90 protein-coding genes, 2 tRNA genes and 1 pseudogene are annotated in these 108,267 nt (G+C 71.3%); 27 read left to right on the top strand and 66 right to left on the bottom strand.

Translation table 11 applies throughout. The annotated features are described in order from the left end of the window. Both HGBR_RS20220 and HGBR_RS21075 read right to left on the bottom strand, forming a co-directional pair. Positions 1-737 (bottom strand): hypothetical protein (locus HGBR_RS20220; protein WP_040364942.1); only part of this gene is annotated, 737 nt, incomplete at its 3' end. Then, complete coding sequence (locus HGBR_RS21075) at positions 734-979, bottom strand: WhiB family transcriptional regulator (protein ID WP_040364965.1); 246 nt, start codon at positions 977-979, stop codon at positions 734-736. The genes HGBR_RS20220 and HGBR_RS21075, both read right to left, overlap by 4 nt. A gap of 570 nt (positions 980-1,549) precedes the next feature. On the opposite strand from HGBR_RS21075, the gene HGBR_RS09825 reads away from it, so the two are divergent. From HGBR_RS09825 to HGBR_RS09810, 4 genes are all read left to right on the top strand, one after another. Then, positions 1,550-2,731 carry a coenzyme F420-0:L-glutamate ligase gene (locus HGBR_RS09825; protein WP_161601862.1) on the top strand — a complete coding sequence of 394 codons (1,182 nt, stop codon included), beginning with the start codon at positions 1,550-1,552 and terminating at the stop codon, positions 2,729-2,731. Between the two features lie 4 nt (positions 2,732-2,735). Beyond that, a complete protein-coding gene (locus HGBR_RS18900) occupies positions 2,736-3,419 on the top strand; it encodes a hypothetical protein (protein WP_019159172.1) in 684 nt (227 codons plus the stop codon). 112 nt (positions 3,420-3,531) lie between these two features. Beyond that, on the top strand, positions 3,532-4,302 hold the full coding sequence (locus tag HGBR_RS09815; RefSeq protein WP_026077490.1) for a CoA transferase subunit A: 771 nt from the start codon (positions 3,532-3,534) through the stop codon (positions 4,300-4,302). Between the two features lie 2 nt (positions 4,303-4,304). Then, the gene (locus HGBR_RS09810) at positions 4,305-4,967 is read left to right on the top strand and encodes a CoA transferase subunit B (protein WP_019159170.1); all 663 of its coding nucleotides are present in this window, start codon (positions 4,305-4,307) and stop codon (positions 4,965-4,967) included. 69 nt (positions 4,968-5,036) lie between these two features. On the opposite strand, the gene manA is transcribed toward HGBR_RS09810, so the two are convergent. The 4 genes from manA to HGBR_RS09790 all read right to left on the bottom strand — a co-directional run bounded on the left by manA (position 5,037) and on the right by HGBR_RS09790 (position 12,350). Further along, complete coding sequence (manA, locus tag HGBR_RS09805) at positions 5,037-6,269, bottom strand: mannose-6-phosphate isomerase, class I (protein ID WP_026077489.1); 1,233 nt, start codon at positions 6,267-6,269, stop codon at positions 5,037-5,039. A gap of 138 nt (positions 6,270-6,407) precedes the next feature. Continuing rightward, positions 6,408-9,284 carry an NlpC/P60 family protein gene (locus HGBR_RS09800; RefSeq protein WP_245533321.1) on the bottom strand — a complete coding sequence of 959 codons (2,877 nt, stop codon included), beginning with the start codon at positions 9,282-9,284 and terminating at the stop codon, positions 6,408-6,410. 221 nt (positions 9,285-9,505) lie between these two features. Next, positions 9,506-11,029, bottom strand: coding sequence for an LCP family protein (locus HGBR_RS09795; RefSeq protein WP_019159167.1), 1,524 nt, complete (start codon positions 11,027-11,029; stop codon positions 9,506-9,508). A gap of 121 nt (positions 11,030-11,150) precedes the next feature. Then, positions 11,151-12,350, bottom strand: a complete 1,200-nt coding sequence (locus tag HGBR_RS09790; RefSeq protein ID WP_019159166.1) for a pyridoxal phosphate-dependent aminotransferase — start codon at positions 12,348-12,350, stop codon at positions 11,151-11,153. 86 nt (positions 12,351-12,436) lie between these two features. Between HGBR_RS09790 and HGBR_RS09785 the strand changes: the two genes are divergently transcribed. Further along, the gene (locus tag HGBR_RS09785) at positions 12,437-13,426 is read left to right on the top strand and encodes a patatin-like phospholipase family protein (RefSeq protein WP_019159165.1); all 990 of its coding nucleotides are present in this window, start codon (positions 12,437-12,439) and stop codon (positions 13,424-13,426) included. A 59-nt stretch (positions 13,427-13,485) separates the two neighbouring features. On the opposite strand, the gene HGBR_RS09780 is transcribed toward HGBR_RS09785, so the two are convergent. Then, the gene (locus tag HGBR_RS09780) at positions 13,486-14,634 is read right to left on the bottom strand and encodes an acyl-CoA dehydrogenase family protein (RefSeq protein ID WP_019159164.1); all 1,149 of its coding nucleotides are present in this window, start codon (positions 14,632-14,634) and stop codon (positions 13,486-13,488) included. A 95-nt stretch (positions 14,635-14,729) separates the two neighbouring features. Beyond that, entirely contained in the window at positions 14,730-16,430 is a 1,701-nt protein-coding gene (locus tag HGBR_RS20810; RefSeq protein WP_019159163.1) for a 5-(carboxyamino)imidazole ribonucleotide synthase, read from the bottom strand. A 58-nt stretch (positions 16,431-16,488) separates the two neighbouring features. On the opposite strand from HGBR_RS20810, the gene HGBR_RS09770 reads away from it, so the two are divergent. Continuing rightward, positions 16,489-16,962, top strand: a complete 474-nt coding sequence (locus HGBR_RS09770; protein WP_019159162.1) for a GtrA family protein — start codon at positions 16,489-16,491, stop codon at positions 16,960-16,962. Between the two features lie 3 nt (positions 16,963-16,965). Here the strand turns inward: HGBR_RS09770 and HGBR_RS09765 are convergent, their stop codons facing one another. Beyond that, positions 16,966-18,129, bottom strand: coding sequence for an alkaline phosphatase family protein (locus HGBR_RS09765; RefSeq protein ID WP_019159161.1), 1,164 nt, complete (start codon positions 18,127-18,129; stop codon positions 16,966-16,968). 4 nt (positions 18,130-18,133) lie between these two features. Further along, the gene (locus tag HGBR_RS09760) at positions 18,134-18,721 is read right to left on the bottom strand and encodes a DUF5998 family protein (RefSeq protein ID WP_019159160.1); all 588 of its coding nucleotides are present in this window, start codon (positions 18,719-18,721) and stop codon (positions 18,134-18,136) included. Positions 18,722-18,764: 43 nt separating this feature from the next. Between HGBR_RS09760 and HGBR_RS09755 the strand changes: the two genes are divergently transcribed. From HGBR_RS09755 to HGBR_RS09740, 4 genes are all read left to right on the top strand, one after another. Further along, positions 18,765-21,491, top strand: coding sequence for a bifunctional acetate--CoA ligase family protein/GNAT family N-acetyltransferase (locus HGBR_RS09755; RefSeq protein ID WP_026077487.1), 2,727 nt, complete (start codon positions 18,765-18,767; stop codon positions 21,489-21,491). A 176-nt stretch (positions 21,492-21,667) separates the two neighbouring features. Then, the gene (locus tag HGBR_RS17395; protein ID WP_019159158.1) at positions 21,668-22,600 is read left to right on the top strand and encodes a siderophore-interacting protein; all 933 of its coding nucleotides are present in this window, start codon (positions 21,668-21,670) and stop codon (positions 22,598-22,600) included. A gap of 80 nt (positions 22,601-22,680) precedes the next feature. After that, a complete protein-coding gene (locus HGBR_RS18895; protein ID WP_019159157.1) occupies positions 22,681-23,628 on the top strand; it encodes a DMT family transporter in 948 nt (315 codons plus the stop codon). Continuing rightward, positions 23,625-26,279 carry a DNA gyrase/topoisomerase IV subunit A gene (locus HGBR_RS09740; protein ID WP_019159156.1) on the top strand — a complete coding sequence of 885 codons (2,655 nt, stop codon included), beginning with the start codon at positions 23,625-23,627 and terminating at the stop codon, positions 26,277-26,279. Before HGBR_RS18895 ends, HGBR_RS09740 begins: the two co-directional genes overlap by 4 nt. Positions 26,280-26,292: 13 nt before the next feature. On the opposite strand, the gene HGBR_RS17385 is transcribed toward HGBR_RS09740, so the two are convergent. Together HGBR_RS17385 and HGBR_RS17380 are read right to left on the bottom strand one after the other, a co-directional pair. Beyond that, the gene (locus HGBR_RS17385; protein ID WP_019159155.1) at positions 26,293-27,870 is read right to left on the bottom strand and encodes an adenylate/guanylate cyclase domain-containing protein; all 1,578 of its coding nucleotides are present in this window, start codon (positions 27,868-27,870) and stop codon (positions 26,293-26,295) included. Further along, the gene (locus HGBR_RS17380; protein WP_161601861.1) at positions 27,867-28,751 is read right to left on the bottom strand and encodes a biotin--[acetyl-CoA-carboxylase] ligase; all 885 of its coding nucleotides are present in this window, start codon (positions 28,749-28,751) and stop codon (positions 27,867-27,869) included. Before HGBR_RS17380 ends, HGBR_RS17385 begins: the two co-directional genes overlap by 4 nt. A gap of 97 nt (positions 28,752-28,848) precedes the next feature. On the opposite strand from HGBR_RS17380, the gene HGBR_RS09725 reads away from it, so the two are divergent. Further along, the gene (locus tag HGBR_RS09725) at positions 28,849-30,459 is read left to right on the top strand and encodes an acyl-CoA carboxylase subunit beta (protein WP_019159153.1); all 1,611 of its coding nucleotides are present in this window, start codon (positions 28,849-28,851) and stop codon (positions 30,457-30,459) included. Then, positions 30,456-30,728, top strand: coding sequence for a hypothetical protein (locus HGBR_RS09720; protein WP_019159152.1), 273 nt, complete (start codon positions 30,456-30,458; stop codon positions 30,726-30,728). The genes HGBR_RS09725 and HGBR_RS09720 overlap by 4 nt, the downstream gene beginning before the upstream one ends. A gap of 80 nt (positions 30,729-30,808) precedes the next feature. On the opposite strand, the gene HGBR_RS09715 is transcribed toward HGBR_RS09720, so the two are convergent. Together HGBR_RS09715 and HGBR_RS09710 are read right to left on the bottom strand one after the other, a co-directional pair. After that, a complete protein-coding gene (locus tag HGBR_RS09715; protein ID WP_019159151.1) occupies positions 30,809-31,990 on the bottom strand; it encodes an MFS transporter in 1,182 nt (393 codons plus the stop codon). 57 nt (positions 31,991-32,047) lie between these two features. Continuing rightward, positions 32,048-33,253, bottom strand: a complete 1,206-nt coding sequence (locus tag HGBR_RS09710; protein ID WP_019159150.1) for an MFS transporter — start codon at positions 33,251-33,253, stop codon at positions 32,048-32,050. A 182-nt stretch (positions 33,254-33,435) separates the two neighbouring features. Between HGBR_RS09710 and HGBR_RS09705 the strand changes: the two genes are divergently transcribed. Together HGBR_RS09705 and HGBR_RS09700 are read left to right on the top strand one after the other, a co-directional pair. Continuing rightward, positions 33,436-35,151, top strand: a complete 1,716-nt coding sequence (locus HGBR_RS09705) for a DUF885 domain-containing protein (protein ID WP_019159149.1) — start codon at positions 33,436-33,438, stop codon at positions 35,149-35,151. Between the two features lie 136 nt (positions 35,152-35,287). Then, positions 35,288-37,258, top strand: a complete 1,971-nt coding sequence (locus HGBR_RS09700) for an aconitate hydratase (protein WP_019159148.1) — start codon at positions 35,288-35,290, stop codon at positions 37,256-37,258. Positions 37,259-37,261: 3 nt separating this feature from the next. On the opposite strand, the gene HGBR_RS09695 is transcribed toward HGBR_RS09700, so the two are convergent. The 3 genes from HGBR_RS09695 to HGBR_RS17375 all read right to left on the bottom strand — a co-directional run bounded on the left by HGBR_RS09695 (position 37,262) and on the right by HGBR_RS17375 (position 42,322). Next, positions 37,262-39,244 (bottom strand): vWA domain-containing protein, encoded by a 1,983-nt coding sequence (locus tag HGBR_RS09695; protein ID WP_019159147.1) that lies wholly within the window; start codon positions 39,242-39,244, stop codon positions 37,262-37,264. Next, entirely contained in the window at positions 39,237-40,685 is a 1,449-nt protein-coding gene (locus HGBR_RS09690; RefSeq protein ID WP_019159146.1) for a sigma 54-interacting transcriptional regulator, read from the bottom strand. The genes HGBR_RS09695 and HGBR_RS09690 overlap by 8 nt, the downstream gene beginning before the upstream one ends. 122 nt (positions 40,686-40,807) lie before the next feature. Continuing rightward, positions 40,808-42,322 (bottom strand): AMP-binding protein, encoded by a 1,515-nt coding sequence (locus HGBR_RS17375; RefSeq protein WP_161601860.1) that lies wholly within the window; start codon positions 42,320-42,322, stop codon positions 40,808-40,810. Positions 42,323-42,515: 193 nt separating this feature from the next. Here HGBR_RS17375 and HGBR_RS09680 point away from each other — a divergent pair, with 193 nt between their 5' ends. Beyond that, positions 42,516-43,793, top strand: coding sequence for a type 2 periplasmic-binding domain-containing protein (locus tag HGBR_RS09680; RefSeq protein ID WP_019159144.1), 1,278 nt, complete (start codon positions 42,516-42,518; stop codon positions 43,791-43,793). Between the two features lie 61 nt (positions 43,794-43,854). Here HGBR_RS09680 and HGBR_RS09675 read toward each other — a convergent pair whose 3' ends face one another. From HGBR_RS09675 to HGBR_RS09640, 8 genes and pseudogenes are all read right to left on the bottom strand, one after another. Then, complete coding sequence (locus tag HGBR_RS09675; protein ID WP_019159143.1) at positions 43,855-44,439, bottom strand: dihydrofolate reductase family protein; 585 nt, start codon at positions 44,437-44,439, stop codon at positions 43,855-43,857. A gap of 29 nt (positions 44,440-44,468) precedes the next feature. Beyond that, positions 44,469-44,720 (bottom strand): annotated as a pseudogene (locus HGBR_RS17370) (VOC family protein); the annotation flags it as partial. A 10-nt stretch (positions 44,721-44,730) separates the two neighbouring features. After that, complete coding sequence (locus HGBR_RS09665; protein WP_019159141.1) at positions 44,731-45,216, bottom strand: acyl-CoA thioesterase; 486 nt, start codon at positions 45,214-45,216, stop codon at positions 44,731-44,733. Positions 45,217-45,262: 46 nt separating this feature from the next. Further along, positions 45,263-45,562 carry a hypothetical protein gene (locus HGBR_RS09660; RefSeq protein WP_019159140.1) on the bottom strand — a complete coding sequence of 100 codons (300 nt, stop codon included), beginning with the start codon at positions 45,560-45,562 and terminating at the stop codon, positions 45,263-45,265. Positions 45,563-45,582: 20 nt separating this feature from the next. Continuing rightward, positions 45,583-46,389 carry a Bax inhibitor-1/YccA family protein gene (locus HGBR_RS09655; protein WP_019159139.1) on the bottom strand — a complete coding sequence of 269 codons (807 nt, stop codon included), beginning with the start codon at positions 46,387-46,389 and terminating at the stop codon, positions 45,583-45,585. Between the two features lie 133 nt (positions 46,390-46,522). Further along, entirely contained in the window at positions 46,523-48,109 is a 1,587-nt protein-coding gene (locus tag HGBR_RS09650; RefSeq protein ID WP_019159138.1) for an AbgT family transporter, read from the bottom strand. A gap of 164 nt (positions 48,110-48,273) precedes the next feature. Continuing rightward, positions 48,274-49,359, bottom strand: a complete 1,086-nt coding sequence (locus HGBR_RS09645; RefSeq protein ID WP_019159137.1) for an inositol-3-phosphate synthase — start codon at positions 49,357-49,359, stop codon at positions 48,274-48,276. 182 nt (positions 49,360-49,541) lie between these two features. Further along, positions 49,542-51,146 carry a peptide chain release factor 3 gene (locus tag HGBR_RS09640; protein WP_019159136.1) on the bottom strand — a complete coding sequence of 535 codons (1,605 nt, stop codon included), beginning with the start codon at positions 51,144-51,146 and terminating at the stop codon, positions 49,542-49,544. A gap of 50 nt (positions 51,147-51,196) precedes the next feature. Here HGBR_RS09640 and HGBR_RS09635 point away from each other — a divergent pair, with 50 nt between their 5' ends. Then, a complete protein-coding gene (locus HGBR_RS09635) occupies positions 51,197-51,601 on the top strand; it encodes a hypothetical protein (RefSeq protein ID WP_019159135.1) in 405 nt (134 codons plus the stop codon). Positions 51,602-51,607: 6 nt separating this feature from the next. Here the strand turns inward: HGBR_RS09635 and HGBR_RS09630 are convergent, their stop codons facing one another. Beyond that, on the bottom strand, positions 51,608-52,435 hold the full coding sequence (locus HGBR_RS09630) for a DUF3418 domain-containing protein (RefSeq protein WP_019159134.1): 828 nt from the start codon (positions 52,433-52,435) through the stop codon (positions 51,608-51,610). After that, entirely contained in the window at positions 52,387-56,073 is a 3,687-nt protein-coding gene (locus tag HGBR_RS09625) for a DUF3418 domain-containing protein (protein ID WP_083882850.1), read from the bottom strand. The genes HGBR_RS09630 and HGBR_RS09625 overlap by 49 nt, the downstream gene beginning before the upstream one ends. Before the next feature lie 61 nt (positions 56,074-56,134). On the opposite strand from HGBR_RS09625, the gene HGBR_RS09620 reads away from it, so the two are divergent. Continuing rightward, a complete protein-coding gene (locus HGBR_RS09620) occupies positions 56,135-57,058 on the top strand; it encodes an AEC family transporter (RefSeq protein WP_019159132.1) in 924 nt (307 codons plus the stop codon). Positions 57,059-57,222: 164 nt separating this feature from the next. Next, on the top strand, positions 57,223-58,608 hold the full coding sequence (locus tag HGBR_RS18890; protein WP_019159131.1) for a TIGR01906 family membrane protein: 1,386 nt from the start codon (positions 57,223-57,225) through the stop codon (positions 58,606-58,608). Between the two features lie 360 nt (positions 58,609-58,968). Here HGBR_RS18890 and HGBR_RS18885 read toward each other — a convergent pair whose 3' ends face one another. The 5 genes from HGBR_RS18885 to HGBR_RS21025 form a co-directional block, all read right to left on the bottom strand. Continuing rightward, the gene (locus tag HGBR_RS18885) at positions 58,969-59,922 is read right to left on the bottom strand and encodes a hypothetical protein (RefSeq protein ID WP_019159130.1); all 954 of its coding nucleotides are present in this window, start codon (positions 59,920-59,922) and stop codon (positions 58,969-58,971) included. Between the two features lie 363 nt (positions 59,923-60,285). Further along, on the bottom strand, positions 60,286-61,215 hold the full coding sequence (gene ppk2, locus HGBR_RS09605) for a polyphosphate kinase 2 (protein WP_173390440.1): 930 nt from the start codon (positions 61,213-61,215) through the stop codon (positions 60,286-60,288). 61 nt (positions 61,216-61,276) lie between these two features. After that, positions 61,277-62,596 carry an MFS transporter gene (locus HGBR_RS09600; RefSeq protein ID WP_019159128.1) on the bottom strand — a complete coding sequence of 440 codons (1,320 nt, stop codon included), beginning with the start codon at positions 62,594-62,596 and terminating at the stop codon, positions 61,277-61,279. After that, positions 62,593-63,813, bottom strand: coding sequence for an FAD-dependent oxidoreductase (locus HGBR_RS17355; RefSeq protein ID WP_019159127.1), 1,221 nt, complete (start codon positions 63,811-63,813; stop codon positions 62,593-62,595). The genes HGBR_RS09600 and HGBR_RS17355 overlap by 4 nt, the downstream gene beginning before the upstream one ends. A 167-nt stretch (positions 63,814-63,980) precedes the next feature. Further along, a complete protein-coding gene (locus HGBR_RS21025; protein WP_261795169.1) occupies positions 63,981-64,115 on the bottom strand; it encodes a hypothetical protein in 135 nt (44 codons plus the stop codon). 133 nt (positions 64,116-64,248) lie between these two features. On the opposite strand from HGBR_RS21025, the gene HGBR_RS09585 reads away from it, so the two are divergent. Beyond that, positions 64,249-64,479, top strand: a complete 231-nt coding sequence (locus tag HGBR_RS09585) for an NINE protein (protein ID WP_019159125.1) — start codon at positions 64,249-64,251, stop codon at positions 64,477-64,479. Between the two features lie 169 nt (positions 64,480-64,648). Here the strand turns inward: HGBR_RS09585 and HGBR_RS09580 are convergent. The 11 genes from HGBR_RS09580 to mfd form a co-directional block, all read right to left on the bottom strand. Next, positions 64,649-64,722: transfer RNA gene (locus tag HGBR_RS09580), tRNA-Leu, on the bottom strand. Between the two features lie 8 nt (positions 64,723-64,730). Continuing rightward, on the bottom strand, positions 64,731-65,246 hold the full coding sequence (locus HGBR_RS09575) for a VTT domain-containing protein (protein ID WP_019159124.1): 516 nt from the start codon (positions 65,244-65,246) through the stop codon (positions 64,731-64,733). Between the two features lie 190 nt (positions 65,247-65,436). Further along, positions 65,437-66,810, bottom strand: coding sequence for an NAD(P)/FAD-dependent oxidoreductase (locus tag HGBR_RS09570; RefSeq protein ID WP_019159123.1), 1,374 nt, complete (start codon positions 66,808-66,810; stop codon positions 65,437-65,439). A 74-nt stretch (positions 66,811-66,884) separates the two neighbouring features. After that, positions 66,885-68,255, bottom strand: a complete 1,371-nt coding sequence (locus HGBR_RS09565; protein ID WP_245533320.1) for a S8 family peptidase — start codon at positions 68,253-68,255, stop codon at positions 66,885-66,887. Positions 68,256-68,257: 2 nt separating this feature from the next. Next, positions 68,258-69,202 carry a Ppx/GppA phosphatase family protein gene (locus tag HGBR_RS09560; RefSeq protein WP_019159121.1) on the bottom strand — a complete coding sequence of 315 codons (945 nt, stop codon included), beginning with the start codon at positions 69,200-69,202 and terminating at the stop codon, positions 68,258-68,260. Continuing rightward, the gene (locus HGBR_RS09555) at positions 69,199-69,708 is read right to left on the bottom strand and encodes a DUF501 domain-containing protein (RefSeq protein WP_019159120.1); all 510 of its coding nucleotides are present in this window, start codon (positions 69,706-69,708) and stop codon (positions 69,199-69,201) included. The genes HGBR_RS09560 and HGBR_RS09555 overlap by 4 nt, the downstream gene beginning before the upstream one ends. Further along, positions 69,705-70,238 (bottom strand): FtsB family cell division protein, encoded by a 534-nt coding sequence (locus HGBR_RS18880; protein WP_019159119.1) that lies wholly within the window; start codon positions 70,236-70,238, stop codon positions 69,705-69,707. Before HGBR_RS18880 ends, HGBR_RS09555 begins: the two co-directional genes overlap by 4 nt. Before the next feature lie 101 nt (positions 70,239-70,339). Continuing rightward, entirely contained in the window at positions 70,340-71,620 is a 1,281-nt protein-coding gene (gene eno, locus HGBR_RS09545; protein ID WP_019159118.1) for a phosphopyruvate hydratase, read from the bottom strand. A gap of 53 nt (positions 71,621-71,673) precedes the next feature. Further along, positions 71,674-72,468, bottom strand: a complete 795-nt coding sequence (locus HGBR_RS09540) for a tyrosine-protein phosphatase (RefSeq protein ID WP_019159117.1) — start codon at positions 72,466-72,468, stop codon at positions 71,674-71,676. Between the two features lie 67 nt (positions 72,469-72,535). Next, positions 72,536-73,180, bottom strand: coding sequence for a MazG nucleotide pyrophosphohydrolase domain-containing protein (locus HGBR_RS18875; RefSeq protein ID WP_019159116.1), 645 nt, complete (start codon positions 73,178-73,180; stop codon positions 72,536-72,538). Next, positions 73,177-76,752 (bottom strand): transcription-repair coupling factor, encoded by a 3,576-nt coding sequence (mfd, locus tag HGBR_RS09530; RefSeq protein ID WP_051013393.1) that lies wholly within the window; start codon positions 76,750-76,752, stop codon positions 73,177-73,179. The genes HGBR_RS18875 and mfd overlap by 4 nt, the downstream gene beginning before the upstream one ends. 100 nt (positions 76,753-76,852) lie before the next feature. On the opposite strand from mfd, the gene HGBR_RS09525 reads away from it, so the two are divergent. Further along, the gene (locus HGBR_RS09525; RefSeq protein ID WP_019159114.1) at positions 76,853-77,401 is read left to right on the top strand and encodes a hypothetical protein; all 549 of its coding nucleotides are present in this window, start codon (positions 76,853-76,855) and stop codon (positions 77,399-77,401) included. Between the two features lie 14 nt (positions 77,402-77,415). Then, complete coding sequence (locus HGBR_RS09520; RefSeq protein WP_019159113.1) at positions 77,416-78,057, top strand: rhomboid family intramembrane serine protease; 642 nt, start codon at positions 77,416-77,418, stop codon at positions 78,055-78,057. Here HGBR_RS09520 and pth read toward each other — a convergent pair. The 5 genes from pth to HGBR_RS09490 form a co-directional block, all read right to left on the bottom strand. Beyond that, complete coding sequence (gene pth / locus HGBR_RS09515) at positions 78,005-78,601, bottom strand: aminoacyl-tRNA hydrolase (protein WP_019159112.1); 597 nt, start codon at positions 78,599-78,601, stop codon at positions 78,005-78,007. The genes HGBR_RS09520 and pth overlap by 53 nt on opposite strands. 276 nt (positions 78,602-78,877) lie before the next feature. Continuing rightward, positions 78,878-79,546, bottom strand: a complete 669-nt coding sequence (locus HGBR_RS09510; protein WP_019159111.1) for a 50S ribosomal protein L25/general stress protein Ctc — start codon at positions 79,544-79,546, stop codon at positions 78,878-78,880. Between the two features lie 310 nt (positions 79,547-79,856). Further along, positions 79,857-80,837, bottom strand: coding sequence for a ribose-phosphate diphosphokinase (locus HGBR_RS09500; RefSeq protein ID WP_040364941.1), 981 nt, complete (start codon positions 80,835-80,837; stop codon positions 79,857-79,859). Between the two features lie 2 nt (positions 80,838-80,839). Continuing rightward, a complete protein-coding gene (glmU, locus tag HGBR_RS09495) occupies positions 80,840-82,369 on the bottom strand; it encodes a bifunctional UDP-N-acetylglucosamine diphosphorylase/glucosamine-1-phosphate N-acetyltransferase GlmU (protein ID WP_019159108.1) in 1,530 nt (509 codons plus the stop codon). Positions 82,370-82,406: 37 nt separating this feature from the next. Beyond that, positions 82,407-82,478: transfer RNA gene (locus HGBR_RS09490), tRNA-Gln, on the bottom strand. Between the two features lie 56 nt (positions 82,479-82,534). Between HGBR_RS09490 and HGBR_RS09485 the strand changes: the two genes are divergently transcribed. Both HGBR_RS09485 and pcrA read left to right on the top strand, forming a co-directional pair. Further along, positions 82,535-82,915, top strand: a complete 381-nt coding sequence (locus HGBR_RS09485) for a hypothetical protein (protein ID WP_019159107.1) — start codon at positions 82,535-82,537, stop codon at positions 82,913-82,915. A gap of 100 nt (positions 82,916-83,015) precedes the next feature. Continuing rightward, positions 83,016-85,529, top strand: a complete 2,514-nt coding sequence (pcrA, locus tag HGBR_RS09480; protein WP_019159106.1) for a DNA helicase PcrA — start codon at positions 83,016-83,018, stop codon at positions 85,527-85,529. A gap of 112 nt (positions 85,530-85,641) precedes the next feature. Here pcrA and HGBR_RS09475 read toward each other — a convergent pair whose 3' ends face one another. The 4 genes from HGBR_RS09475 to purN all read right to left on the bottom strand — a co-directional run bounded on the left by HGBR_RS09475 (position 85,642) and on the right by purN (position 88,641). Beyond that, positions 85,642-85,863 (bottom strand): Rv0909 family putative TA system antitoxin, encoded by a 222-nt coding sequence (locus HGBR_RS09475; protein WP_019159105.1) that lies wholly within the window; start codon positions 85,861-85,863, stop codon positions 85,642-85,644. Between the two features lie 191 nt (positions 85,864-86,054). Next, entirely contained in the window at positions 86,055-86,282 is a 228-nt protein-coding gene (locus HGBR_RS18870; protein WP_019159104.1) for a DUF3017 domain-containing protein, read from the bottom strand. Between the two features lie 124 nt (positions 86,283-86,406). Further along, positions 86,407-87,960 (bottom strand): bifunctional phosphoribosylaminoimidazolecarboxamide formyltransferase/IMP cyclohydrolase, encoded by a 1,554-nt coding sequence (purH, locus tag HGBR_RS09465; protein ID WP_019159103.1) that lies wholly within the window; start codon positions 87,958-87,960, stop codon positions 86,407-86,409. 18 nt (positions 87,961-87,978) lie between these two features. Next, positions 87,979-88,641 carry a phosphoribosylglycinamide formyltransferase gene (gene purN / locus HGBR_RS17335; protein ID WP_019159102.1) on the bottom strand — a complete coding sequence of 221 codons (663 nt, stop codon included), beginning with the start codon at positions 88,639-88,641 and terminating at the stop codon, positions 87,979-87,981. A gap of 77 nt (positions 88,642-88,718) precedes the next feature. Between purN and HGBR_RS09455 the strand changes: the two genes are divergently transcribed. Continuing rightward, positions 88,719-89,300 (top strand): hypothetical protein, encoded by a 582-nt coding sequence (locus tag HGBR_RS09455; RefSeq protein ID WP_019159101.1) that lies wholly within the window; start codon positions 88,719-88,721, stop codon positions 89,298-89,300. On the opposite strand, the gene HGBR_RS09450 is transcribed toward HGBR_RS09455, so the two are convergent. Next, a complete protein-coding gene (locus HGBR_RS09450) occupies positions 89,263-90,480 on the bottom strand; it encodes a cell division protein PerM (protein ID WP_019159100.1) in 1,218 nt (405 codons plus the stop codon). The two genes, HGBR_RS09455 and HGBR_RS09450, sit on opposite strands and share 38 nt — an antisense overlap. A 144-nt stretch (positions 90,481-90,624) precedes the next feature. Between HGBR_RS09450 and HGBR_RS09445 the strand changes: the two genes are divergently transcribed. Beyond that, positions 90,625-92,274, top strand: coding sequence for a hypothetical protein (locus tag HGBR_RS09445; protein WP_026077481.1), 1,650 nt, complete (start codon positions 90,625-90,627; stop codon positions 92,272-92,274). 108 nt (positions 92,275-92,382) lie between these two features. Here the strand turns inward: HGBR_RS09445 and HGBR_RS09440 are convergent, their stop codons facing one another. The 10 genes from HGBR_RS09440 to clpS form a co-directional block, all read right to left on the bottom strand. Further along, positions 92,383-93,858, bottom strand: coding sequence for an amidase (locus tag HGBR_RS09440; protein WP_019159099.1), 1,476 nt, complete (start codon positions 93,856-93,858; stop codon positions 92,383-92,385). Between the two features lie 31 nt (positions 93,859-93,889). After that, positions 93,890-95,737: a dipeptide ABC transporter ATP-binding protein gene (locus HGBR_RS09435; protein WP_019159098.1), complete on the bottom strand. Its 1,848-nt coding sequence runs from the start codon at positions 95,735-95,737 to the stop codon at positions 93,890-93,892. Further along, a complete protein-coding gene (locus tag HGBR_RS09430; protein WP_019159097.1) occupies positions 95,737-96,594 on the bottom strand; it encodes an ABC transporter permease in 858 nt (285 codons plus the stop codon). Before HGBR_RS09430 ends, HGBR_RS09435 begins: the two co-directional genes overlap by 1 nt. Further along, positions 96,591-97,535: an ABC transporter permease gene (locus tag HGBR_RS09425; RefSeq protein ID WP_019159096.1), complete on the bottom strand. Its 945-nt coding sequence runs from the start codon at positions 97,533-97,535 to the stop codon at positions 96,591-96,593. The genes HGBR_RS09430 and HGBR_RS09425 overlap by 4 nt, the downstream gene beginning before the upstream one ends. Before the next feature lie 90 nt (positions 97,536-97,625). Further along, complete coding sequence (locus tag HGBR_RS09420) at positions 97,626-99,140, bottom strand: ABC transporter substrate-binding protein (RefSeq protein WP_019159095.1); 1,515 nt, start codon at positions 99,138-99,140, stop codon at positions 97,626-97,628. A gap of 318 nt (positions 99,141-99,458) precedes the next feature. Beyond that, positions 99,459-100,067, bottom strand: coding sequence for an RdgB/HAM1 family non-canonical purine NTP pyrophosphatase (rdgB, locus tag HGBR_RS09415; protein WP_019159094.1), 609 nt, complete (start codon positions 100,065-100,067; stop codon positions 99,459-99,461). Positions 100,068-100,083: 16 nt separating this feature from the next. Further along, on the bottom strand, positions 100,084-100,836 hold the full coding sequence (rph, locus tag HGBR_RS09410; protein ID WP_019159093.1) for a ribonuclease PH: 753 nt from the start codon (positions 100,834-100,836) through the stop codon (positions 100,084-100,086). Then, complete coding sequence (locus HGBR_RS09405; RefSeq protein ID WP_019159092.1) at positions 100,833-101,738, bottom strand: MBL fold metallo-hydrolase; 906 nt, start codon at positions 101,736-101,738, stop codon at positions 100,833-100,835. The genes rph and HGBR_RS09405 overlap by 4 nt, the downstream gene beginning before the upstream one ends. Beyond that, the gene (locus HGBR_RS17330) at positions 101,735-102,448 is read right to left on the bottom strand and encodes a DUF2017 domain-containing protein (protein WP_019159091.1); all 714 of its coding nucleotides are present in this window, start codon (positions 102,446-102,448) and stop codon (positions 101,735-101,737) included. Before HGBR_RS17330 ends, HGBR_RS09405 begins: the two co-directional genes overlap by 4 nt. Further along, entirely contained in the window at positions 102,445-102,762 is a 318-nt protein-coding gene (gene clpS, locus HGBR_RS09395; protein ID WP_019159090.1) for an ATP-dependent Clp protease adapter ClpS, read from the bottom strand. Before clpS ends, HGBR_RS17330 begins: the two co-directional genes overlap by 4 nt. Positions 102,763-102,855: 93 nt before the next feature. On the opposite strand from clpS, the gene HGBR_RS09390 reads away from it, so the two are divergent. Next, positions 102,856-104,187, top strand: coding sequence for a nicotinate phosphoribosyltransferase (locus HGBR_RS09390; protein WP_019159089.1), 1,332 nt, complete (start codon positions 102,856-102,858; stop codon positions 104,185-104,187). A gap of 82 nt (positions 104,188-104,269) precedes the next feature. On the opposite strand, the gene HGBR_RS09385 is transcribed toward HGBR_RS09390, so the two are convergent. Together HGBR_RS09385 and HGBR_RS09380 are read right to left on the bottom strand one after the other, a co-directional pair. Further along, positions 104,270-106,051, bottom strand: coding sequence for a DEAD/DEAH box helicase (locus tag HGBR_RS09385; RefSeq protein WP_019159088.1), 1,782 nt, complete (start codon positions 106,049-106,051; stop codon positions 104,270-104,272). Continuing rightward, positions 106,052-106,312, bottom strand: a complete 261-nt coding sequence (locus tag HGBR_RS09380; RefSeq protein ID WP_026077479.1) for a DUF3039 domain-containing protein — start codon at positions 106,310-106,312, stop codon at positions 106,052-106,054. It abuts the gene before it with no gap. Here HGBR_RS09380 and HGBR_RS17325 point away from each other — a divergent pair. Further along, positions 106,311-106,835 (top strand): flavin reductase family protein, encoded by a 525-nt coding sequence (locus HGBR_RS17325; RefSeq protein ID WP_147522418.1) that lies wholly within the window; start codon positions 106,311-106,313, stop codon positions 106,833-106,835. The two genes, HGBR_RS09380 and HGBR_RS17325, sit on opposite strands and share 2 nt — an antisense overlap. Positions 106,836-106,842: 7 nt before the next feature. Here the strand turns inward: HGBR_RS17325 and gdhA are convergent, their stop codons facing one another. Then, positions 106,843-108,186, bottom strand: a complete 1,344-nt coding sequence (gene gdhA, locus HGBR_RS09370; RefSeq protein WP_026077478.1) for an NADP-specific glutamate dehydrogenase — start codon at positions 108,184-108,186, stop codon at positions 106,843-106,845. Positions 108,187-108,267: the final 81 nt, after the last annotated feature.

Here is a 108,267-nt window from a genome sequence, read left to right as displayed (position 1 = left end):
ACGTCGTTGGCCAGGAGGCGGCCCAGTGCGGATCCCACCGCCGCGCACCAGAGGAGGAGCGCGGTGCGCCACGCACGGGCGGGACGGATGACCGCGAGGCGGTAGCGGTGCTCGGCGCGCACGTCCGCGGCGGCCCGCGGCGGCCGGGGCGAGGTCAGCAGCGCTCGCGCGGTCGCGGCGGGGACCACGACCTCGGCGCGGGGTGCCAGGACCACGCGGAAACCGGCGGCGCGCACGCGGCGGGAGTACTCGATCCCCCGGTAGGAGGTGGGCAGGGAGGCGGCGGGCGCGCCCACGGCCCGGACCACGTCCGCGGCGACGAGGGCGCCGGGCAGGTCGACGGCGTAGACGTCCTCGGTGCGGCCGAACTGGCCCTGGTCGACCTCGCCCGGGGACACCGGGTTGACGCGCTGGCCCTGGGCCGTCGTCGTCACCCCGGCGGACACGAGGCGGTCGGAGTCGGTGACCTGCAGGCGCGGGCCCACGAGGCCCACCGCGTCGCCGGAGCCCGCGATGTCGAGGAGACGGGCGAGCGCGTCCAGTTCCGGCTGGTCGCGCGGTCCCAGCAGCCAGATCCACTGCGCGCCGGCGGCCAGCGCCTCCTCGACGACGGCGGCGACACCGGCGGGATCCGCCCGCAGGACCGACGAGACCCCCGGTACGCCCACCGCACGGTGGGCATCCCGGAGGTCCGCACCGTCGTCACTGGTGACGACGGCTATGACGCGTTCGCTCACACGGCCTGCTTCTTGATGCGTCGCCTTTCACGCTCCGAGAGACCGCCCCAGATGCCGAAGCGCTCGTCGTTGGCGAGCGCGTACTCGAGGCACTCCGCCTTCACGTCGCAGGAGGCGCAGACCTTCTTCGCCTCGCGGGTCGAGCCGCCCTTCTCCGGGAAGAACGCCTCCGGGTCCGTCTGCGCGCACAGCGCGTCGTCCTGCCACGCCAGGTCTCCGTCGCCGGATCCGCCCAGCAGCAGTGAGAGGGGCGAGACCGCTTCCCCGCGGTCCCCCTCCGCCGTGTCCTGCGTCAGATCGTTGGGCGTGAGCGTGACCGGGTCGATGTCGAGGGGATCCGCCAGCGGCGATCCCCCGGTCCCCGGTTCCACGAACCAATCGACGGCGGTCCTCTCAGAGACCCGCCTGCGCAGCGGTGCGACCGGCGCCTCCGTCTGCGGTGCCGCACTCGCCGTGTTCCACTTGTGTGCTGGTGTCACGTGCCTTCCCCCTATCGTCGTCGGCGTCGGGTGCACCCCCGGAGCCTCGGACTCATACTGGAATTACACGCGTGTCATTCCCTCCCGTCAAGCGGCGGCGGGGTATCCTGAGCCACCATTCGAACAGCAGTTCGACACTCTCACACACATCCGCCCGCCTGGATCACTACATGTGGTGCCCGCCGTGCACGCGCACCACTAATTGTGGCGGAACCGGCCCGCACAGGGAATTCTCGGGACTTCCGGCACTCCGGGCACCGAACTCCACGCGTGCCGCGAACGGTTCGCAGGCACTCCTCCGGGGACCCGGGCCGCGGTGCGAGAATGGGCGCCATGCGCCCCGCTCCGTCTTCCTCCCGCTCCGCCGCAGAGCCCAGCCGCCTCCTCACCGCGTACGCCGTCCCCGGGATCGGCCGCGTGCGGCCCGGCACGGACCTGGGCCGCGAGCTGGTGGGCGCGATCCGCGCCAGCGGCCTCGACCTCAAGGACGGGGACGTCGTGGTCGTGGCCTCGAAGATCGTCGCGAAGGCGGAGGGCGCGCTGGCGAGCGCGGGCAGCCGGGCGGAGCTCGAGGCGCTCGTCGCCGCCCGCACCCGTCACACGGTCGCCCGCCGCCGCTTCGGCGCCGGCGCGACGGTGAGCGTGGTCCGGACCCCGGCGGGCACCGTGCAGGCGGCCGCGGGCCTGGACCGGTCGAACACGGAGGCCGACGGCGACGTCGTCCTCCAACCGCAGGATCCGGACGCCTCCGCCGCCGCGCTGCTGGCCGTGCTCACGGAGCGGTTCGGCGCGCGCGTGGCGGTCCTCGTCTCCGACACGACCTCGCGGCCCTGGCGCACCGGCGTGGGCGACATCGCGCTGGGCTGCGCGGGGCTGGAGCCGCTCGACTCGCAGCAGGGGCTGCCGGACGACACCGGCCGCGCCCAGGAGGTGACCGTCCGGGCCGTCGCGGATGCGATCGCCGCGGCGGCGGACCTCGTCAAGGGGGCCGCCCGCGGTCGCCCCGTCGCGATCGTGCGCGGGGTGGGCGACCACGTGACTGGCCGACCCGGACCGGGTGCGGCCGGTCTCAACCGCGCCCTCGAGGACGACTGGTTCCGCACCGGCCACATCGAGTCCGCGTGGGCGGCCCTGGGTGTCGACCCGGCCGATCCGACCGTCATCCCGCCGTCCGGCGACGGCTCCGACGACATCCTCACCCGCACCACCCGGGCGCTCGCGGTCACCCGCGCCGGCGTCCCGCGCACCCCGGGCCAGGGCGCCTGGCGGCTGACCGTCATGGGCTCCGGCGCGCTCATCCGCATCCGCCCGCGCCCCGGGGCCGCGGCCTCGCAGGCGGACGGACACCCGCTCGTCGAGGCGGCGGTGGGCCTGGGCGCGCTCCTCGAGCGCATCGCGACGAGCCTCGCCGCCGAGGACCTCCGCTGCGAGACCGCCTGGCTGTGGGAGGATTCCGGCGCACCCGGCGGCGCGAACGTCCGCATCGCCCTCGACCCCGCCTCGCTGAGGAGCTGATCCCGTGCGCACCGTCCTCGCCGCACTCGCCGCCCGCCGCCACCCCGTCCTCCGCTGGGAGGACGGGGACGGGGCCGCCCTCGAGCTCACCGGCCCGGTCCTCGCCAACTGGGTCCACAAGGCCCACGGTCTCCTGGCGGACCTCGACGTGGGACCCCACCGCGGCCTCGGGCTGGTCGTGGGAGCGGACGAGCCCCTGCACTGGCGGGCCCTGGCCGGGGCGCTGGCCGCGTGGGGCCTGGGTTCGCCCGTCCTCCTCGTGACGGACGAGCCGCCGGCGGACGAGTGGATCGCCCTCGTCCCCGAGGCCCTGGCCCAGGATCCCGTCACGGACTCCGCGGACGAGGTCCTCGTCTTCCCCGTCGCCCCGCTGGCCCTGGCGGCGGACGCCCCGCCGGAGACCATCGACTTCGCGACCGCGCTGCGCGCCTTCCCGGACGAGTCCGCGATCGCCGCGAGCCCCCGCGTGACCCTGGGCGAGGCCGCCGCACCGCAGACGGTGCAGCTGGCCGAGCTCACCGCCGGCGGGCCGTCCGGAGACCCCACCGGTCGGTCGTCGGACACCACCGCCGAGGCCGCCGTCAGCACCGAGGTCGCCCTCACCTCCGCGCCCCGCACCGCCGGGGACTGGACGCGCGTGCTGGACGGCCTGCTGCAGGGCCTGCTGGTCCTGCGCCCCGCCGACTGACGGGTCCGCGGCGCCGTCCGTCGACGCGAGCCGCGTCCCGCGTGCTGAGACCCCCGGTCCGGGTGGGTCCCGGCACCCTGCGGCGGATGTGGCGCATGCAATAATCCGGACCATGGACAAAGTGATGTCATCAGCAGACGAAGCGGTGAAGGACATCCCGGACGGCGCGCGGATCGCCGTGGGCGGATTCGGGGTCGTGGGAGTCCCCGAGGTCCTCATCGACGCACTCCACGACCAGGGGGCGAAGGACCTCGAGGTCATCTCGAACAACGCGGGCGTCGACGGCCGCGGCCTGGGCAAGCTCCTCGAGACCCGCCAGATCAGCCGGATCATCGCCTCGTACGTGGGCGAGAACAAGGAGTTCGCCCGACAGTACCTGTCCGGCGAACTCGAGGTCGAGCTGACCCCGCAGGGCACGATGGCAGAGAAGCTGCGCGCCGCGGGCGCGGGCATCCCGGCGTTCTACACGATCACGGGGTCCGGCACGCAGGTGGCCGACGGCGGCATCCCCTGGCGCTACGACAGCGAGGGCCAGGTCGTGAAGTCCTCCCCCAAGAAGGAGACGAAGACACTCTCCACCTTCGGCGAGGAGCACGACTACGTCCTCGAGGAGTCGCTGCCCAGCGACTACGCACTGGTGCGCGCCGCGAAGGGCGACCGCGCCGGCAACCTGGTCTTCCACTCGTCCGCCCGCAACTTCAACCCGCCCGCGGCGATGTCCGCGCGCACGACGATCGCGGAGGTCGAGAAGCTCGTCGAGGTCGGTCAGATCGACCCGGACGACGTGCACCTGCCGGGCATCTACGTCGCGCGCGTCGTCGAGCTGACCCCGGAGCAGGTGGCGGACAAGCCCATCGAGAAGATGACCGTGAGGGAGGACTGACCATGGGTCTGACACGTGAGCAGATGGCCGCCCGCGCGGCCCAGGAGCTCCCGGACGGGAGCTACGTGAACCTGGGGATCGGCATGCCCACCCTGGTGCCCAACTACATCCCGGAGGGGGTCAACGTCGTCCTCCAGTCGGAGAACGGCCTGCTGGGCGTGGGCCCCTACCCGCGGAAGGACGAGGTCGACCCGGACCTCATCAACGCGGGCAAGGAGATCGTCACCATGAACCCGGGGGCTGCGTACTTCGACTCCGCGACCAGCTTCGGGATGATCCGCGGAGGCCGGATCGACGCAGCGATCCTGGGCGCGATGCAGGTCGCCGGCAACGGCGACATCGCGAACTGGATGATCCCCGGCAAAATGGTCAAGGGCATGGGCGGCGCGATGGACCTGGTCCACGGCGCGAAGAAGGTCATCGTCATCATGGACCACACCGCGAAGGACGGATCGCTCAAGCTGCTCGAGTCGTGCGACCTGCCGCTCACGGGTGAGCGCGTCGTCTCCCGCATCATCACGGATCTGGCGGTCCTGGAGGTGACCGGCACCGGGTTCCGCCTCCTCGAGCGCGCCCCCGGGGTGAGCGTCGAGGAGATCCAGGAGAAGACCCAGGGACTCGAGCCCGTTGAGGGCGAGATCCCGGAGACCGTGCCCGCGGCCTGACCCGCACCGCACCGCGCATGGCGGCGGACTCCCCACCGGGGGTCCGCTGCCGTCGTCATTCAGGCGGCATCAGGCCGTGAGAGCGGTGCTCGCGACGAAGAGCGCGCCCTCTCCCGTGACGGCAGGACGCGCCTCGTCCGCGCCCACGAACACGGCCTCGCCCCGGCGCAGCGTCAGGGTCTGCGCCCCGGTGTCCAGCGTGAAGGACCCGGACGTGCAGAGGGCCGTGAGCGGGCCGGGCCGCGTGAGTCGCCGGTCCCGGACCCGCGACAGGACGGTCAGGACGAAGTCGTCGGTCGTGCCGCGCAGCTCCGCGGAGTCGTCGACGGTGAGCACCTGCGGGGCCCGGGTGTCGAAGCGGACCGTCCGGACCAGCTCCGGGACGTCCGTGTGCTTGTGGGTGAGTCCGCCGCGCAGCACGTTGTCGCTCGAGGACATGATCTCGACGCCCACCCCGCGCAGGTACGCGTGCAGGATCCCGGACTCGAGTGCCAGCGATTCCCCCTCCTGCAGCAGGTAGCGGCGCAGCAGGACCGCGACGAGCGCGCCGGCGTCGCCGGGGAAGTCCGCGTGCGTCTCCAGCAGAGTGAGCACGGGATCGACGCTGCTGCCCTCGTGCGACGGGTGGTCGGAGTCCACGCGTCCCGAAGCAGGATCCGCGAGCACGCCCGCCAGTGTGTCCGCCAGCGACCCGAACCGGCCCGGGTCGCTCAGCACCAGGACGACCGCGTCGCGCAGGGCGAGCGCCTCGTCCGGTTGCGCGAGCGCGGCCTGCCACGCGGCGAGAGACTGCCGCTGCGCGGACGGCGCGCCGGTGTCCGCCAGTGCGGTCTCGAACCTCTGGAGCGTGGCCCGGACGGCCGGCAGCGGGCGGAGGCCGCAGAGCGCGTGGAACTCGCCCAGCGCGTGGAGGAGCTCCGGCTTGTGCCACTCGTCGCGGTACGAGCGGTGCGGGGCGTCCCGCGGGATGCCGGCGGCCTCCTCCGCCGCGAAGCCCCGGGCCGCCTGCTCGAGTGAGGGGTGGCTCTGGATCGACAGGGCCGTGCCCGCGGAGAGCACTTTGAGGAGGAACGGCAGGCGCGCCCCGAAGCGCGCGATGGACGTCTCGCCCAGGTGCCGCACGGGGTCCTGGGCGATCAGGTCGTCCAGCCCCGTCCCGTCGACACGGGACGGCGCGCCGGGGTGCGCGCCCACCCACAGCTCCGCCGCCGGGGTCCCGTCCGGTTCCCGCCCCAGGATCTCCGGAATCCCCGAGGCCGCACCCCAGGCGTACTGCTTCACCGTGTTCGTCAAACGCTGCACTTCACGTCCCGCGGCTCGTCCGATGGTCCGCGTGCAGTCTATGCGGGAGCCGGTGGGACGCCGAACGGCCCCGCACCTCGTGAGAGGTGCGGGGCCGTTCCGAGCGCGGACCGCGCTGCGGCCGCTGCCGGGTCCGGATCAGACCACGCGGATGAACACGGCGCCGCGCTTGACCATCCAGTCGTAGCTGCGCTTCGAGGTGTTCGTCCGGGACGAACCGGCGTCGTACATCATGCCCTTCGTCTCGGAGACGATGCCGATGTGGCCGGGCACCCAGACGAGGTCACCGGGCTTCGCGTTCTTCGCGGAGACGACCTTCCCGGCATTGCGCTGCGCGCTGGTGTTCCGGGGCAGATCGATGCCGTTCTTGCTGTAGACGTACTGGGTGTAGCCGGAGCAGTCCCAGCCGGTCTTGGGCGACGTGCCGCCCCAGCGGTACTTCACACCCAGGTGCTTCTTGGCCTCCTTGATGATCGCGTCCCGCTTCTCCTTCTCCTTCTGCTCCGGAGTCTTCTCCGGCTTCTTGGAAGGCGTGGGAGAGGGCGAGGGCTTCTTCGACGGAGTGGGCGACGCGGACGGCGTCTGCGACGGGGTCGCGGACGGCGAGGGGCGGGGCGACTCCGAGGGCTTCTCCGACGGCGTCGGGGACGCGGACGGGGTCTGCGAAGGAGTGGGCTCGGCGGACGGAGTCGCGGACGGCGACGGCTCGGTCGTGGGCGCCGGTGACGGGTCTTCCCCGGACTCGCCGTCGTCGCCTCCGTCCGTGCCGTTCAGGTCCTCGACGCCGCCCCGGAGGTCACCGGTGGCAGAGAACTCGGTCGTGCCGTAGCCCTCGGCCCACACGAGGCGCGCGCCCTGGAACGTCTGCTCCGCGCGGCCGTCCTTCACCGTGAGTGCACTGGTCGGGTACCCCAGGTGTCCGCGCTCATAGCCCTTGTCCTTCCAGTACTTCTGGAGGATGCCGGTCGTCGCGTGCGCGCCGGTCGCCTTCGTCCAGTGGACCGCACCCTTCGCGAACGTCTGGTAGACGCCGCCGTTCTTCAGGCCGTCCTTCGGATCCGCCTTGGGGAAGCCGATCTGCTGGAGCAGGTCCTTGTCGACCAGCTTGTCGATCGCACCGGTCACGACATGCGCGCCGGTCGCCTTCGTCCAGTAGATGTGGCCCTTCTCGTACTTCTGGCCACGACCGCCCGCGATGTCGAACTCCTTGCCGGACGGCTTGCCCAGCTGCTCGACGTGGCCGGCGTACTTCTCCTCGATCGGAGTCTTGGACTTCTCCTGCTCCTTCTTCTTGTCGTCGTCCTTCTTGCCGTCGTCCTTCTTCTTGTCGTCCTTCTTCTCATCCTTGCTCTTGTCGTCCTTCTTGCCGTCGTCCTTCTTCTTCTCGTCCTTCTTCTCCTTGTCCTCGGGGGTGTCGCCGCCCTTCTGCATCTTCACGATGGCGCTGCGCATTCCCCCCATCTTGGAGTAGAAGGCGTCACCCGGGCAGGCCGTCTGGCCCACATCGCGGTGACCGGAGACGGTGCGGATCGAGCGTCCGCCCACCGACGTGCGCGCATCGGCGGACACGCCTGCGGCGGAGAGCTTCCAGGCGATCGCGTGGTTGACCGCGTCGATCGTCTTCTTGGGCGGAGCGGACTTGTCGTACGTGCCCATCACGGAGATGCCGAACGTGCCGGTGTTGTAGCCCACGGCGTGGGCGCCGATGACGTTCTTGCTGAGACCGCCGGCGCGGCCCTCCCACAGACGGCCGTACTTGTCGGCCAGCACGTTGTAACCCACGTCGGACCAGCCGCGGCCCTGCGTATGGAAGCTGTAGATGCCGCGCAGGATCGAGGGGACGTCCTGGGCCGAGTAGCTGTTGGAGCCGGCGGTGTGGTGCACGATCGCGGCCTTGAGCGAGCCCGCGTAGTCCGGCGATCCCTTGCGCAGGCGCTCGTTCGCGCCCCACGACTTGCGGGAGCCGATCGAGGGCTTCTTGACCTTCTTGACCGCGGTGTTCTGCACCGCGGAGCTGCCGGGCGTGTACGACGCGTTCCGGACGGTCGCCTCGGTGGCGGCCTGTGCGTTCGCGGCACCGGTCTCGTCGGACTCGACCGCGGGAGCGTCCGCAGCCGGCGCGTCCTCGGCCGGCGCCTCCTCGGCGGGCGCTTCGGCGTCGCCGTCGGCCGCACCGGCGTCGTCCTGCGGGGGCAGGACGGGCTGGTTGGCCTCGACGGCCTCGGCGTCAGCGGCCGAGGACTTGGGGTCCACCAGGACCAGCTCGGCGTTCGCGGGGGCCTCGTCCCCGCCCAGGACGCGCAGCTGGACGCTGTCGGAGCCCGAGACGACGAACGGCTCCGTGCCGTTGCCGCCCTCGTCGATGTTCTCGACCTCGAGGTCGGTCCAGGCGCCCCATTCGTCGCCGGACTTCGTGCGCACCTCGAACGTCACGGAGGTGTCGCCCTCGTAGGTGACGCCCACGACGCTGGGGTTCCCGGCGGGGACGTCGACGGACTTGGAGATCGCAGCGATCGCGACGCCGTCCTCGGTCTCCTCCGTGACGGAGCCCACGACCGGGGCGTCGGACTCCTCCGGCGCCGGGGACTCGGTGGACTCCTCCGGCGTCGACCCATCGGTCGACGCGTCGCCGGAGTCGCCCAGGCCGGGGGCGCCCTCGTCCTGGGACGGTGCGGATTCAGAGGAATCCGTCAGCGAGGTGGTGGCCGCGTTGAACGCTCCGCTGCCCACGGCGTACGGGGTGGCGGACACGTTCGTCGCCGTCGTCGCGTCCTGGGGTGCGCGCAGCAGCCCGGGAACGTTGACGAGCGAGCGGTTCGATGCGGAAGCCGTCGACTCCGAGGACGCGCGGGCGCCGGCCTCATCGAGGCCGTCCGTGTCGATGTCCGTGATCGGAGTCGAGCTGAGATCGGGATTGACGGGAACGGCGATCGCCGCGGTCGAGCTGGACAGCCCGATGGTCGTCACCATGACCGCCGCCGCGCATGCGGCTGCAGAAGGGATCAGAATTCTCATCGTTTCAGCCTTTGTGAGGAAGACAGGGAAGGAGGCTTCTACGAAGTGGGGGCGTCGCTGGATGCGACGAACCACCTCAACATCTCAAGATTGTTACACAAATCCGGCGTGTCTGAGTTGAAATCTCGACCGATGAGAGAATGACACGGTTGTGGTTCCGCGAGATGACGCGCGAGAGTGCGTCTCAGAAATTTTTCAGCCGATCGCGATGATATCCGCGATCACGGGACGTTGCAGATCGCGGAGGCGTCCCCGTCCTCCGCGCCGCCCGCGTCCGCCTCGTCGGTCGCACCGGCCGCGGACACGTCCGCGGGCCCGGCGCCCGGCTGCGGTGCTGCCCACACGGAGACCTCGCCCGAGGCCCCGGTGCCGGGGACTGCGGACGTCGAGGCGGCCTCGGCGGACTCCTCCGACTCCGCGATCGAGGAGGCGACCAGCTCGTGCACCTGGGCGAAGTCCGGGTGCGTGGGGTTGACCTCGGGCGGGGTCAGGTTGAGGGAGGAGGTGCCGGCGGAGCGCGTCTTGAGGGCGAGGTCGACGAAGCGGTCGACCTGGATCTGGGGGATGTCCGTCGTGACGACCTCGGGGGCGGCCTGCGCGATGTCCTGGAAGCGCAGCAGCAGTGTGGACGGGTCCAGCTGGCGGACCATCGCGTCCTGGACGCAGCGCTGGCGGACCATCCGCTCGTAGTCGGAGGAGAACTCGCGGGAGCGGGCGAACCAGAGCGCGTGGTAGCCGTCCAGGTGCTGCTCGCCCTCCTCGATCCAACCCTTGACGGGTCCGTGCTGGCCCGTGTTCGGGTCGACGCCGGAGGAGATCGGCACGCGCTTGCCGGCGACCACGGTGATGCCGCCCATCGCGTCGATGAGGTCCTCGAAGCCCTTGAGGTCGATCATCGCGTGGTACTGGACCTCGAGGCCCGTCACGCCGCCCACGGCCTCCTTCATGGCCTCGACGCCGGGGGTCACGTCGTCCGGGTAGGCGTCCGCGTGCTCCTCCCCCTGCTGGTAGACCGCGTTGAGCAGGCACTCGTCGCCGCAGGTGAAGCCGTCGGGGTAGACCTCGCGCAGCGGGCTGTCCTCGTCGAAGGGGACGTTCTGCATGTTGCGCGGCAGGCCGATCATGACCGCCCCGCCGGTCTTCGCGTCGACGCTCACCAGGGTGATGCTGTCCGGCCGGATGCCCTGGCGGCCCTTGCCGGCGTCGGATCCCAGCAGCAGGATGTTGTAGCGACCGTCGACCGGCCGCTCCCCCAGCCCGCCGGCGAACAGGTTCGTCATGAGCTCGCGCTGGCTGTTGATCATCACCGTGCCGTAGGCGGTGCCGCCCGTGACGACGAGCATCGTGACGAGGGCGGCCGCCAGGAAGCGAGTGCGCGCCCGCGGGCTGAGCGTGTGGAGGCGGACGCGGCGCACCGTGTCGAGGAGGCACAGGATCCAGCTGACGCCCGCGACGACGACCACCAGCAGGACGCCCGTGAGGATGAACGGGTTCGTCGCGAGCGTGAAGGCGATCTGCCGGCGGATGAGCACCGCCGCGAGAGCCACCACGATCAGCAGCCACGTGACGAGGGTGATGACGAGCGGGATCCGCGACCGGCGGGCGCGGAAGAGCGTCTGCACGCTGCCGGGCATGAGGACCGTCGCGACCAGCAGCACCCATCCGCGCACATCGCGGTGCCGGGCATCGAGATGTCCGGGTTCGCGAAGGGGATCGACGTGCTGGAGTGTGCGTTGCTGCGTCACGGCGCCTCGGGGTCAGGTCGGGTGGACAGCACCACAATGCACGATCCGAGGTCCGTTCGCACGGAGGCGGCACCGGCAGGTCGGTGGGAGATGGCTGGACGGTGGGTCTGAAGCGGTGCCGTCAGCCGGCGCTCGACACCCAGTCGCGCAGACGGCCCAGGCCCTCCTCGACGCGGGGCAGGGCGATCCCGGAGTAGGCCAGGCGGATGTAGTCGCGGTCCTCCCCCGGCTGGCGCGAGCCGAAGTGCTCGCGCGTGCAGAAGGACACACCCGTGGCGTGCAGCGCCTGCTGTGCGAAGTCCCCCACGTCCGCCGCACCCACCCGGCGGACCGCCTCCGTCACGTCCGGGAAGACGTAGAAGGTGGACTCCGGGACCGCGACGCTCATGCCCGGCGTGTCATTCACCAGCGCGCACACCGCGTCGCGGCGCTGTCGGAAGTCCTCCAGCATGGCCCGCACGGGCTCCTGCGTGCCCGTGAGCGCTGCGATGCCTGCCCACTGGACGAAGTGGGTCGTGCACGATTCGTCGTTCGTGTTGAGCGTCGCGATGATCTGCGCGACCTGCGGGGGTGCAACCGCACAGCCCAGCCGGGAGCCCGTCATCGCGTACTTCTTGCTGAACGTATAGAGGATGACCGTGCGCTCGCGCATGCCGGGCAGCGCCGCGATCGAGTGCGAGCTGCCGGAGTAGCGCATGTCGAAGTACGCCTCGTCGGAGAGCACCCACAGGTCGTGCTCCTGCGCGATCTGCGCGATCGCCTCGCGCTCCGCCTGCGTCGACTCCGCGGAGATCGGGTTCTGCAGGTCGTTGTAGATGAGCGCCGTCGTCTGCGGGGTGATGAGGGACCGCAGGTGGTCCAGGTCGATCGCGAAGCCCTGCGGGGTCGGCACGTACCGGTACGGCAGCGGCGTGCCGCCCAGGTACTCGATCTGCGATTCGTAGATGGGGAAGCCCGGGTTGGGGTAGAGCACGCCCTCCCCCGGGTTCATGACCGTCTGGAGGAACTTCGTGATGACCGGCTTGCCGCCCGTCGTCACGACGATCTCGTCCGCGCTGAGCGACATCCCGCGCTGCCCGCCGATCTCCGCGGCCAGCGCTTCCCGCAGCTGCGGGATCCCCGGGCCCGGGCAGTAGCCGGTCTTCCCGTCCGCGATCGCCGCGTTCATCGCCTCGATGATGTGGGGCGCGGTGGGGAGGTCGATGTCGCCCAGATGGAATGGGTAGACCTCGTGGCCCCGTGCGGACCAGTCCGCTGCGGCCTGCGCGACGGCGAAGGCCGTCTCCGTGCCCAGATCCTCGATCCGGTCAGCAATCCTCATGGCGGTCTCCTCGCGTTCGCAATCGGTCGTCGGACACCAGTCTGCACCCTCGTGCACCGCGCGTCAGCACCGCCTACGCTCGACGCATGACGACCACCGGACTGCGGGCCGATCTCGTGATGGAGGGCGGCGGTGTGAAGGGCATCGCCTTCATCGGGGCGCTGGGAGTGCTGAGCGATGCCGGCTCCACGTTCCCCCGCATCGCAGGCACCTCCGCGGGCGCGATCACGGGGTCCCTCGTCGCAGCCCTCCAGCACGCGGGCGAACCGGCCGACCGGCTGCCGGAGCTGGCCGCGTCACTGGACTACGCGCGGGTGCCCGACTCCAGCCGGTTCGGCCGGGCGCTGGGACCCGCGCGCGGCCTCGCGAACCTCGTGTCCCTGGCAGTCCACGGCGGACTCCACGAGGGCCGGTATCTGCGGGAATGGCTCATGGGGGTCCTCGCGGACCTGGGTGTGCGCACGTTCGGCGATCTGCGCCGAACGGATGCAGGCTCCGCACTGCCTCCGGAACGCGAGTACGCGCTGGTCGTCGTCGCCAGCGACCTGACGAACCACCGGATGGCGCTCCTGCCCTGGGATTTCGAGCGCTACGGTCTGGATCCCGACGAGCAGTCCGTCGCGGACGCCGTGTGCGCCTCCGCCGCCGTCCCCTTCGTGTTCCGGCCTATGCGGCTGGCGATGCCGCCGCGGGGTGCGGTGAGCCTCGTCGACGGCGGACTCCTGTCGAACTACCCGATCGGGGTGTTCGACCACGCGGACCGGAGCGCAGCGCGCTGGCCCACCGTCGGCATGCGCCTGTCGGCGCGCGAGGACGAGCCGTCCGTCACCCGGCCCGTGAACGGCCTGTTCGGTGTCACCCGCGCCCTGGTCACGACCGCGCTGCACGGGATCGACCGCCGGCACATCGACGAGCCGGACACGATCGCCCGCACTCTCTTCATCGACACCGCCGGCACGTCCGCCCTCGACTTCGACATCGCACCGGCGCAGACGGAGGCCCTCATCGACTCCGGGCGCGAGGCCGCCCGCCGGTTCCTCGAGACGAAGGCGCCCTCCCTCTGGCCGGGTCTGTGACGACAGCGCCCCACCCTCACGCGGAGGGTGGGGCGCTGCGGCCGACGTGCGTGCGCACCTCAGGCCAGGAGCTTGCGTCCCATGACGAGGCGCTGCACCTGGTTGGTGCCCTCGTAGATCTGCGTGATCTTCGCGTCGCGCATCATGCGCTCGACCGGGTGGTCGACGACGTAGCCGGCCCCGCCCAGCAGCTGGACCGCGTCCGTCGTGATCTCCATCGCGACATCGGAGGCGTACGCCTTCGCGGCCGCGCCGAAGTAGCCCAGGTCCTTGTCCTCGCGCTCGCTCTTCGCGGCGGCGACGTACGTGAGCTGGCGCGCGGCCTCGAGCTTCATGCCCATGTCCGCGACCATGAACTGGATGGCCTGGAAGTCCGCGATGGCCTTGCCGAACTGCTTGCGCTCCTTGATGTACCCGATCGCGTAGTCCAGCGCGCCCTGGGCGATGCCCACGGCCTGCGCGGCGATCGTCACCCGCGTGTGGTCGAGCGTGCGGAGGGCGATCTTGAGGCCCTCGCCCTCCGCGCCCACGATGCGGTCGGCCGGCAGGTACACGTTCTCGAAGAACAGCTCGCGGGTGGGGCTGCCTTTGATGCCCAGCTTCCGCTCCTTCTCGCCGAAGGTGAAGCCCTCATCGCCCTTCTCCACGACGAACGCCGTGATGTTGCGCCCGCGCGGGCCCTCCGGATCCGTCACGGCCATGACCGTGTAGAACTCCGACTCGCCCGCGTTCGTGATCCACGTCTTCACGCCGTTGAGGCGCCAGCCGTCGCCGTCGCGCACCGCCTTCGTCTTCATCGCGGCGGTGTCGGAGCCCGCTTCGCGCTCGGACAGGCCGTACGAGAAGCCCTTGCCCTCCGCCAGCTGCGGGAGGTACTTCTGCTTGACCTCCTCACCGCCGCCCAGGATGACCGGCATCGAGCCCAGCTTGTTGACCGCGGGGATGAGCGAGGACGATGCGCAGCCGCGCGCCACCTCCTCGATGACGATCGCGGTCGCCAGCGCGTCCGCGCCCACACCGCCATACTCCTCCGCCACGTGCGGCGCGTGGAAGTCGGTCGCCAGGAGCGCGTCGTGCGCCTCCTGCGGGAACCGCGACTGCTCGTCGACCTCCGCCGCGAACGGGGTGATCTTTCCTTCGACGACCTCGCGCACCGCCGCGCGCAGCTCGTCGTGCTCTTCCGTGGGCGTGAACAGATCGAATGTCATCCTCAGCTCCTTCCGGCCGGCCGTGGGGGCCCGACTCTGTGGTCTTTCCTGGAGGTGACGGCTCCCCGTGCGGGAGGCCGTCGTGGGGTTTGGTCTCAGTGGCGCGGGCCGTCTCCGGTCGCGACGCGCTGGGCGAGCGCGCGGCCCTTCGCCTGCGCGGTCCGGCGCAGTCCCGCGCGGTGCTCGTCGAGTGCGGCGCGCAACTCCTGCCGGTCTCCGGCGGCCGCCAGGATCCGCACGGCCAGGAGGCCCGCGTTGTGGGCGCCGCCCACGGACACGGTCGCGACCGGCACGCCGGAGGGCATCTGGACGATCGAGAGCAGCGAGTCCATCCCGTCCAGGTGCTTGAGCGGCACCGGCACGCCGATGACCGGGAGCGGCGTGAGGGAGGCGAGCATGCCCGGCAGGTGCGCCGCGCCGCCGGCGCCGGCGATGATGACGTCCAGCCCGCGGTCCGCAGCCGTCCGCCCCCACTCGACCATGTCCTCGGGCATCCGGTGCGCGGACACGACCTCCGCCGTGTACGGGACACCGAACTCATCGAGCGCGGCCGCTGCCGCCTCCATCGTGGGCCAGTCCGAATCGGACCCCATGACGATCCCCACCCGGGCACCCGCCGCCGAGGCCGTGGTCGCCTTCGTGCTCAGATCCGGGTGCGGGTCCGTGTCCACGCCGGCGATGAAGTCCGCCGCGTGGCGGGCGCGGGCCAGCAGGGCGTCCGCGTCACCGGAGCCGGTGAGGTTCACGTGTCCCAGCTTGCGTCCGGGCCGGACCTCCTTGCCATAGAGGTGGACCTTGACGGCCGGATCGTGCGCCAGCACGTGGAGGTAGGCGCGGTAGAGGTCCGTGTGGTCCGCGCCCAGCACGTTCACCATGGCGGTGAGCGGGGCCAGGGGTGCGGGGTCGCCCAGCGGCAGGTCGAGGACCGCGCGCAGGTGCTGCTCGAACTGGCTCGTGACGGATCCGTCCTGCGTCCAGTGGCCCGTGTTGTGCGGGCGCATCGCCAGTTCGTTGACGAGGTAGCCGCCCGGCACCTCGAACATCTCCATCGCCATGACGCCCGTGACGTCCAACCGGGTGGCGAGCGCGATGACATCGTTCTGGATGCGCTGGGACATCTCCGGCGCCAGTCCGGGCGCCGGGGCGATCGCCTCCTTGCACACCCCGTCCTGCTGGTGCGTCGCGACGACGGGCCAGACCGCGGTCTGGCCGGACGGCGACCGGCCGACCATGACCGACAGTTCGCGCTGGAAGTCGACCTTCTCCTCCGCCAGCAGCGGACCGGGGGCCTCCGTGAACCAGTCCGCGGCCTCGGCGGGGTCGTGGATGACGCGGACGCCGTGTCCGTCGTAGCCGCCCCGCGGGGTCTTGAGGATGAGGGGCAGACCCAGGTCGCCGGCCGCGGCCGCGAGCGACTCGACCGAGTCGACCTCCGCCCACCGGGGGTTGGGCAGGCCCAGCTCGTCGATCCGCCGGCGCATGACGAGCTTGTCCTGCGCGTGGATGAGCGCGTCCGGTCCCGGATGCACGGGGTGGCCGGCCGCCTCGAGCGCCCGCAGGTGCTCCGGCGGCACGTGCTCGTGGTCGAACGTGAGGACGTCGACCGTCTGCGCGAAGGCCAGCAGCGTGTCCCAGTCGCGGTAGTCGCCCACCGTCACGTGGGCGGACACCTGCGCGGCGGAGGAGCCCTCCGCTTCGCTGAGGACATGGAAGGAGACGCCCAGCGCCTCGGCTGCGGGCGCCATCATCCGGGCGAGCTGTCCGCCGCCCACGACGCCGATCTTGGGGAAAGTCACGGGATCAGTGTATGCGCGCTGAGCACGGAGGACTCCGGGGGCCACTATCCTGGCGATCATGGGAGTGGCGAAGGAACTGCGACGCGTGGGCAAGTTCTCCGCCGTCGGCACCGTCGCCTTCCTCGTCGACATCGGCCTCTTCAACCTGTTGCGACTGGATCCCGTGGGGATGGGTCCGCTGTGGGCGAAGGCCCTCTCCGTCACCGCCGCCACGACCGTCTCGTGGGTGGGATCGCGCTACTGGACGTTCCGCGACGGTCGCACGAACACCCCCGTGAAGGAGGCGATCGGGTTCTTCGCGGTCAACGCCGCGGGCCTCCTCATCGCCCTCCTGTGCCTCTGGTTCTCGCACCACGTGCTGGGCCTCACCTCCGCGTTCGCGGACAACGTCTCCGGCAACGTCGTGGGCGTCCTGCTGGGCAACGTCTTCCGCTACCTCATGTACCGGCACGTGCTCTACCGGCCGGCCCGCGGCACGCCGCCTACGCCGCGCCGGGCGATCGTGAACCTGGACGATCCCGCCGGCGCCTGAGGCTCAGCCGCCCAGCGTCAGCAGCGGGATCTCCAACTCGTCCGGGGTCACTCCCCCGTGGTGCCCCAGCAGCGACAGCGCCGCGGGCGAGTCCCGCTCCGAATCGACGATCCCGAACCCGGGCTCGCCGATGACGACGAGGTCGCCGATCCGCGGCAGGTTGCGGTCGCGGACGGGTCCGAAGAGCCCCGCGGCCACCGCCCGGTCCCGGGTCAGCACGGTCCCGCGGTCGCCCACGAGCGCGCGGAAGGCGGCGAGCGCATCCGCCTCCGCCCCGGCCCTCGCGTAGAGGTGGGTCGCGCGCGGCTCGCCGCCCACCGCCCGCAGCAGCGCCCGCTCGTCCGGGTGCAGCGCCAGGTCCAGCCGGGTCTCGTGCGGCACGTCGATCATGCCGTGGTCGGCGGTGATCGAGAGGACCGCGTCCGCCGGCAGGGAGTCCGCCAGCCGGCGCATGCTCCCGTCGACCTGCTCCAGCTCCTCGAGCCACTCCCACGAGTCGACGCCGTGGACGTGCCCGTTCTTGTCGAGCGCGCCCCAGTACAGGTAGACGACGCGTCGTCCGGGGGCGCGCAGCTCCTCAAGCGCGTGGTCGACCCGCTCGTCGAGCGTGCGCGAGCCGCGGAAGCGCGCCCCGCGCATCGACCCCCGGTTGAGACCCCGCCCGTCGAACTTGGGCTCGCCCAGATTCACGGCGTCGATCCCGCCCGCGATGAGGCGGTCGAAGAGGGTCGCGTCCGGCACCCAGACGCGCCCGTCCACGTGGTCGGACCCCGTGAGCTGGTTGAACACCTCATCGCTGTCCGGATCCAGCAGCGTGTAGCCCATGACCCCGTGCGCACCCGGCAGCAGGCCGGTCGCCAGGGAGGACAGGGAGTTCGCCGTCGTCGACGGGAAGCCCGCACTCAGCAGCGTCTCGTCCGGCAGCAGCGAGCGCAGGAACGGGGCGTGCGCGGCACGCCTGCGCAGCAGCCGGGAGCCCAGCCCGTCGATGAGCACGACGACGGCGGTCCGGGCGGACGCGTCCGGTGCGATGCGCTGGGCGCGGTCCGCGGCCTCGGGCGTGAGGATGTCCGCCCCGCCCACCGCCAGAGCGGCGGCCGGGATGACGTCGGACAGCAGCGGTCCCGCGTAGTCCGGCGTGGGCACGCGCAGCTCCGGAGCACCCATGCGCTCAGCTCCCCCCGTGGGAGGCCCGGAAGGCGGACCGGCGCAGCTCCAGCGCGAAGCTCTGCGCCCGCGCGACCGCCTCCGGCCCCTCCGCCTGGGCGGACACGCGCAGGGTGAGGTCCTCGGACAGGAGGCTGCCGCCGTAGCCGTGGTCCGCGTCGCACTGCGGGTCCGCGCAGGTCTCCGGGAACGTGTCGATGCGGGTCGTCGACCCCCAGCCCAGCGTCAACGACACCTCGACCGGCTCCTGGCCCGGCTGGAACTCCGCCGGCTTCTCGAACGTGCGGCCGATGAGCACGGTGCTGATGTCCTTCAGCTCGATCGCCTCCGAGGACGTCATGGCCCGCGGCGGCTGCCCCAGCGGCCGGGGCGCGGGGTCGTCGTCGACGTGCGCGATGAGCAGTCGGGTGGGGGTGATCGCGAACGCGGTCACGTGGCGGTGGATCGAGTCGAGGTCCACGTGCGTGTCGATGTGGACGAAGTGCGACGTGATCTCCTCGTCGAAGAGGCTCTCGACGATCATGGTCCCGGCGAGCTGCGGGTAGTACCCCGCCGCCTGGAGCTCGGAGACGAGTTCATGGGGAATTGCCATGCGCACAGCATATGCGTCACCCGTCGAGCCTATGCTCGTGTGCATGACGAACTATCCCGCTCACTGGGAGGCCGACGTCGTCCTGCGCGATGGCGGCACCGCCCACCTGCGCCCCATCGTCCCGTCCGACGCCGACGCACTGCAGGCCATGCACCGGGCGCAGTCGCCCGAGTCGATCTACCTGCGGTTCTTCGCCCCCATGCCGCAGATCCCCGCGAAGGACCTCGACCGCTTCGTCAGCGTCGACTACCGCGATCGCGTCGCCTTCGTCATGCTCGTGGGCGAGGAGATCATCGGCGTGGGCCGCTACGACCGGATCGATGCGGAGTCCGCGGAGGTCGCCTTCAACATCGCGGACTCGCACCAGGGTCGCGGGATCGGCTCGATCCTCCTCGAGCACCTGGCCGTCGCGGCCCGCGAGGTGGGCATCACCGTCTTCACCGCCGAGGTCCTCCCCCAGAACCGCTCGATGCTGCAGGTCTTCGCGGCCGCCGGCTACGAGGTCTCCCGGGAGTTCGAGGACGGGGTCGTCGCCGTCCGCTTCGAGATCGACCCGACGGACCGGGCGATGCAGGTCATCGCGTCCCGCGAGCACCGCGCCGAGGCTCTGAGCGTCCGGTCGGTCCTCCACCCGTCCTCCGTCGTCGTCATCGGCGCCTCCCGCAAGCGGCACTCGACCGGAAACCTCCTCGTCCGCAACCTCGCGGCCGCCGGGTTCCAGGGCACGCTCACCGTCGTCCACCCGGAGGCGGAGTCGATCGCCGGCGTGCCGACGGTCCGCAGCCTCGACGAGCTCGCGGAGCCGGCGGACCTCGCGGTCATCGCCGTCCCCGCGGCGGCTGTCTCGGGGGTCGTCCGCGACTGCGCGGCGCACGGCGTCAAGGCCGTCGTCGTCATCTCCTCCGGCTTCGCGGAGGCCGGTGAGGAGGGCATGGCCCTGCAGCGCGAGGTCGTCGCGACCGCCCGCTCGCACGGCATGCGCGTCGTTGGCCCCAACAGCTTCGGCATCGCGAACACCGCCGAGGACGTGTCGCTCAACTCGTCGCTCTCCCCCTTCATGCCAGAGCGGGGCAGCCTGGGCCTCTTCAGCCAGTCCGGCGCCCTGGGCACCGCACTGCTGGCCCGCGCGACCCGCCTGGGCCTGGGCATCTCCACGTTCGTGTCCGCGGGCAACCGCGCGGACCTCTCCGGCAACGACGTCCTCCAGTACTGGGAGGAGGATCCGGCGACGACGGCCGTGGGCCTCTACCTCGAGTCGATCGGCAACCCGCGGAAGTTCTCGCGGATCGCCCGCCGCGTGAGCCGCGTCAAGCCCGTCGTCGTCGTGAAGTCGGACCTCACGGGCCAAGAGCTGCCGCCCGGCCACCAGGTGCGCCTCTCGAGCCTCGCGGAGCGCGCCGGCGGTGCGCTCGACGAGATCCTCGCGCAGGCCGGCGTCATCCGCGCGGACTCGATCCGCCAGCTCTTCGACATCTCCCAGGTGCTCACCTCCCAGCCGCTGCCCGCCGGACGCCGCGTGGGCGTCGTCGGCAACTCCGCCGCGATGGGCACGCTGCTCGTCCAGGCCGCCCGCGCCGAGGGACTCGAGGTCACCCGCGACCCCGTCTCCCTTCACCCGGAGGTGCAGGCCGACGAGTTCGGCGAGGCACTCGCGGAGATGTTCGCCCACGACGACGTCGACTCCGTCATGGTGAGCTTCACCCCGTCCGCCGGCGCCTCCGAGCGGGAGATCGCGGAGGTGCTCTCCGAGCAGGCCGCCCACGCCCGGCAGACGACGATCGCCTGCTTCTCCGGCGTCCAGGGCGTCCGCGACGAGCTCACCGCCTTCGTCCCCGGCGACGAGGGGACCCCCGTCGCGCGCACCGTGCCCAGCTACTTCGGCCCGGAGGACGCGGTCACCGCGCTCGCACGCACGACGGACTACGCGATGTGGCGCAGCGAGGACCACGGCACATACCCGGAGCTCGACGGCATCGACCGCCGTGCAGCGCGCACCGTCATCGACTCCGCCCTCGACGAACTCGAGGAGTCGAGCGGTGCCGAGGCCGACGACGGCGGTCTCGACGGAGTGGGTCCCGGTGCACTCGTGCTCGATCCCACCCGCACCCGGGCACTCGCGGAGGCCTACGGCATCCCCGTGCTGCCGCACATCACGACGTCGACGGTCGAGGAGGCGCTCGCCGCGGCCCAGGAGCTGCACTACCCGGTCGCTCTCAAGGCGGTGCACACGCGCCTGCGCCACCGGATGGAGCTGGGCGGCGTCCGTCTCAACATCGAATCGCCGGAGGAGCTGCGCGACGACTGGCTGCAGATCCGCAAGGTGATCGGCGCCTTCACCGCGACGGGTCCCTACGACATCGACGTGCAGGCCATGGCTCCCCCGGGCACGGCGTGCGTGGTCCGCGGCGGCGAGGACCCGCTGCTGGGGCCCATCGTGTCGTTCTCGCTGTCCGGGGACACGACGGAGCTCGTGGGCGACATCGCCCACCGCGTCGCCCCGCTCACGGACGTGGACGCCGCGACGATGATCCGGTCGGTCAAGGCCGCGCCGCGGCTCTTCGGCTACAAGGGCCTGCCCGTCATGAATGTCGCACCCATCGAGGAGCTGCTCCTGCGCGTGTCCGAGCTCGTCGACGACTTCCCGCAGGTCGCGGACATCGCGATCCACCCGGTCGTCGCGACGACGACGGATGCGCACGTGCTGAGCATCCGGGTCACCCTGCGCAGCACCGTCGACCGGATGGATTCCGCCCGGCGCCGCCTCGCGTGACCCGCGCCGCACCGGGCGACAGTCGGACGACGGCGGCGCCGCTTCGGAGTCGCCACCAGTGAGGTTTGCCTCAGCACACTCCTTTCGGTTACATTCGAATGACCGAATACGCGGGTGATGGCCCCCGTCGGCGCACGCGGCCGATGCACACCCGCGCAGTTCGCGCAGGAGGAACGATGAGCACGCTCGCGATGGACCCCGTCACCGGGATCGACGACCGGACCCTGGCGCCCACGGCGCCCCGTCCCGCACCCCGCAGCGCCCACGTCCCCCAGCGGGACGGCCTCCGCAGCGCCACGTTCCACTTCTCCACGCGCCCCCGCATCCTCAGGGTCGTCTCGACCCAGCGCCTGTCCGCGGATCTCATGCGCGTCCGCTTCCGTGCGGACGACGACTTCGCGGACCTGCCCAGCATCAGCCCGGACGAGCACCTCAAGCTGTTCTTCGACACGGATGCGGACGGCCGCCCCGTCCTGCCCACGGTCGTCGACGGTCGGTACTCGCTGCGCGGACTCACGCACCGCGACTTCACGATCCGCTGGTTCGATGCGCGCACCCGCCTGCTGGACGTCGACTTCGTCCTGCACACCCACGGCGTCGCAGGCCACTGGGCGCTGAGCGCCGCACCCGGCGACCGCCTGGGGTCGATGGGGCCCCGCACCACCTACCTCGTGAAGGACACCTTCGACTGGTACGTCCTGGCGGCGGACGAGACGGCACTGCCGGCCCTGGCCCGCTGGGCGGAGACCCTGCCGGAGGGGACGCGCGCGACCGCCTACATCGAGGTCTCCTCCGTCGACTCGGAGATCGCCCTGCCCACCCGCGCGGACCTGACGGTGAACTGGCTGCACCGCGGCGACACGCAGCCGGGCACCACGACGCTGCTGGCGGACGCGGTCATGGAGCACGACTTCTCCGACCCCAACGGCTACGTGTGGGCCGCCGGTGAGGCGATGTCCATCAAGTCGCTGCGCTGCTTCCTCACCTTCCGCACGCGGCTGGGCCGCGACAACTGGACGGTCGACGGGTACTGGCGCCAGGGCGAGGCCAACTTCGACCGCACGATGCGCGGTCGGCACTGCCTGCAGTGCACGCCCCCCGCCCCCTGATCCGGTTCCGGCGGGTTCCACCGCCCCGACCGGCGGTTTTCCCCACTGCCCGTCCCCCGCGCCCTTCCTAGGCTCGGGGCATGCCCCTCCTCTCCGGCCTGCTGAGCACGGGCCTCCCGCTCGCCGTCCTCCTCGCCGTCACCGGCACGATCCTCCTGGCGGTGGGCACGCACGTGCAGCAGCGGGAGGTCGTCCGGCTGGCGACCCGCGGCGGCACCCCCGGCCCGCGGGTCCTCCTCACCGCTCCCCTCTGGCTGCTGGGCGGGACGCTCATCGGGCTCGAGACCGTCGCGAACGTCGCCGCACTGGGCCTGGCACCCGTCGCGATCATCCAGCCCGTGGGCACCCTGTCCCTCGTCGTCGCCGTCCTGCTCACCGCGACGACGACCCGCACTCCACCGTCCGGCGCCGTGCTGGGCGCCGTCCTCCCGGTCGTCTCCTCCGTCACCGTCTTCGTGGCCGTCGCGACCCGGTACATGGACCCGGTGCCCGCCCCCGGCCCGGGCGTCGTGCTCCTGGCACTCGGACTGCCCGCCCTGGCCGGGGTCGGCATGGTCCTCGCGCGCAGTGACACGGGGCACACGGCGCGGGTCGTCGCCGCCGGAGTCCTCTTCGGCTGCGTCGCCTCCGGCGCCCACGTCGTCGCCTCCCGCCTGCTGGCCGGGGACGGACTGGACCCCGCGGCCTGGACGGTCCTCGCGGGACTGGCCCCGGCCTCGGCGGCAGGCATCTGGCTGGTCCAGACCGCGTACGCCAGCGGATCCGCGGCCTCCGTCCTGGCGGGCCTCACGGTCATCGACCCGCTCACCGCCATCGCAGTGGGCGGGCTGGTCCTGGGTGAGGCCCGCCCCGTGCCCGTCGCCTCCGCACTCCTCCTGCTGGTGAGTGCGGTCGCCGCGCTGCGGGGCGTGCACGTCCTGGTCCACCGCGGGACCGGCACGCGCGCACCCGCCTCCTCCCCCGTCCCGCGGGCCGCAGACAGTACGATGGAGGGCGCTCGCGGAGAAGGGGTTCCAGCACCGTCATGACAACGGACACGGCAGGTCACATCGCAGACATCGACGTCTCCCAGGAGATGGAGTCTTCGTTCCTGGAGTACGCGTACTCCGTCATCTACGCGCGCGCCCTGCCGGATGCCCGCGACGGCCTCAAGCCGGTGCAGCGCCGCATCATCTACCAGATGGGCGAGATGGGGCTGCGCCCCGACCGCGGCCACGTGAAGTCCTCCCGCATCGTGGGCGACGTCATGGGCAAGCTGCACCCGCACGGCGACTCCGCGATCTATGACGCGCTGGTGCGCCTGGCGCAGGGGTTCAACCTCCGCCTGCCCCTGGTCGACGGGCACGGCAACTTCGGCAGCCTGGACGACGGTCCCGCCGCCCCCCGGTACACGGAGGCGCGTCTGGCCCCGGCCGCGATGGGCATGATCGCGGGACTCGACGAGGACGTCGTCGATTTCGTCCCCAACTACGACAGCACCCTCACGCAGCCGTCCGTCCTGCCGGCCGCGTTCCCCAACCTGCTCATCAACGGAACCTCCGGCATCGCGGTGGGCATGGCGACGAACATGGCCCCGCACAACCCCGGCGAGGTCATCGCCGCCGCCCAGCACCTCATCCGCCACCCGGACGCCACCCTGGACGAGATCATGCGCTTCGTCCCGGGCCCGGACCTGCCCTCGGGCGGTCGGATCATCGGCCTGGACGGCGTGCGGGAGGCCTACGAGACCGGTCGCGGCACGTTCCGCACGCGTGCGACCGCCTCGTTCGAGAACATCACGGCCCGCCGTCGGGGCATCGTCGTGACGGAGCTGCCGTACCTGGTGGGGCCGGAGAAGATCATCGAGCGGGTCAAGGACCAGGTGCAGGCGAAGCGCCTGACCGGCATCACCTCGATCGACGACTTCTCCGACCGCAAGCACGGGATGCGCCTCGTCATCGGCGTCAAGACCGGCTTCGATCCGCAGGCGGTCCTCGAGGAGCTGTACCGGCTCACCCCCATGGAGGACAGCTTCGGCATCAACAACGTGTGCCTGGTCGACGGGCAGCCGCGCACGCTGGGTCTGCTGGACCTGCTGCGGGTCTACATCGACCACCGCATCGAGGTCGTGCGCCGCCGCACCCGCCACCGGCTGGGCCGGGCGAAGGACCGCCTCCACCTGGTCGAGGGCCTCCTCATCGCGATCCTCGACATCGATGAGGTCATCCAGCTCATCCGATCCTCCGACGACGCGGCGACCGCGCGCACGCGCCTCATGGACGTCTTCGATCTGTCGGAGATCCAGGCGACCTACATCCTGGACCTGCAGCTGCGCAGGCTCACCCGCTTCTCGCGCCTGGAGCTGGAGGCGGAGCGCGACGAGCTGCGCGCCCTCATCGAGCACCTCGAGTCGCTGCTGGCGGACGAGTCCGCGCTGCGCGAACTGGTCGCCACGGAGCTGGGCGAGGTCGCGGAGACGCTCGAGGACCCCCGCCGCACCGTGCTGGTCGAGGGATCCCTCAAGGAGCTGTCCGCGAAGGGGCGGAAGTCCCAGCAGTCGCTCACGGTCTCCGACGGTCCCTGCTGGGTCCTGCTCTCCAGCTCCGGTCGCGCCGCGCGGACGACGGACCTCTCGCCCCTGTCGCAGGAGGGCCGCCGCGCCAGCCACGACGCGCTCGTGTCCCAGGTGCCGTCGACGGTGCTGGGGCAGCTGGCGGTGCTGACGGACCGCGGCCGCATGCTGGCCCTCGACGTCGTCCACCTCCCCCACGTGCCCCCGCAGGCCACCCGGCCTGCGCTGGCCGCCGGCAGCCCGGTCAGGGACCTCGTCGACCTGGAGAAGGGCGAGTCAGTGCTGGCCCTCATCGACCCGACGCGCGACATCGTGCTGGGCACCCGCCACGGCATCGTCAAGCGGGTCTCCGGGCAGGGTGCGCCCAGCGGCCGCACGGAATGGGAGGCGCTGACCCTCAAGGGCGACGACTCCGTCATAGGTGCCGCGCAGGCGCCCGCGGGCACGGACGCGGACGCCCTGGACGCCGTCTTCGTCACGTCGAACGCGCAGCTGCTGCGGTTCTCCGTCTCCGCCCTGCGGGCGCAGGGCTGGGCCGCCGGCGGCGTCGCGGGCATCCGCGTCGCCGACGACGCCCGCGTCATCGCGTTCGCCCTGGTCGATCCGCAGGAGGAGTCCAACCGGGTCGTGACGATCGCCCGCGGAGAGAACTTCTACGGCGACCCGGTCTCCAGCATCAAGGTCTCGGACTTGGCGGACTTCCCCACGAAGGGCCGCGCGACCGGTGGAGTCCGCGCCCACCGCTTCCTGACCGGCGAGTCGGAACTGGCGCTGGGCTTCGTGGGCCCGCACCCGCAGGCGGCGTCCGCCGGCGGCGCCGCACGCTCGCTGCCGGAGTCGCTGGCCCGCCGCGATGCCTCCGGTGTCCCGCTGGAGCAGAAGATCGACGCGATCGGCACCGTGCCGTATGCCGGCGGTGCCGCTGCCGAGGCCGCAGCCGGCTCCGCTGCCGCCGCACCCGCCGCTGCGGAGAAGGATGCCGGTGCGGCTTCAGAATCTGATGCCGCAGAGGCTGCGCGCAAGGAGGCGCTCCGCGAGGAGATCGCGCGCACCCGCCCCGACGACGACGACGGTGACGCGGTCATCGTCTCGCACGACGACGAGGACGACGGCCCCGCACTCTTCTGAGCACGTCCGTCCGTCAGGCGATGTCCTCCGTGCTGATGCGCGGAGCGGAGTCGCGGTGCATCTCCACGACGCCGATCTCGCCCAGCCCCTGCAGGTTGAGGTCCTGACGGCCGGAGAACCGGAACGCGTCGTCGCGCTCGAGGATGCGCGCGGTGTCCGCATCCGTCACGACGGTGCTGGGCTCCGCGATCGCGGTGAGCCGCGCCGCCAGGTTCACGGTCGTGCCGAAGATGTCGCCCATCCGCGACAGCACCCGTCCCCACGCGTAGCCCACGCGGCACTTGGGGAGGGACTCGTCAGCGCGCACCTGCTCCAGCAGGGTCATCGCGATCTCCGCGCCGGCCAGCGGCGTCTCCGCGGCGAAGAACACCTCGTCGCCCACCGTCTTGATGACCTTCCCGCCGCCCGCGGCGACGATGTTGTAGGCCAGGAACTGGAAGTGCTTGACCAGCCGTCCCAGTTCCCGCGAGTCCAGCTGCTGCGACAGGCGCGTGTAGGACACGAGGTCGATGAAGCCGATCCCGCGGGCCAGCGGCATCGTGGGGTCCTGCCCGCGGGACGCGCCGCCGATCCCCAGCGTCTCCTCGACGTTGACGTTGAGACGACCCAGAGCGCCAGCCAGATTGCGGCGCCACGCGTAGACCATGACGTCCTGCAAGGGGTCGATGAGGTCCTCGAACACGTCCAGCGAGGCGCGCCGGGCCTCGCTGTCGCTCAGCCCCTTCTCCTCGATGAGGTACTCGACCATCGCCTCCATCTGCCAGACGACGAGTCGATCCGTCATCTGCCCGATCGCGCGCGCCATCTGCAGCGCCGTCTCTTCGTCGACGAGGCCGCTCGACACGAGGTCCGCGATCCGTCGCAGCGGGGCCGCGTCGCTGACGGTGAACGCTTCCTCGCCCTCCGGGATGCGCGGCTGGCCCAGGGCGCGCCACAGCTTGCGCGCGGACGCCGTCGACACCTCCGCCAGGTTCGCGACCTCCTTGCGGGTCAGCACCCGCTTGCCGCCGATCAGCACCTCCTCGAGGCGCTGCGCGGCGGTCCGCAGCTCGTAGATCGTCTGCTCAGTGGCGTCCGCCTCTTTCTGCGTGACGGCGGCCTGGATGTCGATGATCGGCATCGCGCCGGTGCGAGGATCGTCGGAGAGCCGGCGCGCGAAATCGCTGATCTCGACGAGGCTCTCTCGATCGACCGCATCGTCGTCTGCGGTGCCGCCACTCCCTGCAATGCCGCGACCCTCGTCCGCGCCGAAGGCGACTTCCGCTGAGAGGGCCTCTGCAGCACCGGGGACCTCACCTACGTCGGGGTCCTCCGCCGCGCCCGGGTCGTCCGCCGGCGGGTCCTCGTCGGAGAAGTCATCATCCGCCAGGCCCTGGTCGGAGCGCCCTGCGACGGGCACCTCCGCGCGGGGCTCCTCCACGGTGGGCCGCGGCGGTGTCTCCGTGCCGGTCATCCACGCTTCCGGGCTCGCGGCGTCGGCCCAGCGCACGGATCCCGCCCATGTCGTCCGTCGGCTGCTCGAGGTCTGTGCGGCACCCCGGTCCTCGGCGCTCCGCCCCACGGCGTCTGTCTGCGCGTCCTCGTCGCTCACGCGGGCCTCACGTGCACGACGTCCCCGGCGGACACGGCCACTTCGTCCCGGTCCCCCGCCGCGCCGTCCGGTCGGACCACCAGGTTCGCGCTCTCATCCAGGCGCACCGCGGTGCCCACCAGCTGCTCGCCCCCCGGGAGATGCACGCGGACGGCGGAGCCCAGCGTCACCATCGCGTCGCGGGCTTCGGCCGCCAGGACCCCCGCCGCGCCGGTGCGGAACAGCCGCTCCACGCGTTCGCGCACGTGGGCGACGAGGGCGGCCAGCAGGCGGTCGCGGTCCGTGTCGCCGGACTCCAGGAGGACCGAGGTCGCGGCGCCCTCCGGCACGCCACCGGCGGCGAAGTCCTCCGCCGTGAGCGTGAGATTGACACCGGTGCCGATGACGACCGTCATCCCACCGTCCACGGGGACGACCCGGGCGAGGATCCCGCAGATCTTCCGTCCCCCGACCAGGACGTCGTTGGGCCACTTGAGCTGGGCGGCGACCCCGGCCTCGGCGAGGGCGGCCCGCACGGCCAGTCCGGTGACGACGGGCAGCCAGCCCAGCGCGTCCGCGGGCGTCCCCGCGGGGACGCGGACGGGCACGGAGACGGTGAGCGCCTTGCCCGCGGGCACGCTCCACGTGCGGTCCAGGCGACCGCGGCCGGAGGTCTGGTGGTCGGTGCCCACGACGGCCCAGTCCGCGATCGCCTCGCCCGCCTCCAGCAGGTCGGTCAGGCGCTGGTTCGTCGACGAGGACGCGGCCGTCCACTCGCGGACCCACGGCGCGGGGTGGGACGGCGTGCCGGCCGGTTCCGGGTGTGACGGGGCACCACGGTCACTCGCCGAAGGCAGGGGGAAGTCCGTGGACGCAGCGTGATCGGGCCCGACTGTGTGCACCACATCACCCTAGGACGTTTGGCGGCTCCAGACAACGACCGGGGGCCCGCACTGCGGTCGCCGTCAGCGCGGCGACCCCCGTCGTAGAGTGGGGACCATGAGCCAGACCACGGAACCGCAGTCTCCGCAGCAGGACGTGCCCCGCACCACCGCCCAGCGCATCGCCGCGTTCGAGGACCGTCGCACCGCCGCCCACACGGGCAACGAGCGCAGCGTCGCCAACCAGCGGGCCAAGGGCAAGCAGACCGCCCGCGAGCGCATCGCGCAGCTGCTGGACGAGGGCTCGTTCCAGGAGATCGACGAGTTCGTCCGTCACCACAACACCCACTTCGGGATGATGAAGAACCGTCCCGACGGCGACGGCGTCGTCTGCGGCCTGGGCACGATCGAAGGACGCACCGTCGCGGTCTTCGCCCACGACTTCACGGTGCTGGGCGGGTCGCTGGCGGAGGCGAACGGCCGCAAGATCGTCAAGGTGCAGGAGCTGGCGCTCAAGCTGGGCTGTCCCATCATCGGCATCAACGACTCCGGCGGTGCACGCATCCAGGAGGGCGTGGGCTCGATCGCGCTGTTCGCGGAGATCTTCCGGCTCAACGTCGCCTCCTCCGGCGTCATCCCGCAGATCTCGCTCATCATGGGCCCGTCCGCCGGCGGCGCGGTGTACTCCCCCGCTCTCACGGACGTGACCGTCATGGTCGACGGGACCTCGCACATGTACATCACGGGTCCGGACGTCATCAAGACGGTGACCGGTGAGTCCGTAGGGCACGAGGAGCTGGGCGGCGGCCGCACGAACAACACCGTCACCGGCAACGCGCACTACCTGGCCGACGACGAGTCGGATGCGATCGACTACGTCCGCGACCTTCTGTCCTACCTGCCGCAGAACAGCATGGACCCGGTCCCCGCGTACGACGCGCCCGCGGACCTGGAGGAGGACGACGACGACCGCGCCCTGGACGCACTGGTCCCGGACTCGCCGTCGCAGCCGTACGACATCCTGTCCGTCGTGGAGACGGTGCTGGATGAGGACACGCTCCTGCAGGTGTCGGAACTCTTCGCGCCCAATGTCATCACGGCGTTCGGCCGGGTCGAGGGTCGCAGCGTGGGCATCATCGCGAACCAGCCCCTCCAGCTGGCCGGCACGCTCGACATCGACGCCTCGGAGAAGGCGGCCCGCTTCGTGCGCCTGTGCGACGCGTTCAACCTGCCCGTCCTCACGTTCGTCGACGTCCCCGGCTTCCTGCCCGGCACGGACCAGGAGTACGGCGGCATCATCCGCCGCGGCGCGAAGCTCATCTACGCGTACGGCGAGGCGACCGTCCCGCTCGTCACCCTCATCACCCGCAAGGCGTACGGCGGCGCGTACTGCGTCATGGGGTCGAAGCAGCTGGGCGCGGACATCAACCTGGCGTGGCCGTCCGCGCAGATCGCGGTCATGGGCGCGCAGGGGGCGGCGAACATCGTCTACCGCCGCGAACTCAAGTCCGTCGAGGAGTCGGGCGGCGACGTCGACGGCCGTCGCGCCGAGCTCATCCAGGAGTACGAGGACGCACTGCTCAACCCGTACCTGGCCGCGGAGGAGGGTTACATCGACGCCGTCATCCGCCCCTCGGAGACCCGCGCGCGCATCATCCGCTCGTTGCGCGCACTGGCGAACAAGCACGTCGACCAGCCCGCGCGCAAGCACGGGAACATCCCGCTGTGAGCCCGGAGCCGCGCAGGCGCAGCGCCGCAGCACTCACGGACGCGCAGGAGCGCGATCTGGCGCGGAAGGCCGCGGTCGCCGCACTCACCGCGGTGCGCGGGCTGGGGTCCACCCCCGCCGAGGCCGCAGCCGGCACCGCGCCCGGCGCACCCGACGCCGGTGCAGGGGATGCGTCGAGCGGTGGCCGGGTGGGCCGTGCTGTGCGCTTCGCGTCGCCGCAGCGCGCGGTGCGCAGGGCTGTCCGCGGCAGCTGGGCCGCGCGCGGCTGAGGCTCGCAGGCGCATCTGACGCGGCTGAGTCTGACGGTCACGTGCCGCGGGCGGTCTCCCGCGCGCGGTCGAGTCACCCGTCAGGCGCGGCGGCCGCCGGAGCGCAGACCGTGGACCAGGGCGTAGAGCGCACCGCCCACCACCACGAGGCCTGCGGAGGCCCCGTACATCGCCGGGAACCCGAAGTCCGCGGCGATGAGGCCCAGGAACACGGGTCCCACACCCGTGCCGATGTCCAGCAGCAGGAAGAACGTCGACGTCGCCACTCCCACACGGGCGGGCGACGTCTTGTTGATGAGGATCGCCTGCAGCGACGGCAGCAGGCAGCCGAACCCCAGACCCGTGAGCAGACCGGCGATCGCGAACCCGCCCATCGACTGCGTCAGCGCGACCAGAGCCAGTCCGGCGGTGTAGGCGACGAAGACGGGGACCACGACGACGTTGTCGCCGTACGCGTCCTGGATGCGACCCGCGAACAGGCGGGCGAACAGTGCCCCCAGGGCGTAGAGGAGGAAGAAGACGCTGGCGGCCTGCGGCATGTGCAGCGCGGACGCGTGGACCGCCAGGTACGACAGGACGGACGAGTACGCGAAACCGCCCACGCCCATGACCGCCGCGTACGGCAGCGCACCGCGGTCGATGAAGGTGCTGGGCCGGAACGAGCGCAGCTGCGCACGCTCCTCCGGCGCGAGGGTCCGCTCCGGAACCCGGTACGCCAGTCCCGCGAGCATCGCGACGAGGCCTCCGGCGGTCGCGGCCCAGAAGAGTGCGTCGAAGCCCAGGCTCTCCATGAGGAGCACGCCCAGGAACGGTCCGCCGGCGGTCGCGACCGTCGTCGCAGTGCCGAAGTAGCCGTTGCCCTCCGCTCGCCTGGCCGGCGGGATGATCGACTGGACCGACGCGATGAGCGCCGTGTTCCCCGCCCCGAACGCCACGCCGTGGACCAGCCGCACGACGATGAGCAGCGTGAGGTCGTCGACCGGGAGGTAGGACAGGCCCGCGAGGGTGAAGACGATCATGCTGAGGACGAGCATCCGACGACGGCCGACGACGTCGAGGAACTTGCCGGCGACCAGCCGGGCGAAGACCGCGCCGATGACGAACGCGGACGACGCGAGGCCCGCCTGCGAGTCCGACGCTGCGAACCGCTGCGCGGCGTAGACCGCCATCGTCGTCATGAGGAGGTAGAAGACGGAGGACATGAACAGATTCACGACGAGACCGATGAGGAAGGTACGGGTCCACAGTCGCTGATCGTTCACGCGCGTCAGTCTAGGACCGGCGGTGCTGCAGGCGGTTCGGCGGGGTCGGGTGCGGGCTCAGCGCCTGCCGGGCGCACCCGCACGCCCGGCGCGGGGGAAGCGCCCGTGGAACAGGAAGTACCAGAGCGCCGAGGCCGCGATGAGGACGGCGCACAGCACGTAGAGGACCGCATACCCCCAGACGCCTGCGGCCGCACCCAGGACGATCGCGCCCAGACCCAGGCCCACGTCCATGCACAGGAGGTAGGTCGAGGTCACGAGGCCCACGCGGGAGAGGCCGGCGGTGCGCACGGCGATCGCCATCGCGCACGTGATGAGCGATCCGTAGCCGAATCCGGCCAGCAGCCCGGCGATCACGAGGCCCCACATCGTGGGCCAGAACGCGATGATCAGGCACGAGGCCGCGAAAGTGAGGAAGAGCGGGTAGAGGACGATGTTGTCGCCCTCCTGGTCCTGCACCCGACCGATCGTGAGGCGGGCGGCCAGCGAGGCCACCGCGAAGCTCATGAAGAACAGGGGCGACGGCGAGGCCCCCGCCCCCGTCGCCTGGGCGGCGTGGGTGGCGAGGAACGCGAGCACGGCGGAGTAGGCGGCGCCGTTCAGCAGGATGACGACGCCCATGCGCAGGCCCTCGACGTCGATGAAGGTGCGCAGGTCCGGCGACAGCGCGGTCCGCAGCTGCTGAGCTGTGAGGCGGCGCTCCGGCAGGCGCAGGAACGGCAGGCCCAGCAGCGCGATGAGCGAGAACGCCAGCGAGATGCCGAACAGGGTCGTGTAGCCGAAGCGGTCGACGCTCGTGACGGCGATGAGCGGTCCCAGGGCGGACGCCAGGGTCATCGAGGCCGCGAAGTACCCGCTGCCCTCCGACCGGCGGGAGTGCGGGATGAGGTCCTGCGCCGCCGCGTTGAGCGCGGTGTGCCCCATACCGAACAGCATGCCGTGGACCAGACGGGACAGGATGAAGAGCCACAGGGTGTCGACGAAGAAGTAGGCGAGCGAGACGGTCGCGGCCAGCAGGAGGCTGAGCGTGAGCATCCGCCGCCGTCCCACGACGTCCAGCAGCTTCCCCGCCAGTGGGCGGGTGAGCACGGAGCCCAGCACGAACGCGGTCGAGGCGAGTCCGGCCTCCGCCTCCCCGGCCGCGAACCGCTGGACGGCGTAGCCCACCATCGCGGTGACCAGCAGGTAGAACACGAAGCCCAGGAACACGCTGATGCCCAGCGCGACGGTGAAGTCCTTGTTCCACAGCCGCCCCGGCGACATGCTCCTCCTCGATGGCCGCACGGGACCGCAGTGCTGCCCCTCAGCACTGAACAGTTGATAAGCGCGGATGGGCCGATCGTATCCCACCCCGGACCGCGCGCCGCGCGGGGTGGCCGGAGTCGAGCATCCGCGTCCCTGCGCACTCCGTGATCCGGCGCACAGCAGGACGTAGGGTGAGAGGCATGAGTGACACCGCGCAGACCGCCGCCCGCACGCCCACCCCCGTCGACCGGGTCGCCGAGGACCACTTCGACGGCATGCTCGCCCTCTCCCCGTCCTTCCGCATCGAGGTGGGCGCGGACGGACCCGCGGAGCTCGACGACTTCTCGCCGGGCGGTCTGGCCGCGTGGGAGCAGCTGCGGACGCGCACCCTGGCCGCTCTGCCCGAGGCCGAGGCCGCCTCCCGCGCCGCCGGCACCTTCGACACGACGGACGCGGTGACGGCGGACGCCCTGCGCGAGCGGCTGACCCTCGAGCAGGAGCTGCACGAGCGGGGAGCCGACCTGTCCGAGCTCAACGTCATCGCCTCCCCGCTCCAAGCGGTGCGGGAGTTCTTCGATCTGGTGCCCACGGCCTCGGCGGAGGACTGGGAGGCGAACGCCCAGCGGCTGCGCGCGGTGGGCCAGGCTCTGGCCGGTCATCGCGAGTCCCTGCTGGAGGCCCGCGCGAACGGTCGGGTCGCCGCGCGCACGCAGGTCGAGGCCGTCGCGGCCCAGGCCGCCGCCCTCGCCGAGGCCGGGGGCCACTTCGACTCCTTCGTCGCCACCGCGGGGCAGACGGTCTCCGACGGACTGCGGCGCGAGCTGGAGGACGCGGCCGGGCACGCGCGGACGGCGGCGGACCGGTTCGGGCAGTTCCTCACGGAGCAGCTGCTGTCCGACGCTCGCGAGGATGATGCGGTGGGACGCGAGGAGTATGCGCTGCACTCGCGGATGTTCCTGGGTGCGGAGGTCGACCTGGACGAGACGTACGAGTGGGGCCTCGAGCAGCTCGCGCTGATCGACGCGGAGCAGAGGGAGATCGCGGAATCCCTGTATCCCGGCGCGTCGGTGACAGAGACGATGCGGAAGCTCGATGAGGATCCGCAGCGGCAGCTGCACGGGCTCGACGCGCTGCGGACGTGGATGCAGACGACGGCGGACGAGGCGACTGAGAAGCTGGCGGGAACCCACTTCGACATCCCGGAGCAGATCCGGACGATCGAGTGCATGGTGCTGGAGGACGGCACCGGCGGCATCTACTACACGCCGCCCACCGCGGACTTCTCCCGGCCCGGCCGCATGTGGTGGTCGGTGCCCGCGGGGGTCGAGCAATTCTCCGCCTGGCAGGAGAAGACGACGGTCTACCACGAGGGCGTGCCCGGCCATCACCTGCAGCTGGGCGGTGCCGTCCTGCAGGATCAGACCCTCAACCGGTGGCGGAAGCAGGGCGTGTGGGTGTCCGGCCACGGCGAGGGCTGGGCGCTGTACGCGGAGCGGCTCATGGACGAGCTGGGCTTCCTGGCGGATCCCGGCGACCGGTTCGGGATGCTCGACTCGCAGCGGCTGCGGGCGGCGCGCGTCTGCGTCGACATCGGCGTGCACTGCCGCCTGCGGGCACCGGAATCGCTGGGCGGCGGCGTGTGGGACAAGGAGAAGGCGTGGCAGTTCCTCACGGCGAACGTCGCGATGGAGCGCAGCTTCCTCGACTTCGAGCTCAAGCGCTACCTGGGCTGGCCCGGCCAGGCGCCGTCCTACTCCGTGGGCCAGAGGATCTGGCAGGACCTGCGCCTCGCGGTGCGCGCGCAGGAGGAGGCCGCAGGCCGCGAGTTCTCGCTGCGTGACTTCCACTCGCAGGCGCTGGCCCTGGGCTCCGTGGGGCTGTCGACGCTGCAGAAGGCGCTGCTGGGCGGGTTCTGAGCAGGGGCGGCACGGGGAGGCGCCTCCCCGTGCCGCCCGCTCGACGGGGCCTGGCCACAGCGCCGGAACAGTCCTACCGTGGAGGTACCTCGTCCGAACCCGCAGCCGCGGATGACACGGCGAGGAGGAGGCGATCATGCCGCAGAACGTCGCTCAGAAACTCATCCGCTCGCATCTGGTGGAAGGGACGCCGGAGCCGGGCCACGAGATCGGTCTGGCCATCGATCAGACACTCACCCAGGACGCCACGGGCACGATGGTGATGCTCGAACTCGAAGCACTGGGATTGGACCGCGTGCGCACAGAGCTGTCCGTCCAGTACGTCGACCACAACCTCCTCCAGACGGATGAGAAGAACCCGGAGGACCACCTGTTCCTCCAATCGGCGGCCCAGCGCTACGGCCTGTGGTTCTCCAAGGCCGGCAACGGAGTCTCCCATCCCGTCCACCAGGCCCGCTTCGGCCGGCCCGGCACCACGATGATCGGTTCCGACTCCCACACGTGCGCCGCCGGCGCTCTGGGCATGCTGGCGATCGGCGTGGGCGGACTGGAGATCGCCATGGCGATGGCGGGCGACCCCCTCTACGTCGGAATGCCGGAGGTCTGGGGCGTCGAACTCACCGGGACGCTGCCCGACTGGGTGTCCGCGAAGGACGTCATCCTCGAGATGCTCCGCAGGCACGGCGTCAAGGGCGGCGTCGGCCGGATCATCGAGTACCACGGCGACGGACTCGCGCACCTCACCGCGATGGACCGCCACGTCATCGCGAACATGGGCGCGGAGCTGGGCGCGACGACGAGCGTCTTCCCCGCCGACGACGCGGTCCGCGACTACCTCCGCGCTGTGGGCCGGCCGGACGACTACACGGAGCTGCTGGCCGACGAGGGCGCGACTTACGACGTCGAGGAGCACATCGACCTCTCCACCCTCGAGCCGCTCATCGCGAAGCCCTCCTCCCCCGGCAACGTCGTCCCGGTCCGCGAGGCGGCCGGCGAGGACGTGTACCAGGTGGTCGTGGGGTCGTCCGCGAACCCCGGGCTGCGCGACTTCGCGGTCGTCGCGGAGATCCTCCGCGACAGGCAGACGAGCGACCGGGTGTCACTCGACATCAACCCCTCGTCGCGTGAGATCCTCGAGGACCTCACGAAGGGCGGATGGACGTTCGAGCTCATCCGGGCGGGCGGGCGGATCCACCAGTCCGGCTGCATGGGCTGTATCGGCATGGGACAGGCGCCGGCCGTGGGTCGCAACAGTCTGCGCACCATGCCGCGGAACTTCCCCGGCCGGTCCGGCACGGATGAGGACTCCGTCTGGTTGTGCTCCCCGGAGACCGCTGCCGCTGCCGCGCTCACCGGGACCATCACCGATCCCCGCGACCTCGACATGAGCTATCCGCCACCGGCGCTGCCGGAGTCGTACAGCGTCAACACACGCATGCTGCTGGCTCCGCTGAGCGAGGCCGAGGCGCAGCAGGTCGAACTGGTCAAGGGATCGAACATCGTGTCCCTCCCGGAGTTCGACCCGCTGCCGGACGACCTGGAGGTGCCGGTCCTGCTGACGGTGGGCGACAACGTGTCGACCGACGAAATCCTCCCCGCCGGATCACGGGTCCTGCCGTATCGGAGCAACATCCCCAAGATCGCGGAGTTCGTGTACACACAGGTCGACGACACCTACTCCTCACGTGCGGCGGAGACCACCGGCGGCCATGCGATCGTGTGCGGCGAGAACTACGGTCAGGGCTCGTCCCGCGAACACGCGGTCATCGCGCCCCGCTACCTGGGGCTGCGCGTCGTCGTCGCGAAGTCCTTCGCGCGCATCCACTGGCAGAACCTCGCGAACTTCGGCGTCCTCCCCCTCGAATTCGCGGACCCCGCGGACGCGGACCGGGTCTCCCGCGACGATGTCCTGGGCTTCACCGGGCTGCGCGGCACGCTGCAGGACTCCACCACGGTCCTCGCCCGAGTGGGCGAGAAGGAGATCGAGCTGCGCCACCGTCTGTCCGACCGTCAGGTCGAGATGGTGCTGGCAGGCGGCCGCATCCCCCACCGCGCCGCCGGACGGAACCGTCGGATCGACGCGAAGCCCGTCGCCCCGGAGGGGTGAGCCTCACCCCGCGCGCTGGTCGCCGCCGCGGCGGCGGGTCCGCATGAACTCGCCCACGACGGCGGCGCCCAGCTCGTCCTGACCGGGTGCGACGACCGTGCCGCGGACCCTGCGCGCCATCGCGTCGACGAAGCGCGCCAGACCGCGGTCCTCCCCCAGCCGGAAGATCGTCGTCTGCGCGCCCATCCGGCCCACTCGGTCAAGCTCCTCGACGGTCTTCCGGATCGTCACGGAGTCCGGCGGATAGGAGAACGCGCTCTCGCCGCGCGGCGTGAGGTACGCGGTGGGCTCACCGTCCGTCACGATGAGGAGGACGGGCTGCGCCGTGGGGTGCTTGCGGAAGAACTCGCCGGCCAGCAGGAGGCCGTGATGCAGGTTGGTGCCCGGCTCGTACTCCGCGCCCAGCCCCACGAGCCCCTCGAGGTCCGTCGTCCGTGCCATCCGGCCGAACGTGATGAGCGTGAGGTCGTCCCCGCGGAAGCGGGTGCGCACCAGGTGGTGGAGGGCGAGCGCGGTCCGCTTCATGGGCAGCCACCAGCCCTCCATCGCCATGGAGAACGACACGTCCACGAGGAGGGCGACCGCCGCACGGGTGCGTGCCTCGTTCTGCTGGACCTCGACGTCGTCGACCCGGATGCGCACTCCCCGGCGGGGATCGCCGCCGTCGGCGGCCGTGCGCATGATCGCGTTGCCCACGGTCCGGCCCACGTCCCACGGCTCCGTGTCCCCGAACTCCCAGGGCCGGGTCGCCCCGGTCTGCTCGCCGGCGATCCCGGCCATCCGTGCGTCCCGCTGACCGGCCCGCCCCGACAGGCGGGTGGCCGCATCGCGCAGGAGGGACTTCCCCAGGCGGCGCAGCGCCGCCGGCGACAGACGCAGGTCGCCGTCCGGGGAACGCCGCAGGTATCCGGAGTCGCGCATCCGCTCCTCGATCTCTCGGAGCATCCGCGCGTCCGCGACGGCGTCGCGTCCCAGGTGCTTCTCGAGGCCGGCCAGGTCCAGGTCGGACAGGGTGGCGCCCGGGTAGGACTGACCCAGCTGCTGGGCGAGGCGGTCGAGCTCTGCGATGTCCTCCATGACCCCGGCGCCCTCGCCCAGACCCAGCGGTTCGTCCCCGCCGAAGGTCTCCCCGCCGCTCCAGTCCAGCTCCGGCCGCAATCCCCGCAAGCCACGGTCCACCCGATCGAGCTGCTCCTGCAGCTGCGGCGAGCCGAACGCCTGCTGGGACAGCTGGGCGAGCTCCGCCCGCTGCTCGTCCGTCATCGAGGCGAGCATGCGTGAGGCCGCAGCGGACCGCCGCGCCAGTTCGTCTACGAGCTCATCGAGCGACTGGACGCCATCCGGCAGCAGATCGCCGTGCTTGTCCATGAGGCGGGCGAAGTCCTCGTCCGTGTCCTCACCGCGCTCCCGCTTCTCCAGCAGATCGCCCAGGTCGCTCAGCATCTCCTGGACGCGGGCGCGATCCTCGTCCGTCGCGTTCTCCAGCGCCTGCTTCATGCCCGCGAAGCGCGCGTCCAGCAGATCGCGACCCAGCAGGTCCCGGATCTGCTCGAACGACTCGCGCGCTTCCTGCGACGTCCAGTCGTAGTCGCGCAGCTCCGACACCGCTGCGGCCGGCGAGTCCGGGAGGTTCTCCATCTGCATCTCGCGCAGCGCCCGGTCCGTCTCGTCCATGGTGATGTCGCGCGCCAGCTGCCCCCGCTCCGCCAGGACCGCGTCGTCGAGGAGCCGCTGCACCTCCTCGAGCGTGCCGCCCATCCCGTGACGGTCCAGCAGGGAGCGGCGCCGGCGCTGGATGTCGCCGGCCAGATCGTCGAGGCCCCTCGTCCGCTCCCCGCCCCGACGCAGATACTCGCGCAGTGCCTGGTCGGGACCATAGCCGGCCATGACGTCATCCGCGACGGACGCGAGCGCGTCGGCCAGATCCACGGGCGGTTCCAGTGGATCCGGACCTCCGGCGAAGCGGCCGTAGCGGACGTCATCCATAGACGGCCTGTCCCTCCCCCGTCTCCTTCGACAGCTTCCGCGACAGGTAAAGACCCTCGAGCGCCAGCTCGATCGCCGCCGCCCGCTCCCCGTCGGACTGCGCGTCCAGCCGCTCTGCGATCGCGTCGTAGAGTCCCGCCTCGTCCAGGTCCGGCAGTCCGTCCAGCAGTGCGGTGGCGGAGACCGCGTCACCCGTCGTGACGGTGACCCCGTCCTCGAACGCCCGGACCAGCGGGCCCAGGTCCAGGCCGGCCAGTCGGTGGCGCGCCGTCTCCGCGGTCGCGACGCGCAGGCCGTACTCCAGCACCTCGCGCTCCGTGCCCTCCTCACCGGGCTCGAACTCGAGCTTGCCCCGCAGCACGTCGACCAGGGTGCCCAGGTCCACGGGACGGGCCACGGCCTCGGCGGCGGTGCCGTCCGGGACCGCGGTCTCCTCCCGGGATGCCTGCGCCAGCGCGGCCCGGCGACGCGCGGCGGCCGCGACCGTCTCCGCCGCCGCGATCGTGAAGCGGGCGGAGACACCGGAGGACTGGTCGATCGCCGGGGACTCGCGCAGGCCGCGCGTCAGGCGGGCCAGCACTTCGATGAGGTGGTCGGGCACGTCCGCGGCCAGGTGCGCCTCCTGCCGGACGACCGCGATCTCGTCGTCCAGCTCCGGAGGGTAGTGGGTGCGGATCTCCGCCCCGAAGCGGTCCTTGAGCGGGGTGATGATGCGCCCGCGGTTCGTGTAGTCCTCCGGGTTCGCGGAGGCGACGACCAGCACGTCCAGGGGCAGGCGCAGGACGTAGCCGCGGATCTGGACGTCGCGCTCCTCCATGACGGTCAGGAGCGCGACCTGGATGCGCTCGGCGAGGTCCGGCAGCTCGTTGATCGCGACGATCCCGCGATGCGCCCGGGGCACCAGGCCGAAGTGGATGGTCTCCGGGTCGCCCAGGCTGCGACCCTCCGCGACCTTGACGGGGTCGACGTCGCCGATCATGTCCGCGACGGAGGTGTCCGGGGTGGCGAGCTTCTCCACGAACCGCTCCGACCGGTGCCGCCAGACGATCGGCAGCTCGTCGCCCTGGGCGCGGGCACGGGCCTGCGCCGCGGCGGTGATCGGGTGGAAGGGGTCCTCCGACAGGTCCGTGCCGGCGATCGCGGGCGACCACTCGTCCAGCAGGGCGGTGAGCGCGCGCAGCAGCCGCGACTTGCCCTGTCCGCGCTCCCCCAGCAGCACGATGTCGTGGCCGGCGATGAGGGCGCGCTCGACCTGCGGCAGGACGGTGTCGCCCAGGCCGTGGAGACCCGGCCACGGATCCGCGCCGGTGGACAGCGCGGCCAGCAGGTTCCCCCGCAGCTCCTCCCGCAGCGAGCGGGTGGCGATCCCCGCCGCGCGGAGACCGCCCAGCGTCGTGATCGTGGGCTGCGGGGAGGCGGAGGCGGCGTCGAAGGTCGTCACACCTCCACGCTAGACCGGTTCCGCGCGGGGCGATAGGGGCCGGTCCGCGGAGCAGGACGGCTCGCTACCACTGGACGGGCGCGCCCGTGTCAGGCCGTGCAGCCGTCGTGGAGCGGCCGGGATCAGCCCACCAGGTGGGCCGCGCGGATCTCCCGCTTCCGGATCTTGCCCGCCGCATCCCGCAGACGATCCGTCGTCGCTACGGTGCGTCGGGGCTGCTTCACGCGCGCCAGGTGCGCCCGCAGGTGGTCGTCCAGGTCCGCGGGAACCTGCCCGGAGTGTGTCTCCACGACGAGTGCGGGGACCGATCCCAGTTCCTCGTCGTCGATGCCCACGCAGCACGACGCCAGGACCTCCGGATGCATGTCGCTGACGGCCTCGACCTCCGCCGGGTAGACGTTGACCCCGCCCACCAGCACCATGTCTGTCCGGCGGTCGGTGAGGTACAGGTACCCGTCCGCGTCGAGCCTGCCCACATCGCCCACCGTCTCCCAGTCGTCGGAGTCGACCTCCGCCTGTGAGCCCAGGTAGTGGTAGGAGGCGGGCTCTCCCGCCCCGCGCCGCGCCCACACCACACCGGTCTCGCCGATCGGCAGCACGTGCCCCGCGTCGTCGCGGATGCTCACCTCGCCCACGACGGGTGCCCCTACGGATCCGGGGTGCTCCAGCCACTGGGTCCCGGTGATCACGGTCGCGGCCTGGCCCTCCGTCGTGCCGTAGAGCTCGCGGATCGCCTCCGGTCCCAGCCAATCGATCCATGCGCGCTTGAGCCACGCGGGACAGGGCGCGGCGACGTGGAAGAGCGTCTGGACGGACGACAGGTCGTACGCGTCCTTCACCGTCTGCGGAAGCTTCCAGATCCGCTGCATCATCGTGGGCACCGCATAGACCCAGTGCGCACGATGGCGCTCGATCATCGCGAGCGTCTCCTCCGCGTCGAAGCGCTCCATGAGCACGGTGGTGCTGCCCATCGTGAGGGCGGCCAGCGCGTCGCTGAATGAGGCGTTGTGGTGCAGCGCCGCCGTGATGAGGCAGACGGAGTGCGGCGGCACGCCCATGAGCCGGCCCATGCCCGCAATCGCCTCCGGGACCGCGGTCGAGCCGGAGACGATGAGCTTGGGCATCCCCGTGCTGCCACCGGAGGTGGGCGACTTGAGGGACGGGGCGATGACCGGCGGCAGCGGGCCCGCTTCCTGCGTGCTGGCCTCAGCGAGGTCGATGATGCGGGGGACACCCAGCGCGCGATCCGTCGTGTCGATCGCGAGCGCCGGCCGCCCCAACTCGACGAGGGCATCGAGCTCGCGCTGGACCAGCCGATCGGAGACCGGCATGGGTACGGCCCCGACCTTCCACGCGGCGATGGCCCCCAGCAGCAGGTCGGACGGGGCCGGCGACGCGAGGAGGACGAAGTCGCCCTCCCCCACTCCTCGCTGACAGAACAGGCGGGCCAGCTGGTTCGTCCGGGCCTCCAGCTGCGCGAAGGTGAGCGTTCCCGTCGAGTCGATGATCGCGTCCGTCTCCCCGCGGTCGCGGGCGTGGAGAGCGAACTGCTGGGAGAACGTGGGCTCGACGTCGACATCGAGTCCCTCACCCACGGGTGCCACGGCGATGCTGAGCTGCGGGGATGTGTGTGTCACGGCGGTGCGGCCTTCCCGGTACACCGGATCCGCGGTCCCATCGACACGCACGGCACCCCGGCGTGCCTGTCACCAGCAGGCTAGGCAGGCGCACGCGCGAGCGTCAAGGATGAACGAACGATCAGTGAGATACGATCTGAGATGCGGGTCAATTCCTCGCACCGTTCCCTCCACCCGATTCAAAGGCGAACGCATGAGGGCCCACACATCACTGCACCCACGGCTGGGCGGCGCCGCGGCGCTGTCCGCACTGGCACTCGTCCTGACCGCATGCGCGGGCAGCGCGGGCGGCTCCACCTCCGGTGGCGAGGCCGGCGACGGCTTCGACTACGGCGCGTCCGATGAGGAGGTCGCCGCCGCGCTGGAGGACCTGGAGCCCGTGACGATTACGTACCAGGTCCCGGCCACCTCGCAGGACTCGCCGCAGGCGCCGCTGGGCACGGAATTCAAGGAGGCGGTCGAGGAGCGGTCCGGTGGGAAGATCACCGTCGACCTGGCCTGGAACCAGTCGATCGCGACCTACGACGAGATCCACGATGCGCTGGCCGACGGGCGCGTCGACATGGCCTTTACACTGCCGTCCTACGACCCGGCGCAGTTCCCGGCCTTCAACGCGCTCAACAACATGCTGGGCGGCGACCCGTCGTCCCCCATGGTCGGCGAGATCCTGGCGAACATCGTCGCGGCGGACGTCGCGTGGGGCACGCCCCAGATCCTCGAGGAATACGAGGCGATCGGCGTGACGCCGCTCGTCCCGGTCATGGCCTCGGGCAACTACTACTCGATCTGCACGGACCCTGTCCCGGACCTGGAGGACTGGCAGGGGCTCCAGGTGCGCGTCGGATCGCCGGCCGCGAATGACATGGTCGAGCACGTGGGCGGCACGCCCGTGTCCATCGCGGGCGACGAAGCGTACGAGGCCCTGCAGCGCGGCACGATCGACTGCACGCTTGCCGTTCTGTCCGATGTGGTCCAGGGCGGCTTCTTCGAGGTCGCGCCCCACCTGGGCTACCCCACGGAGACCAGCTTCCCGCGCGTGGCCGGCGCGATCCTCACCGGATCAACGGTCGACTCCCTGCCACTGGCGTACCAGCAGATCCTCTTCGACGGGTTCGACGCGTACTTCCACGGCGGCATGGTCTCGACCGTGGGCAGCAAGGTCGATGCGATCGAACTGGCGAACGAGGGCGACGGCAGCATCGACGAGGCCTCCACCGCGCTGCAGGATGAGATCCGGTCGTTCGCGGAGGAGACGCGCGGCGAGGTCGCGGAGTCCGGGATCATCGGCGAGGACATCCAGGAGCGCCTCGACGCCTCCCGCGAGACGTGGCAGGCGAAGATCGAGGAGCTGGGCTATGAGGAGACCGGCGAGTTCGCGGACTTCGACCAGTGGTACGACGAGAGCACCGACTACCGCCCGATCGCGCAGGCGCTGCTGGAGGAGACGATGCTGGAGCACCGTCCCGGCTGACGGCCGCCGACTCCCGTGGACGGGCGTCCCCTCCGCGAGCGCGGACGGGGCGCCCGTCGCGTCACGGGGTCACGCGGTAGACGAGCCGGGCGAACTGTCCTGCCTGTGTCGCGCTCACCAGAGTGAGCCGGTCCGCTTCGAGCCTGCGCGGGAAGAGCGGGGCGCCGGAACCCAGCATGACGGGCGCGACGGACAGGACGATCTCGTCGAGTGCGCCGGCCTCCAGGAACTGTGCGGCCAGATCGCCCCCGCCCACCACCCAGATGTCTCCGCCGGCCGCCGCGGTGCGCAGAGTCCCCAGGTGGTCCGCGACGTCGCCGGACAGGAACGTGATCTTTGTGCCTTCGGGGACAGGCAAGTCCCGGGTGGTGAAGACGAAGACGTCCGCCGGCGCGAACGCCTCCGACCACTTCCGCGGATCCTCGAGCGCCCCCATCTCCTCGAGCACCCACAGGTAGGTCGTCGATCCCATCACCTGGACGGGTGCAGCGGGCGGGGAGAGCGAGGCCTGGTCCTGCTCCTCCATCGGGACGGCGAAGAGCCACGACAGCGAGTTCTGCTGATCCGCGATCCACCCGTCGATGGAGGTCGCGGTCTCGTAGACGATGCGGCCGCCCGGTGCGCCGTTCTGCCGCGCCTCGCTCATGCGCCCTCCCCTGTCAGGTCCTCCGCTGCGTGCGGCTGGGTGGGCGCGGTCGGGATCGCCTCCGGGTGGTTGTACTCGAAGAGCTCGAGCCTGCCGTGGCCGTCCGGCGTCTGGAGGAGCGCGATGCGGGCGTGGTTGCCGTCGAGGCCCACTGCGGTGTCCGCCCAATCCCCCTGCACGGTGTCGCGTCCCAGAACCGTCAGTCCCAGGTCCGTGAAGAAGGCGATCGTCGCATCCAGGTCCTGCACGGCGATACCCACGTTCTCCAGCCGGATCGTCATGGAGAGCTCCTCAGGAGATCGAGCGCTTCCGGCGCCGGAGGTCCTCCGGGAAGCGATCGCGGGCGTACGTGATGGTGGAGTAGCCGTGCGGCAGGGGCGACCCGTCCTCGGCCAGTGCCACGAAGACGATCCTGTCGATCGAGAGGATCGTGTCCCCCGTGATGATGTTGCGCACCTCGCACCGCATCGTGAGCGAGGTGCGGCCGAAGTGGACGGCCTGCAGGCCGATCTCCAGGATGTCGCCCTGCGTCGCGGACGACACGAACTCGATCTCCGAGATGTACTTCGTGACGATCCGCTGGTTGCCCAGCTGGATCATCGCGTAGACGACCGCCTCATCGTCGATCCAGCGCAGCAGGCTGCCGCCGAAAAGCGTCCCGTTCGCGTTGAGGTCCTCCGGTCGCACCCACTTGCGGGTGTGGAAGTTCATCGCCTCGAAGCGGTCCTCGCCGTGCGGGCCCTGGATCGCCTCGTCGTGGCTGTGGGGGTAGGTCATGCGTCGTGCTCCTTCTTCTGTCCGCGCTCCTGGGAGAGCCGGAAACTCATGCGAGATCCTGTCGCAGGTCCTGCGCGATCCGCAGTGCGCGCACCGTCTGCTGATCGGTGGCCCCATACTCCGGCAGGCAGTCGGTCAGGAGGACGACCACCTGGTCCGCCAGCACCCGATCACCCAGGTCGGGAACCGGCCGACCGTGTGCGCCCACGTCCGAGAGCCGCCGCAGCGCCGTTCGGATATGGGTCCGCCGACCGTCGTCCAGCTGGGGTGTCGTCAGTGCCGTCACGCGACGACGAAGGCGGCGGACCTCCTCGTGGAGTTCCGCCGCCCGCGCCGTGGTGACCATGTCGTGTCCCGGTGATCCCGTCAGTTCTGTCGGAAGTAGGACAGCAGTCGCAGGATCTCGATGTAGAGCCAGATGAGCGTGACCATGAGCGAGAACGCGCAGACCCACGAGTACTTCTCCGGGATCTGGTGGCGCACGCCCTCCTCGATCATCTGGAAGTCCGCGACGAGGGTGAGAGCCGCGAGGATCACGGCGACACCGGAGATGAGGACGCCCAGCGGCATCGTGATGCCCAGCAGGGTGATCTCCATGTTCCGCGCATTCATCTCTCCGCCGGAGAACATCGCGAAGGCGAAGTTCACGAGCGAGAAGACCGCGTACCCGCCCACGGCGAGCATGAGGAACTTCATGAAGCCGGAGCTCATCCGGACGATCTTGAACTTGAAGAGCGCGAACATGACGAGGAAGACGCTGAGCGTGCCCAGCACCGCCTGCATGACGATGCCGTCGTAGGCCATCTCGAAGGTCCGGGAGATGCCGCCCAGGAACACGCCCTCGATCGCGGAGTACGTGAGGATGAGCCCCTTGCTGGGCTCCTTCTTGAACGCGATGACCAGTCCGATCACCAGCGCGACGATCGCCGCCGGCAGTGCGAGCATCGGCATGACCCAGCCGATGACGGCACCGGCCAGCAGGACGGCGAAGCAGATCGCCGTCTTCATGAGGACGTCGTCGTAGGTCATCGACCGATCTGCGACCGGCTGCTGGTACGACGGTGCGTCGTACATCTCCTGGAGCTGCGCATCGGACGGGGCGGGGATGCGGTTCTGCTGCTGACCGGCCTTGATGCCGTCATTGAGGCCGCGGCGCACCAGCGGGTTGCTCATGTGGTCCCTCCCAAGGGGCGTCGTGGTGTTCGTCGGATTCCATTCTATGGAGGAACGCTGAGACACTGCTCAGCATTCCCGACCTGCGCGGGGATCGTGACACCGCTGTGACCCCCGCGCTCGGCCCCGCGGGTCAGTAGGTGGTGCTGGTGCCCGGCCCGAACGGGATGCCCAGGGCCCACCAGATGAAGAAGAACGCCGTCCAGCACAGCCACATGACGATGCTCAGCGGGATCGTCATCGACAGGAGCGTGCCGATGCCCGCGTCCTTCTTGTAGCGCTGGACGAAGCCCAGGATCATGATGAAGTACGGGCTCATGGGCGACACGATGTTGAACGTGGAGTCGCCGATGCGGTACATGGCCTGGGTCGTCTCCGGGGAGATGCCCAGCAGCATGAGCATCGGGACGAGGATGACGCTCAGCAGCGTCCACAGGCCGGTGCCGGAGGTGATGAACAGCGCGCCCGCACCGACCAGCAGGGAGGCGCCCAGGAGGATGACGAACGGGCCGGCGTCGATCGTCTCGAAGAACTCCGCGCCCTTGATCGCGAAGATCTCACCCAGCGCCGACGCGCGGAAGACCGCAAGGAACTGGGCCGCGGCGAAGAACAGCACCATCACCTGGACGAACGGGCGCACACCCTCGGCCATCATGTTGGGGATCGTCTCCCAGGACCGGATCGAGCCCGTCACGACTCCGTAGGCGATGCCGATGACGAAGAAGCCGAAGCCGACGATCGCAGCGATGCCCGCCATGAGCCCGGACTCGGGGCCGAAGCCGCCCTCCGCGTCACGCAGGAAGGAGGCCTCCGGCAGCGCCAGGACGATGATCAGGGCGATCCCCAGCACCATCGTGATGAGTGCGGCGATCATGCCGCGCTTCTCCGTCGCCGTCGCTCCGCGGGCGAACTCGTCGTGGTCGTCCACGCCGTCGTCCGAGTCCGCGTCGACCGTCAGCTGCTCGCCGCGCTTGTTGAGGAGGAGCTCCGTCACGAGGGTCACGGCGAAGGCCACGACGAACATCGACGCGAAGTTGAAGTAGAGGTTCGCCACCGGGGTCACGACGTACTCGGGGTCGATGATCTGGGCCGCGGATGTAGAGAGTCCGCCCAGGATCGCGTCGAGCGAGTTGACGAAGGGGGCCGCCGAGTAGCCGCCGGAGGTCGCCGCGTAGGCGACGGCGCAGCCGATGATCGGGTTGCGTCCCACCGCCTTGAACGCGATGCCGCCCAGCGGGATGACGATCATGTACGCCGCATCGGAGGCCATGGAGGCGGCGGAGCCGACCAGCGCGACGATGACCGTCACCCAGCGCGGTGAGGCCGAGCGCAGCGCGGCCTTCATGAGCGCGGGGATGAGTCCCGACTGCTCCGCGACCGCGACGCCGAACAGCACGACGAGCACGAGGCCCAGGGCGGGGAAGGTGACATAGTTGTCGACGATGCCGGCCACGAGCTCCCGCAGCGACTCGGCGCTGAACAGGTTGGTGACGGTGACGTTCTCACCGGTGGCCGGGTTGAGGGCGGAGAGTCCGGTGGCGGAGAAGACCGCCGACAGGAGCATGACGATCCCCGCGAGGCCCAGGAACAGCCAGAACGGGTGCGGCAGCTTGTTGCCGGCCTTCTCGATGACGATGAGGGCGCGCATCAGGGGACCCAGGCGCTCCCCCTCACCGGTCGCGGGGGCGGGTGTGGGGCTCGCAGCCGTGGAACCGGACACGGTTCCTCCTCAGGACAATCGGGGACGGGGTTGTCGGCCGCCTCCGAGTGCCCCAGAGCACGCGCACGAAGCGACCGGGGTCACTGTAGTGCCTGAGTGGTACGAAACGCACGCCCGTCCGCGCCGACGGGCGTGCGGTGTCCTGCCGCGCAGGACGGGTCGGCTCAGGTGTCGATCTCGCCGCGGATGAATGCCTCGACGGCGGCGTGCGCCGCATCGTCGTCCTGCTGGTGCGGCGGGGACTTCATGAAGTACGACGAGGCGCTCAGCAGCGCTCCCCCGACCCCGCGGTCCAGTCCGATCTTCGCCGCGCGCACCGCGTCGATGATGACGCCGGCACTGTTGGGCGAATCCCAGACCTCCAGCTTGTACTCGAGCGACACGGGGGCGTCGCCGAAGTTGCGGCCCTCCAGGCGGACGAACGCCCACTTGCGGTCGTCCAGCCACTCGACGTAGTCGGAGGGGCCGATGTGGACGTCGCGTGCGGCCAGGTCGACGCTCGTGTTGGAGGTGACGGCCTGCGTCTTCGAGATCTTCTTCGACTCGAGTCGCTCGCGCTCGAGCATGTTCTTGAAGTCCATGTTGCCGCCCACGTTCAGCTGGTACGTGCGGTCCAGCACGACGCCGCGGTCCTCGAACAGCTTCGCCATGACCCGGTGGGTGATGGTCGCACCGATCTGGCTCTTGATGTCATCGCCCACGATCGGGACGCCGGCGGCGCGGAACTTCTCATCCCACTCCTTGGTGCCGGCGATGAAGACGGGCAGCGCGTTCACGAACGCGACCTTCGCGTCCAGCGCAGCCTGCGCGTAGTACTCCGTCGCCTGCTGCGAGCCCACGGGCAGGTAGCAGACGAGCACGTCCGCGCGGGCGTCCCGCAGCGCCTGCGCGACGTCGACCGGTTCCGCGTCGGACTCGACGATCGTGTCGCGGTAGTAGACGCCCATCCCGTCCAGGGTGGGTCCGCGCTGCACCGTCACGCCCGTGGGCGGCACGTCCGCGAGCTTGAGCGTGTTGTTCTCGCTCACGTAGATGGCCTCGGAGATGTCCTGGCCCACCTTCTTGCCGTCGACGTCGAAGGCGGCGACGAACTGGAGGTCACTCACGTGGTAGTCGCCGAACTGCACGTGCATGAGCCCCGGCACCTTCTGCGCGGGGTCCGCATCGCGGTAGTACTCCACTCCCTGGATCAGGGAACTCGCGCAGTTGCCCAGGCCGGCGATGGCGACCCGGATCGGATTCTCAGCCACAGTCTCGTACTCTCCTCGCGGTCTTCACGGAGCCCGGGCGTGCATGCGTGCACGCACGACGGTTCACGGTTTCCACGCATGGTGTTCACCGGATGTCCGTACGGGCGCCCGCTCATCTTAGTCCTCCGCGAACCGGACGGGCGACTCGGAGGCGCGTGCCGCTCTTCACAGTGGGACGCGCTCTAGCTGACGACCAGCGGCTCCAGGACGAGATCCGGGTGCTGGCGCTCGACGCCCTGCAGTCGCCACCGGTCGGAGAACAGAGCCAGCAGCTCGCCGTCGGACCGGGACAGGACCTCGACGTTCCGCTCGCGCGCCAGGGTGGGCACGGACTCGGGAACGGTCCGCCGCGCGATCGAGAAGTTGAGCCGCTCCAGTTCGCAGGGGGCGTTGAACTCGTGGACCATCCGGTCCTCGGCGACCTCGAACTGCATGGGACCCACTGCGCCCAGCACGGGTGCCTGGTCGCCGCGCAGGTCGCTGCGCAGCACCTGGATGACGCCTTCGTGGTCCAGCTGCTCGATACCGCGGCGGAACTGCTTGTACTTCGAGGAGTCCTTCGCGCGGATGACCATGAAGTGCTCCGGCGAGAAGGTGGGGATCCCCGGGAACGCGACCTTCCGGTCGAGGTACAGCGAGTCGCCCACCCGCAGCGCGGATGCGTTCACCAGACCCACGACGTCGCCGGGGAACGCCTCGTCGACGACCTCCCGATCGCGACCGAACACCTGCTGCGCGTACTTGGTCGCGAAGGGCTTGCCCGTGGACGCGTGCGTGACGACCATGCCGCGCTCGAACACGCCGGAGCACACGCGCACGTACGCCAGCCGGTCGCGGTGGTTCTGGTCCATCCCCGCCTGCACCTTGAACACGAAGCCGGAGAACGGCGCGTCGACCGGGCGCGGCTCGCCGTCGACGTCCGGGCGGGGCTCCGCGGCCGGCGCGATCGACACGAGCGTGTCGAGCAGCTTGTGGACGCCGAAGTTCAGGACCGCGGACGCGAACAGCACGGGCGTCGTGCGACCGGCCAGGTACGCCTCCTGATCGTGGTTCTGGTCCTCGAGCTCCAGCAGGTCCGCCTCGTCCACCGCGGTCGTCCACGCATCGCCCTCGAGCTCCTCCGCGGCGGCCGGGTCGAACGTCTCCTCGCCCGCGATGCTGGCGCCGCCGGCCGCGCGCGTGTACTTCGTGTAATCGCCGGACTGCCGATCGAGCACCCCGCGGAAGTCGCCGGACTGCCCCACCGGCCACGTGAGCGGGGTGGGCAGCATGCCGGTGCGCTCGTGGATCTCGTCCATGAGGGCGAGCGCGTCCATGCCGGCCCGGTCCCACTTGTTGATGACGGTGACGATGGGGATGCCGCGGTGGGCGCACACCTCGAAGAGCTTCATCGTCTGGACCTCGAGGCCCTTCGCCGCATCGACGAGCATGACGGCGCTGTCGACGGCGGAGAGGACGCGGTACGTGTCCTCGGAGAAGTCCGCGTGCCCGGGGGTGTCGAGAAGGTTGAAGACGACGTCGTCGTACTCGAACTGGAGGGCCGCGGACGTGATCGAGATGCCGCGCTCCTGCTCCATCGTCATCCAGTCGGAGACCGTCGAGCGGCGCCCCGCCTTCCCGTGGACGGCTCCCGCGGTGCCGATCGCACGGGCGTGGAGGGCGAGCGCCTCTGTGAGCGTCGACTTGCCGGAGTCGGGGTGGGAGATGACCGCGAAGGTGCGCCTGCGCTTCGCCTGCGCGCGGACGTCTGCGGGACTGATCGTGGAGGAGGAGGGACCGGAGTTCACCGCACCAGTGTAGGCAGGTGCCGTCCAGCCGGGACATCTAGGCTGGGCACGTGAGCAGACGAGGCAGAGGATCCCAGCCGCAGCCGCGCCGCGAGGACGAGGTCACGACCGTCGCCCGCGACCCCGGACGGTCCGGTCGTCGACTGCGCATCCTCCCCCTCGTGCTCGCCGCCCTGCTGAGCGTCCCGCTCCTGTGGCTGGCGATCGCGTTCTCGCTGGAGGTCTCGCAGATCGCCGTCTACATCCTGCAGCTGGGTGCCGGCGGGTGGGCCCAGTTCGGCGTGGGCCTCATGTCCGTGGGCGGGTTCATCTGCCTCGTCGCGACACTGGCCTGCCTCTTCATCGGCTGGCGTCGCGACACGTGGACGTGGCGGTGGAGCTGGGCGGGTGCGACGGTGCTGGCCGCGGGCCTCATGCCGCTGCTGTGGCTGGTCACCGGCGTCTTCTGGGTCTGAGCCGCCTCACAGCGCGGCCAGCGCCTTCGCGATCCGCTGCTCCGACACCTTCCCCACGGTCCCCAGGGCGGGAGCGTAGAGGCTGATGCGCAGCTCCTCCTGCTGGAACAGGACGGCGTGCCAGCCCTCGCCCGGTCCCCGCGGGGGCGCCCCGGCCTCCACGACCGCACCCAACCGGGCCGCCCGACCCAGCCCCGCGACCTCCGGCCGGGCGCTCTGCAGCTTCTTCTCGATCCCGGCCTCGGCGGTCCGCACCCGGTCCATGAGCTGACGGTCCCGAGGCGGCTGGTCCACCATCGCGTCGACACGGGCGACAGCGGCCTCGACCCACCGCGGCAGCCGCAGGAGGGCCGCCTCGCTGAGCCCGGCGATCGCGGCGGGCTCGCCCATCTGCTCGCGCCAATCCTTCACATCCGCCAGGTTCGACAGGATCACCAGCGACGACGAGGCCGTCACCTTCTTGTCCAGCGCCGTGAACGCCGTGAGCGCGCTCACGAGCGCCGGCAGCAGCTGGTCGACCCGCTGGGCCAGTCCGCCCTGCGCGGCCCGGACCAGCGCGTCGAGCTCCGGCACCCCCGCGCCCGAGGCCCCCTGCCCCGCCGCCGTCGCCGCACCCCGGCCGTCCCCACCGTCAGGACCTGTGCCGTCCGCACCCGCGGCGCACCGGCCGTCGGCGCCGATCCCCCGTCCGGCCAGCTCTCCGCGGGCCGCGACGCGCAGCAGCGCGTCCAGCAGTGCGTCCGCCGTTGTCTGATGCCCGGCCAGGATCAGCTTCTCCTGGGTCGTCAGGTGCTCCTTGATGTAGCCCAGCACCGCACCGGCCTCGGCGACCACCCGATCGACGAGCTGCTCACGGGTGGGACCGGGGCCTCGGCGGCCTCCCCACCCCGACGGGAGGTGCCCGCACCCGCGGACCCGGCCCCCGCGGCGTGTGTGCGTCCGCGGCGCGCGGCGCCATCCCCGCCGGACGCACCCGTTCCGGACGCTCCAGCGCCGGACCCGCGTGCTCCGGACGTCGCCGTCCCTGACCCGCCCGCACCGGAGGCCGTTCCCCCGCCGCCTGCCGTCTTCGCGGCCTTCGCGGCGGTGCGCCTGCGCTGCTCGGCCTGGAGTGCGGCGAGGTCGAGCCCCTCGGCCAGGACGCGGCGGCCGCGCAGCAGGCGGTAGCGCATCCGCAGGTGCGCGGGCACGCGGGACAGATCGAAGTCCGCGGTCGTGACGGTGATGGGGTTGCGGTCCTCCAGGCGGCCTCCGCCGCCGCGCGCGGTCAACTCCGCGGCGAGGACCTCCGGCAGGCTGCCCACGCCCTCCTCCCCCGCCGCGCGCACCTGCTGGAGGATGTCGCGGGCGACGTCCGGGGCGGGCACGAAGTACGTGCGCTTCGCCTTGGGCAGCGACCGGATGAGCGCGGACATGTATTCGATCCGCAGCCCGGGCACGTGCCACGAGAACGCGTGCGGATCCGCCCGGTCCAGGTCGCGCAGCTGGAACTCCGCGGTCACGCCGTCGCCGGCGGTGCCGGGCTCGAACGCGTACCGCAGCTCCGCCCGCGCGTCCTCCTCCAGGTCGCTGCGCGCCGGCAGCACCCAGTGGGTCGGATAGTCGCGGGCCAGGTCCGCCGTGCGGTCCGCGGCGTCCTCGGCCAGCAGGGTCTCCAGGGGCACGTCCAGGAATGACGGGTCCTCGCGGCGCTTCTTGCGCCACCAGCCGGTGAAGTCCGAGGCCGTCAGCACGTCCTCCGGCACCCGCCCGTCGTAGAACGCGTACAGGTCGTCGTCGCCGGACAGGACCCGCCGGTCGCGGGTCCGGGACGCCAGCTCCTCCGCCTCCGCCAGCGTCTTCGCGTTCGTCGCCATGAACTGATGCTGCTCCCGCCAGTCGCCCTCGACGAGTGCGTGGCGGATGAAGAGCTCGCGGGCGACCGTGCGGTCGATGCGAGCGTACGACACGGGCCGCTCCGTGTAGAGCGTCACCCCGTAGAGCGTCGCCTTCTCGCTGGCGACCGCCTGGCCGCTCTTCGCCGACCACCGCGGCTCCGCGTGCGTGCGCTTGACGAGGTCGCCGGCGACCTCGACGACCCAGTCCGGATCCGCCCAGGCGACCGTCCTGGCCCACAGCCGCGAGGTCTCGACGAGCTCTGCGGCCATGACGAAGTCCGGCCCCTTCTTGAACAGCCCCGACCCGGGGAAAATCTGGAACCGGGCCCCGCGCGCCCCCTGGTACTCGCGTCCGTCCGGCAGCTTCTGCCCGATCATCGACAGGAGCCCCGTCAGCAGGGCCTTGTGGATCGCGACGGCCTGCTGGTCGAACGGCCCGGTGTCCCGTCCTCTGCCGGGCTGCGGGCCGGACGGCCGGCCCGCCCCCTGCCGCGCCCCGGATGGCTGGTCGCCGCCGGTCGCCCGGTCCTTCCCGGACCTCTGGTTCTTCCCGGTCGCCCGATCCTTCCCCGTCGCCCGGTCATCGCCGGACCCGTCGCCGAGGCCGTGGTCGGCTCCCGTCTTCCACGTCACCTCGCCCAGCTGCAGCCCGGCGGATCCGGCCAGGGACCGCAGCTGTCCCACGAGGTCCTGCCACTCGCGGATCCGCACGTAGTTGAGGAACTCCCCGCGGATCGTCCTGCGGAACTTCGAGCTGGACAGGGTCTGCGACTGCTCGCGGACGTAGTTCCACAGTGCGAGGAACGACAGGAAGTCGCTGCGGGCGTGCGTGAAGCGGGCGTGGTGCGCGTCAGCCTCCCCCCGCAGCTCCGCCGGTCGCTCGCGCGGGTCCTGGGTCGTGAGGGCGGCGACGATGACGGCGACCTCCGCCCCGCACCCGTGCTGGGCGCCGGCGATGACCATGCGCGCCAGTCGGGGGTCGATCGGCAGGGCCGCGATCCTCCGGCCGGTCTCCGTCACCGTGAGGGCACCGTCCGACCCGGTCCGCAGAGCGCTCAGCTCCTCGAGCAGCAGGCGACCGTCGCGCACCGCGCGGGTGTCCGGCGGGGTGAGGAACGGGAAATCCGTCACCTCCTGCTGTGTCCGGGCGAAGCCCAGGGTCACCATCTGGAGGATGACGCTCGCCAGGTTGGTCCGCAGGATCTCCGGGTCCGTGAACTCCGGACGGGCCTCGAAGTCCGCCTGGGAGTAGAGGCGGATGCAGATGCCGTCGCTCGTGCGACCGGAGCGGCCCTTCCGCTGGTTCGCACTGGCCTGACTGATGGGCTCGATGGGCAGGCGCTGCACCTTCGTGCGGTTCGAGTAGCGCGAGATGCGGGCGACACCGGTGTCGATGACGTAGCGGATGCCCGGCACCGTCAGCGAGGTCTCCGCCACGTTCGTCGCCAGCACGACGCGCGGGCGGTCGTGGCGCTGGAACACGCGCTGCTGCTCCTGCGCGGACAGGCGGGCGTACAGGGGCACGACCTCCCAGTCCGCGCCGCGGCGGCGCGGTCCCTTCCGCCCGGCCTTCCGGATGTGGTCCTCCAGGGCGTCCGCGGCGTCGCGGATCTCCCGTTCGCCGGAGAGGAAGACGAGGATGTCGCCGGGCTCCTCCCCCGTCAGCTCGTCGAACGCCTCGAGGATCCCCTCGACCTGGTCCTTGACCGGCCGGCGCGCGGCCCCGCCGCGGGTGAGGTCGTCACCCGGCGCCGAGCCCCGCGTATCGTCCTCGTCCGGATCGTCCGGGTCGGCGTCCTCGGGGGTGGGGGCCTCGGCGTTGGGGTCCAGCGGCCGGTACCGGACCTCGACCGGATAGGTGCGGCCGGAGACGGAGATGATGGGCGCATCGCCGAAGTGCTCGCTGAACGCCTCCGGGTTGATGGTCGCGGAGGTGATGATGACCTTGAGGTCCGGCCGCTCGCGCAGCAGGCGGGTGAGCAGGCCGATGATGAAGTCGATGTTGAGGCTGCGCTCGTGCGCCTCATCGATGATGAGGACCTCGTAGTCGCGCAGCAGCCGGTCATGGCGCAGCTCCGACAGCAGGATGCCGTCCGTCATGACCTTGACCCGCGTGTGGTCCGCCACCTGCGCGGTGAAGCGCACCTGGTAGCCCACGGTGTCGCCCAGATCCTCGGCCATCTCGTCCGCCAGGCGGGCGGCCACGGAGCGGGCGGCGATGCGGCGGGGCTGCGTGTGGCCGATCATCCCGTGGACGCCCAGCCCCAGCTCCAGGCAGATCTTGGGGATCTGGGTCGTCTTGCCGGATCCGGTCTCGCCCGCGATGACGACGACCTGGTGGTCCCGGATCGCCTCCGCGATCTCCGCGCGGTGCTCGACGACCGGCAGTTCCGGCGGGTACTCGAGGAGCGGGGCGCGGGCGGCGCGGGCCGCCCGCTGCCGTTCCCTGCGCTCCTCGTGCGCCTGCGCGCGGCCGCCCCGGCCCGCCCGGGCACCGCCGGAACCCGGCCGCGGACGGCGACCGCGGCCTCGGCGGCGGGGTGTCCGGGTGGGTTCGGCGGGGTCGGAGGCAGGGGTGTTCGAGTCGTCTCTCATGGCGAACACCAGGTTACCGGCGCGAGAGGCGGCGTAAGGTTCCACCGGAGGAGGGGACGGCGTGCTGGGAGTGCTCGAGGGATTCGGCGTCATCGCCGTCGTCGTGCTCACCGGACTCGTCATGGGCCGGACGGGCCTGTTGGGCGAGCATGCGCAGCGCGTCATCGCGGGCATCGTCTTCTACCTGGCGACCCCCACGCTCCTCTTCACGATGATCGCGACGACGGACCTGTCGTTCATCTTCTCCACGCAGCTCATCGCGACCGGCGGATCAGCGGTCGTGTGCGCGATCCTCCTCTTCGTCCTCACCCGGTGGGCACGCAAGCGGTCGACCGGCGAGGCGATGTTCTCCGCGTGGTCCGTCAGTTACGTGAACATCGGCAACCTGGGCATCCCGATCGCCCTCTACGTACTGGGCGACATCGCCTACGTGGCGCCCGTCCTCCTGTTCCAGCTGCTGCTGCTGGCGCCCATCGGCATGGCGGTGCTCGACACCGTGCGGATGGGGAAGGTCGACCACTGGTGGTCGCCGATCTTCCCGGTGCTGCGCAACCCCATCGTGCTGGGTGCGGTCGCGGGCATCATCGTCTCCGGCACCGGAGTGACCGTTCCGCCCGTGCTCTTCGACCCACTCAGCATGATCGGCGACATGTCCGTGCCCGGTGCGCTCCTGGCGTTCGGGCTGAGCTTCTCGAACGGCTGGAGCCTGCCGGCGAAGGGCACGCGCCGGCAGCTCACGCTCATCACGACCGTCAAGCTGATCCTCCAGCCGGTGCTGGCCTGGGTGATCGGCGGGCCGCTGCTGGGCTGGTCGGGGACCGATCTGCTGGCGATCGTCGTCACCTCTGCCCTGCCCACCGCCCAGAACGTCTACATCTACGCGATGCGGTACCGCCAGTCGGAGACCCTGGTGCGCGACAGCGTCTTCATCACGACGATCCTGTCGATCCCGGCGATCCTGCTCTGCGCCGCCCTGCTGGGGTAGGCGGGGGACGCCCACGGGGTGGGCGATGTCCTGCCGGGGCGGGTGAGGTCGTGCTGAGGCAGGTGGGAGACGGCCGGCAGGAGCAGGTGGGCGTCTCCCACAGGGTGGGGGCTCGCAGGCGTGTCCTCCCGGGAACCGGGCCGTGACCCGGTCACAATGAGAGCGTGAGTGCTGACGATTCGAACGAGCCGAAGGACCTCCTGTCGCAGAGACTGAGCTCTCAGCCGGGCAGCGAGGACGAGACCGCGGCGCACTACGCCCGGTCGGGACCGGCCGGCGACTCCGGCTCGCACGGCACCGACCGCACCAGCACGTTCGACGCGGACAGCCAGGAGACCACGCGCGCCTACGGCGACAGCACCGACCCGGACAGCTCCGATCCCTACAGCGGAGGCGCCGAAGGCGCTGATGCGTTCAACGCTGGCACGGACAGCTCCGGCACGCACGCGGACGCCCCCGGCGGCGCGGGCTACACGTCCGATGTCGATCACGCAGCGGGCTCGGGCCCTGCCGGCGGCACGGCGGATCCGGAGGCGACCGCAGAGTTCGACCCGATCACGCAGTCGCCGGACGCACCCACTGCCGCCTACCCCGCGTCGCAGTCCGGTCGCCCGGACATGTTCAGCGACGAGGAATGGGCGCTGCTGAATGACGGTGGCAGCGCGTCAGGCGGCGCAGGGGCCGGAGCCGCGGGAGCGGCAGGGGCCGGTGCAGCGGGAGCCGCTGCGGCCTCGGGCGCGGGGTCGTCCGGGAAGCTCACCCGCAAGGAGCGTCGGGAGCAGAAGCGGGCGGCGAAGATCGAGGCGGACCGGCAGGAGACGCGCGCGGCCGAGCAGTCCCTGGCCTCCCGCGGCGTCGACGTGCCGGAGCGCACGCGCACGGTCCTCGATGTCATCGGGGCCGTCTGGATCACGATCGCGTTCCCGTTCGTCGCGCTGGCGCTGGCGGTGCGGGCAGTGGCTTCGGGCTGGTTCCTCACCTGGACGTACTCGTGGCGGCCCGGATTCCCGGACGACCAGTACGGCTTCACGGACGCGGACCGCCTGCATTACGGGTCCTACACCGTCGACTACCTCTTCAACCTCGCCACGGAGCGCTACCTGTCGGACGTCGTCCTGCCCGACGGCACCCCGGTGTTCACCGCCGGCGAGATCTCGCACATGGCGGACGTCAAGAACCTCATCGGGATCCTCACCCTCGTCGCGGTGATCGGCGCGATCGGCATCGTCGTGTTCGGCCTGTACAAGTGCCGGGCCGGCGGCAGCGGCATGCGCGGAAGCCTGCGGGCGGGCCCGATCCTCACGATCGTGCTGTTCGGCGTGCTCGCCGTGCTGGCGGTCGTGGGCTGGGAGCAGTTCTTCACCGGCTTCCACAACGTCTTCTTCGCGGACGGGACGTGGACGTTCTACATGAACGACTCGCTCATCCGGCTGTTCCCGCCGCAGTTCTGGATCGACGCGGGCATCGGCGTCGCGGTCATCGTGGTGGTGCTGTGCGTCTTCGCCTTCATCCTCAGCTTCGTGGGCCGCAGGCGCCGCGCCGCCGTGTGATCGTCCGGCGTCGCGGCTCCCGACTTCCGGCTTCCACCTCGGCATCGCACCGCGTGGGCATGGTGCGGGTCGTGCGCACAGTCGAGTGAGCCGAGCACTCCGCCATGCAGGGCTGACCAGATCCGGGCCGTTGCGCGCACGGACCGCACCTGCCGATGCCGCCGCCCCCATGATGTCCGGATCGCCACAGGCGGCCGGAGTCCGGATGTGGCCGGCCGGGTGAGACTTTCCCTCCTCACCCGGCCGGCGACAGCACGACCGCCGGCAGGTGAGCGGTCTCAGCGCGGTGGCGCAGCGGCTCGGGGCGGGGGTGGCGATAGCCGAAGTCCGGCCCGCCTCGCACTCGAGACCGGTCTCCCGTCACTCCCGCGACCGCGCCCCCGCTTGTGCGCTGATCGCCGCATCCACCGCCACACGAATCGCATGCACGATCTGTCCATCGGGCATCGCCGCCGTCACGCGGATGTAGTCCCATCCCTGCTGACGGACCCATCGCTCGCGCTCGATGTCGTGACTCCACTGCTGCCGGTCCGTCCGGTGATGATCGCCGTCGTACTCGATCGCGATCCGGAGATCGGGATAGGCCAGATCCGGGTGGACAACACCGACTGCGGTTCGGATCGCGTGGGCGACCACGGGAGTCGGGAGACCCGCCCGGATGAGCATCAGCCGCAGACGCGTCTCCTGCGGGGACCCCACATTCACGCACGCGCGGTCGATCGCTCGTCGCAGCACCCGGCTCCCGCGGAACCGCGGAAACACAGTCAGGGTGTCCCAGACCATCTCCGGGGTGATGCTGCCATCCTCCGGACCGCTCCACGGACCGCAGATCGCGTCGATCACTTCGACCAGCTCGTCCTCTCGCAGCACGGAGCTGATCTGTCGCAGCACCTCCGGCTCGGTCGCGACAGTGATTCCTTCACGGTCATCGAACTCCACGGCACGCGGCTTGTGCCGCCGGAGGCCGGGAATCGTCGTGCCCGTCGCACGAGGCGTGACCGACACGGGTGTCCACGGGAACCGTCCATCGATCGGCCAGCCCAAGTGGCGAGCGGCGGAGAGATGGGACAGCACCACATCGGGTCGGCGCGTCTGGACCGCGGCGACGAAGTTCCGCTGGTCGATCCATCGGTCGTCCGCCCACGCAGGAATGCGGATGCGGCGCGTGGCGGAGGGGTGCTCGTGGACCCCTGCAACCACGGGACGGCGGTGCGGCCGGGTCTTCGCCGCCCAGCGCGGCAACCCGTGGTCCGGTGCAGAGGCGTCTGTGACATGCACCGGCACCGTGAGGAGCTTCGTCGACTGCCGTCTCATGTGGCCGAGGATACGAGCGCCCGCACGACTGCGCCTCAGCCTGCACGGGTCTGTTGACGGGCTCTCCGGCATCCCCAGTCCGACGCGCGCGCCCCGAGTCGCACCCTCCACGGAGGAGTGACACCCAGCCTCTCGTTGAGGTGCATGTACACGCCCCGAAACTGCGCAAACTCAGGCGCTCACGTACACCTCAACGAGATCTGGGGCGCCTCCGTGCACCTCAACGAGAACGAAGCGCCTGGCTGGCGCCGCGATGCACCCCGCCGCGCAGCACGTTCGCCGCGCCCAGCGATGCGCCTCCCGCCGCGCGCCCTCCGCTCCGTCGCCCGCGACTTCGCCGCCGCGCACCCTGCTGTACGTCCGTCAGTCGCCCACGGCTTCGCGACCGCGCATGACGAGCGCGGGATCCGCCGGGTACACGACCTCCGGGTCCTTGCCGTCGTAGTCGAACTGGTCGAGGAAGTGGCGCATCGCGTTGAGACGGGCGCGCTTCTTGTCGTTCGACTTGATCGTGATCCAGGGCGCGAAGTCCGTGTCCGTGCGCAGGAACGTCGCTTCCTTCGCCGCGGTGTAGTCCTCCCACCGGTCCAGCGACTCGAGGTCCATGGGCGAGAGCTTCCACTGCCGCACCGGGTCGATCTGGCGGATCGCGAAGCGGGTGCGCTGCTCCGCCTGCGTGACGGAGAACCAGAACTTCGTCACGTGGATGCCGGAGTCGATGAGCATCTTCTCGAAGACGGGCGCCTGCTCCATGAAGATCTCGTACTCCTCATCGGAGCAGAAGCCCATGACGCGCTCCACGTTGGCGCGGTTGTACCAGGAGCGGTCGAACATGACGATCTCGCCGGCGGTGGGCAGGTGCTGGATGTAGCGCTGGAAGTACCACTGCCCCTGCTCCACGTTCGACGGCTTGTTGAGCGCCACGACGCGCGCCGCACGCGGGTTCAGGTGCTCCGTGAAGCGCTTGATGGTGCCGCCCTTGCCGGCGGCGTCGCGGCCCTCGAAGACGATGACGTGGCTGCGGCCGGTGTCCTGCCCCCAGTACTGGAACTTGAGCAGCTCGACCTGCAGCCGGTACTTCTCCAGCTCGTAGGTCTCGCGGTCCATCCGCTCGTCGTAGGGGTACCCCTCGCGCCACGTCTCGACCGCCGCGCCGCCCGGATCGATGAGGTCCGGGTCGGGTGTGTGCCCGTCCAGGACCTGGTATCCCTCCAGGTTGAGACGGTCGATGTACTCGCGCAGATTCTCGCGCTGTCTCGGATGCAGCTTCGCCACTGGTGTCCCCTCGCTCATGCCGACAGACTCGCACCATAGACCCGTCGCGTGAACGATCGGTGAATGGGGCCGCGGCTCCTCAGATCCTCTCGATGTCGCGACGCGGGACCAGGAACGACGCGACGACCGGGACGACCGCGACCGCCCCCAGCGCGATCGGGTAGCCCACGGCGGAGATGAGTCCGCCGATCCCCGGTCCCACCGCCGCGGACAGCACGTGCTGCCCCGTGTTCTGGATCCCCATCGCCTTGCCCGACCAGCGCACGCCGGCCGCCTCCGCGATCGACGTGAACGCCAGCCCGTTGTCCGCGACCGAGGCCGCGGAGGCGAACGCCAGGAGCACGCCGGCCAGCACCGGCATCACTCCCAGCGACACGAGTGCCACCGAGGCCGTCAGCACCGCCGCGGACCACGCCACGCACCGCAGGACGAGGACGCGGGACGGCGCCCAGTCGCTCACGGCGCCCATGGTGATGCGGGCCAGCGCGCCCAGCAGCTGTGCCGCGCCCACCAGCAGGCCCGCGGTCGCCGCACCCATCTCCTGGGTGTCCATGAGCCACACGAGGCCGAACGTCGCGAAGGTCGCCTGCGGGACGACCAGCAGGGCGGACACCGTGTGGATCCGCCACAGGAACGAGTCCTCCCGGTACGGATTCACATCCGCCGAGGCCGCACCGGCCCCCGCTGCCGGCGCACCGGGGGCGGGGGCAGCGGGGGTCCGCGGGGCCTCGGCGAGCCCTGCGTCGTCCGCCGGAGGGGTGGTGACGGACGCACCGGCCGGGCGGGGCGGGTCGACGACGCCCAGGTGACAGGCGACGCCGCTGACGAGGCACAGGGCGGCGGCGAACGCGAAGAACCCGGCGAGACCCCACGTGTCCGCCAGCGGCGGGACGAGGACCGCGCCGATCGCGGTGCCCAGGGGCAGCGCCATCTGGCGGATGCCCATCGCCATGCCGCGCATGCTGCGCGGGAACCAGCCGGCGACGACGCGGCCCGTCGCGGTGTTGACGCTCGCACCGGCCGCACCCACGGCGGCGAGCACGACGGCCAGGGCGAACGACGAGTGGACGAGGTCCGCCCACACGAGCAGGAGTCCACCGATGGCGGCCGCACCGCTGAAGACGAGGCCCAGGACCAGGGCCAGTCGCTCACCCCGACGGTCGGACAGTGCGCCCCACACCACGAGGGTGAGCACCATGCCGATGCTCGTCGCGGTCCCGACCATGCCACCCTCCGCGAGTGAGTAGCCCTCCTGCGCGCGCAGATGCGGGATGAGGAACGCGGGGCCGGTGACGGCGAAGGTGTAGGACAGCTGGGCGAGCACGCCCAGGACGAGTCCGCGCCACGCGATCGCCCGTGTGCGGCGGTCGGGGAAGCGGGGCTCGTCGTGAGGGGTCATCCTCGCAGGCTACGCCCGTGGTCGCGCAGCATGCGTCCGGCGTCCAGTCCGAGGACAGCGCAGGCGTCCCCGGCTTCGTCCACGAACTCGACCAGCAGCGGATCCTCGCTCACGATCCGCTCCTGCGCTCCGGGCAGGCGGTGTCCGAAGCCCGCCAGCTGACGGCCGTGGATGCGGGCGGACCAGGGGGCCAGCGGACGGTAGGCTCCCGGGTCCTCCCTCAGCCCCCGGTCGTGGAGCAGCGTGCGGGCGGCATGGACGCCCTGCGCCTCCGCGTCGTCCCAGTGGTCGATGCGGTAGGCGGTTCGGCCGTCTGTGTCGTGGGCGGTGCGACGGTCGCCCGCGGTGAAGAGGGCGACGGCACCGGCGGCCAAGATGTCGGGGCGTCCGCGCACGCGCAGGCGGTCGTCGACCGGGATGCCGGCTTCTCCGCCCACACCCTGCGGCACGTGCGGACGTGCGCCGTGGGCGATGATGACGAGGTCCGCCTCGATCCGCGATCCATCGGACAGGACTGCGACGCCGGGTGCGGAGCCCGGGAGCTCCTCCAGTCGGACGAGGCGGGCGCCGAACCGGGTGTCGACGGCCTCCGCGTGGATCTGCGCGAGGCGGGACGCGAGCGTGCGTCCCAGTGCGGCCTCCCCCGGCGGGGTCGAGGGCGCGACGAGCGTGACGGTGTGCCCGGCCTCGGACAGGAGGGTCGCGGCCTCCGACCCCACGAGTCCGGCGCCGCTCACCAGGACGCGGGCACCCGTCCTGTCCGCCAGGAGCGTGCGGACGGTCATCGCATCCGCGACCGAGTGGAGCGTCGTCAGCCGTCCGGCCCGCGCCCACGGGGCGTGACCGGGCACGTCGACGGTCCGCGGGCTGGAGCCGGTGGCGACGAGGAGGGCCGCGGCGTCGATCTCCTCCCCCGACCCGAGCGTCAGCCGCAGCGGGTCAGCGGCACCGGGGGCGGCCTCGGCGGGTGACGGCGGGTCGACCGTGACGAGGGAGTCCGTGCGGGTCTCGAGGCCGTCGAGCGGCGGACGCATCGACTGCGCGCGCTCGGGGGTGATGCGGCCGGTCATGATCGCCTTGTCGACGAGGGTGCGGTCGAGTACCTCGCCGTCGGGGCCGGCCAGATGCAGCAGCGGTTGAGCTCCAGCGGCCAGCAGGGTCTGCGCGGCGGCACGGCCGGCGGCGCCGCCGCCTGCGATGACGATCGGTGAGTCCATACCTCCGACCCTAGCGCCGCGCCGCCCGGCACCGCTGAAGTCCGGTCACACCTGCAGTGGCTCCCACGACGAGACGAACCAGTCCACAGCTCCCGTCGCCGGGTCGTAGGAGCGCCGGAGTGGATGCCCACGACGCCCCAGGTCTCGTGGCCGTGCACCGGGGTGCCCTACCCCACGTCCCAGACGGCGGCGGCGATCGAGAAGCTCCCGTCGTCCGCGATGTGCCGCGGGTACATCACGTACGGCTGCGGGTCCGGTCGCTGTGCCGGCGTTCTCCTCTCCGCGTGCACAACGACGTGCACGGTCCCCTCCAGAATCACCCAGCGGCGCGCGACCACCAGCGCGTCAGTATGGGTAGCCCTCTGCCGCCGTTCACTCCGCACTGAGAGAATCGGACGGACACGCACACAGCAGCCGACCGCGCAGGAGGTCCCCATGTCCTACCCCGCAGCACCCGCCAAGGACGAGGGTCTAGCACTCGTCCTCACGATCCTGGGATTCTTCTTCGTCGCAGGGCTCCAGTACTTCTACCTGGGGAAGATCCTCACGGGGATCCTGTTCCTGCTGACGCTGGGCTTCTTCTACGTGGGGACGATCATCTCGCTCTTCACGATCCGGGGCGAGACGCGCCGCGTCAACGCACGGAGGGCCCTGGGCTACGTGTGAGCGGCCGGTCGCGGCACTGAGATCGGAATCCGACGATTGAGTGACCGGGTTTCAGCACCTCCGACCGCAGAAATGCCGTCGCTCTATCGCAGAACCAGGCATCTGACAGTGAATTCCGCGTTCTGAGCATGCAGGCCGCACTGCCTGTCGCATGACGAAACTCCAACGGTGCCCCCACTGGGGTTCGAACCCAGACTGAATCGATTTTAAGTCGACTGCCTCTGCCGGTTGGGCTATGGGGGCGTGCACCCTCAGAGTAGCGGCTCCGCCGTCTCCTCCGGCACCCGCTCCCGGCGTGCCGACCGCTTCCGGCCCGTCACCACCAGCAGCACGACCAGCGTCACGACGATCACCGCCGCCACGCTCAGCGTCAGCACCGGAGCCTGCCGGTACGCCAGCATGATCGCGCGGAAGCCCGCGAAGCCCACGACGGAGTACACCGTCGCCCACGCGGCCCCGCCCACGGCCAGCGCCGCCGCATAGCGGAGCCACGGCATCCGGGTGGTGCCGGCCGCCAGGTTCGCGAGCGTCTGGAAGCCCACGGTCAGGAAGCTGATCGCCACGACGGGCGCGCCCCAGCGGTTGACCCGCTCCTCCGCCTTCGCGTAACCCTCCGACGCGAGCAGCGCCCGGATCCGCGGCGATTTCGCCAGTCCCCCGCGCGCCAGCCTGCCCAGCACGTAGGTGGCGCCGGCGCGGCACAGGATGATGCCGTACATGATGAGCCACACGACCAGGAGCGGCAGGTTCCACGTCGACGGGTCCACGCCTCTCCTTCCGTCCAGCTGGTCGTCCCTGACCCTCCATCTTAGCCAAGCCTCACCACAGGGACGTGCGGGGAAGCCCACCGCGACCACTGCTCCCGATGACGCCCCCGCGGAGACGACGCGACCCCGGAACCGCATACGGCCCGGGGTCGCGTCATCAGTCGCTGAGCGACACGCTCAGCTCAGCGGATCAGGCGTTCGCCTTCTCCTTCTGCGGAGCCGGCTTCGAGTTCGCCGCCTCGACGAAGGCGCGACGCGGCACGTCGATGTCCTTGAGCGACGTCAGGTCACGACCGGACACCAGGTTGATGAACCAGTTCCCGAACACGCGCACCGAGCGCTCCGTCGTGGGGATCGCGTAGCCGTGGTACAGGCGGTGCATCGCCCACGCGAGGACGCCGCGCAGCTCCGTGTTGCCGATCTGGGCGACGCCTTTGTAGAGGCCCATGCCCGCGACCGCACCCAGCGACTTGTGGAAGTACTGGGTGAAGACCGTCTCGCCGCGCATCGAGGCGAGCAGGTTCTTCGCGAGCACCGGCGCCTGGCGCATCGCGTGCTGCGCGTTGGGGACGCAGAAGCCTCCGGGGCCCTCGCCGGACAGGTCCGGGACCGCCGCGTTGTCGCCCGCGGCCCACGCGCCCTCGACGACGCCGTCCTCGTTCTCCACGCGCAGGTCCGCACGGACCGTCACGCGGCCGCGCTCATCCAGCGGCAGGTCGGAGTCGACGAGGATCGGGTTCGCCTTGACGCCTGCGTTCCAGACGACGAGGTCCGCGTCGAACTCCTCACCGTTCGACAGCACGATGTGCTTGTTCGTGCAGTCCTTGAGGAAGGTCTCCAGGTAGACGTCGACGCCGCGCTCGCGCAGGTGGTCGACGACCCAGCGCGCCTGCGCCTCGCCCACCTCCGGCATGACGCGGCCCAGGGCCTCGACCAGCACGAAGCGGATGTCCGCCTCCGTGAGCGTGTCGTACTGCGCGACAGCGGCGCGCGCCATGTCCTCGAGCTCGCCCAGCGCCTCGATGCCCGCGAAGCCGCCGCCCACGAACACGTAGGTGAGCGCCCGGCGGCGCTCCGCGTCGTCCTCCATGAGCGAGGCCTCGGCCAGGCGGTTGAGGATGTGGTCGCGCAGCGCGACGGCCTCCTCGATCCGCTTGACGCCGATCCCCTCCTCCGCGAGGCCCGGGATGGGCAGCGCGCGCGGCACGGAGCCGGCGGCCATGACGATCTGGTCGTAGTCCAGCTCGAAGGGCTCGTAGCCCTCCTGCTCGACGACGACGAACTTCTTCTCGTGGTTGATGCTCGCGACGGAGCCGGTGATGACCTCCGCGCCCTTGAGGTGGGTGCGCAGCGGGACGATCGCGTGGCGGGGCTCGATGCTGCCGCCGGCGACCTCCGGCAGGAACGGCGCGTAGGTCAGGTATGGGTTGGGGTCGACGACCGTGACGGTGGCCTCGCCCCGTCCCAGGTTCTTGAGGAGGTTCTGGGCGGTCACGAAGCCCAGGTAGCCTCCGCCGACGATGAGGATGCGGGGACGCAGAGCGTTGTTTCTGATGAGAGCCATGCCCTCATCCTAAGTCCTTGTGAAACTTTTCACTAGCCGTTCCGCAGGCTCGTCCGGCCCATTCCCAGCCAGTCTCAGGACTCCGTCGCCGAGGCCTCGGCCGGGTCCTGGGATCCGGCCCGCCGCCCGCGCACGGCCAGGATGCCGGCCGCCAGCAGCAGGCCCGCTCCTGCGGCCCCGCCGGCCGCGACGAGCACGGGACCCAGCACGGGCGAGGCCGTGCCCGAGGCCGCGACGGTGCCGTCGGCCAGCACCGGCCCGTCGGCCTCGGCGTCCTCCGTCGCAGCGGTCGTCTCCCCGGCCTCGGGCTGGGGTTCCGCACGGCGGTGCATCCGCACCCAGTCCTCCAGCTGCCCGGCCGCGGACGGCACGTCCGTCCGCGCCTCCCAGTCCAGGGCGGCCGCGGGATCGAGCCGGCCGGCGCCCACGAGGGGGTCGGGCTCCTCGGCGGTGCCCTGGCCGTCGTGCCCCTCGACCGGACCGGCGGACTCCCGGAGCGCCGCGGTCACCTGGTCCGCGGTCCAGTCCGGGTGGGCGGAGCGCAGGAGCGCGGCGACGCCCGCGACGACGGGGGCGGCGAAGGAGCAGCCGTCCGCGGTCCCGTAGCCGCCCTCCCAGAAGGGGACCGGGATGTCCTCGGCGGGGCCCATGAGGTCGACGGCGGTGCCGGGCGCGGACGACGAGTCGCGGATCGTGCCGTCCTTCGTGAGTCCGCCCACCCCCACGACGCCGGGGACCGTCGCGGGCGACCAGGCCTGCGTGGCGCCCTGCGATCGGTTGCCCACGCACGCGATGACGACCGCATCGTGCTCGTACGCGTACGCGAAGGCGGAGTCCCAGGACTCGGGCCACGACGGGTCGTCCCAGCCCAATGACATGTTGATGACGGTGGCGCCGTTGTCGACCGCCCAGCGCAGCGCCCGCTCCGCCTGCACCCGGGTCGACTGCGAGGCCGCGGGCGCTCCCCCGCCCAGCCAGACGGAGGCCGAGGCGATGTCCGCCTCCGGTGCGACGCCCACCGGGCCGCTGCCGGTGCCGCTGCCGGCGATGACCCCCGCGACCGCCGTGCCGTGGTGGATGATCGACTCGTCGCCCACCGGCTCCGTGCCGTCGCGGCCGGTACCGGAGAAGTCCTGGGCGGCCGTCACCCGGCCGGTGAGGTTCTCGTGCTGGTCGTTGACGCCGGAGTCGATGACCGCGACCGTCACGCCCTCACCTCGGGACGTCTCCCAGAGGTCCTGGATCCCGTACGGCTCCATGAACCACTGGCCGGGTCCCGGCTCCTGCGCGCTGTCCTCCCGCTCCCCGGCGTCCGGCGGTGCGGCATCCGCGCTGGGGGTGGCGGCCTGGGCCGCTCCCCGGTAGAGCATCGTGGCGACGAGGCCCAGCACGGCGAGGATCGCCAGGATCTGCAGGACACGCCTGCGCACGCGTCGCCGGCTCACGATCAGGTCCGGGCGAGGCCCAGTGCGATGCCGTCCAGGATGTCCGACTCGCTCACGCGGATGTCCAGCCGCCCGCCCGCGCGCGTGACGGCGTCGTCGATGAGCTCGACGAGACGGGCGAAGACGAGGCTGCCGGCGGCGATGACGTCGACGCGGCCGGGATGCATGTAGGGCAGCTCCGCGCGCTGGGCGGACGGCATCGAGACCAGTCGCTGCGCGGTCTGCGCGATCTGTGCGGGGCTGAGGCTCGCTCCGTGGATCCGGTCCCGGTCGTACCGGTCCAGGTCCAGTGCCGCGGCGGCGACTGTCGTGATCGTGCCGGCGACGCCCACGAGGGTGCGGGCGGCGGACACGTCAACGTGCTGCGCGGCCTCGGAGAACGCGTCGTCCACATCCGCCCGCAGCGCCGCGATCTGCGCGTCCGTGGGCGGATCCGTCGCCAGGTGGCGCTCGAAGAGGCGGACGCAGCCGATGTTCATGCTGTACGCGGAGTCCGTGCCCGCGCCGCCCAGGATCAGCTCCGTGGAGCCGCCGCCCAGGTCCATGACCAGCTGCGGTGCGGCGGCGTCCGGCACACCGGCGGTCGCGCCCAGGAACGACAGGCGCGCCTCCTCCTCCCCGTCGATGACCTCCGGCTCCAGACCCAGCCGTGCGCGGATCCCGTCGACGAAGGCGTCCCGGTTCGACACGTCGCGGCTGGCCGAGGTCGCGACGAAGCGCTGCCGCTGCGGCGCGTGCTGCGCGATGATCTCCGCGTACTCGTCGCAGACGGCGAAGGTCCGTTCGAGCGCGTCCGGGTGGAAGGCGCCGGTCCGGTCGACGCCCTGCCCCAGCCGGACGATCCGCATCCGGCGGTCGACCTCCGTCATCGTGCCGTCCTCATCGATGTCCGCGATGAGGAGTCGCAGGGAGTTCGTTCCGCAGTCGAAGGCCGCCGTTCTCGTCATACGTGGAAGCCTACGGCAGGCGGGACGTCGCTCATCATCGCCAGTGCCCGGTCGCCCACGGGGTTCACCCCCGGGCCGGCCGCCAGACTGTGGCCCACGAGGGCGTGGAGGCACTTGATGCGGGTGGGCATGCCCCCGGCGGAGAAGTCGTCGATCTCCGTGACCTCCGCCAGACCCGCCTGCGCGCCGATCGCGGCGCGGTCGGCCAGGTACGCGCGGTGGGCGGAGGCGTAGGCGGCCTGCAGCTCCTCGTCCTGGGCCAGCTCCTCGCTCAGCTGCGCCATGACGCCGCCGGCCTCCAGCCGGGACGCCTCCGCCACGTAGTCCGGGTGCGTCAGGTAGTACGTCGTGGGGAACGGGGTGCCGTCCGGCAGACGGGGCACGGTCGCGACGACCAGCGGGTCACCGGTCGCGGTCCGCGCGGCGACGCCCGCGACGCCGCGGGGGACCCGGCCCAGCTGCTCGCGCACGCGCTCTTCGTCCGCGGCGGTGAACGGGGTGATCATCGGGTCCTCTCCTCACTGGCGTAGCCGACCGCGCGCAGCGAATCGGCCAGCTCGATGTACCAGGGCTGTGCGCGAACGACCTGGGCGCTGCTGGCCGGCGACGCGTCCGCGTCGTCGCCGCGGTCCTGTGACCCGTCGACGACGATGTACGCCTGCTCGCCGTCCTTGACGTACTGCAGGTCCTCGCGTGCCATGCGCTCCAACTGGGCGGGGTCGTCCAGCCGGTCGCGCTCCTCCTGCAGCTGGTCGACCTCGCCGCGGGTGGCCTCGATGTCCGCCTCCAGCGCGGCGATCTGCTGCATCTGCTGCAGACCCGTGCCCAGCGGCTGGATGAGACCGCCCGCCACGACCAGCAGGGCGCCGGTCAACAGCGCGGTGCGGAACGAGATGCGGCGTCCGGCGGCGGTGTCGTCGAGCAGATCGGGCGAGACGCCCTCCGCGCGGGCGGCCCGCGCCTCCCGCTGGGGTCGCCGACCGCCGGTCTGCGCCGCGCCGGGACGCCCGCGACCGCCGGCTCGTCGTCTGCTCATCGTCTGTTCACCTCGAACCGCGGGACGGGGAAGGGGCACGGCCACCTCAAGTGTGCCGCGCCCCTGCCCGCCTCACGGGGATTGTCGTGGGTTCCGGCGTGTCAGCCCTGGAAGCGCGGGAAGGCGGAACGACCGGCGTAGCGGGCCGCGTCGCCCAGCTGCTCCTCGATGCGCAGCAGCTGGTTGTACTTCGCGACGCGCTCCGACCGGGCCGGCGCACCGGTCTTGATCTGGCCGGCGTTGACCGCGACGGACAGGTCCGCGATCGTCGTGTCCTCCGTCTCGCCGGAGCGGTGGGAGATCATCGTCGTGTAGCCGTGGAAGTGCGCCAGTGAGATCGCGTCGAGCGTCTCCGTGAGCGTGCCGATCTGGTTGACCTTCACGAGCAGGGAGTTCGCCGCGCCCTCGTCGATGCCGCGCTGCAGGCGCTCCGGGTTCGTGACGAAGAGGTCGTCGCCCACGATCTGCACCGCATGTCCCACGCGCGTCGTGAGCGAGGTCCAGCCGTCCCAGTCGTTCTCGTCCAGCGGGTCCTCGATCGACACGAGCGGGTACTGGGCCAGCAGCTTCTCGTAGTACGTGGCCATGTCGTCCGCGCTGCGGACCGCGCCCTCGAAGGTGTAGCCGTCCTCGCCGTGGAACTCCGACGAGGCGACGTCGAGGGCGAGCGCGATCTCCGCGCCCGGCTTGCGGCCGGCGGCCTCGATCGCCTCGAGGATGAGGTCGAGGGCGGCGGCATTGGAGTCGAGGTTCGGCGCGAAGCCGCCCTCGTCGCCCAGGCCGGTCGACAGCCCTCGGTCCCCCAGGACCTTCTTGAGCGCGTGGTAGACCTCTGCGCCCCACTGCAGCGACTGGCGGAATGAGGTCGCGCCGATCGGGGCGATCATGAACTCCTGGATGTCGACGTTGGAGTCCGCGTGGGATCCGCCGTTGAGGATGTTCATCATGGGCACCGGCATGACGTGCCCGTTGGGGCCGCCCAGGTACCGGTAGAGGGGCAGCTCCGCGCTCTCCGCGGCTGCGCGCGCGACGGCCAGCGAGACACCCAGGGTCGCGTTCGCGCCCAGGCGCGACTTGTTGTCCGTGCCGTCGAGGTCCAGCAGCGCCTGATCGACCAGCCGCTGCTCGTCGCCCTCGATGCCCGCGACCGCGTCGTTGATGTCGTCCAGGACCGCGTCCACCGCGTTCTGGACGCCCTTGCCCAGGTAGCGGTCGGGGTCGCCGTCGCGCAGCTCGACGGCCTCGTGCTCGCCCGTCGAGGCGCCGGACGGCACACCTGCTCGACCCACTGCGCCGTCCTCCAGGAGGACTTCGACCTCGATGGTCGGGTTGCCACGGGAGTCGAGGATCTCCCGTGCGTTCGCTGCCAGGATCTGTGCCACGGATTCTCCTTGATCATGCGCCGGTGCGCGTGTGCGGGAAGGTCGGTGCAAGCCTAGTGCACGCGCGCGGGCCCGTCCGGTCCCTCCGCCGCGATGAGATGCGTCCGCAGCCGGGCGACGACCCCGTCGGCCATGCCGTGATCGGCGAGGTACCCCTCCACTCCCCCGTGGTCGCGGTCCAGGCGGTCGAGGACGTCCGCGAGCCACTGGGGCTTCGCCTCCGTCGCCATCGTCGACACGGTCGAGATGCCCGCGGAGCTGAAGTGGGACCGCAGGGCGGCGCGGAAGTCCTCGCCCAGGTACTCCTCCGTGAGCGCGTAGTCCGCGATGACCGTGTCGCGATCGACCCCCAGCAGGGTGAGGATGAACGCCGCGGTGAGCCCCGTCCGGTCCTTGCCGGCGGAGCAGTGGAAGACGACGGCACCGTCCTGCTCCTGGGCCACGTGCGTGATGACCTCGACGAACCGCGTCCCGGCGGTCTCGATGGTCGCCGCGTAGAGGGAGGGCAGCGTGTGCGGGTCGAGGACGATACGGTCCGGGATGTCCTCATCGAGGGGGAAGTACCGGTTCCCCAGCAGCGGCAGGTGCGTGTAGCGGGCGCCCAGACCGTCCAGCGCGTCCGGGATGTTCCGCACCTCCATCTCCTCGCGCAGATCGATGACGGATCCGATGCGCAGGTCGCGCAGCAACCGCACGCCCGGCTCGCCCAGGCGGCCCAGTCCGTCGGCGCGGTACAGGCGTCCGGTCGCGACGCTGCCGCCGTCCTGCGTGGCGTATCCGCCCACGTCGCGGAAGTTGAAGGTGCCCGGGACCGCGATCCGCGGTGCCCGATGGGATCCACTCGACATGCGTGCTCCTCGTCGTCCCTGGGTCGGCCCGGGGCGTGCCCGGCCGGAGTCGTCCGGAGGGACCGGTTCAGTCGGTCCGGCTCCGCTCCGTCATTGTCCCCCGGATCTCTGCGAGGATCCCCACCGCCCTCTGCGCCGCCTCCCGGTGGGCGGCGGCGGAGGGCTCGTGCACCGCGTCCGAGGCCGCCTTCTCCTCCCGCTTGACCGCCTGGTACCGGCGCTGCACCTCCGGCAGCGGCACCGGATGCTCTGAGTCGAAGACGTGCGGGTGGCGCCGGACGTACTTCGCGACGAGCCGCTCCTGCAGCGCGTCCCACGTGGCGCCGGGACTGCGCTCCAGCCGGTCGTCCAGGAGTGCCGCGTGGAAGACGACCTGGTAGAGGACGTCCGCCAGTTCCGCCTCGACCGCCCGGGGATCGTCCTCGACGATCGCGGCCAGGAGCTCGACGGACTCCTCCAGGAGGTACGGCGCCAGCGACGCGTGGGTGTGGTCCGCGGCCCACGGGCAGCGCGCCCGGATGAACGCCATCATCGTCTCCGCGCTCATGTCCCGCGTGTCCGGCCGCGGCCACGGCTCCCGCACATCGCGCGGGTCCGGCAGGGCACCGCCGCCCGGCGCGCCGCGTGCATCCGCGCCACGTCCGTCCGCGCCGCCGCCTGCGGCTGCGCGTCCGTCCCCTGCCGGGTGCTCGTCGCTCGCCTGCCCACTCACGCCGGAGGCTCCTCCTCGACCGGGAGGATCGCCTCCAGGAACTGATGCGCCCACGTGAGGATCTCCGAGTCGACGACATCGTGGCGGTCGAAGCCGTTCCCGCCCACCGGCTTGGGCACCAGGATCGACCGCACCGCGGGCTTGATGAGCGACTTGGGGTACATCCGCTTGAGGCGGGCGATCTGCGAGTCCGGCAGGTCCTCGACGGGACCGAACCGGATGAAGTTCCCCTGGATGACGATGTCCGTGATGCCGGAGGCCCGCGCCCGGATGCGCAGCCGGGCGACGTCGGCCAGGACGCCCACGGCCTCGGGCGGGGTGCCGTACCGGTCGGTGAGCTCGGCGAGGACCTCCTGGATCTGCTCCTCGCCGGTCGCCGCCGCGAGCTTCCGGTAGGCCTCGAGGCGCAGGCGCTCGTGGTCGACGTAGTCGGTGGGGATGTGCGCGTCGACCGGCAGCTCGATGCGCATCTCCTTCTCCTCCTCCTGGGCCTCGCCGCGGAAGTTCGCGACCGCTTCGCCCACCAGCCGGACGTACAGGTCGAAGCCCACGCCCTCGATGTGACCGGACTGCTGACCGCCCAGAAGGTTGCCGGCGCCGCGGATCTCCAGGTCCTTCATCGCCACCTGCATGCCGGCGCCCAGCTCGGAGTGCTCGGCCAGGGTCTTGAGCCGGTCGTGCGCGGTCTCCGTGAGCGTGCCGTCCGGCGGGTAGAGGAAATAGGCGTAGGCGCGCTCGCGGCCGCGGCCCACCCGGCCGCGCAGCTGGTGCAGCTGCGAGAGACCGAACCGGTCGGCCCGGTCGATGATGAGCGTGTTCGCGTTCGCGATGTCGATGCCGGTCTCCACGATCGTCGTGCAGACGAGGACGTCGAACTTCCGCTCCCAGAAGTCGACGATGACCTGCTCCAGCTGCTTCTCGCCCATCTTGCCGTGCGCGATCGCGATGCGCGCCTCCGGCACCAGTTCCGCCAGGTGACCGGCGACGCGCTCGATGTCCTGGACCCGGTTGTGGATGTAGAAGACCTGCCCCTCGCGCATGAGCTCGCGACGGACCGCCGCGGCGACCTGGCGGTCCTCGTAGCGGCCCACGTACGTGAGGACGGGGTGCCGCTCCTCCGGTGGGGTCGCGAGCGTCGACATCTCGCGGATACCGGTGACCGCCATCTCGAGGGTGCGCGGGATGGGCGTCGCGGACATCGCGAGGACGTCGACGTCCGCCCGCATCGCCTTGAGCGTCTCCTTGTGCTCGACGCCGAACCGCTGCTCCTCGTCGATGATGACGAGACCCATGTCCTTGAAGGAGATCTCGCCGGACAGGAGTCGGTGCGTGCCGATCACCAGGTCGATCGTGCCGTCCTTCAGACCCGCGACGACCCGGTCGGACTCCTTCTTCGACTGGAAGCGCGACAGCGCCGCGACCGTGACGGGGAAGCCCGCATACCGTTCGGAGAACGTCTCGAAGTGCTGCTGGACCAGCAGGGTCGTGGGCACCAGGACCGCGACCTGCTTGCCCTCCTGGATCGCCTTGAAGGCGGCGCGGACCGCCACCTCCGTCTTCCCGTACCCCACGTCGCCGCAGATGAGGCGGTCCATGGGGACCGTCTTCATCATGTCCGCCTTGACCTCGTCGATCGTCGTGAGCTGATCCGGGGTCTCGACGTAGTGGAACGCGTCTTCCAGCTCCCGCTGCCAGGGCGTGTCCGGTCCGAAGGCGTGGCCCTGCGTGGCCTGCCGGGCGGAGTACAGGCGGACCAGTTCACCCGCGATCTCCTTGACGGCCTTCCGGGCGCGCGACTTCGTCTTCGCCCAGTCGGAGCCGCCCATCTTGTTGAGGGTGGGATTCTCGCCGCCCACGTAGCGAGTGACCTGGTCCAGCGAGTCCGAGGGGACGTACAGGCGGTCACCCGGGTGTCCGCGCTTGGAGGGGGCGAACTCGATGACGAGGTACTCGCGGGTGTGGGCGTCGCGCCCGCGCCCCGCGGTGCGCTGCACCATCTCGACGAACCGGCCCACCCCGTGCTGCTCGTGGACCACATGGTCGCCGGGTGCCAGGTTGAGGGGGTCGACCTGGTTGCGGCGCCGGCGTGCGGGCAGCTTGCGCATGTCACGGGTGGAGGACGCCGCGGCGCGCCCCAGCACATCCGCCTCCGTGAGGACGGCCAGCTTGAGGTCCTCGACGACGAAGCCGCCGAAGCCCGCCCCGGTCGAGACCTCGACGCGGCCCGCGGCGGTGAAGTCCGGGTCCTCGACCAGCGCGGCCGGGACCTCGGCGTCCGCGAAGACCTCGACGAGGCGCGCACCCGGCCCCTGGCCCTCCGTCAGCACGACGACGGACCAGTCATCGCGGATGAGGCGGTGGACGTCCTGCAGCACCGCCTCCACGTCTCCCTGGTAGCCGCGGGGTTCGCGCGCCGGCACCGTGAAGTCCTCGGAGCCGGGTGCGACCAGTTCCTCGTCGACCGCGAAGCCGCCCACCTCCCACCACGGGTGGCCCAGGATCCCCGCCGCCTCGCGCGTCTGCTCGAGGGTGCGGAAGTTCGCGGCGGAGAGGTCCACGGGGGCCTGCGCACCGTCGGAGGCGGATTCCCAGGCGGCCGCGAGGAACTCGTCGGAGGTGCGGACCAGGTCCTCCGCACGGCGGGCGACCTTCTCCGGCTCCACGACGAGCACGCGCGTCTGCTCCGGCATGACCGCGACGAGGGGCTCCATGCCGTCGGCCAGCACCGGTGCCAGCGACTCCATGCCCTCGACCGCGACGCCCGCCGCGATGCGCTCGAGCATGTCCGCAGCCGCCGGTGTCGTCGCGGCGAGCGCCGCAGCGCGTGCGCGGACCGCGGGGGTGAGCAGGACCTCGCGGCACGGCGGGGCGTGCAGCACCGGTGCGGGCTGCCCGTCCTCCACGGGGTGCGAGCGCTGGTCCGCGACCGCGAACGGGCGGATCTCCTCGACCTCGTCGTCGAAGAACTCGAGTCGCAGCGCAGTGTCCGCCGTGGGCGGGAAGATGTCGATGATGCCGCCGCGCACCGCGTACTCGCCGCGGCGCGACACCATGTCGACGCGCGAGTACGCGAGTCCCGACAGCGTCTCCGCCAGCTGCGTCAGGTCCATCCGGTCACCCGCGCTCAGCACGACCGGCTCCAGGTTCCCCAGTCCCTTGACCAGCGGCTGGAGGGCGGCGCGCACAGGTGCGACGACGACGCGCAGCGGGCTCCCGCCGGACTGTGCCGCGTCCGCCTCCGGGTGGGCCAGGCGGTGGAGGACGGTGAGGCGTTCGCCCACGGTGTCGGAGCGCGGCGAGAGCCGCTCGTGCGGCAGCGTCTCCCAGGAGGGGAACACGGCGATCGACTCCGCCGGCAGGTGGTCCTCCAGCGCGCGCGCCAGATCCTGAGACTCCCGCGTCGTCGCCGTCACGACCAGTGCGGTGCCCGTCGCGGCGGTGCGGGCGATGAGCGCCGGCAGCAGTCCCCGCACCAGGGACACGGTGCCGCCCGGCGAGGCGGGGTCCGCGACCGCTTGGCGGACGTCGTCGAAGGCGGGCAGCGTGAGGGCAGAGCTCAATCCAGTCAGCACGCGGACCAGTCTAGGGGGCGGCCCGGACACGGGCCCGGTGGTGTCGGGACTGCCACACCGCTGACGCACCCCGGTGCGGACCGTGCCCCACACTGGAGGCATGGACCAGTCGCACAGCAGACCCGGCGGGCGCCGCGCGGACGCGGTCAAGCCGACGAGCGCCGGCCGACGGAGACGGTGGACGGTCCGGGGCCTCCACCTCGTGGCGTGCGCAGCCTACGTCATCGCGTCCGTCGTCCCGGTCATGGAGGCGCCCCGGGACTCGAGCAGTCACGAGATCCGGCTCAATGCCCTGGGCGACATGGGGTCGGACAGCATCGACGGCCCCTCCCTGCTGGTGTGGCTGCTCGTGGCGTCGGCGGTCGTGGGGGCGCAGTGGTTCCCCGTCTCCCGCGCATGGGGCCTGCTCTCCCTGCTGGCAGGGGCCACCACAGCTCTGCTCTGGGGCGGCCTGGTGAGGACTCCCCCGCTTCTCATGTGGGACGGGCAGATGCCGGACGGCACGCCCACAGGCGGCATGCTCGTCGCAGAGCCCACACCGTGGATCACGTGCGCGGCGCTCACCGCCGCCTGCCTCGTCGCGGGCGGGTTCTGCGCTGTCGTGTGGGGCCGATGGCCGTCCGCGCGGACCGTTCCCCCAGCTTCATGACGGATACTCGGGCCATGTCGTCCCGTCCCGCAGCCCCGCGCACCCCGTACGCCGCCCGCTTCGGTCCCCCGCTCGTCCTGCTCGCCCTCATGTGGGTCGTCGAGTTCGCGGACCTGCTGCTGCCCGGTCGCTTCGAATCGCTGGGCATCCGCGCGTGGGACCTCACCCATCTGCCCGGGATCGTCCTGGCGCCCCTGCTGCACTCGACGTGGGCGCACCTCATCTCGAACTCGATCCCGTTCCTGATCCTGGGCTGCCTCGTCGCGGCGGAGGGCGCCCGCCGCTTCTGGACCGTCACGGCGATCGCGACCGCCGTGGGTGGGATCGGCCCCTGGTTCCTCGCGCTGCCGGGAACGGTGACCGTGGGCGCGTCGGGCCTGGTGTTCGGCTACTTCGCGTATCTCATGGTCCGCGTCTTCACGGCCCGCAGCATGGGCCACCGGATCCTCTACGCCGTCATCGCACTGGCGGTGTTCTCCGTGTACGGAGGATCGATGCTGGTGGGCGTGCTGCCCGTGCACGTGGGCATCTCGTGGCAGGGCCACCTCTTCGGCGCCCTGGGCGGGACGGCAGCCGCCCTCCTCACCCGCCCCCGCTCGGACCTCAGCGGGGGGCGTGGAAGCGCTGCTGCGTCGCCTCGAGACCGTCTGCGATGAGCGCCTCCACCGCGTCCGCAAGATCGGACACGAAGATCGGCAATGTCGTCCTCTCCTGCGCGGTGAACCGCCCCAGCACATAGTCGGCGGTGTCCATCCGCCCGGGCGGTCGGCCCACCCCCGCGCGCACGCGCAGGTAGTCCCGGGTGCCCAGATGACTGGTCATCGAGCGCAGTCCGTTGTGGCCGCCCTCGCCGCCGCCCCGCTTGAGACGGATCGTGTCGTAATCGAGGTCCACGTCGTCGTGGATCGCGATGACCGTCTCCGCTCCCACGGAGTGGAAGCGCGCCAGCTGACCCACGGGCTGGCCCGATTCGTTCATGTAGGTGGCAGGGCGCACCAGCACCGCGCGGGCACCGGGCACGCCGCCGCTGCCGGGCATCCGGACGGTCGCCGCCTGCGCGCGCGCCTTCGTCCGTGCCAGCCGCCCGCTGGTGCGCTGCAGCAGCTCGTCGACGACGAGGTATCCGATGTTGTGCCGGGTCGCCTCGTACCGGGACCCGGGATTGCCCAGGCCCACGACCAGCCACGTGTCAGCCGCCATGCGGGACCCCCGCCTCTCTTCCGTCCGTGACGCCTGCGTTGACTGTGACGTCTGGTCTGTCTGTGCACGCGCTTCCGCGCACGCAGGAGCGTGCGCGTGCGGGGTGGCATCCGCGCCCGGAGTCATCCACCCCCGGGGACATCCTCGCCCATCGGCACGGGTCCCCGCACACGCGCGGCGGGGCGGGACCGGTTCTGGTCCCGCCCCGCCGTGCAGCAGCGCGCGGAGTGCTGGGTGGTGAGCCGCTCCGTCAGGAGGATCGCTCCCCCGGGAGGATCACTCCTCCTCAGCCGCGGCCTCGTCGTCGGACGACTCCTGGGCGTCGTCGGGCTCGGCACCGGTCGCGGCTGCGGCCTCCTCGTCGACCGCGTCGGACTCGAGCTCCGCCTCGAGCTGCTCCGCGGAGAGCTCGGCGGAGATGTTGACGACCAGCAGCTCGCCGTCGGAGACCAGCTCGGTGCCCTCGGGCATCGTCACATCGGCGGCGTAGACGTGGTCGCCCACCTCGCGGCCCTCGATGGAGACCTCGATCGACTCGGGCAGCTTCGTCGCGTCCGCGGAGATGAGCAGCGACTGGTTGTCGACGGACACGAGCGTGCCGGGTGCGGCCTCGCCCTCGACGACGACGGGAACGTCGACCTCGACCTTCTCGCCGCGCTTGACGAGCAGCAGGTCCAGGTGCTCGATCACACGGGTGACCGGGTTGATCTGGACGTCCTTCGCCAGCGACAGCTCGCTCTTGCCGGACTCCGGGTTCGTGAGCTTCAGCAGCGCGTTGGGGGTGCGCAGCGCCAGCATCGTGGGGTGCGCGTCCAGCAGGAGGTGGACGGGCTCCATGCCGTGGCCGTAGAGGACTGCGGGGACCTTGCCCTCGCGGCGGAAGCGGCGGGCAGCGCCCTTGCCGAACTCCTCGCGGCGGGTGACATCGAGAGTGGCATCAGCCATGGTGGTGCTCCTTCTTCACAGGTGGTGCCTCGTACGGACGGAGAGCCCCTCCTGCTCGGAGCGCGCGCCCGGGGGCCGCTGCGAGAGTATGAGGACCGCGTCGATCACGGAGGCCGTCGGGGCCTCCCTCGCCGAGGTGACCACACCATGGTACGCGCTGGAGCCCCGCGCACCAAGCCGGGACAGCCGGCCGACTCCGTGACGAACCGGCTCCGAACGCTGAGGTGCGAGTACACGCCTGAGATTCACAGATCTCAGGCGTGTACTCGCACCTCAGCGAGACGGGAACGCGCTCAGGCGACCCGTGCGCTCAGAGGTCGACGTTCTCGAAGAGGCTCGTGACGGAGCCGTCCTCGAACACCTCATGGACCGCGCGGGCCAGCAGCGGTGCGATGGAGAGCACGGTGAGCTTGTCGAACGTCTGGTCCTCGCGCAGGGGCAGCGTGTTCGTCACGATGACCTCCTCGGCGACCGAGTCCTTGAGGCGCTCGACGGCGGGGCCGGAGAACACCGCGTGCGTCGAGACGATGATGACGCCCTTCGCGCCCGCGGACATGCACGCCTCCGCGGCCTGCACGATCGTGCCGCCGGTGTCGATCATGTCGTCGACCAGCACGCAGTGGCGGCCCTCGACCTCACCGACGACCCGGTTGGCCTTCGTCTCGTTGGGACGCGTGATGTCGCGCGTCTTGTGGATGAACGCCAGCGGGACGCCGCCCAGGCTGGCGGACCAGTTCTCCGCGACCTTGATGCGGCCGGCGTCCGGGGACACGACCGCCAGGTCGTCCGGGTAGTTCTCCTTGACGTAGTCCGCCAGGAGCGGCAGCGCCACGAGGTGGTCGACGGGCCCGTCGAAGAAGCCCTGGATCTGCGCGGTGTGCAGATCGACCGTGATGAGGCGGTCCGCACCGGCCGTCTTGAAGAGGTCCGCCATGAGGCGCGCGGAGATGGGCTCGCGACCGCGGTGCTTCTTGTCCTGGCGCGCGTACGGGAAGAACGGCGCGATGACCGTGATCCGCTTGGCGGAGGCGCGCTTGAGCGCGTCCACCATGATGAGCTGCTCCATCATCCACTCGTTGATGGGCGTGGTGTGCGACTGCATGACGAAGACGTCCGTGCCGCGCACCGACTCGCCGAAGCGCACGTAGATCTCGCCGTTCGCGAAGTTGTAGATGTCCGTGGGCAGGAGCTCCGTGCCCAGACAGTCCGCGACCTGCTCGGCCAGCTCGTTGTTCGCCCGTCCGCTGACGAGCACGAGCTTCTTGTTGCCCGCGGTGGTGATCGACTTCACGTTCACGACTCCTTCTCAGCGCTGTCCGCTTCGTCCGTGCTGCTGCCGGGCCGGTTCGGTCCTGCAGAGTCTGTCGCGGGGTCCGCGTCCGCGGTCCCCGCCGCCATCTGCGCCGCGCGCGCGGCGGGGGTGCCGGGGCGCTTCGCCTCGACCCACCCCTCGATGTTGCGCTGGCGGCCCTCCGTGATCGCGAGCGCCCCGGCGGGGACGTCCTCACGGATGACGGTCCCGGCACCGGAGTAGGCGCCGTCGCCCACGGTCACCGGTGCGATGAACATCGTGTCGGAGCCCGTCTTCACGTACGAACCGATCGTCGTGCGGTTCTTGTTGACCCCGTCGTAGTTGACGAACACGGACGAGGCGCCGATGTTCGACTGCTCGCCGATCGTCGCGTCGCCCACGTACGTGAGGTGCGGGACCTTCGTCCCGTCGCCGATCTGCGCGTTCTTCGTCTCGACGAACGTGCCGATCTTCGCCTGCGCGCCCAGCTCCGTGCCCGGCCGCAGGTAGGCGAACGGTCCCACCGTCGCGCCCGCGCCGATGACGGAGAGCGAGCCGTGCGTCCGGGAGATCGTGGCGCCCGCTCCCACCTCCGTGTCCGACAGGGTGGAGTCCGGTCCGATGACGGCGTCCGCGGCGATGTCGCACGCGCCGTGCAGCTGCACTCCGGGCAGGATCGTCACGTCCGGGGCGATGACGACGTCCGCGTCGATCCACGTGGTCTCCGGGTCGACGACCGTCACGCCCGCGCGCATGTGCGCCTCGACGATGCGGCGGTTGAGCTCGCGACCCAGCTGCGCCAGCTGGACGCGGTCGTTGGCGCCCTCGACCTGCCACACGTCGTCCGTCGTGAGGGCCGCGACGCGGGAGCCCGCCCCGCGGGCGATCCCGATGACGTCCGTCAGGTACTTCTCGCCCTGCGCGTTGTCCGTGCTGACCTCCGCCAGTGCGCTGCGCAGCACGCGCGCGTCGAAGGCGTAGATGCCGGAGTTGATCTCCGTGAGGCGCTTGACGGCGTCGTCCGCGTCCTTCTCCTCGACGATGCGCTCCAGGCCGCCCTGGGCATCGCGCACGATCCGCCCGTAGCCGGTGGGGTTCGCCACGTTCGCGGACAGGACGGTCACGGCGTTCGTGTGCGACTCGTGGTGCTCCACGAGCGCCAGCAGCGTGTCCGTCGTGAGGAGAGGGACGTCGCCGTACGTGACGACGACGGTGCCGCCGATGTCCTCCGGCAGCTGCGTGAGCGCGCACTCCGCCGCACGCCCCGTGCCGGGCACGTCGTCCTGGTCCGCGACGAGGACAGACCGGTCGATCGAGCCGGAGATCGACTCGAGGTGCTCCGCGACCTGTTCGCGAGCGTGCCGCAGGACGACGACCAGGTGCTCGGGCCCCGTGCCCGCGGCCGCGCTGATCGCGTGGTGCAGGAGGGATCGGCCCGCGATCGGGTGCATGACCTTGGGCGTCGCCGACTTCATCCGGGTCCCCGCACCTGCGGCGAGGACGATCACGGCTGCCGGACTGTGCTGCGGCATGTGTGGGGCTCCTTGTGTAGCGGATCGCTTCATCCCGCTCCGCCCCTAGGATTCGAACCTAGACCACACGGCACCAAAGGCCGGCGTGCTGCCATTACACCAGGGCGGACCGCGCTCCCCGGGGCGGCGGGCGCTGGGTGCAATCCTGCCACTAGACTCGGGGGTATGGAAATCCTCCGCATCATCCTCGTGATCCTGCATCTGCTGGGAATGGCCATCATCATCGGCGGGTACTTCGCCAACATCAAGGCCCCGAAGGTCGCCCCGGGCATGCTCCACGGCTCGTACCTGCAGCTCGTCACCGGCCTCGCCCTGGCCGGCCTCGCGGAGGCCCTCGTCGACGAGGACTCCTCCGTCAACCACATGAAGATCGGCATCAAGCTCCTGCTCGCGATCGCCGTCACCGTCTTCGCGATCATCGGCAAGCGGAAGGAGAAGGCGAACCCGGACCAGGGCGCCTCCGCCGCGATGTCGCACGCGACCGGCTGGGCCGCGATCGCCGCGGTCATCGTCGCCGTGTCCGTGCCCGGGACCGTGGTGGGCTGACACTCCCCCGCGATCCGATGCGCCCCCTCAGCGCTCCCTCCCGCGGCCCGGCTCGTCTGAGCCGGGCCGCGTCCGTTCCGGCTGATAGGTTCGCCCTGCTATGAGCTCACCCTTCGATTTCCTCTCCGTCCTCTCCCCCCGTCCGGTCGCGGACGACCGCGCCGCTGACGACGATGCCGTGGGTGCCCCCGGGCTGTGGGACACCGCCGCCGAGGCCGCGGTCGCCTCTCCGTCGACCGCCCCCGCCGCTGCGGGCGGGGAGGCGGGACCGGAGACGGCCTCGGCAGCGGGGTCCGCGGAGGACCTGCTGGACAGCCTCAACCCGGCCCAGCGGGAGGCCGTCCTGCACAGCGGCGCACCGCTCCTCATCGTCGCGGGTGCGGGCTCCGGGAAGACGAGCGTGCTGACCCGGCGGATCGCCCACACGCTGCGCACGGGGCGGGCGCGCCCCGGCGAGATCCTCGCGATCACGTTCACGAACAAGGCGGCGAAGGAGATGCAGGAGCGGATCGGCGCACTCGTGGGCCCCGCGGCCCGCACGATGTGGGTGTCGACCTTCCACTCCGCGTGCGTGCGCATCCTCCGCCGCGAGGCGAAGACGCTGGGGCTCACCTCCAGCTTCACGATCTACGACGCGCAGGACTCGCTGCGGCTGCTCACGCAGATCGCGCGCGAGGAGAACCTGGACCCCAAGAAGTTCCCTCCGCGGGCGCTGCGGTCGCGGATCTCCGGGCTCAAGAACGATCTGCTGACGCCGGACGACTTCGCGGCGACGGTGTCGGAGCACCGGCCCCACGACCAGGCGGTGTCGACCGTGTACCGCCGCTACCAGGACCGGCTGCGGCGGGCGAACGCGCTGGACTTCGACGACCTCATCATGGAGACCGTCCACCTGCTGGGTGCGTTCGACGCGGTCGCGCAGAACTACCGGGCGCGGTTCCGCCACATCCTCGTCGACGAGTACCAGGACACGAACCCGGCGCAGTATCAGCTCATCCGGCTGCTGGCGGGTGCAGATCTGCCGGACGGACCCACGGCGGAGCTGACGGTCGTGGGTGACGCGGACCAGTCGATCTACGCGTTCCGCGGCGCGACGGTGCGCAACATCGTCGAGTTCGAGGAGGACTTCCCGCGGGCGCACGTCGTGCTGCTGGAGCAGAACTACCGGTCGACGCAGACCATCCTGTCCGCGGCGAACGCGGTCATCGCGCACAACGACGACCGCAAGGACAAGCGCCTGTGGACGGACAGCGGCGACGGGGCGAAGGTGACCGGCTGGGTCGCGGACACGGAGCAGGCGGAGGCCCGCTTCATCGTCGAGCGGATCGACGAGCTGCGCGACGACGAGGGGCTGGCGTACGGAGACGTCGCGGTCTTCTACCGGACCAACGCCCAGTCCCGCGCGATCGAGGACGCACTGGTGCGGGCGGGCATGCCGTACCGCGTCGTGGGCGGCACCCGCTTCTACGAGCGCAAGGAGATCAAGGACGCCCTCGCGTACCTGCGCGTCCTGGCGAACCCGGCGGACGACGTGAACCTCCGCCGGATCCTGAATGAGCCCAAGCGCGGGATCGGCGACCGGACGGAGGCGCTCATCGCCGCGCACGCGGAGCGCCACCGGACCACGTTCCGGGAGGCACTCGAGGACGCGCAGAACGCGGTGGGCATCACGACCCGGTCGCTGGGCCCCGTCCGCACGTTCCTCTCACTGCTGGAGGACCTCGCCGGAGTGGCGGAGGGCAGCGGTGTCGCGGCGTCGCTGGAGGCGGTGCTGGAGCAGACCGGCTATCTCGCCTCGCTCAACGAGTCGACGGATCCGCAGGACGAGTCGCGGGTCGACAACCTGGCGGAGCTCGTCGCGGTGGCGGAGCAGTACGACGCGGGGACGGAGGACGGGACCCTCGATCAGTTCCTCGAGGCCATCGCGCTGTCCTCCGATTCGGATGCCCTCCCGGACGAGGACGACGGCGAGGTCACACTCATGACCCTGCACACTGCGAAGGGCCTCGAGTTCCCCGTCGTGTTCCTCACCGGCATGGAGGACGGCACGTTCCCGCACCAGCGCTCGTTCACCTCCTCGCAGGAGATGTCGGAGGAGCGCAGGCTCGCGTACGTGGGCCTCACGCGCGCCCAGCGGAAGCTCGTCCTCACCCGCGCGGAGACGCGCAGCATGTGGGGGCAGCCGCAGTACAACCCGCCCAGCCGTTTCCTGGCGGAGATCCCGGAGACGCTCATCGACTGGGAGTCGACCGGCAGCGGTGCCGGCCTGGGCGGCGGTGGTGGCAGCGGCCTCGGCGGCGGGTCGGGACCGTACGGGTCCGCCTACGGCCGCGGCTCGTCCGGCGGAGGGTCCGCCTTCGGTGGCGGTCGCAGCGGCGGCGGGGGCGGACGGGCGGCGTCGACCAGTCCCGGCTCCGGGTTCCCCAACCGGATCCGTCCGCAGCGCGAGGTCGTCGCCGTGGAGGCGGGCGACCGCGTCTCGCACGATTCGTTCGGCCTGGGCACCGTCGTCGAGGTCACGGGGGCGGGCGACAAGACCGTCGCGGTCGTCGACTTCGGATCGGAGGGGACCAAGCGTCTGCTCATGCGCTACGCACCCGTCGAGAAGCTCTGAGCCGCGCGCGGCCTGACGGAATCGATCGGGCCGGTGCCGGGTCAGACCCCTGTGAATGGATCGGACCCCCGATCGCAGATGCGATCGGGGGTCCGGCCGGGTCAGGAGAGGATCAGCGCTGCTGGTCCTTGTCCCCGCCCTTCTCGTCGTTGTCGCCCAGGCCCAGGTGGCCGGACACTGCGTCCTTGCCCTGGTCGACCTGGTCGCTGTACTTGTCGCCGGTCGCGTTGTTGGCTGCGTCGGACGCACGGTCCAGGCCCTCGCCTGCGACCTTCTGACCCTGTTCGGTGTTCATTGCGTCCTGCGCCTTGCCGGCCAGATCTCCGAGTCCCATACTGTTCCTCCTCTGTCACGACGCCCGCCTTCGAACGGCGGCTACAGGAACGACACTTCCATCCGCGCCGCGACCGGTGCAAGGTCAGGGAGGTCATCACAGGATGCGCACAGGTCCCAGTCAGCGTGCACGGAGGTCTCCCATCCGGGGCGCGCGGGAGACACGACCCCATCCCGCAGCGGCGGAGGCGCTCACCCCGGAATGGACCAGGTCACGAGGATCATCGCGACGGCGGCGCAGAAGAACAGCGCGGCATCGAAGCCGCGACCGCGGTTGCGGACCGTCGCCCACCACGGCTCCGGCAGGAGCCGCAGCGTCCCCGCCGTCGCGCATACGAGCGCCAGCAGCGTGCCGGACAGGCGGAAGCTCACCGTCGCCGCGACGACGGCCGCGACGAGGCAGACGAGCTCCGCGAGCATGACCCAGTCCCGCAGGGTCGGGTCGGAGAAGCGGCGCTTCCAGTAGATCCACCGCTTCGAGAACCACCTGCGCCCCGCCTTCCGCGTCCGATGACGTGCGGAGGGCGGGGGCGGTGCGGGTCGCTCAGTGGAAGAAATGACGGGCACCCGTGACGTACATGGTCACGCCCGCTGCCTGCGCCGCGGCGACGACCTCCTCGTCGCGGATCGATCCGCCCGGCTGCACGATCGCCTTCACGCCGGCGTCGAACAGCACCTGGGGTCCATCTGCGAACGGGAAGAAGGCATCGGAGGCGCACACGGAGCCGGCTGCGCGCTCCGCACCCGCGCGCTCGACGGCCAGGCGGGCGGAGTCCACACGGTTGACCTGTCCCATGCCCACGCCCACGGCGGCACCGTCGCGGGCCAGGAGGACCGCGTTCGACTTGACCGCGCGGCAGGCGCGCCACGCGAACTCGAGGTCGCGCAGCGTCGCGGCGTCCACGGCCTCCCCCGCGACCAGGGTCCATGCCTCGGGCCGGTCCCCGTCGGCCTGCAGCAGGTCGCGCTCCTGCAGGAGCAGCCCGCCGCCGATCTGCTTCGTCTCGAGCACCGGAGCGGCGTGCTCGCCCAGCTCCAGGAGGCGGAGGTTCTTCTTCGTCGACAGCAGTTCGAGCGCGTCCGCCTCGAACGACGGTGCGGCCAGCACCTCCGTGAAGATCGGCTTGATCGATTCCGCCAGCGCCAGGGTAACGGGTCGGTTCGCGGCGATGACACCGCCGTACGCGGACACGGGGTCCGTCGCGTGCGCGCGCGCATGGGCCTGGGCGATGTCCTCGCCCACGGCGATCCCGCACGGGTTGGCGTGCTTGATGATGGCGACGGCCGGGTCCTCGAAATCGTAGGCGGCCCGGATCGCCGCGTCGATGTCCTGGTAGTTGTTGAAGGACATCTCCTTGCCGCCCAGCTGGACCGCGTTCGCGACTCCCCCGGCACCGGCGACCGCGTACACCGCGGCCCGCTGGTGAGGGTTCTCCCCGTAGCGCAGGTCCGCGGCCTTGCGGACGGCGGAGCCGGTGAACTCCGGCAGCGCGTCGTCGTCCTGGGCGATCTGCTCCGCCATCCAGCCGGCGACGGCCACGTCGTAGGCGGCCGTGTGCGCGAACGCGTCTGCGGCCAGCTGCGTGCGGCGGGCCCGGGTGAAGCCCTCGCCCTGCGCGGCCTCGACGACCTCGGAGTAGACCGCCGGGTCCGTGACGATCGCGACGCTGGGGTGGTTCTTCGCGGCCGCGCGGACCATCGACGGACCGCCGATGTCGATCTGCTCGACGCATTCGTCGAAGCCTGCGCCGGAGGCGACGGTCTGGGTGAACGGGTAGAGGTTCACGACGACCAGGTCGAACGCCTCGATGCCCAGCTCCGCGATCTGCTCGAGGTGCTCCGGCTTGCGGGTGTCGGCCAGGATCCCGGCGTGGACGCGCGGGTGGAGGGTCTTGACCCGGCCCTCGAGCGTCTCCGGGAAGCCCGTCAGCTCCTCGACCGGGGTGACCGGGACACCGGACTCCGCGATCCGACCGGCGGTGGAGCCGGTCGACACGAGGGCGACGCCGGCGGCGTGGAGGCCCGCGGCGAGCTCCTCGAGTCCGGTCTTGTCGTAGACGCTGATGAGGGCGCGGCGGATGGGGCGGGCGTTCTGCACGGGTCTGGTGCCTCCTGGTCAGATGGCTGTCGGGGTCTGCGGGGTGGATGGGACAGGGGCCGACGATCCGGCGGGCGCGGGCGTCCAGCCCGTCACCCGTCGACCGTCGACGCGGAGTGCACCGTGGGCCAGGAAGCCCAGGAGCTCGACGAGCCGGGACCTCTCCACCGCGCGGATGCGCTCGTGGAGGGAGTCCTCGTCATCGTCGTCGTGCACGTCCAGGGGGAACTGGGCGATGATCGGGCCGGTGTCCACGCCGGCGTCGACCAGGTGGAAGGTCGTGCCCGCCACCTTCACCCCGTGGGCCAGCGCGTCGCGGACCCCGTGGGCACCGGGGAACGCGGGCAGCAGCGCGGGGTGCGTGTTGAGGATGCGCTCGGGGAAGGCCTCGATGAAGGTCCGGCCCAGGATGCGCATGAAGCCGGCGGACACGACCCAGTCCGGGGCGTGGGCCCGGACGGCCTCGGTGAGTGCGGCGTCCCAGGCCCCGCGCGAGTCGTGGTCCGCAGGCGCGACGACGAAGGTCTCGCGCCCGGCCGCCCGGGCCCGGTCCAGGACGCCCGCGTCGGCCTTGTCGGAGCCGACCGCGACGATCTCCACACCGGCCCGTCCGTCGCCGAACGCGTCGAGGAGGGCCTGGGTGAGGGTTCCGGAGCCGGAGGCAAGGATCACGCATCGCACGCGGGACAGTCTAGAGGACCGGCCCCCGCATCGATCCGCCGCGGGAACGGCGGCCGCGCGTGTGCGAGACTGGGACTGTGAGCACTCCCAGCCCCGTCGACGACACCCCGCGCACCCCGCCGCCCGCAGGCGGCCCCGGATCGGGCGGACAGTCGCCCTCGGACCCGCGGGCCGACGGCCCCGGCGGCACAGGTCCGAGCGGCAAGGGCCCGAACGGTACGGGTCCCGACGGCTCGGGACCGGAGAAGCCCACCGGACCCCAGCGCGCGGTCGTCCGCTACAGCCTGGCGCTCGCGGGCCTGCTGGCCGGTGCGATCCTCTTCTCGATGCTGAGCCTGCCGCTCGTCATGCTGTCCGGTGTGCTCGCCGTCGCCGCGATGATCTGCGCGGTCATCTGCCTCATCGTCGGCATTCGCGCGGGTCAGGTGCCGCAGGCGATCGTGACCGGTGTCATCGGCCTCATCGTGGGCGGCTACGTCTTCGTCTCCGCGGTGTCGACCGCGTTCATCTGGGACATCCGCGCGGAATACGAGGAGTGCATCTCCGACGCGATCACAGAGCAGACCCGCGCCCTGTGCCAGGAGGACTACAACTCGCAGATCGGCGACTGGTTCGAGAACCTCACCGGTCAGCCGCTGCCCGGTTCGCCAGCAGGCTGAGCCCCCACGCTCCGGCGACCCCCGCGATCGCACCCGCGCTCACGAGACCGGTCGTCGCGAGCACCGGAGCCCCGAAGGCCTCGAGTCCCGCGGGCCCCACGGCCCCCGTCGCGAACAGGCTGAGGCCGGCCGTCACGCACACGATGCCGCCGGCGGTCAGGACAACCGTGCGCCAGTCAAGGACGTCCACCCACTGCCGTCGTCCCGCCGTCGCGACACCCGCGGCCAGCGGCAGGACCAGCACGAACGCCCACCCCCACACCGGCGACCCCGTGGGGATCGCCGCCAGCACCGGGACCGCCGGCACCAGCGCCGCCTGATCGGTGAAGGGCGAGGCGACCGCCACCGTGCTCAGCTGGATCCCGGCGCCGGACATCCAGCTGAGCGCCAGGTGCAGGAGCGTGGGCACGAAGAGCAGCTGAACGGTGCCCAGCCCCAGGCCCGCGGCCGTGGGATCCGTGTACCCGGACAGGGCCTCGCCCATCGCGGACCACCCCGTCGCCAGCGCGACGAGGAGTCCCGCGACCGCGACGATCGCGGTGGCCGCACCCACGCGCCGCAGCACGAGGACCGCGCCCTCGATCGCGTCCGCCCACGCAGCCCCCGCCCGGTCCGTGACGGTGTCGAGCAGCGCCATCGCCCACCGGCTCGCCGTGCCGCTACGCCGGTCCGGTCCCAGCACGGCGACGAGTGACGCGGTCGCCAGGAGGAGGAAGAAGCGGACGACGCCGAGGCCGGTGAACCGTCCCGCTCCCACCAGCAGTCCCGCGAGGACGAGGAAGACGACGACGAGGAACAGGCAGGTGACGAGGCCCGTCGTCGCGGCGTACCGGGTGGCGGGCAGCGATCCGGACCGGACGAGGACCTCGTTCGCGGCGAGCGCGCGACGGGTCCGCCGGAGGCCGGAGACGACGACGGCGAACAGGCCCAGGCTCAGCAGCGTGGGCGGCAGGCCCCATCCGCCGGACAGCTCCCAGCCCGACGATGCCGCCAGGATGGTCCCGGCCCACACCGGGACCATCCGCAGCGGCTGCAGCTGGGCGATCGCGACGAACCAGGCGACGACCGCAACGAAGAGGACCGTGAGGCCCAGCGCGAGCACGACGCGGAGCGCCTCCAGCGCACCGATGACGACCGGGTGACGACTGGAGATCCGGGGGAAGGCGGGAGTCGAGGGCATCGCGGACCATTGTGCCCGTCCCGGCCCGCGGTCGCGGCGCTCGACACACCCTCCGTGCCACCTCCGAGTGGTACCTTGGAGCGACCGGAGACAACTCCTGTCTCCGCACCCTGTCGTCGACGTCCTGAAGGTGAGCCCCTGGCGATGAGCGCTGGAGAACCCGACCCGCAGATCCCGCCCAGGCCGGACCGCACTCCGGAAGAGGCGCAGCAGGAGTACGACTCCCAGGGACTGCCCCAGTCCGCGCAGCCGGAGTCGAGGGAGTCGGACACCGTCCGGTCGGAGTCCTCGGAGCCCACCTCGGCGTGGGCACCGGAGCAGCTGGACGCGCACGGTGCGGACACGTCGTCGGAGTCCTGGGCCTCGCAGCCGCAGCCCTGGGACGACCAGCAGGGTGTCGGAGACGGCGGACAGAACGCCTGGGGCGACCCGCCTGCGGCCCCCGCTTTCGGCGAGGGGTCCCACTCCCCTGACGCGCAGAGCACGGACCCGTACGCGTCCGACCCCTACAGCTCGCACCAGTACGGCTACGGCGCCGCACCGGATGCCGCCTCCGGTCCCGGCCAGGGCTCGGGCGCATCCGCCCCGTACGGCTCCGGCCCCTCCTTCGGTACGAACCCCGCCTTCGGCGATTCCGCGGCCGGGTACGCCGCGGCACCCGCGGCGGGCAGCGGGCCGGCGCACGCAGACACGGGGTCCGTCCCCCAGCCGGCGCCCGCTCCGGGCTATGCACCCGACGCGCACGCGCCCAAGCGGGAGCGGACGAAGTCCGGCAAGTCGAAGCTGCCGCTCATCCTGTCGCTGTCCGCGGTGGGCGTCGTCCTCATCCTCGTAGTCGTGGGCGCGCTCGTCATCATGAACATGAATCGCACCCAGTACGGCCCGGAGACGGTCGCGCAGGAGTACTTCGACGCGATCGCCGCAGGCGACATGGACGCGGCGACGGACGTGGCGAAGGCCACCGTGCCCAACGGTGCCAACGAGACGCTGCTGAGCCCGGAGATCTTCGCGGCCTCGGGCGAGACGATCGAGAAGGTCTCGATCGGCGAGGCGGACATCGACGGCGACACCGCCACGATGACGGCCACCTACGCCCTGGGCGGCCAGGACTACGAGGTGCCGCTCACCGCCACGAAGACCGGGCGCCAGGGCCTGTTCTTCGACCAGTGGGAGCTGACGGCCCCCACCCTCCAGACCCTGTACCTCGACCTCACGCAGACGGAGGGCGCCACGGTCAACGGCGAGCCCGTCGACCTGGAGATGGGTGCGACGGAGTACGCCGTCCTGCCCGGTGCCTACGAGGTCGCGATCCCGGAGACGAAGTACACGCAGGAGGGCACCGCCGCGATCACGGTGGGCTTCTCCCCCGCGGAGCAGCCGCAGCCCGCGGAGCTGTCGGTCCAGATCTCTGTGACGGACGAGTACAAGGACGACGTCATGAAGGCCGTCGAGAAGAAGCTCGACGAGTGCCTCGAGTCCGGAAAGCTCGAGACCGACTGCGGGTTCTTCTCCCGCGACGGCTTCGAGACGGACGAGGACAAGGAGGTCTACGACGAGCTCCGGACGGACGACATCGACTTCGAGATGACGGAGGAGCCGAAGATCGTCGTGACGGACTACGGCGCCGCGACGACCGGGTCCTTCTACACGGACTCGGAGCAGCCCGGCAAGGTCCGGGCCGTGGTCCGCACGGAGGGCGGCGACCGCTATGAGCTCACGACGGATCTCATGCCGTCGGGCACCGTCACGGTCGAGGACGACGAGATCGTCATCACCTACTTCTTCAACGGCTGAGCCCCGGACCCGGACGGGCCACCCTCGGACGCGGAAGGGGCGTGCAGCGGATCCGCTGCACGCCCCTTCCGCGTCTGCCCGCTCGCGACCGGCGTCGGCCGGCCGCCCTCAGGCCTGCTGCACGCCCACCGTGCGAGCCGGGAGAGGCGCATCCACGAGCTCCTCGAGCCGCTGGGAGAACGACAGCACCCCCCCGTCGTCGAACCGACGGCCGGCGACCTGGACCCCCACCGTCCGCCCGTCCGGGGTGAAGCCCGCGTGCACGGTGGACGCGGGCTGCTCCGACATGTTGTAGGGAACGGTGAAGCCGATGTGCTGCATGGGCAGCGACGGGTCGCTGAACGGCATGGGATGCTCCGCCGGGAACGCCGCCATGGGCGCGACGGGCGAGAGGACGACGTCGACGCCCACGGTCGCATCGATCGTGACGGAGCGCATCCGCTGGATCGAGTGGTAGCAGCGCAGCAGGTCGACCCCGGGCACGTCCGCTCCGGCCTGCGCCCACTGGGCGACGTGCGGCAGGATCCTCCGCTGCTCCTCGACGGGCAGCGCGGAGTACGTGTCCCACGACCGCACCCGCCAGAAGCGGTCGACGTCGTGCAGCAGCTCCGCGTCCATGAACGGGGCGATCTCGACGACCTGGGCGCCGGCGTCGGACAGGGCGTCCGCGGTCGCACGGGTCACGGCCGCCACGTGCGGGTCCGTCTCCTCACCGCAGCCGGCGCTCGTGTGCACGCCCACGCGCAGCCCGGCGAAGGACCCACCGGCGCCCGCCCCCGCACCCAGGGCACGGGAGTAGTCGCCGGTGTACGGGGGCAGCTCGGAGACGTCGCGCGCATCGGGTCGCCCGATCACCTGCATCACGGCCCGCACGTCCGCGGTCCGGCGGGCCAGGGGTCCCGCGCACCGTCCCAGGTAGGGCACGTCCAGGGGGACGCGGCCGAAGCTGGGCTTGAGCGTCGCGAGCCCCAGCCACGTGCCGGGCAGGCGGATCGATCCGCCGATGTCGGTGCCGATGTGCACGGGACCGTAGCCGGCCGCGGCCGCCGCACCGGCGCCGCTGGACGACCCTCCGGTCGTGAGTCGGGGGTCCAGCGGCGAGCGCGTGATGCCGTGCCGCGAGGAGACGCCGGAGGACAGCATGCCCCAGTCCGGCATGACGGTGACGCCGAAGAGCACCGCACCGCCCTCCCGCAGCCGCTGCGTGATGGGGGCGTCCTGTGCGGCCGGCTGCGGGTCGCCCGCCGCGTGGCCGCCGGGCATGGGCACGCCCCGCACCGCGACGTTCTCCTTGACGGTCACGGGCACCCCGTCCAGCGGCCCCAGCGGAGCACCGGCCGCCCAGCGCGCAGCCGCGTCCTGAGCGGCCCGCGCGGCGCCCCCGTCCGGTCCCAGGTCCCGCCACCACAGCGCGTTCAGCGTGGGCTCGCACTGCTCGACCCGCTCGCGCACCGCGTCCAGCACGTCGACCGGCGTGAACCCGCCGCGGCGGAACCCGTCCGTCAGCTGCTCCACCGACAGGTCGGCGAGCGTGGGTGCGGGAGCGCCTGCGGATGCTGCGGGGGCTGGGGTCTGGGACGTCACGGCGGGGTCTCCTTCGTGGTGGGGCACGGGGCTAGAACGCCCCCTGCAGGGTGGGGGTCGCGGCGACGAGCGCGCGCGTGTACTCGTGGGCCGGGTCGTCGTAGACCTGGTCGGTCGGGCCTTGTTCGACGATCTCGCCGGACCGCATGACGGCCACGTCCGAGCACAGGTGCCGCACGACGCCCAGGTCGTGGGACACGAAGACGAGGGTGAGGCTGTATTCGTCGACCAGGTCGGCCAGCAGGTTGAGCACCTGCGCGCGCACGGACACGTCCAGGGCGGACACGGGCTCGTCCGCGACGAGGATGCGCGGGCGGGTCACGAGTGCCCGGGCGATCGAGATCCGCTGCCGCTGGCCGCCGGAGAACTGGTGCGGGAACCGCGTGAGCGAATCCCGGTCCAGCCCCACCGCCTCGATGAGCTCCTCCGCCCGCGCCAGCCGCTCCGAGCGGGGCGCGCCCTGCGACTGCAGCGGCTCGCCGATGATGTCCGCGACGCTCATCCGCGGGTCCAGCGACGCGAAGGGGTCCTGGAACACGATCTGCAGGTCCCGGCGCATGGCGGTCAGTCCCCGGTCGTCCGTCGGATCGACGACGATGTCGCCCACCCGGATCCGACCGGCGGTGGGCGTCGCCAGGCCGGACAGCAGCGACAGGAGCGTCGATTTGCCGGAGCCGGACTCCCCCACGATGCCCATCCGGCCGCCATCGCGCACGCGCAGGTCGATGCCCTTGAGCGCCTGCACCTCGTGGCTGCGGAACAGGCCGGCCCGGCGGGTGTACGTCTTGACGAGGCCGGTCACCTCGATGAGGTCCGCGGCACCCGCGGTGCCGGACTCGTCGGAGCCGGCCCCGGCCTCGGCGACGGTGTCCGTCCCCACCGCCGAGGCCGCGGCGGCACCCACTGCCGGGGAACCTGCTGCGACCGGGATGTCCGCGGCCGGCGAGGACTCCGGGCCCGTTCCCGAGGCCGCGGCACCGTCAGGCTCCGCACCGCCGCCCGAGGCCGTGTTCCCGCCCGCAGACGTGGACGCGTCCGCTGCGGTGCCCGGATACTGCGCGGCGGTCGCGATCGTGAAGAGGCGGCCGTGCTCGTCCGTGGCTGTGAGGTCGCTGGCGGCCAGCAGCCCGCGGGTGTACTCGTGCTGGGGGTCGGTGAAGATCTGCTCGACGGTGCCGGACTCGACGACCTCGCCCTGCGTCATGACGAGGACCCGCTCGCACACGCGGGCGACGACCGCCAGGTCGTGGGTGATGAAGAGCAGGCCGGTGCCGCGGGCGCGCACCTGCTCGTCGATGAGGTCGAGGACCGCGGCCTGCACCGTCACGTCCAGCGCGGTCGTGGGCTCGTCGCAGATGAGGAGGTCCGGGGAGTTCGCCAGCGCGATCGCCAGCATGACGCGCTGCCGCTGACCGCCGGACAGCTGGTGGGGGTAGGCGCGCGCGGCGGCCACGGGGTCCGGCAGCTGCACCTGCTCCAGCAGCTCGACGGCGCGGCGCTGCGCGGCGTCGCCCGTGGCGGTGCGATGCAGACGCATGACCTCCGCGACCTGGTCGCCCACCCGCATGAGCGGGTTCAGCGCGCTCATGGGCTCCTGGAACACCATGCTCATCCGGCGTCCCCGCAGTGCCGCCAGGGACCGCTCCGACCGGTCGAGGAGGTTGCCGTCCTCCCCCGTCAGCTCGACGGAGCCGCCGGCGGTCAGCTCCTGCGGCAGCAGTCCCATGACGGCGGAGGAGGTGAGCGACTTGCCCGAACCGGACTCGCCGATGAGGCCCACCCGTTCGCCGGGGGCGATGTCGAAGGACAGGGGGTGCACCAGCTCGCGCTGGGCCGTGGAGATCGTGAGGTCGCGAACGCGCAGCAGAGGCGTGGCCATCAGCTCCGTCCTCTCAGTGTCGGGTCGAGCCTGTCGCGCAGGCCGTCGCCCATCAGGTTGAAGCCCAGCACCGCGAGCGCGATGAAGAGGCCTGGCCAGATCGCCAGTTCCGGGCGGGAGCCCAGGAACTGCTGGGACTCCTGCAGCATGCGACCCCACGACGGGATGGGCGGCTGGGTGCCCAGACCCAGGAAGGAGAGCCCGGCCTCGGCGAGGACGGACAGGGCGAAGGTGACCGATGCCTGCACGATGACGAGTCCCGCGATGTTGGGCAGCACGTGCTGGAGGGCGATCTGCAGCGAGGTCCGGTTCGCACTGCGGGCGGCGGAGACGAACTCGCGGCTCATGATCTGCAGCGTGCCGGACCGGGCGACCCGGGCGAACGCGGGGATCGCGGCGATGCCGATCGCGATCATCGCCGGCACCGTCCCCGCGCCGAAGACGGCGGAGAAGACGATCGCCAGCAGCAGGGCGGGGAACGCGAGGAGCAGGTCGTTGCCGCGCATGATGAGGCCGGAGAGCCAGCGCACGCGGGTCATCCCGGCCAGCACGCCCAGCGGGACGCCGATCACCATCGCGATGCCCACGGAGACGACGCCCACGAGCAGGGTGATGCGCGCGCCCAGCATGATCCACGTGAGGGTGTCGCGGCCGAAGCGGTCGGTGCCCATCGGGTGCTCCGCGCTCCCGCTCTGGAGGCGGGCGGCGGGGTCCGGGGTCGTCGCGTCGTACGGGGTCCACACGAGGGACACGAGCGCCATGAGGACGATGAGCGCGACGAGCGCGAGGCCCACGAGGAACGTGAGGTCCCGCGCGCGGCGGCGAGTGGGGGTGGTGGGGGCGGTGGGGACGGTCATGCGGCATTCCTCACGCGCGGATCGAGGAGCGAGTACAGCAGGTCGATGATGAGGTTGAGGGTGAGGACGAGGAACACGAGGACCATGACGATCGCCTGGACCGTCAGCAGGTCGCGGTTGGCGACCGCGCGCACCAGCTCGGATCCCATCCCCGGCAGGACGAACACCTGCTCGATGACGACCGCGCCGATCAGCAGCGTGGCCAACTGGACGCCCGCGACCGTGACGACGGGGATCGCGGCGTTACGCAGTCCGTGCACGACGAGCGCGGAGCCGGACGTGCGCCCCTTGGCGCGGGCCGTGCGCAGGTAGTCCTCGCGCATGACCTCGAGGACGGCGGACCGCACGTAGCGGGTGAGGATCGCCGCCTGGACGAGGGCCAGCGCGCAGACCGGCAGGACGAGGTGCGAGAGGAACCCGCCGAAGCCGAAGATCGGCGCCTGCCAGCCGGACGAGGGGAACCAGCCCAACCCCAGGGAGAAGACCATGACGAGCAGGATGCCCGCAAGGAAATTGGGCACGGCGACGCCCACCTGGCTGAGGCCGGAGAGGATCGTGCCCAGCGCGCGGCCGCGCAGCAGCGCAGCCGCCGTCCCCAGCGGGATCGCGATGACGAGGGCGAGCACCATGGCGCTCACGACGAGGATGAGCGTCACCTGGATGCTGTTCGCCACGAGCGGGGTGATGGGGGCGCCGGTGACGTAGGAGGTCCCGAAGTCGCCGCGCAGCATCCCGCCGAGCCAGTCGGCGTACTGGACGACGAGGGGTCGGTCGAGACCGAACTGCTGCTCGATCCGGGCGACGTCCTCCGCCGTCGCGCTCATGCCGGCGGCGACGCGTGCGGCGTTGCCGGGCAGGATCTGCATGAGTCCGAACACTGCGATGGTCGCGGCCCACACCGTGAGCACGAACTGCAGGAGTCGGAAGGCGAGTGCGCGCACGAGGCTGCCGTCCTAACGCTTGTCAGTGGCGGGTCTGGGCACGAGCAGGGGCGCGGTGCGGGCCTTCCGGCTCGCACCGCGCCCCACGGCTCAGCTCCAGGCCAGGTCGTAGATCTGGAAGGAGTCGGACACGGCGTTGACGGGCAGGCCCGTCACCGCGGCGTCCGCGACGACCAGGTTGGGGAAGAGGAAGAGGAAACCGGCGGCCGCGTCCTCCGTGATGGTGCGCGCGACCTCCTGCATGCCCTCGTTGTACTCCTCCTCGGTGCCGGCATCCGCGTCGGCCGCGATGTCCTCGATGCGCGAGGCGTCGTAGCCGGTGTAGTAGCCGTCGCCGAACACGGTGAGCAGGTCGCGCGCCTCGACGTGGTTGATGACCGACATGTCGTAGTCGTGGTTGCCCATCGTCTCCTCGAGCCACACGGCCGGGAACTCCTGGGTCTCGATCGTGGGCTTCAGGCCGATCGCCTCGAGCTGCGCGGCGACGATCTCCGCCGAGGCCTGCGCGTACGGGCGGTTGGGGACGGTGAAGCGGAACTCCTCGCCCTCGATGCCTGCCTCCTCGACGAGCTCCTTGGCCCGCTCGACGTCGTGCGGGAACACGTCCGTGAGGTCCTCGTAGTACGGGTCCGTGGGCGGGACCATGCCGCCGATCAGCTCGCCGTAGCCGCCCCATGCCGTGTCGAGGACCGCCTGCTCGTCGATGCCGTAGAGGACGGCCTCGCGCGCCTGCTGGTCTGCGAAGATGCCGTCCGCGTTGTTCATGGAGAGGACGACCTCGCCGTTCGTCGTGCCGACCGCGACCTGCTTCGTGTCGTCGGCCTCGAACTCCGGGGTGAGCTCCGGCGTCTGGAGGTTGCCGATGACGTCGACCTGGCCGGACTTCAGTGCGTTCGAGACGGCGACGGCGTCGTCGAAGTACCGGAAGGTCACGGTGTCGAGCGTGCCCGGGGTGGCGCCCGCGTAATCGTCGCGCTTCGCGAAGACGATCTGCTGGCCGCGGGTGAACTCCTCGACCGTGTAGGGGCCGGAGCCCACCGCGGTGTTCGCGAGGTCGTCGACCTCGTCCGGGTGGAAGACGGCGCCCACGAGGGAGGCGAGGTTGAAGAGCCACGTGTTCGACGGCTGCGACAGGGTGATCTCCACCGTGCCCTCGTCGGGCGCCTCGATCGAGTCGACGACGTCCATCTTCGCGCCCAGCGCGTTCGTCCAGTCGTCGGACTGCACGCGCTCGTAAGAGAACTTCACGTCCTCCGCCGTGACCGGGTCGCCGTTGGAGAACGTGGCCTCCGGGTCGAGGGTGAAGGTGTAGGTGAGGCGGTCGTCGCTGATCTCCCACGCCGTGGCGAGCGCCGGCTGGATCTCGCCCTCCTGGTCGATGCGGACGAGGGACTCGTAGACGTTCTCCATGAGCGCCTGCGGGATCGCCGCACCGTCCGTCGTGGTGAAGTCGAGATTCACCGGCTCCGCGGTGTGCGCGACGACGATGTCCGTCCGCGCCTCACCGCCCTCGCCGCCGGCGCTGCTGCCCGCTCCCGCGCTGCAGCCAGTGATCGTGAGAGTGAGGGCTGCAGCACCGGCTGCGGCTGCGAGAAAGCGGGACATCGTGCTCCTGTCGACCGGGCGGGCGGCAGACTCCGCCGCGCGGGGTGATTCGTGTGATGCCCCGCGGATCCGGCGCGGACCCGGATTCGAGTCCGAGCGCGAACGCCACTGAGGCATGCGCCACAGTGTATCCCCCGCCACATCGCACTACGGAATCATCGTCTCACGATGTGGACCAGGCTCAGAATACCCCGCACGCGTGCAAGCACGGCACGATGACGTGCCGTTCGACGCGCACGGCGAACCGAGCCCCAGAGCCCGGACCACCGCGCTCAGCGCAGTCGGGGCTCCCCGCTCAGCGCAGTCGGAGCGCCCGCCTCAGTCTGCGCGGATCGCCGCGAGGAGCGCGCGGAAGGCGAGCGCGCGGTGCGAGATCGCGTTCTTCCGCTCCGGGCCCAGCTCCGCGGCGGTGAGAGCGGACCCGTCGGGCAGGAACAGGGGGTCGTAGCCGAACCCGTCGTCCCCGCGCGGGGCCCGCAGAAGGGTACCGGTGAAGCGGCCCTCACGGACGACCTCGGTCCCGTCCGGGGTGACGAACGCGGCGGCGCACACGAAGGCGGCGCCGCGGTGCGCGTCCGGGACGTCCGACAGCTGGGCGAGGAGCAGCGCATTGTTCGCGGCGTCGTCGCCGTGAGTCCCCGCCCAGCGGGCGGAGAAGATGCCCGGCGCACCGCCCAGCACGTCGACGGCCAGGCCCGAGTCGTCCGCGAAGGCGGGCAGACCAGAGGACAGGGCCGCCGAGCGCGCCTTCTTGAGCGCGTTCGCCTCGAACGTCACGCCGTCCTCGACGACCTCGGGCAGGGCGGCCTCGTCCGCGGACAGGACGCGGACGGGCCCCAGCGACTCGGCGAGCAGGGACTCGAGCTCGCGGATCTTGCCGGCGTTGCGGGTGGCGAGGACGGCCTCGGCGAAGGCAGGAGTGCTCACGGGAGGTCCCGTCCGCTCAGGAGGCGGCGCCGCGCGGGGCGGCGAGCGCGGCCCGCTGCGCCTCGGCGAGCTGTGCGCACCCGGTCTGGGCGAGGTCCAGCAGACGGCCCAGCTCGTCGCGGTCGAAGGGGACGCCCTCCGCGGTGCCCTGGACCTCGACGAAGGCGCCCGAGCCGGTCATGACGACGTTCATGTCCGTGCCCGCCTTCACGTCCTCCTCGTACGGCAGGTCAAGGACCGGCGTGCCGTCGACGATGCCCACGCTCACGGCGGCGATCGAGTCGAGGAGCGGATCGACGGCGGCCGGGATCCAGCCGCGGCGACGTCCGGTGTCGATCGCGTCCGCCAGTGCCACGTAGGCGCCGGTGATGGCGGCGGTGCGGGTGCCGCCGTCCGCCTGGAGGACGTCGCAATCGATCTGCAGCGTGTTCTCGCCCAGCTTGTCCATGTCGACGGCGGCGCGCAGCGAACGGCCGATGAGGCGCGAGATCTCGTGCGTGCGGCCGCCCACACGGCCCTTGACGGACTCGCGGGAGCTGCGGGTGTGGGTGGCGCGCGGAAGCATCGCGTACTCGCCGGTGACCCAGCCGCGGCCCTCGCCCTTCATCCAGCGCGGCACGCCCTCCGACAGGGAGGCCGCGCAGAGGACGCGCGTGCGGCCGAACTCGACGAGCACGCTCCCCTCCGCGTGGTCCAGCCAGTCGCGGGTGATGCGCACGTCGCGCAGCTGGTCGGGGGCACGGCCGTCGAAGCGGGCGGGAGACGTCACAGGGGGTTCCTTCCGTTGGGGATGTCCCACGTCGCGCCGGGGGCGGCGACGTCGATGGGGCCTGGATAGGCGGATTCCGCCTCCGTGCGCACGATGTGCTCGCGCGTCCACGGCGGGATGTGGGTGAGGACGAGGCGCGCGACCCCGGCGCGCTGCGCCGTGCGACCCGCGCGCAGGCCGGTGAGATGGACGCCGCGGACGGTGTCGCGGTCCTCCTCGAACGCCGCCTCGCAGAGGAGCACGTCCGCGGCCGCGGACGCGGCGTCCAGTCCGTCGCACTCGTCCGTGTCGCCCGAGTACACGACCACTCCCCCGTCCGGTGTCGTCACCCGCAGGGCGTAGCACTCGACGGGGTGGCGGACGAGGAACGGCTCGAAGCGCGCACCGCCCAGCTCGAAGGGGGCACGGTCGGTCAGCGTGCGAAAATCGAACGCGGCCCGCAGATCCGTCGCGTGCGCGGTCTCCGCGTCCGGGCTGAGCCCGGGCTCCGTGTGGTAGGCCCGGGCGATCCGCTCCTCCGTCCCGCCCGGGCCCCACACGGGCAGCGGGGCAGGCGGCTGAGGCACGGCCGCGAGTGGCTGAGTCCCCGCGTCGGAGCGGGCCCCAGGGACGGGCGCGGCCTCGCCGGAGTCGCCCGACCCGCAGAACGTCCGCGGGTCGTACACCCGGTGGACGTAGAGACCGGTCATGTCGAGGCAGTGGTCCGGATGCAGGTGCGAGAGCACGACCGCGTCCAGGTCCGCCGGGTCCACGTGCGCCTGCAGCGCACCCAGTGCGCCGGAGCCCAGGTCCAGCGCCACCTGCCAGTCCCGGCCCTCCGCGTGCCACGACAGCAGGTAGCAGCTGGCCGCGCTGCCCGGCCCGGGGAACGAACCGGACGTCCCGACCGCTGTGAGCCTCATCCGCGGTCACCGAGCGGGCCGTCGGGACCCCGGGGATCGTCGCCGCCCGCACCGTGCGCGTCCTCGTCGCCGTCGCCCGGGAGATCGCCGAGGTCGTCGTCCCCGTCGTCGAGGTCCTCACCGTCGTCGGGCAGGCCGTCGAGCATGAACTGGGTGATGTGCTCCTGGAGCCAGGTCGTGAGCTCGTAGAGGCTGAGGATCGCCTCCTCCGTCTCGCTCACCTCCGCGCCGTCCGCGTGCGGGTCATCACCCAGCAGGCGCACCGCGTCCTCGTCGCTCGCGATGCCCACACGGGAGGCCAGGACCAGCCGCACGTCCGTGAGCGCCCGCATCCACGCGTGCGCGGTGTCGCGGTCGAGGGAGATGGGAGCGGGGTGCTGGCCCAGGCTGTGCAGGGCGATGCGGATGCTGTGGAGCTTCGACTCCCGCAGGTCCCGTTCCGTCAGCCGTCGGTACTCCGCAGAGCGCTGCGGGTCGGAGGAGTCCGCGTCCGGCAGGAGTCGCAGCAGTGCGGGATCACGGGGCCGGGTGACCTCCTGGTCGGGGTCCAGATGGCCCACGAGGCGCAGGAACGGGTCGTCGTCCGGTTCGGGGAGGTCGGCGGAGAGGAGCTGGGACACGTCCGCCAGGAGCGTCGTGATGATCGTCTGCTCCGGGTCCTCCATCTGGAGGGCGATCCGTCCGCGGTTCGGGTCGGGGATGATCCTCATGCGTCCCCCCGATCGTCCGACGGCCGGCACTCGGCCCAGAGGCCGTATCCGTGCATCGCCTGGACGTCCTTCTCCATCTGCTCCCGCGAGCCGGTCGACACACGGCTGCGGCCCCGCTCGTGCACCTCGAGCATGAGGCGCCGCGCCTTCTCCCGGGTGTATCCGAAGTACTCGCGGAACACGAACTCGACATAGCTCATGAGGTTGACCGGGTCATTCAGCACGACGGTCACCCACGGCACGTCCCGCACCGGCGCGGTGACGCCTCGCACGTCCGGCTCCGCGACTGCGGTCGCCCCCTCCTGCTCTGTCACGTCCCCTACCTTAACCGTCGCGGGTCGCTCCTCGACGTGCGCCGCCTCACTCTCGCGTCGCGGTCCGCGAAGCCCGTGTTCTAGGATCCAGACATGAGTGCACACGCGGCAGGGCGCCCCTCGAGCGCCCTCCTCACCGACATGTACGAGCTCACGATGCTGCAGGCGGGACTGAACTCCGGTGCCGCCCACCGGCGCAGCCTGTTCGAGGTCTTCGGCCGTCGCCTCCCCTCCGGGAGGCGCTACGGCGTCGTCGCCGGCACCGGCCGGATCCTCTCGCTGCTGGCGGACTTCCGCTTCACCGACGCGCAGCTGCGGTGGCTCGAGGAGCAGTCGATCGTCGATGCCGCGACGCTGGACTACCTGCGCGACTACGAGTTCTCCGGCACCGTCCGCGGCTACGCGGAGGGCGAGGTGTACTTCCCCGGCTCCCCCGTCCTCACAGTCGAGGGCTCGTTCGGCGATGCGGTGGTGCTGGAGACGCTCATCCTCTCCGTGCTCAACCACGACTCCGCCGTCGCGTCCGCCGCCTCGCGGATGACGAACGCCGCGGGCGGCCGACCGCTCGCGGAGATGGGGTCGCGTCGCACGCACGAGATCTCCGCGGTCGCCGCCGCGCGTGCGACGGCGGTCGGAGGGTTCTCCGCCACCTCGAATCTGGAGGCGGGGCAGGTCTACGGGATCCCGACCCTGGGCACGTCCGCACACTCGTTCACCCTCATCCACGATTCGGAGCGCGAGGCGTTCGAGGCGCAGATCGCCTCCCTGGGCGCGGACACGACGGTGCTGCTGGACACGTACGACGTCGACACCGCCCTGCAGACCGCGGTCGACATCGCGGGCCCCTCTCTGGGCGGCGTCCGCCTGGACTCCGGCGATCTGGCCATCCAGGCGATGGAGGTGCGCGCGAAGCTCGACCACCTGGGCGCGACGGGCACCTCGATCACCGTGACGAGCGACCTCGACGAGTACGCGATCGCGGCGCTGGCCGCAGCGCCCGTGGACTCCTACGGCGTGGGCACGCGCGTTGTGACCGGCTCCGGATTCCCCACCGCGAACCTCGTGTACAAGCTCGTCGCCCACACGGACTCATCCGACGGCACGGGCGAATGGACCTCGGTCGCGAAGAAGTCGAACGGCAAGAGCAGCCGCGGCGGCCGCAAGCAGGCGGTGCGCGTGTTCGACGGGCCGATCGCCACGGAGGAGGCGATCGGCATCCCGCGGATCCCCGAGGACCTCGCAGACGGCCGCGAGCTCCTCGTCGATCTGGTCGTCGACGGCGCCATCGACGACACGTTCACCGGGCGCGAGGGCGTCCGCCGCGCCCGGGAGCGCCACGCGGAGTCGGTCGCCGAGCTGCCCCGGACCGCACGGCGCCTCCAGGACGGCGAGCCCGCCATCCCCACGGTCTACTACGAGGACTGAGAGCCGGGAGGGGCGCGGCCGGCGGGCCGGCGCGCTCCTCCCGGCCGCGCGACAGGACGCCCCGCGCAGCGGGAGCTGCGTGTCAGCGCCGTCCCACGAACCAGCCCTCCAGCCGCGAGATCCGATTCTGGATCTGTTCGCGCGTGGCCTCGGCGACGGCGGGACCGCCGCAGGCCTTCCGCAGTTCGACGTGGATGGTCGCGTGCGGCTTCCCGGTGCGCCGGGACCACGCCCCGACGAGCGTCTGCAGACGATTCCGGTCCTCCTTGAGGGCACGGTGCTCGAACTCGTCGTGGGTGGACTCCGGCTCCGCCACCGCCACCCGCTGCCGCCGCGTCTGCTGCTCGGCCTGGTGCTTGCGCAGAAGCTCCGTCACCTGTTCCGGTTCCAGCAGACCCGGGATCCCGATGAAGTCCGATTCGTCCTCGGACCCGATCGCTCCCCCGGCGCCGAACTCGCCGCCGTCGAAGAGGACCTTGTCGAAGCTCGCCTGCGCGTCGAGTGCTTCGAAGTTTCCCAGCAGGTCGTCGCTGGCCTTCTCCGACCTGTTCGCCTCCGCCAGCGCGTCGTCGTCGAACGTGACGAGCCCGTCGTCGTCCGGATCCGGCTTCCGGTCCAGGGCGTGGTCGCGCTGCGCCTCCAGGGTGTTCGCGAGCGCCATGAGGATGGGCACGCTGGGCAGGAAGATCGACGCCGTCTCGCCCCGCTTGCGGGCGCGCACGAAACGGCCGATCGCCTGCGCGAAGAAGAGCGGGGTCGCGGACGAGGTCGCGTACACGCCCACCGCCAACCGCGGCACGTCGACACCCTCGGACACCATCCGGACCGCCACCATCCAGCGGCTGTCGGACTCCTGGAACTCCTCGATCCGCTCGGACGCCCCGGCTTCGTCGGACAGGACGACGGTGACCGGTTCGCCGCAGATCTCCCGCAGCTGCTTCGCGTAGGCACGCGCGACGGTCTGGTCCGTCGCGATGACGAGCCCGCCCGCGTCCGGGACGGTCCGGCGGACCTCCGACAGGCGGCGGTCGGCGGCGCGCAGCACGGCGGGGATCCACTCGCCCTTGGGGTCCAGCGCGGTGCGCCAGGCCTGGGAATGGATGTCCTTCGTGGCCTCTGCGCCCAGCACGGCGGACATCTCGTCGCCGGCCTTCGTGCGCCACCGCATCTCGCCGGCGTACGCGAGGAAGAGGACGGGTCGGACGACTCCGTCGCGCAGCGCCTGCGCGTACCCATACGTGTAGTCCGCCTTCGACGTGCGGATCCCCTCCTCATCCGGGGCGTACTCGACGAAGGGGATGGGGCTCGTGTCGGAGCGGAAGGGCGTGCCGGTCAGGGACAGGCGGCGGCGTGCCGGCTCGAACGCCTCGCGGATCGCGTCACCCCACGACAGGCTGTCGCCCGCGTGGTGGACCTCGTCGAGGATCACGAGGGTGCGGGCGGCCGCGGTGCGATTGTGGTGCAGCATCGGTTTCGCAGCGACCTGCGCGTACGTGAGCGCGACGCCGTGGAACCCGGGGGCGTGCCGACCCTGCGAGTTCTTGAAGTGGGGGTCCAGGCGGATCCCCACCCGCGCCGCGGCGTCCGCCCACTGCACCTTGAGGTGCTCCGTGGGGGCGACGACGGTGACGCGCTCGACGACGCGCCGCGCCAGCAGTTCGGCGCCCAGTCTCAGCGCGAAGGTCGTCTTGCCCGCTCCCGGGGTCGCGACGGCCAGGAAGTCCCGTGGTTCTGTCCTGAAGTACTCTTCCAGCGCCTCAGCCTGCCAGGCGCGCAGCTTGCCGGCGGTTCCCCACGCAGCGCGTTCGGGGAAGGCGGGCGGCAGCTGTTCGGCGGCGTGAGTGCCGGGAACGCGCGCCGACACCTACTCCTGCGGTCCTTCCGGCATGGTCTCGTAGATCTCCTTGCACTGCGGGCAGACGGGGAAGCGCTCCGGATCGCGCGAGGGGATCCACACCTTGCCGCACAGGGCGACGACGGGGGTCCCGTTGATCATCGCCTCCATGATCTTCGCCTTGGGGGCGTAGTGCGAATAGCGCTCGTGGTCACCGGGTTCGACCAGCTGCTCCTGCGCCTGGCGGTCCAGCGTGGCCGAGCCTCCGCCTGCGAGATATGTTTCAGACATGGACCCCATTCTAGGACCGCTCACGGACATGGCCGACCCGTCCTTCATCGACGCCTATCGCAGCGCGGCGCAGGACATCCCGCGCCCTGTCGGGGTTCTCGCGTGTTCACTGGGGTCCGCACGGTACGCGATCACGGTCGATTCGTTCCTGGATGTGTCGTACGACCCACCCACGATGGCGCTGAGCGTCTACAGCGGTTCGAGGATGGCCGAGCAGCTCGAGACCGTCGACACGTGCGCCCTCAGCATCCTCGCCTCCCAGCAGAAGGGCATCGCCCAGTGGCTGGGCGAACCCGGACAGCCGGTGCGCGGGCTGCTGGACCCCCTGGACACCGCCGAGGCCCCCTCCGGCTCCCCGGTCGTCTCCGGTGCCGTGGCCTGGTTCGATCTCAGGATCACGCAGCGGGTCGAGGTCGCCACCCACACGATCCTCGCCGCGACCGTGACGGCGGTGGGGTCACGTCACGGCGCAGAGCCGCTCGTGCACTGGGCGGACGCCTACCATCGGCCCGCGCCGCGGTGAGTGACGCTCAGACGTTGCCCTGAGCGCTCATCGCGCGTGCGACTCGCAGGAAGCCAGCGATGTTCGCACCGGCGACGTAGTCGCCCGGAGCGCCGTAGGCCTCAGCCGCCTCCGCACACGACGTGTGGATGCCCGACATGATCTCGTCCAGTCGTGCGTCGGTCTGCGCGAAGGACCACGAATCGCGCGACGCGTTCTGCTGCATCTCCAGGGCCGAGGTCGCGACGCCGCCGGCATTCGCGGCCTTGCCGGGGCCGAAGAGCACGTCGTTCTCCCCCAGCGTCTTGATCGCATCGGGGGTGCACGGCATGTTCGCACCTTCGGCGACGAGCATGACCCCGTTCTTCACGAGCTCTGCGGCGGCATCCGCGTCCAGTTCATTCTGCGTCGCGCACGGGAGCGCGATGTCGGCCTCGAGCGACCAGATGCTGCCGTCAGCGTGGAAGGTCGCAGATGAGCGAGCGTCCGCGTACTCCTTGATCCGCGCACCGCGGTTCAGTTTCACATCCTTGAGGAGGCGCACATCCAGTCCCTCCGGGTCGTGGATGAAACCACCGGAGTCCGACGCCGCGATGACCGTCGCACCCAGCTCCTGCGCCTTCTGCGCCGCGTGGATGGCGACGTTGCCCGAACCGGACACGATCACGCGCTTGCCGTCGAACGAGCGGCCCGCGGCGGACAGCATCTCGCGCACGAAGTACACGAGGCCGAAACCGGTCGCCTCCATGCGCACCATCGAACCGCCGTAGTCCAGGCCCTTGCCGGTCAGCACCCCGGCCTCGAACCGGTTGGTGATCCGCTTGTACTGGCCGAAGAGGAATCCGATCTCCCGGCTGCCCACACCGCTGTCGCCGGCAGGCACATCCGTGTGCTCGCCCAGATGGCGATACAGCTCTGTCATGAACGACTGGCAGAAGCGCATGATCTCGAGGTCGCTCTTGCCCTTGGGGTCGAAGTCCGACCCGCCCTTGCCGCCACCGATCGGCATGCCCGTGAGCGCGTTCTTGAAGATCTGCTCGAAGCCCAGGAACTTGACGATGCCCAGATAGACCGTGGGATGGAAGCGCAGGCCACCCTTGTAGGGGCCCAGCGCAGAGTTGTACTCCACCCGGAAGCCGCGATTGATCTGGGCTTTGCCGTGGTCGTCCGTCCACGGCACCCGGAAGATGATCTGCCGCTCCGGCTCGCACAGGCGCTCGATGACGCCGGAACCCACCAGGTCCGGATGACGGTCAGCCACAGCGCCCAGGCTGTAGAACACCTCCAGCACGGCCTGGTGGAACTCGGACTCCCCCGGGTTCCGGTGCAGGACCGTGTCGTACATGGGGCGCAGCGCTGGATGAAGACTCATGGGTCGAACTATATATGCGTGGAACACTCCGGGCACATGATTCTGAATGCCGAGAAGCACGGGCTCCGGAAAACCGGTGAG

The organism is Brevibacterium senegalense (genome assembly GCF_000285835.1).
GTDB lineage: Bacteria > Actinomycetota > Actinomycetes > Actinomycetales > Brevibacteriaceae > Brevibacterium > Brevibacterium senegalense.
The sequence above is the reverse complement of the archived record's forward strand: the minus strand, read 5'-3'. Positions and strand labels throughout refer to the sequence as shown.

Bases quoted from the DNA above. Each gene is read 5' to 3' on its own strand.
- HGBR_RS09430 (WP_019159097.1), bottom strand. From the start codon at position 96,594: ATGACCGTCCCCACCGCCCCCACCACCCCCACTCGCCGCCGCGCGCGG.
- HGBR_RS09755 (WP_026077487.1), top strand. From the start codon at position 18,765: ATGACGAACTATCCCGCTCACTGGGAGGCCGACGTCGTCCTGCGCGAT.
- HGBR_RS09705 (WP_019159149.1), top strand. From the start codon at position 33,436: ATGAGTGACACCGCGCAGACCGCCGCCCGCACGCCCACCCCCGTCGAC.
- HGBR_RS09560 (WP_019159121.1), bottom strand. From the start codon at position 69,202: ATGACGAGAACGGCGGCCTTCGACTGCGGAACGAACTCCCTGCGACTC.
- HGBR_RS09770 (WP_019159162.1), top strand. From the start codon at position 16,489: ATGGGAGTGGCGAAGGAACTGCGACGCGTGGGCAAGTTCTCCGCCGTC.
- HGBR_RS09780 (WP_019159164.1), bottom strand. From the start codon at position 14,634: ATGACATTCGATCTGTTCACGCCCACGGAAGAGCACGACGAGCTGCGC.
- ppk2 (WP_173390440.1), bottom strand. From the start codon at position 61,215: ATGAGCGAGGGGACACCAGTGGCGAAGCTGCATCCGAGACAGCGCGAG.
- HGBR_RS09405 (WP_019159092.1), bottom strand. From the start codon at position 101,738: ATGAGGCTCACAGCGGTCGGGACGTCCGGTTCGTTCCCCGGGCCGGGC.
- pth (WP_019159112.1), bottom strand. From the start codon at position 78,601: ATGGCGGCTGACACGTGGCTGGTCGTGGGCCTGGGCAATCCCGGGTCC.
- HGBR_RS17330 (WP_019159091.1), bottom strand. From the start codon at position 102,448: ATGAGGATCATCCCCGACCCGAACCGCGGACGGATCGCCCTCCAGATG.
- HGBR_RS09510 (WP_019159111.1), bottom strand. From the start codon at position 79,546: ATGGCTGATGCCACTCTCGATGTCACCCGCCGCGAGGAGTTCGGCAAG.
- HGBR_RS09540 (WP_019159117.1), bottom strand. From the start codon at position 72,468: ATGTCGAGTGGATCCCATCGGGCACCGCGGATCGCGGTCCCGGGCACC.
- HGBR_RS09810 (WP_019159170.1), top strand. From the start codon at position 4,305: ATGGGTCTGACACGTGAGCAGATGGCCGCCCGCGCGGCCCAGGAGCTC.
- HGBR_RS09790 (WP_019159166.1), bottom strand. From the start codon at position 12,350: ATGAGGATTGCTGACCGGATCGAGGATCTGGGCACGGAGACGGCCTTC.
- HGBR_RS09800 (WP_245533321.1), bottom strand. From the start codon at position 9,284: ATGAGAATTCTGATCCCTTCTGCAGCCGCATGCGCGGCGGCGGTCATG.
- HGBR_RS17355 (WP_019159127.1), bottom strand. From the start codon at position 63,813: ATGGACTCACCGATCGTCATCGCAGGCGGCGGCGCCGCCGGCCGTGCC.
- HGBR_RS09785 (WP_019159165.1), top strand. From the start codon at position 12,437: ATGACGACCACCGGACTGCGGGCCGATCTCGTGATGGAGGGCGGCGGT.
- HGBR_RS09660 (WP_019159140.1), bottom strand. From the start codon at position 45,562: ATGGTCACCACGGCGCGGGCGGCGGAACTCCACGAGGAGGTCCGCCGC.
- HGBR_RS09435 (WP_019159098.1), bottom strand. From the start codon at position 95,737: ATGGCCACGCCTCTGCTGCGCGTTCGCGACCTCACGATCTCCACGGCC.
- HGBR_RS09765 (WP_019159161.1), bottom strand. From the start codon at position 18,129: ATGGGTGCTCCGGAGCTGCGCGTGCCCACGCCGGACTACGCGGGACCG.
- HGBR_RS09725 (WP_019159153.1), top strand. From the start codon at position 28,849: ATGAGCCAGACCACGGAACCGCAGTCTCCGCAGCAGGACGTGCCCCGC.
- HGBR_RS09570 (WP_019159123.1), bottom strand. From the start codon at position 66,810: ATGGCTCTCATCAGAAACAACGCTCTGCGTCCCCGCATCCTCATCGTC.
- HGBR_RS09485 (WP_019159107.1), top strand. From the start codon at position 82,535: ATGGAAATCCTCCGCATCATCCTCGTGATCCTGCATCTGCTGGGAATG.
- HGBR_RS09695 (WP_019159147.1), bottom strand. From the start codon at position 39,244: ATGGATGACGTCCGCTACGGCCGCTTCGCCGGAGGTCCGGATCCACTG.
- HGBR_RS09665 (WP_019159141.1), bottom strand. From the start codon at position 45,216: ATGACCTACCCCCACAGCCACGACGAGGCGATCCAGGGCCCGCACGGC.
- HGBR_RS09675 (WP_019159143.1), bottom strand. From the start codon at position 44,439: ATGAGCGAGGCGCGGCAGAACGGCGCACCGGGCGGCCGCATCGTCTAC.
- HGBR_RS09710 (WP_019159150.1), bottom strand. From the start codon at position 33,253: ATGTCGCCGGGGCGGCTGTGGAACAAGGACTTCACCGTCGCGCTGGGC.
- HGBR_RS09680 (WP_019159144.1), top strand. From the start codon at position 42,516: ATGAGGGCCCACACATCACTGCACCCACGGCTGGGCGGCGCCGCGGCG.
- glmU (WP_019159108.1), bottom strand. From the start codon at position 82,369: ATGCCGCAGCACAGTCCGGCAGCCGTGATCGTCCTCGCCGCAGGTGCG.
- HGBR_RS09555 (WP_019159120.1), bottom strand. From the start codon at position 69,708: ATGATCACCCCGTTCACCGCCGCGGACGAAGAGCGCGTGCGCGAGCAG.
- HGBR_RS09475 (WP_019159105.1), bottom strand. From the start codon at position 85,863: ATGGGACTCGGAGATCTGGCCGGCAAGGCGCAGGACGCAATGAACACC.
- HGBR_RS09520 (WP_019159113.1), top strand. From the start codon at position 77,416: ATGTCGTCCCGTCCCGCAGCCCCGCGCACCCCGTACGCCGCCCGCTTC.
- HGBR_RS09625 (WP_083882850.1), bottom strand. From the start codon at position 56,073: ATGAGAGACGACTCGAACACCCCTGCCTCCGACCCCGCCGAACCCACC.
- gdhA (WP_026077478.1), bottom strand. From the start codon at position 108,186: ATGAGTCTTCATCCAGCGCTGCGCCCCATGTACGACACGGTCCTGCAC.
- HGBR_RS18870 (WP_019159104.1), bottom strand. From the start codon at position 86,282: ATGCTCGCGGAGCTCGTCTGCCTCGTCGCGGCCGTCGTCGCGGCGACG.
- HGBR_RS09445 (WP_026077481.1), top strand. From the start codon at position 90,625: ATGAGCGCTGGAGAACCCGACCCGCAGATCCCGCCCAGGCCGGACCGC.
- HGBR_RS09585 (WP_019159125.1), top strand. From the start codon at position 64,249: ATGTCCTACCCCGCAGCACCCGCCAAGGACGAGGGTCTAGCACTCGTC.
- HGBR_RS09380 (WP_026077479.1), bottom strand. From the start codon at position 106,312: ATGTCTGAAACATATCTCGCAGGCGGAGGCTCGGCCACGCTGGACCGC.
- HGBR_RS09700 (WP_019159148.1), top strand. From the start codon at position 35,288: ATGCCGCAGAACGTCGCTCAGAAACTCATCCGCTCGCATCTGGTGGAA.
- HGBR_RS09450 (WP_019159100.1), bottom strand. From the start codon at position 90,480: ATGCCCTCGACTCCCGCCTTCCCCCGGATCTCCAGTCGTCACCCGGTC.
- HGBR_RS09740 (WP_019159156.1), top strand. From the start codon at position 23,625: ATGACAACGGACACGGCAGGTCACATCGCAGACATCGACGTCTCCCAG.
- HGBR_RS18885 (WP_019159130.1), bottom strand. From the start codon at position 59,922: ATGAGACGGCAGTCGACGAAGCTCCTCACGGTGCCGGTGCATGTCACA.
- HGBR_RS09760 (WP_019159160.1), bottom strand. From the start codon at position 18,721: ATGGCAATTCCCCATGAACTCGTCTCCGAGCTCCAGGCGGCGGGGTAC.
- pcrA (WP_019159106.1), top strand. From the start codon at position 83,016: ATGAGCTCACCCTTCGATTTCCTCTCCGTCCTCTCCCCCCGTCCGGTC.
- HGBR_RS09390 (WP_019159089.1), top strand. From the start codon at position 102,856: ATGAGTGCACACGCGGCAGGGCGCCCCTCGAGCGCCCTCCTCACCGAC.
- HGBR_RS09420 (WP_019159095.1), bottom strand. From the start codon at position 99,140: ATGTCCCGCTTTCTCGCAGCCGCAGCCGGTGCTGCAGCCCTCACTCTC.
- HGBR_RS09825 (WP_161601862.1), top strand. From the start codon at position 1,550: ATGCGCCCCGCTCCGTCTTCCTCCCGCTCCGCCGCAGAGCCCAGCCGC.
- HGBR_RS17325 (WP_147522418.1), top strand. From the start codon at position 106,311: ATGGACCCCATTCTAGGACCGCTCACGGACATGGCCGACCCGTCCTTC.
- HGBR_RS09525 (WP_019159114.1), top strand. From the start codon at position 76,853: ATGGACCAGTCGCACAGCAGACCCGGCGGGCGCCGCGCGGACGCGGTC.
- HGBR_RS09600 (WP_019159128.1), bottom strand. From the start codon at position 62,596: ATGACCCCTCACGACGAGCCCCGCTTCCCCGACCGCCGCACACGGGCG.
- HGBR_RS17395 (WP_019159158.1), top strand. From the start codon at position 21,668: ATGAGCACGCTCGCGATGGACCCCGTCACCGGGATCGACGACCGGACC.
- HGBR_RS18880 (WP_019159119.1), bottom strand. From the start codon at position 70,238: ATGAGCAGACGACGAGCCGGCGGTCGCGGGCGTCCCGGCGCGGCGCAG.
- HGBR_RS18895 (WP_019159157.1), top strand. From the start codon at position 22,681: ATGCCCCTCCTCTCCGGCCTGCTGAGCACGGGCCTCCCGCTCGCCGTC.
- HGBR_RS09815 (WP_026077490.1), top strand. From the start codon at position 3,532: ATGGACAAAGTGATGTCATCAGCAGACGAAGCGGTGAAGGACATCCCG.
- HGBR_RS09655 (WP_019159139.1), bottom strand. From the start codon at position 46,389: ATGAGCAACCCGCTGGTGCGCCGCGGCCTCAATGACGGCATCAAGGCC.